General features: G+C 57.3%; 103 protein-coding genes, 1 tRNA gene, 1 other RNA gene, 1 pseudogene and 1 other annotated feature (2 of these 107 cut by a window edge). Of the genes and pseudogenes, 59 read left to right on the forward strand and 47 right to left on the reverse strand.

What is annotated here, in order from left to right:
• Window positions 1–385, forward strand: partial view of an HMP-PP phosphatase gene (gene cof, locus ACOTW6_RS03530; protein ID WP_213788940.1) — the end only. 434 nt of this gene lie to the left of the window's left edge; the window shows 385 of its 819 coding nt (coding positions 435–819); the start codon falls outside the window, past its left edge; its stop codon occupies window positions 383–385.
• 41 nt (window positions 386–426) lie between these two features.
• Here cof and ACOTW6_RS03535 read toward each other — a convergent pair whose 3' ends face one another.
• Window positions 427–1473: a PLP-dependent cysteine synthase family protein gene (locus tag ACOTW6_RS03535; protein ID WP_213788939.1), complete on the reverse strand. Its 1047-nt coding sequence runs from the start codon at window positions 1471–1473 to the stop codon at window positions 427–429.
• Window positions 1474–1588: 115 nt separating this feature from the next.
• On the opposite strand from ACOTW6_RS03535, the gene ACOTW6_RS03540 reads away from it, so the two are divergent.
• From ACOTW6_RS03540 to amtB, 5 genes are all read left to right on the forward strand, one after another.
• The gene (locus tag ACOTW6_RS03540) at window positions 1589–2047 is read left to right on the forward strand and encodes an Lrp/AsnC family transcriptional regulator (RefSeq protein ID WP_015571267.1); all 459 of its coding nucleotides are present in this window, start codon (window positions 1589–1591) and stop codon (window positions 2045–2047) included.
• Between the two features lie 30 nt (window positions 2048–2077).
• Window positions 2078–3832 carry a SmdA family multidrug ABC transporter permease/ATP-binding protein gene (locus ACOTW6_RS03545; protein WP_062932290.1) on the forward strand — a complete coding sequence of 585 codons (1755 nt, stop codon included), beginning with the start codon at window positions 2078–2080 and terminating at the stop codon, window positions 3830–3832.
• Window positions 3825–5606 carry a SmdB family multidrug efflux ABC transporter permease/ATP-binding protein gene (locus tag ACOTW6_RS03550; protein WP_062932289.1) on the forward strand — a complete coding sequence of 594 codons (1782 nt, stop codon included), beginning with the start codon at window positions 3825–3827 and terminating at the stop codon, window positions 5604–5606. Before ACOTW6_RS03545 ends, ACOTW6_RS03550 begins: the two co-directional genes overlap by 8 nt.
• Before the next feature lie 211 nt (window positions 5607–5817).
• A complete protein-coding gene (gene glnK / locus ACOTW6_RS03555) occupies window positions 5818–6156 on the forward strand; it encodes a P-II family nitrogen regulator (protein ID WP_006809867.1) in 339 nt (112 codons plus the stop codon).
• Window positions 6157–6191: 35 nt separating this feature from the next.
• Window positions 6192–7478, forward strand: coding sequence for an ammonium transporter AmtB (gene amtB / locus ACOTW6_RS03560; RefSeq protein WP_022650485.1), 1287 nt, complete (start codon window positions 6192–6194; stop codon window positions 7476–7478).
• Window positions 7479–7573: 95 nt separating this feature from the next.
• On the opposite strand, the gene tesB is transcribed toward amtB, so the two are convergent.
• Window positions 7574–8434, reverse strand: a complete 861-nt coding sequence (tesB, locus tag ACOTW6_RS03565; protein ID WP_062932288.1) for an acyl-CoA thioesterase II — start codon at window positions 8432–8434, stop codon at window positions 7574–7576.
• A 203-nt stretch (window positions 8435–8637) separates the two neighbouring features.
• On the opposite strand from tesB, the gene ACOTW6_RS03570 reads away from it, so the two are divergent.
• Complete coding sequence (locus tag ACOTW6_RS03570) at window positions 8638–9165, forward strand: YbaY family lipoprotein (protein WP_006809864.1); 528 nt, start codon at window positions 8638–8640, stop codon at window positions 9163–9165.
• 37 nt (window positions 9166–9202) lie between these two features.
• Here the strand turns inward: ACOTW6_RS03570 and ACOTW6_RS03575 are convergent, their stop codons facing one another.
• The gene (locus ACOTW6_RS03575) at window positions 9203–9514 is read right to left on the reverse strand and encodes an MGMT family protein (RefSeq protein ID WP_003859016.1); all 312 of its coding nucleotides are present in this window, start codon (window positions 9512–9514) and stop codon (window positions 9203–9205) included.
• 170 nt (window positions 9515–9684) lie between these two features.
• Here ACOTW6_RS03575 and ffs point away from each other — a divergent pair.
• The 3 genes from ffs (at window position 9685) to ACOTW6_RS03590 (ending at window position 10492) form a co-directional block, all read left to right on the forward strand.
• An RNA gene (ffs, locus tag ACOTW6_RS03580) (signal recognition particle sRNA small type) lies at window positions 9685–9781 on the forward strand.
• 247 nt (window positions 9782–10028) lie between these two features.
• On the forward strand, window positions 10029–10280 hold the full coding sequence (locus tag ACOTW6_RS03585; protein ID WP_006809862.1) for a hypothetical protein: 252 nt from the start codon (window positions 10029–10031) through the stop codon (window positions 10278–10280).
• Window positions 10277–10492, forward strand: coding sequence for a hypothetical protein (locus ACOTW6_RS03590; protein ID WP_015571263.1), 216 nt, complete (start codon window positions 10277–10279; stop codon window positions 10490–10492). Before ACOTW6_RS03585 ends, ACOTW6_RS03590 begins: the two co-directional genes overlap by 4 nt.
• 70 nt (window positions 10493–10562) lie before the next feature.
• On the opposite strand, the gene ACOTW6_RS03595 is transcribed toward ACOTW6_RS03590, so the two are convergent.
• Window positions 10563–11984 carry a PLP-dependent aminotransferase family protein gene (locus ACOTW6_RS03595; RefSeq protein WP_062932287.1) on the reverse strand — a complete coding sequence of 474 codons (1422 nt, stop codon included), beginning with the start codon at window positions 11982–11984 and terminating at the stop codon, window positions 10563–10565.
• A gap of 84 nt (window positions 11985–12068) precedes the next feature.
• Between ACOTW6_RS03595 and ACOTW6_RS03600 the strand changes: the two genes are divergently transcribed.
• The 3 genes from ACOTW6_RS03600 (at window position 12069) to ACOTW6_RS03610 (ending at window position 17021) form a co-directional block, all read left to right on the forward strand.
• Window positions 12069–12680, forward strand: coding sequence for a YczE/YyaS/YitT family protein (locus ACOTW6_RS03600; protein ID WP_062932286.1), 612 nt, complete (start codon window positions 12069–12071; stop codon window positions 12678–12680).
• Between the two features lie 77 nt (window positions 12681–12757).
• Window positions 12758–13828, forward strand: a complete 1071-nt coding sequence (locus ACOTW6_RS03605; RefSeq protein WP_062932285.1) for a LacI family DNA-binding transcriptional regulator — start codon at window positions 12758–12760, stop codon at window positions 13826–13828.
• A 103-nt stretch (window positions 13829–13931) separates the two neighbouring features.
• Complete coding sequence (locus ACOTW6_RS03610; RefSeq protein WP_048973760.1) at window positions 13932–17021, forward strand: beta-galactosidase; 3090 nt, start codon at window positions 13932–13934, stop codon at window positions 17019–17021.
• A 35-nt stretch (window positions 17022–17056) separates the two neighbouring features.
• On the opposite strand, the gene ACOTW6_RS03615 is transcribed toward ACOTW6_RS03610, so the two are convergent.
• Window positions 17057–17872 carry a nickel/cobalt efflux protein RcnA gene (locus ACOTW6_RS03615; RefSeq protein ID WP_062932284.1) on the reverse strand — a complete coding sequence of 272 codons (816 nt, stop codon included), beginning with the start codon at window positions 17870–17872 and terminating at the stop codon, window positions 17057–17059.
• A gap of 135 nt (window positions 17873–18007) precedes the next feature.
• Here ACOTW6_RS03615 and ACOTW6_RS03620 point away from each other — a divergent pair, with 135 nt between their 5' ends.
• Complete coding sequence (locus ACOTW6_RS03620) at window positions 18008–18280, forward strand: metal-sensing transcriptional repressor (RefSeq protein ID WP_015571258.1); 273 nt, start codon at window positions 18008–18010, stop codon at window positions 18278–18280.
• Here ACOTW6_RS03620 and ACOTW6_RS03625 read toward each other — a convergent pair.
• Window positions 18273–19841: an EAL domain-containing protein gene (locus ACOTW6_RS03625; RefSeq protein ID WP_213788938.1), complete on the reverse strand. Its 1569-nt coding sequence runs from the start codon at window positions 19839–19841 to the stop codon at window positions 18273–18275. The genes ACOTW6_RS03620 and ACOTW6_RS03625 overlap by 8 nt on opposite strands.
• 217 nt (window positions 19842–20058) lie before the next feature.
• Here ACOTW6_RS03625 and ACOTW6_RS03630 point away from each other — a divergent pair, with 217 nt between their 5' ends.
• Together ACOTW6_RS03630 and ykgO are read left to right on the forward strand one after the other, a co-directional pair.
• Complete coding sequence (locus ACOTW6_RS03630) at window positions 20059–20319, forward strand: type B 50S ribosomal protein L31 (RefSeq protein WP_015571255.1); 261 nt, start codon at window positions 20059–20061, stop codon at window positions 20317–20319.
• Window positions 20320–20321: 2 nt separating this feature from the next.
• A complete protein-coding gene (ykgO, locus tag ACOTW6_RS03635; protein ID WP_003859006.1) occupies window positions 20322–20462 on the forward strand; it encodes a type B 50S ribosomal protein L36 in 141 nt (46 codons plus the stop codon).
• Here ykgO and ACOTW6_RS03640 read toward each other — a convergent pair.
• A complete protein-coding gene (locus ACOTW6_RS03640) occupies window positions 20459–21169 on the reverse strand; it encodes a GNAT family N-acetyltransferase (protein ID WP_062932282.1) in 711 nt (236 codons plus the stop codon). The genes ykgO and ACOTW6_RS03640 overlap by 4 nt on opposite strands.
• Window positions 21170–21270: 101 nt before the next feature.
• Between ACOTW6_RS03640 and ACOTW6_RS03645 the strand changes: the two are divergent.
• Window positions 21271–22714: pseudogene (locus tag ACOTW6_RS03645) on the forward strand (PLP-dependent aminotransferase family protein).
• Here the strand turns inward: ACOTW6_RS03645 and ACOTW6_RS03650 are convergent.
• The 6 genes from ACOTW6_RS03650 to acrA form a co-directional block, all read right to left on the reverse strand.
• Window positions 22686–23153, reverse strand: a complete 468-nt coding sequence (locus ACOTW6_RS03650) for a YlaC family protein (protein ID WP_213788937.1) — start codon at window positions 23151–23153, stop codon at window positions 22686–22688. The pseudogene ACOTW6_RS03645 and the gene ACOTW6_RS03650 sit on opposite strands and share 29 nt — an antisense overlap.
• A 116-nt stretch (window positions 23154–23269) precedes the next feature.
• Window positions 23270–23821 (reverse strand): maltose O-acetyltransferase, encoded by a 552-nt coding sequence (gene maa, locus ACOTW6_RS03655; RefSeq protein WP_017694396.1) that lies wholly within the window; start codon window positions 23819–23821, stop codon window positions 23270–23272.
• 208 nt (window positions 23822–24029) lie between these two features.
• The gene (locus ACOTW6_RS03660) at window positions 24030–24248 is read right to left on the reverse strand and encodes an HHA domain-containing protein (protein ID WP_015571250.1); all 219 of its coding nucleotides are present in this window, start codon (window positions 24246–24248) and stop codon (window positions 24030–24032) included.
• Between the two features lie 27 nt (window positions 24249–24275).
• On the reverse strand, window positions 24276–24650 hold the full coding sequence (tomB, locus tag ACOTW6_RS03665; RefSeq protein WP_006809850.1) for an Hha toxicity modulator TomB: 375 nt from the start codon (window positions 24648–24650) through the stop codon (window positions 24276–24278).
• Window positions 24651–25158: 508 nt separating this feature from the next.
• Window positions 25159–28305, reverse strand: a complete 3147-nt coding sequence (acrB, locus tag ACOTW6_RS03670) for a multidrug efflux RND transporter permease subunit AcrB (RefSeq protein ID WP_023296042.1) — start codon at window positions 28303–28305, stop codon at window positions 25159–25161.
• A 22-nt stretch (window positions 28306–28327) separates the two neighbouring features.
• Complete coding sequence (acrA, locus tag ACOTW6_RS03675; protein ID WP_193136217.1) at window positions 28328–29521, reverse strand: multidrug efflux RND transporter periplasmic adaptor subunit AcrA; 1194 nt, start codon at window positions 29519–29521, stop codon at window positions 28328–28330.
• A 141-nt stretch (window positions 29522–29662) separates the two neighbouring features.
• Here acrA and acrR point away from each other — a divergent pair, with 141 nt between their 5' ends.
• Together acrR and mscK are read left to right on the forward strand one after the other, a co-directional pair.
• The gene (acrR, locus tag ACOTW6_RS03680; RefSeq protein WP_047051114.1) at window positions 29663–30316 is read left to right on the forward strand and encodes a multidrug efflux transporter transcriptional repressor AcrR; all 654 of its coding nucleotides are present in this window, start codon (window positions 29663–29665) and stop codon (window positions 30314–30316) included.
• 113 nt (window positions 30317–30429) lie between these two features.
• The gene (mscK, locus tag ACOTW6_RS03685) at window positions 30430–33777 is read left to right on the forward strand and encodes a mechanosensitive channel MscK (protein ID WP_213788936.1); all 3348 of its coding nucleotides are present in this window, start codon (window positions 30430–30432) and stop codon (window positions 33775–33777) included.
• Between the two features lies 1 nt (window position 33778).
• Here the strand turns inward: mscK and rsmS are convergent, their stop codons facing one another.
• Complete coding sequence (gene rsmS, locus ACOTW6_RS03690; protein ID WP_022650501.1) at window positions 33779–33955, reverse strand: pleiotropic regulatory protein RsmS; 177 nt, start codon at window positions 33953–33955, stop codon at window positions 33779–33781.
• Window positions 33956–33967: 12 nt separating this feature from the next.
• Complete coding sequence (priC, locus tag ACOTW6_RS03695; protein WP_421766231.1) at window positions 33968–34495, reverse strand: primosomal replication protein N''; 528 nt, start codon at window positions 34493–34495, stop codon at window positions 33968–33970.
• 50 nt (window positions 34496–34545) lie between these two features.
• Here priC and ACOTW6_RS03700 point away from each other — a divergent pair, with 50 nt between their 5' ends.
• From ACOTW6_RS03700 to ACOTW6_RS03740, 9 genes are all read left to right on the forward strand, one after another.
• Entirely contained in the window at window positions 34546–34923 is a 378-nt protein-coding gene (locus ACOTW6_RS03700) for a DUF454 family protein (RefSeq protein WP_015571246.1), read from the forward strand.
• A gap of 151 nt (window positions 34924–35074) precedes the next feature.
• Window positions 35075–35626, forward strand: coding sequence for an adenine phosphoribosyltransferase (gene apt, locus ACOTW6_RS03705; protein ID WP_000127359.1), 552 nt, complete (start codon window positions 35075–35077; stop codon window positions 35624–35626).
• Between the two features lie 88 nt (window positions 35627–35714).
• The gene (dnaX, locus tag ACOTW6_RS03710) at window positions 35715–37643 is read left to right on the forward strand and encodes a DNA polymerase III subunit gamma/tau (RefSeq protein ID WP_045615006.1); all 1929 of its coding nucleotides are present in this window, start codon (window positions 35715–35717) and stop codon (window positions 37641–37643) included.
• Window positions 36973–37037, forward strand: a sequence feature (DnaX frameshifting element). (Overlaps the previous gene by 65 nt.)
• A gap of 53 nt (window positions 37644–37696) precedes the next feature.
• Window positions 37697–38029 carry a YbaB/EbfC family nucleoid-associated protein gene (locus ACOTW6_RS03715; RefSeq protein ID WP_003858972.1) on the forward strand — a complete coding sequence of 111 codons (333 nt, stop codon included), beginning with the start codon at window positions 37697–37699 and terminating at the stop codon, window positions 38027–38029.
• Window positions 38029–38634 (forward strand): recombination mediator RecR, encoded by a 606-nt coding sequence (gene recR, locus ACOTW6_RS03720; RefSeq protein ID WP_045348601.1) that lies wholly within the window; start codon window positions 38029–38031, stop codon window positions 38632–38634. The genes ACOTW6_RS03715 and recR overlap by 1 nt, the downstream gene beginning before the upstream one ends.
• A 110-nt stretch (window positions 38635–38744) precedes the next feature.
• The gene (gene htpG / locus ACOTW6_RS03725; RefSeq protein ID WP_163324145.1) at window positions 38745–40619 is read left to right on the forward strand and encodes a molecular chaperone HtpG; all 1875 of its coding nucleotides are present in this window, start codon (window positions 38745–38747) and stop codon (window positions 40617–40619) included.
• Window positions 40620–40837: 218 nt separating this feature from the next.
• The gene (gene adk, locus ACOTW6_RS03730) at window positions 40838–41482 is read left to right on the forward strand and encodes an adenylate kinase (RefSeq protein WP_006809841.1); all 645 of its coding nucleotides are present in this window, start codon (window positions 40838–40840) and stop codon (window positions 41480–41482) included.
• Window positions 41483–41606: 124 nt separating this feature from the next.
• The gene (gene hemH / locus ACOTW6_RS03735; protein WP_017383216.1) at window positions 41607–42569 is read left to right on the forward strand and encodes a ferrochelatase; all 963 of its coding nucleotides are present in this window, start codon (window positions 41607–41609) and stop codon (window positions 42567–42569) included.
• A gap of 62 nt (window positions 42570–42631) precedes the next feature.
• Window positions 42632–43936: an inosine/guanosine kinase gene (locus ACOTW6_RS03740; protein WP_032104066.1), complete on the forward strand. Its 1305-nt coding sequence runs from the start codon at window positions 42632–42634 to the stop codon at window positions 43934–43936.
• Between the two features lie 105 nt (window positions 43937–44041).
• On the opposite strand, the gene ybaL is transcribed toward ACOTW6_RS03740, so the two are convergent.
• The gene (gene ybaL, locus ACOTW6_RS03745) at window positions 44042–45718 is read right to left on the reverse strand and encodes a YbaL family putative K(+) efflux transporter (RefSeq protein ID WP_017383218.1); all 1677 of its coding nucleotides are present in this window, start codon (window positions 45716–45718) and stop codon (window positions 44042–44044) included.
• Window positions 45719–45950: 232 nt separating this feature from the next.
• Entirely contained in the window at window positions 45951–47171 is a 1221-nt protein-coding gene (locus ACOTW6_RS03750; protein WP_121479238.1) for an MFS transporter, read from the reverse strand.
• Between the two features lie 164 nt (window positions 47172–47335).
• Between ACOTW6_RS03750 and ushA the strand changes: the two genes are divergently transcribed.
• Window positions 47336–48988: a bifunctional UDP-sugar hydrolase/5'-nucleotidase UshA gene (gene ushA, locus ACOTW6_RS03755; RefSeq protein ID WP_045327635.1), complete on the forward strand. Its 1653-nt coding sequence runs from the start codon at window positions 47336–47338 to the stop codon at window positions 48986–48988.
• A 95-nt stretch (window positions 48989–49083) separates the two neighbouring features.
• Here ushA and ybaK read toward each other — a convergent pair whose 3' ends face one another.
• The 3 genes from ybaK to copA all read right to left on the reverse strand — a co-directional run bounded on the left by ybaK (window position 49084) and on the right by copA (window position 53105).
• Window positions 49084–49563, reverse strand: coding sequence for a Cys-tRNA(Pro)/Cys-tRNA(Cys) deacylase YbaK (gene ybaK, locus ACOTW6_RS03760; protein WP_213788935.1), 480 nt, complete (start codon window positions 49561–49563; stop codon window positions 49084–49086).
• Between the two features lie 198 nt (window positions 49564–49761).
• Window positions 49762–50556, reverse strand: coding sequence for a TraB/GumN family protein (locus ACOTW6_RS03765; protein WP_017383220.1), 795 nt, complete (start codon window positions 50554–50556; stop codon window positions 49762–49764).
• A 50-nt stretch (window positions 50557–50606) separates the two neighbouring features.
• Window positions 50607–53105, reverse strand: a complete 2499-nt coding sequence (gene copA / locus ACOTW6_RS03770) for a copper-exporting P-type ATPase CopA (protein ID WP_017383221.1) — start codon at window positions 53103–53105, stop codon at window positions 50607–50609.
• A gap of 108 nt (window positions 53106–53213) precedes the next feature.
• Here copA and cueR point away from each other — a divergent pair, with 108 nt between their 5' ends.
• Entirely contained in the window at window positions 53214–53624 is a 411-nt protein-coding gene (gene cueR, locus ACOTW6_RS03775) for a Cu(I)-responsive transcriptional regulator (protein WP_017383222.1), read from the forward strand.
• On the opposite strand, the gene ACOTW6_RS03780 is transcribed toward cueR, so the two are convergent.
• The 3 genes from ACOTW6_RS03780 to ACOTW6_RS03790 form a co-directional block, all read right to left on the reverse strand.
• The gene (locus ACOTW6_RS03780; RefSeq protein ID WP_015571238.1) at window positions 53621–54073 is read right to left on the reverse strand and encodes an NfeD family protein; all 453 of its coding nucleotides are present in this window, start codon (window positions 54071–54073) and stop codon (window positions 53621–53623) included. The two genes, cueR and ACOTW6_RS03780, sit on opposite strands and share 4 nt — an antisense overlap.
• Window positions 54070–54984 carry an SPFH domain-containing protein gene (locus ACOTW6_RS03785; RefSeq protein WP_003858941.1) on the reverse strand — a complete coding sequence of 305 codons (915 nt, stop codon included), beginning with the start codon at window positions 54982–54984 and terminating at the stop codon, window positions 54070–54072. Before ACOTW6_RS03785 ends, ACOTW6_RS03780 begins: the two co-directional genes overlap by 4 nt.
• 154 nt (window positions 54985–55138) lie before the next feature.
• Complete coding sequence (locus tag ACOTW6_RS03790; protein WP_015571236.1) at window positions 55139–55993, reverse strand: hypothetical protein; 855 nt, start codon at window positions 55991–55993, stop codon at window positions 55139–55141.
• Between the two features lie 142 nt (window positions 55994–56135).
• On the opposite strand from ACOTW6_RS03790, the gene fetA reads away from it, so the two are divergent.
• Complete coding sequence (gene fetA / locus ACOTW6_RS03795; RefSeq protein WP_213788934.1) at window positions 56136–56807, forward strand: iron efflux ABC transporter ATP-binding subunit FetA; 672 nt, start codon at window positions 56136–56138, stop codon at window positions 56805–56807.
• Complete coding sequence (gene fetB / locus ACOTW6_RS03800; protein WP_213788933.1) at window positions 56800–57582, forward strand: iron efflux ABC transporter permease subunit FetB; 783 nt, start codon at window positions 56800–56802, stop codon at window positions 57580–57582. The genes fetA and fetB overlap by 8 nt, the downstream gene beginning before the upstream one ends.
• A gap of 51 nt (window positions 57583–57633) precedes the next feature.
• On the opposite strand, the gene ACOTW6_RS03805 is transcribed toward fetB, so the two are convergent.
• Genes ACOTW6_RS03805 through tesA form a run of 3 tightly spaced genes read right to left on the reverse strand, consistent with a single transcriptional unit; the run spans window position 57634 to window position 59969 of the window.
• Window positions 57634–58488, reverse strand: coding sequence for a co-chaperone YbbN (locus tag ACOTW6_RS03805; RefSeq protein WP_045327640.1), 855 nt, complete (start codon window positions 58486–58488; stop codon window positions 57634–57636).
• Window positions 58489–58546: 58 nt separating this feature from the next.
• Window positions 58547–59356 carry an SDR family oxidoreductase gene (locus ACOTW6_RS03810; RefSeq protein ID WP_116329812.1) on the reverse strand — a complete coding sequence of 270 codons (810 nt, stop codon included), beginning with the start codon at window positions 59354–59356 and terminating at the stop codon, window positions 58547–58549.
• Window positions 59337–59969, reverse strand: a complete 633-nt coding sequence (gene tesA / locus ACOTW6_RS03815) for a multifunctional acyl-CoA thioesterase I/protease I/lysophospholipase L1 (RefSeq protein ID WP_062932312.1) — start codon at window positions 59967–59969, stop codon at window positions 59337–59339. The genes ACOTW6_RS03810 and tesA overlap by 20 nt, the downstream gene beginning before the upstream one ends.
• On the opposite strand from tesA, the gene ybbA reads away from it, so the two are divergent.
• The 3 genes from ybbA to ACOTW6_RS03830 all read left to right on the forward strand — a co-directional run bounded on the left by ybbA (window position 59940) and on the right by ACOTW6_RS03830 (window position 64365).
• Complete coding sequence (gene ybbA, locus ACOTW6_RS03820) at window positions 59940–60626, forward strand: putative ABC transporter ATP-binding protein YbbA (RefSeq protein WP_062932272.1); 687 nt, start codon at window positions 59940–59942, stop codon at window positions 60624–60626. The two genes, tesA and ybbA, sit on opposite strands and share 30 nt — an antisense overlap.
• The gene (gene ybbP, locus ACOTW6_RS03825; protein ID WP_062932271.1) at window positions 60623–63037 is read left to right on the forward strand and encodes a putative ABC transporter permease subunit YbbP; all 2415 of its coding nucleotides are present in this window, start codon (window positions 60623–60625) and stop codon (window positions 63035–63037) included. The genes ybbA and ybbP overlap by 4 nt, the downstream gene beginning before the upstream one ends.
• A 182-nt stretch (window positions 63038–63219) precedes the next feature.
• Window positions 63220–64365: a porin gene (locus tag ACOTW6_RS03830; protein ID WP_017383228.1), complete on the forward strand. Its 1146-nt coding sequence runs from the start codon at window positions 63220–63222 to the stop codon at window positions 64363–64365.
• A 90-nt stretch (window positions 64366–64455) separates the two neighbouring features.
• Here ACOTW6_RS03830 and mnmH read toward each other — a convergent pair whose 3' ends face one another.
• The 5 genes from mnmH to ppiB all read right to left on the reverse strand — a co-directional run bounded on the left by mnmH (window position 64456) and on the right by ppiB (window position 68524).
• Window positions 64456–65526, reverse strand: a complete 1071-nt coding sequence (mnmH, locus tag ACOTW6_RS03835) for a tRNA 2-selenouridine(34) synthase MnmH (RefSeq protein ID WP_062932270.1) — start codon at window positions 65524–65526, stop codon at window positions 64456–64458.
• An 84-nt stretch (window positions 65527–65610) separates the two neighbouring features.
• Window positions 65611–66678 carry a 5-(carboxyamino)imidazole ribonucleotide synthase gene (gene purK, locus ACOTW6_RS03840; protein ID WP_062932269.1) on the reverse strand — a complete coding sequence of 356 codons (1068 nt, stop codon included), beginning with the start codon at window positions 66676–66678 and terminating at the stop codon, window positions 65611–65613.
• Window positions 66675–67184, reverse strand: a complete 510-nt coding sequence (gene purE / locus ACOTW6_RS03845) for a 5-(carboxyamino)imidazole ribonucleotide mutase (RefSeq protein WP_003858921.1) — start codon at window positions 67182–67184, stop codon at window positions 66675–66677. The genes purK and purE overlap by 4 nt, the downstream gene beginning before the upstream one ends.
• A gap of 119 nt (window positions 67185–67303) precedes the next feature.
• The gene (gene lpxH / locus ACOTW6_RS03850; protein WP_023303214.1) at window positions 67304–68026 is read right to left on the reverse strand and encodes a UDP-2,3-diacylglucosamine diphosphatase; all 723 of its coding nucleotides are present in this window, start codon (window positions 68024–68026) and stop codon (window positions 67304–67306) included.
• A gap of 3 nt (window positions 68027–68029) precedes the next feature.
• Entirely contained in the window at window positions 68030–68524 is a 495-nt protein-coding gene (gene ppiB / locus ACOTW6_RS03855) for a peptidylprolyl isomerase B (RefSeq protein WP_000256009.1), read from the reverse strand.
• Window positions 68525–68699: 175 nt separating this feature from the next.
• Here ppiB and cysS point away from each other — a divergent pair, with 175 nt between their 5' ends.
• Window positions 68700–70085 carry a cysteine--tRNA ligase gene (gene cysS, locus ACOTW6_RS03860; protein ID WP_022650518.1) on the forward strand — a complete coding sequence of 462 codons (1386 nt, stop codon included), beginning with the start codon at window positions 68700–68702 and terminating at the stop codon, window positions 70083–70085.
• 89 nt (window positions 70086–70174) lie between these two features.
• Here cysS and ACOTW6_RS03865 read toward each other — a convergent pair whose 3' ends face one another.
• The 5 genes from ACOTW6_RS03865 to folD form a co-directional block, all read right to left on the reverse strand.
• Window positions 70175–70702: a metal-dependent hydrolase gene (locus tag ACOTW6_RS03865; RefSeq protein ID WP_160177112.1), complete on the reverse strand. Its 528-nt coding sequence runs from the start codon at window positions 70700–70702 to the stop codon at window positions 70175–70177.
• Window positions 70703–70775: 73 nt separating this feature from the next.
• The gene (malI, locus tag ACOTW6_RS03870) at window positions 70776–71792 is read right to left on the reverse strand and encodes a Mal regulon transcriptional regulator MalI (RefSeq protein WP_023296051.1); all 1017 of its coding nucleotides are present in this window, start codon (window positions 71790–71792) and stop codon (window positions 70776–70778) included.
• A gap of 83 nt (window positions 71793–71875) precedes the next feature.
• A complete protein-coding gene (locus ACOTW6_RS03875) occupies window positions 71876–73375 on the reverse strand; it encodes a PTS transporter subunit EIIC (protein ID WP_421766232.1) in 1500 nt (499 codons plus the stop codon).
• A 282-nt stretch (window positions 73376–73657) separates the two neighbouring features.
• Window positions 73658–73870 (reverse strand): ribosome-associated protein YbcJ, encoded by a 213-nt coding sequence (gene ybcJ / locus ACOTW6_RS03880; protein WP_017694378.1) that lies wholly within the window; start codon window positions 73868–73870, stop codon window positions 73658–73660.
• A 2-nt stretch (window positions 73871–73872) separates the two neighbouring features.
• A complete protein-coding gene (folD, locus tag ACOTW6_RS03885; protein ID WP_006809817.1) occupies window positions 73873–74739 on the reverse strand; it encodes a bifunctional methylenetetrahydrofolate dehydrogenase/methenyltetrahydrofolate cyclohydrolase FolD in 867 nt (288 codons plus the stop codon).
• Between the two features lie 310 nt (window positions 74740–75049).
• Here folD and fimA point away from each other — a divergent pair, with 310 nt between their 5' ends.
• The 6 genes from fimA to sfmF all read left to right on the forward strand — a co-directional run bounded on the left by fimA (window position 75050) and on the right by sfmF (window position 81056).
• The gene (gene fimA / locus ACOTW6_RS03890; RefSeq protein WP_003858911.1) at window positions 75050–75613 is read left to right on the forward strand and encodes a type 1 fimbrial major subunit FimA; all 564 of its coding nucleotides are present in this window, start codon (window positions 75050–75052) and stop codon (window positions 75611–75613) included.
• Between the two features lie 69 nt (window positions 75614–75682).
• Entirely contained in the window at window positions 75683–76225 is a 543-nt protein-coding gene (fimI, locus tag ACOTW6_RS03895) for a type 1 fimbrial protein subunit FimI (protein WP_213788931.1), read from the forward strand.
• Window positions 76226–76259: 34 nt separating this feature from the next.
• Window positions 76260–76952: a type 1 fimbria chaperone FimC gene (gene fimC / locus ACOTW6_RS03900; RefSeq protein ID WP_015571222.1), complete on the forward strand. Its 693-nt coding sequence runs from the start codon at window positions 76260–76262 to the stop codon at window positions 76950–76952.
• Between the two features lie 14 nt (window positions 76953–76966).
• Window positions 76967–79525: a fimbrial biogenesis usher protein gene (locus tag ACOTW6_RS03905; RefSeq protein ID WP_213788930.1), complete on the forward strand. Its 2559-nt coding sequence runs from the start codon at window positions 76967–76969 to the stop codon at window positions 79523–79525.
• Window positions 79518–80525, forward strand: coding sequence for a type 1 fimbria D-mannose specific adhesin FimH (gene fimH, locus ACOTW6_RS03910; protein ID WP_017383238.1), 1008 nt, complete (start codon window positions 79518–79520; stop codon window positions 80523–80525). The genes ACOTW6_RS03905 and fimH overlap by 8 nt, the downstream gene beginning before the upstream one ends.
• Window positions 80526–80534: 9 nt before the next feature.
• A complete protein-coding gene (sfmF, locus tag ACOTW6_RS03915; RefSeq protein WP_023296055.1) occupies window positions 80535–81056 on the forward strand; it encodes a fimbria assembly protein in 522 nt (173 codons plus the stop codon).
• A 50-nt stretch (window positions 81057–81106) separates the two neighbouring features.
• Here the strand turns inward: sfmF and fimZ are convergent, their stop codons facing one another.
• The 3 genes from fimZ to ACOTW6_RS03930 all read right to left on the reverse strand — a co-directional run bounded on the left by fimZ (window position 81107) and on the right by ACOTW6_RS03930 (window position 83952).
• Window positions 81107–81739 (reverse strand): fimbria biosynthesis transcriptional regulator FimZ, encoded by a 633-nt coding sequence (gene fimZ / locus ACOTW6_RS03920; RefSeq protein ID WP_003858901.1) that lies wholly within the window; start codon window positions 81737–81739, stop codon window positions 81107–81109.
• A gap of 809 nt (window positions 81740–82548) precedes the next feature.
• On the reverse strand, window positions 82549–83265 hold the full coding sequence (locus ACOTW6_RS03925) for a helix-turn-helix transcriptional regulator (RefSeq protein ID WP_062932263.1): 717 nt from the start codon (window positions 83263–83265) through the stop codon (window positions 82549–82551).
• A gap of 24 nt (window positions 83266–83289) precedes the next feature.
• A complete protein-coding gene (locus ACOTW6_RS03930) occupies window positions 83290–83952 on the reverse strand; it encodes an EAL domain-containing protein (protein WP_213788929.1) in 663 nt (220 codons plus the stop codon).
• Window positions 83953–84255: 303 nt separating this feature from the next.
• On the opposite strand from ACOTW6_RS03930, the gene ACOTW6_RS03935 reads away from it, so the two are divergent.
• From ACOTW6_RS03935 to ACOTW6_RS03975, 9 genes are all read left to right on the forward strand, one after another.
• Window positions 84256–84332, forward strand: a tRNA-Arg gene (locus ACOTW6_RS03935).
• A 225-nt stretch (window positions 84333–84557) separates the two neighbouring features.
• Entirely contained in the window at window positions 84558–84833 is a 276-nt protein-coding gene (yahO, locus tag ACOTW6_RS03940) for a DUF1471 family periplasmic protein YahO (protein ID WP_015571217.1), read from the forward strand.
• A 201-nt stretch (window positions 84834–85034) separates the two neighbouring features.
• Entirely contained in the window at window positions 85035–87218 is a 2184-nt protein-coding gene (locus ACOTW6_RS03945; protein WP_090279560.1) for a TonB-dependent receptor, read from the forward strand.
• 127 nt (window positions 87219–87345) lie between these two features.
• Window positions 87346–89319 carry a PhoX family protein gene (locus ACOTW6_RS03950; RefSeq protein WP_213788928.1) on the forward strand — a complete coding sequence of 658 codons (1974 nt, stop codon included), beginning with the start codon at window positions 87346–87348 and terminating at the stop codon, window positions 89317–89319.
• Between the two features lie 102 nt (window positions 89320–89421).
• Window positions 89422–90807, forward strand: a complete 1386-nt coding sequence (gene pheP, locus ACOTW6_RS03955) for a phenylalanine transporter (protein WP_126490112.1) — start codon at window positions 89422–89424, stop codon at window positions 90805–90807.
• 331 nt (window positions 90808–91138) lie between these two features.
• Window positions 91139–92374, forward strand: a complete 1236-nt coding sequence (locus tag ACOTW6_RS03960) for an MFS transporter (RefSeq protein WP_213788927.1) — start codon at window positions 91139–91141, stop codon at window positions 92372–92374.
• 15 nt (window positions 92375–92389) lie between these two features.
• On the forward strand, window positions 92390–93415 hold the full coding sequence (locus ACOTW6_RS03965; protein WP_213788926.1) for a sugar phosphate isomerase/epimerase family protein: 1026 nt from the start codon (window positions 92390–92392) through the stop codon (window positions 93413–93415).
• Complete coding sequence (locus ACOTW6_RS03970; RefSeq protein WP_213788925.1) at window positions 93408–94550, forward strand: Gfo/Idh/MocA family protein; 1143 nt, start codon at window positions 93408–93410, stop codon at window positions 94548–94550. Before ACOTW6_RS03965 ends, ACOTW6_RS03970 begins: the two co-directional genes overlap by 8 nt.
• A 75-nt stretch (window positions 94551–94625) precedes the next feature.
• Window positions 94626–95597: a LacI family DNA-binding transcriptional regulator gene (locus tag ACOTW6_RS03975; protein ID WP_047052861.1), complete on the forward strand. Its 972-nt coding sequence runs from the start codon at window positions 94626–94628 to the stop codon at window positions 95595–95597.
• Here ACOTW6_RS03975 and ACOTW6_RS03980 read toward each other — a convergent pair whose 3' ends face one another.
• Window positions 95598–96842: a mechanosensitive ion channel family protein gene (locus ACOTW6_RS03980; protein ID WP_022650531.1), complete on the reverse strand. Its 1245-nt coding sequence runs from the start codon at window positions 96840–96842 to the stop codon at window positions 95598–95600.
• A gap of 67 nt (window positions 96843–96909) precedes the next feature.
• Window positions 96910–98346 (reverse strand): MFS transporter, encoded by a 1437-nt coding sequence (locus ACOTW6_RS03985; RefSeq protein ID WP_213788924.1) that lies wholly within the window; start codon window positions 98344–98346, stop codon window positions 96910–96912.
• A gap of 107 nt (window positions 98347–98453) precedes the next feature.
• On the opposite strand from ACOTW6_RS03985, the gene ACOTW6_RS03990 reads away from it, so the two are divergent.
• Both ACOTW6_RS03990 and ACOTW6_RS03995 read left to right on the forward strand, forming a co-directional pair.
• Window positions 98454–99323: a helix-turn-helix transcriptional regulator gene (locus ACOTW6_RS03990; protein WP_045334174.1), complete on the forward strand. Its 870-nt coding sequence runs from the start codon at window positions 98454–98456 to the stop codon at window positions 99321–99323.
• A gap of 153 nt (window positions 99324–99476) precedes the next feature.
• A complete protein-coding gene (locus ACOTW6_RS03995) occupies window positions 99477–100079 on the forward strand; it encodes a hypothetical protein (protein ID WP_063133759.1) in 603 nt (200 codons plus the stop codon).
• Window positions 100080–100106: 27 nt separating this feature from the next.
• Here ACOTW6_RS03995 and nfsB read toward each other — a convergent pair whose 3' ends face one another.
• From nfsB to ACOTW6_RS04010, 3 genes are all read right to left on the reverse strand, one after another.
• Window positions 100107–100760 carry an oxygen-insensitive NAD(P)H nitroreductase gene (gene nfsB / locus ACOTW6_RS04000; RefSeq protein ID WP_003858884.1) on the reverse strand — a complete coding sequence of 218 codons (654 nt, stop codon included), beginning with the start codon at window positions 100758–100760 and terminating at the stop codon, window positions 100107–100109.
• 120 nt (window positions 100761–100880) lie between these two features.
• Window positions 100881–101249 carry an MmcQ/YjbR family DNA-binding protein gene (locus ACOTW6_RS04005; RefSeq protein ID WP_003858883.1) on the reverse strand — a complete coding sequence of 123 codons (369 nt, stop codon included), beginning with the start codon at window positions 101247–101249 and terminating at the stop codon, window positions 100881–100883.
• Window positions 101239–101829 carry a TetR/AcrR family transcriptional regulator gene (locus tag ACOTW6_RS04010; protein WP_003858882.1) on the reverse strand — a complete coding sequence of 197 codons (591 nt, stop codon included), beginning with the start codon at window positions 101827–101829 and terminating at the stop codon, window positions 101239–101241. Before ACOTW6_RS04010 ends, ACOTW6_RS04005 begins: the two co-directional genes overlap by 11 nt.
• A 191-nt stretch (window positions 101830–102020) precedes the next feature.
• Between ACOTW6_RS04010 and ACOTW6_RS04015 the strand changes: the two genes are divergently transcribed.
• Complete coding sequence (locus ACOTW6_RS04015) at window positions 102021–103124, forward strand: RomA family MBL fold metallo-hydrolase (RefSeq protein ID WP_213788923.1); 1104 nt, start codon at window positions 102021–102023, stop codon at window positions 103122–103124.
• Between the two features lie 32 nt (window positions 103125–103156).
• On the forward strand, window positions 103157–103498 hold the full coding sequence (locus ACOTW6_RS04020) for a RamA family antibiotic efflux transcriptional regulator (RefSeq protein ID WP_003858880.1): 342 nt from the start codon (window positions 103157–103159) through the stop codon (window positions 103496–103498).
• A 98-nt stretch (window positions 103499–103596) separates the two neighbouring features.
• Here ACOTW6_RS04020 and ACOTW6_RS04025 read toward each other — a convergent pair whose 3' ends face one another.
• On the reverse strand, window positions 103597–105741 hold the full coding sequence (locus ACOTW6_RS04025) for a TonB-dependent siderophore receptor (RefSeq protein WP_219241060.1): 2145 nt from the start codon (window positions 105739–105741) through the stop codon (window positions 103597–103599).
• Between the two features lie 123 nt (window positions 105742–105864).
• On the opposite strand from ACOTW6_RS04025, the gene ACOTW6_RS04030 reads away from it, so the two are divergent.
• A complete protein-coding gene (locus tag ACOTW6_RS04030) occupies window positions 105865–107433 on the forward strand; it encodes an alpha/beta hydrolase-fold protein (RefSeq protein WP_047052872.1) in 1569 nt (522 codons plus the stop codon).
• On the opposite strand, the gene ACOTW6_RS04035 is transcribed toward ACOTW6_RS04030, so the two are convergent.
• Window positions 107419–107667, reverse strand: a complete 249-nt coding sequence (locus tag ACOTW6_RS04035) for a DUF1158 domain-containing protein (RefSeq protein ID WP_003858875.1) — start codon at window positions 107665–107667, stop codon at window positions 107419–107421. The genes ACOTW6_RS04030 and ACOTW6_RS04035 overlap by 15 nt on opposite strands.
• A gap of 488 nt (window positions 107668–108155) precedes the next feature.
• Here ACOTW6_RS04035 and ACOTW6_RS04040 point away from each other — a divergent pair, with 488 nt between their 5' ends.
• From ACOTW6_RS04040 to ACOTW6_RS04050, 3 genes are all read left to right on the forward strand, one after another.
• Entirely contained in the window at window positions 108156–110864 is a 2709-nt protein-coding gene (locus tag ACOTW6_RS04040) for a cation-transporting P-type ATPase (RefSeq protein ID WP_047052874.1), read from the forward strand.
• Window positions 110865–110969: 105 nt separating this feature from the next.
• Window positions 110970–112031 (forward strand): efflux RND transporter periplasmic adaptor subunit, encoded by a 1062-nt coding sequence (locus ACOTW6_RS04045; RefSeq protein WP_213788921.1) that lies wholly within the window; start codon window positions 110970–110972, stop codon window positions 112029–112031.
• Between the two features lie 9 nt (window positions 112032–112040).
• Window positions 112041–115196 (forward strand): efflux RND transporter permease subunit, encoded by a 3156-nt coding sequence (locus tag ACOTW6_RS04050; RefSeq protein WP_213788920.1) that lies wholly within the window; start codon window positions 112041–112043, stop codon window positions 115194–115196.
• Here the strand turns inward: ACOTW6_RS04050 and ACOTW6_RS04055 are convergent.
• Window positions 115126–115343 carry the 3' portion of a YbdK family carboxylate-amine ligase gene (locus tag ACOTW6_RS04055; RefSeq protein ID WP_063133767.1) on the reverse strand. The gene runs 904 nt beyond the window's last position, so 218 of the gene's 1122 nt are visible here — the last part of the coding sequence; the start codon falls outside the window, past its right edge; it ends in the stop codon at window positions 115126–115128. The genes ACOTW6_RS04050 and ACOTW6_RS04055 overlap by 71 nt on opposite strands.

Genomic DNA, 115343 nt, shown 5'->3' on the forward strand with positions numbered 1-115343 from the left:
GATCTGCTTCTGTGGCGATCACGACGATCTCTGCCGTCTGCGTATTCAGCTTAACGAGGCGCTGGGCGACCGGGCGCACCTGACTTTCTCGGCGGTGGACTGCCTGGAAGTGCTGCCGGTGGGCTGTAACAAAGGATCTGCGCTGGCGCTGCTAAGCGATCATCTGGGGCTGACGATGCAGGACTGTATGGCCTTTGGTGACGCCATGAACGACCACGAGATGCTGAGCAGCGTGGGCCGTGGGCTGATTATGGGGAACGCGATGCCGCAACTTATCGCCGCGCTCCCGCATTTACCGGTTATCGGACACTGTCGTAACGAAGCGGTGTCCCATTTTTTGACGCATTGGCTGGACAAAAATAACCTCCCATATTCCCCCGAATAGTGAGACCCTTCCAGCAAGCCAGGCTAAAGCCTGGCTTTTTTTTATTTCACCAGCTGCGAAATCTGCGCTTTCCACGGTTCTACATCGCCAATATTGGCCTGTACCCATTCTGCGTTGTAATAGGTGTCCAGGTAGCGCTCCCCGCTGTCGCACAGCAGCGTGACGACAGAGCCGGTACGGCCTTCTTCGCGCATCCTCGCGGCCAGCTGTAGCGCGCCCCACATATTGGTGCCGGTGGAAGCCCCGACTTTACGGCCAAGCTGTGTCTCCAGCCAGTGCGCCGTCGCGACGCTGGCGGCGTCCGGCACGCGGAGCATCTCATCCACAACGTCCGGAATGAACGAGGGTTCGACGCGCGGGCGACCAATCCCTTCGATCTTGCTCCCCACGGGGCTGCGCAGGCTGGCATCGCGGGATTGCCAGTAATCGAGGAACACCGAGTTTTGCGGGTCAACCACCATCAGCTGCGTATCATAACCCTGACAGCGGATATAACGTCCGATGGTGGCGGAGGTTCCGCCCGTGCCCGCGCTCATGACAATGTAAGTGGGGACAGGATGCGGCTCGTGGGTCATCTGGCGGAAAATGCTGTCCGCAATGTTATTGTTGCCGCGCCAGTCGGTGGCGCGCTCGGCGAAGGTAAACTGGTCCATATAGTGACCATTCAGTTCGCGGGCCAGCATTTCGGAGGCCGAATAGATCTCGCAGGCGCTTTCCACAAAGTGGCAGCGTCCGCCGTAAAATTCGATCTGTTCGACTTTACGTTTCGCCGTGCAGGAAGGCATTACGGCGATAAACGGCAGACCCAACAGGCGGGCAAAGTAGGCTTCGGAGACGGCAGTTGATCCGGACGACGATTCAATAATCGTGGTGCCTTCTTTAATCCAGCCGTTACATAAACCGTATAAAAAGAGTGAACGCGCCAGGCGATGCTTCAGGCTGCCGGTAGGATGGGTGCTTTCATCCTTCAGGTAAAGTTGAATGCCGGGAAATCCGGGCAGAGGCAGGCGGATCAAGTGGGTGTCTGCCGAGCGCTGATAGTCGGCATTTATTTCGCTGATGGCATGTTTAACCCAGGTGCTATTCATCGTAGTTATCCGTTTGTCATTTTGTGCCCAGCATAGCGAAAAGCACAGAAAAAATTGTTGCTATCTGACCTTTAAAATAGAATGTAAGGAGAATAATTTTCTCTTCGAGGTGGCTATGTTAGATAAAATTGACCGTAAGCTGCTTTCTTTGCTGCAAAGCGACTGCACCCTCTCTTTGCAGGCGCTGGCAGATGCCGTTAATCTGACCACCACACCGTGCTGGAAGCGCCTCAAGAAGCTGGAAGATGATGGCATTCTGCTGGGACGAGTGGCGTTGCTGGACCCCGAAAAACTGGGGCTTGGACTGACCGCCTTCGTCCTGATAAAAACGCAGCATCACAGTAGCGAATGGTACTGCCGCTTCGTCACCCAGGTTTCCGACATGCCCGAGGTGCTCGGCTTCTGGCGTATGGCGGGAGAATACGACTATCTGATGCGCGTTCAGGTGGCAGACATGAAGCGCTACGATGATTTCTACAAGCGGCTGGTCAATAGCGTACCGGGCTTGTCCGATGTCACCTCCAGTTTCGCCATGGAACAGATTAAATACACCACAGCGTTACCCATTGAATAACTTCTTAAAATACCTTCAGGAAAAGACCGCGTGCGATTATTTGCCCAATTAAGCTGGTACTTTCGTCGGGAGTGGCAACGCTACCTCGGCGCGGTGGCCCTGCTTATTATCATTGCCATTCTGCAACTGATCCCGCCCAAAGTGGTGGGCTACGTCGTGGATGGCGTTACGGAACAACATTACACCGCCGCACGGGTGATGATGTGGGTCGGTACGCTGGTGCTGACGGCCGTGGTGGTTTACCTGCTGCGTTATGTCTGGCGCGTGCTGCTGTTCGGCGCGTCTTATCAGCTTGCCGTTGAGTTGCGCGAGGACTTTTATCGCCAGCTGAGCCGCCAGCACCCTGAGTTTTATCTGCGTCACCGTACCGGGGATCTCATCGCCCGCGCCACTAACGATGTAGACCGCGTGGTGTTTGCCGCCGGTGAAGGGGTGTTAACGCTGGTGGATTCCCTGGTGATGGGCTGTGCGGTATTGATTGTCATGTCTACGCAAATTAGCTGGGAGCTCACGCTGCTGGCGCTGCTGCCGATGCCGCTGATGGCGCTGGCAATTAACCGCTACGGCGAGCAGCTCCATGAACGCTTCAAGCTGGCGCAGGCGGCGTTCTCGTCGCTGAACGATCGCACTCAGGAGAGCATGACCAGCATCCGCATGATCAAAGCGTTTGGTCTGGAAGACCGCCAGTCCGCGCTGTTTGCCGCCGACGCCGCCGATACCGGCGCGAAAAACATGCGCGTGGCGCGTATTGATGCCCGTTTCGATCCAACAATTTATGTTGCGATTGGCATGGCGAACCTGCTGGCGGTGGGCGGCGGCAGCTGGATGGTGGTGCGAGGCACGATGACTCTCGGGCAGTTAACCAGCTTTGCGATGTACCTTGGGCTGATGATCTGGCCGATGCTGGCGCTGGCCTGGATGTTTAATATCGTTGAACGCGGGAGCGCCGCTTACAGCCGTATCCGCGCCATGCTGGCGGAAGTGCCGGTCGTGAACGATGGCAGCGAGCCGGTACCGGAAGGTCCGGGTATTCTCAAGGCTGATATCCGCGCCTTTATTTACCCGCAAACGGAACATCCGGTGCTTGAGAACGTCAGTTTCACGCTGCGTCCTGGTCAGATGCTGGGCATCTGCGGCCCGACGGGCTCCGGTAAAAGCACCATTCTGTCACTGATTCAGCGCCATTTTGACGTGAGCGAAGGCGATATCCGTTTCCACGACATCCCGCTGCCACGTCTGCTGCTGGATGACTGGCGCAGCCGCCTGGCGGTTGTCAGCCAGACGCCGTTTTTGTTTTCAGACACCATTGCCAACAATATCGCGCTCGGGTGTCCGACGGCGACACAGGACCAGATCGAGCACGTGGCGCGTCTGGCCAGCGTCCACGAGGATATTCTGCGCCTGCCGCAGGGCTACGACACGGAAGTGGGTGAGCGGGGCGTTATGCTCTCCGGCGGACAAAAACAGCGTATCTCTATTGCCCGCGCGCTGCTGCTGGACGCTGAGATCCTGATACTGGATGATGCGCTGTCCGCGGTTGACGGGCGTACTGAACATCAAATTTTGCATAACCTTCGCCAGTGGGGGGAGGGGCGTACGGTCATCATCAGCGCGCACCGTCTGTCGGCCCTAACCGAAGCCAGTGAAATTCTGGTGCTTCAGCACGGGCATATTGCTCAGCGTGGTCAGCATGAGCAGCTTGCCGGGCAGACCGGGTGGTATCGGGATATGTACCGCTATCAACAGCTTGAAGCCGCGCTGGATGAGGAGGTCGCCGATGCGTAAGTTTGGACAGATGTGGCCGACGTTAAAACGGCTGCTGGCCTATGGCTCACCGTGGCGCAAACCGCTTTCCATCGCCGTGCTGTTGCTGTGGATCGCCGCGATAGCGGAGGTGACCGGTCCGCTGCTTATCAGCTATTTTATCGATAACATGGTGGCGAAAAGCTATCTGCCGCTGGGGCTGGTGGCTGGGCTGGGAGTGGCGTATGTCGGGCTACAGCTGACGGCGGCGGGGCTGCACTATGCGCAGTCGCTGCTGTTTAACCGGGCCGCCGTGGGCGTGGTCCAGCAGCTTCGCACGGATGTGATGGATGCCGCGCTGCGCCAGCCGCTGAGCGAGTTTGATACTCAGCCGGTCGGGCAGGTTATTTCGCGCGTTACCAATGACACCGAGGTGATCCGCGACCTCTATGTAACCGTTGTCGCAACGGTTCTGCGCAGTGCCGCGTTAATTGGCGCGATGCTGGTGGCGATGTTCAGCCTGGACTGGCGTATGGCGCTGGTGGCGATCGCTATTTTCCCGGCGGTGCTGATTGTGATGGTGATTTACCAGCGCTACAGCACGCCGATTGTTCGTCGCGTGCGCGCTTACCTCGCAGATATCAATGATGGCTTCAACGAAGTGATCAACGGCATGAGCGTTATCCAGCAGTTTCGCCAGCAGGCGCGTTTTGGCGAGCGAATGGGGGAAGCCAGCCGCTCACACTATATGGCGCGGATGCAGACGTTACGTCTGGATGGCTTCCTGTTACGCCCGCTGCTGAGCCTCTTCTCAGCGCTGGTACTGTGCGGGCTGTTGATGCTGTTTGGCCTGACGACGCGCGGAACCATCGAGGTGGGGGTGCTGTACGCATTTATCAGCTACCTTGGACGCCTTAACGAACCGCTGATTGAACTCACCACGCAGCAATCGATGCTGCAACAGGCAGTGGTCGCGGGCGAGCGTGTATTCGAGCTGATGGACAGGCCGCGTCAGACCTATGGCGATGACGAACGCCCGCTGGAAAGTGGATCTATCGCGTTTGATCATGTCTCGTTTGCCTACCGCGACGACCAGCTTGTCTTGCAGGATATCAACCTCGAGGTACCGTCGCGCGGTTTTGTCGCCCTGGTTGGGCATACCGGTAGCGGCAAAAGCACGCTCGCCAGTTTGCTGATGGGCTACTATCCGTTGACGCAGGGGGAGATCCGTCTGGACGGACGGCCCCTTTCCTCGCTTAGCCACAACGCGTTGCGTAAGGGCGTCGCGATGGTGCAGCAGGATCCGGTGGTACTGGCGGATACCTTTTATGCCAACGTGACGCTGGGACGACCTTTCACCCCTGAGCAGGTGTGGGAGGTGCTGGAAACGGTGCAGCTGGCGGATCTGGCGCGCGGGTTAAGCGAGGGGATCAATACCCGGCTGGGCGAGCAGGGCAATAACCTCTCCGTCGGGCAAAAGCAACTTCTGGCGCTGGCGCGCGTGCTGATTGAGACGCCGCAGGTGTTAATTCTGGATGAAGCGACAGCAAGCATTGACTCCGGTACCGAGCAGGCGATCCAGCAGGCGCTGGCTGCCGTGCGGGATCGCACTACGCTGGTGGTGATCGCCCACCGCCTGTCAACGATCGTCGATGCCGATACTATTCTGGTGCTGCACCGTGGTCAGGCCGTTGAACGGGGGACGCACAGAGCGCTGCTTGAGGCAAAAGGACGCTACTGGCAGATGTATCAGTTGCAGCTGGCAGGCGACGAGCTGGCCGCCAGCGTGCGTGAGGAAGAGTCACTCAGCGCCTGATGCACCATAACAAGGCAATGCGCTAACAGTCTTAACCGTTGGTGCAAAACTGAAACGCACCCTGCACTGCCATGGTGCGTTTTTTTTCACCTCTTCCCGGCGCATGCGCGCCGCGTTGCTTTCCTCCTCACCTTTCACTTCTGGCACACCCTTTGCAATATCCCTCTCGTGTTAGCTGCGGCCATTACCGAATTCTGACTGGAGGGGATATATGAAGCTGGTTACGGTGGTAATCAAACCATTCAAACTCGAAGACGTGCGTGAAGCGCTGTCTTCCATGGGTATTCAGGGACTGACTGTCACCGAAGTGAAAGGCTTTGGGCGTCAGAAAGGTCATGCCGAGCTTTATCGCGGGGCGGAATACAGCGTTAACTTCCTGCCAAAAGTGAAGATTGATGTGGCGATTGCCGACGATCAGCTTGATGAGGTGATTGATGTCGTCAGCAAAGCGGCCTACACCGGAAAAATTGGCGACGGCAAAATTTTCGTTGCCGAACTACAGCGCGTCATTCGCATCCGTACCGGCGAATCTGACGAAGCGGCGTTGTAAGTAACTCCTGGCACACAGTGATAGGGATCGAGAAAATGAAGAAAGCAACAATGAAAACAGGTCTGGGTTCGCTGGCACTGCTGCCGGGCCTGGCAATGGCTGCACCTGCTGTGGCAGACAAAGCCGATAACGCCTTTATGATGATTTGCACCGCGCTGGTGCTGTTCATGACGATTCCGGGGATCGCGCTGTTTTACGGCGGCCTGATCCGCGGCAAGAACGTACTCTCCATGCTGACGCAGGTTGCCGTCACGTTCGCGCTGGTGTGCGTGCTGTGGGTGGTTTACGGTTACTCGCTGGCCTTCGGGGAGGGCAACGCCTTCTTCGGCAACGTTAACTGGGCGATGCTGAAAAATATCGAACTGACCGCGGTGATGGGCAGCTTTTATCAGTATATTCATGTCGCGTTCCAGGGCTCATTCGCCTGCATCACCGTGGGGCTGATTGTGGGCGCACTGGCTGAGCGTATCCGCTTCTCTGCGGTACTGATTTTCGTGGTGGTCTGGCTGACGCTCTCCTATATCCCGATTGCGCATATGGTCTGGGGCGGTGGTCTGTTGGCTTCCCATGGCGCGCTGGACTTTGCGGGCGGTACCGTTGTGCACATCAACGCCGCGGTAGCAGGCCTGGTAGGCGCCTACCTGATTGGCAAGCGCGTGGGCTTCGGGAAGGAAGCATTCAAGCCGCACAACCTGCCGATGGTCTTTACCGGCACCGCCATCCTCTATTTTGGCTGGTTCGGCTTCAACGCAGGTTCAGCCAGCGCCGCTAACGAAATCGCCGCGCTGGCCTTCGTGAATACCGTTGTGGCAACCGCCGGCGCTATCCTCTCATGGGTATTTGGCGAGTGGGCCGTTCGCGGCAAGCCATCGCTGCTGGGTGCCTGTTCCGGGGCGATTGCCGGTCTGGTAGGTATTACGCCAGCGTGCGGTTACGTGGGCGTGGGCGGTGCGCTGCTGATCGGTATCGTCGCAGGTCTGGCGGGGCTGTGGGGCGTTACCGCACTGAAACGTGTTCTGCGCGTTGACGATCCGTGTGACGTATTCGGCGTACACGGTGTGTGCGGCATCGTTGGCTGTATCATGACCGGTATCTTTGCTGCCCAATCTCTGGGCGGTGTGGGTTACGCAGAAGGCGTGACCATGGGACATCAGGTGCTGGTGCAGCTGGAAAGTATCGCGATCACCGTTGTCTGGTCGGGCGTTGTGGCCTTTATCGGCTACAAGCTGGCCGATATGACCGTGGGGCTGCGCGTACCAGAAGAGCAGGAGCGCGAAGGTCTGGACGTCAACAGCCACGGCGAGAATGCCTATAACGCATAATTTGAGTGCTTTGCCGGGCGGCGGCTTCGCCTTACCCGGCCTGAAAAAGCATAATTCGCAGGCCCGGTAAGCGCAGCGCTACCGGGCTTTTTACATCACCCGCGATTGCGCATCACACCTTCCTGAACGGTAGAAGCCACCAGCACGCCATCCTGAGTGTAAAACTCCCCGCGTACAAAGCCGCGCGCGCTGGACGCAGAGGTACTTTCCACGCTGTAAAGCAGCCATTCATTCATATCGAACGGACGGTGGAACCACATGGAATGGTCAATCGTGGCGACCTGCATCCCTTTTTCGAGGAAGCCCACGCCGTGCGGCTGTAGCGCAACCGGCAGGAAGTTGAAATCTGACGCATACCCCAGCAGGTACTGATGCACGCGTAAATCTGCCGGTACGCTGCCGTTGGCGCGGATCCACACCTGGCGGGCGGGCTCAGCGGTATGCCCCTTCATTGGGTTATGAAATTCGACCGGGCGGATCTCCAGCGGTTTATCGCACAGAAACTTCTCTTTTACCTGCGGCGGCAGCAGATGCGCGAGTGCGCGGGCAATTTCGGTTTCTGATTTCAGATCGTCCGGAGACGGGGCAGGCGGCATCGTTTTTTGATGCTCATAGCCCGGCTCTGGCGCCTGGAACGAGGCGGTCATGTAGAAGATGGGTTTCCCATGCTGGATGGCCGCCACGCGACGGGCGCTGAAGCTTTGACCGTCACGCAGAACTTCCACGTCGTAAACAATCGGTTTAGCGCTGTCACCGGGGCGTAAAAAGTAGCTGTGAAACGAGTGCACCAGACGGTCTGCCGGGACGGTCTCCCTGGCGGCATACAGCGCTTGCCCCACGACCTGGCCGCCAAAAACCTGGCGTAAGCCTAAATCTTCGCTCTGTCCGCGAAATAGCCCTTCTTCTATTTTTTCCAGGTTCAGCAATGTCAGCAGATTGTTCAGTGCCTGACTCATAGTGGTCCTCAATAAACGCCGTGGCGAAAGATACGCTGAGTATAACCCAGAAATGAAAGTGGTCCGATGGGTAGAATAATCTTAATATCCGGACGAAATTAGGCATAAATCCGTGATTTGTGCCACACTTGTATTCGTTGTGTGAATAAAACGACATCAGATGGGATCGATCCCGCTGGTGCATTGATGATAAGGAGACTTCAATGAAACTCGTGCCTATGCTCAGTGGTGTAGCAATTGCGGTAGCGTTGTCCGCCTGTGCTGGTAAGAGTGCCGATGTACCGGTGCCAACAGCAAGCGCAAACGGGATTAACACCCTTTCACAGCAAGCTATTCAGCAGCCAAATGTTTCCGGTACGATCTGGATCAAACAGAAGGTTGCGCTGCCGCCGGATGCGGTTTTAACGGTCACGCTGTCTGATGCTTCCCTGGCGGATGCGCCGTCCAAAGTGCTTGCGCAGCGCGCGGTTCGTACAGAGGGTAAACAGGCGCCGTTCAGCTTTGTGCTGCCGTACAACCCGTCTGACGTGCAACCCAATGCGCGTATCCTCCTGAGCGCGGCGGTAACGATCAACGATAAACTGGTCTTTATCACCGATACCGTGCAGGAAGCGGTCAACAAAGGTGGCACCAAAATCGACCTGACCCTGGTACCGGTGCAGCAAACTGAAGTACCTGTTGCAACGCAGACCAATCAGCCGACTCTGCCTACACCGCCAACACAGATGTAATTTTCTCTCGCCCTCTCCATGTTGACGGGAGAGGGCGTCAGTACTCCCAGCGATACTTCTGCATATCAATCTGTCCTGCCCCGGACACCTGCACCCCTTCTGAGAGTAATGCCTGACGCTGGCGCTGCAAGTCCGGCCCGGTGAGGGAAATGGCGCCATGGCGATTGACGACCCGGTGCCACGGTAACGTGCTTCCTTCCGGTAGTCTCCTTAGGACGCCGCCTACCTGACGCGCCGCACGCGGAGAACCCGCCAGCCGGGCGACTTCCCCATAGGTCGTGACACAGCCTTCCGGAATCGAAGCCACGATTTGCCACACTCGCTGTGGGAAAGTGTCATGTTCGTCCATTGTTTCTCCTGCGGGAAATCAGCGAAGGGTAATGTTATACGAAGATAAAGAAGATTGTCGGGGCAGTTTGCGCAATAATCCAGCATCCGATTGCCAGCGGCTTGCAATTGAGGTGCTCCACAGGGATAATGCGCCAGCGCGTTGGTTATCAACGCTCTCAATGGGGGCTCTGTTGGTTCTCCCGCAACGCTACTCTGTTCACCAGGTCAGGTCCGGAAGGAAGCAGCCAGGGCAGACGACGTGGGTGCCGGGATGTAGCTGGCAGGGCCCCCACCCATTTGTGCTCCTCTCCAGTCGTTCCCCTGAATAAACCTTCTAAATTATGTGTCTATTGTATTTTCTGTAATACAGTCTTCATTTAACTGAAATAATAATGTCATAAACCTGTAATAATAGACTGTCATTTTATTTTCGGATGCCTTTATTCTGTCATAAGCTAAAAAATATATATCTGGATAACAAACTTATCTTCGTGTATTAAATTAAACACGTGTTCCGAAAGGATGTGACAATCATGGTTACTGCGGTTTTAAACGTTAAAATTGATGAAGCGCTAAAAGAAAGACTTCGCCACTATGCGGAAGACAATAATGAGAATTTAAGCGTGACCACAGAGAAACTGCTGCTGCTGGCATTTGAAGCAGTAGAAGAGGCGGGAGTATCGGAAGAGGATGTTGATAATCAGCATACGGAAGAAGAGAGCGTAACTCCATTTACTCCTAAAGAAATCAAAGCACTACGTAAACTTCTGAAGAAGAGAAAATGAAACAACAACTATCGACTGCCAGTGACTACAACGAGGCCTGCAATCTGTTACGTTCCGGCTACGTGAAACATGTTCGTCTTGGCTGGAATGTAGGAAGTGATGAGTTCTTTCGAATTGCGTCTGACTGGTGTGATACCGGTGCAAAAATAAAGAAAGAAGGGGATAATTTCATTATTTCGCTGAAAGGCTTCCCGATTCCTCCTCAACATTAAGCTGTTCTTCATGAAAACTGCTGACTGCATGCGTTACAGTCAGCAGTTTTTATTGTTTCTGGCAAATAATTTACACCAGGCTCCGTTTTACTGGCGCTACACTTTTATTTAATGCACGCCACAGCGGTTTGATCCGCAATAATGCCTCTTCAAGTTCTGGCGGACTGAGTGAGAAGGGCATTCGCAGGTAGCGGTCAAACGCGCCTGAAAGCCCAAAGCGCGTGCCGGTGCCCATAATGATGCCTGTCGTTTCGGCGCGTGCCGCCAGTTGCGTCGCCAGCATGCCGGGTAACTCAATCCAATATGAAAGCCCTCCCTCCGCTTCCTGAAACCGCCATTCGGGGAAATGTTCCCGCAGCATCTGGCCGCAGCGGTCGCGCCGTTCTGCCAGCATTTGCCGCCGGGCAGGCAGGAAGGTTTCACTGTTTTCGATAAGCCACAGCGTGGCCAGCTGTTCCAGCACCGGAGAGCCCAGATCCAGCGTGTCGCGCGTCTGCGCGAGGGTGGCGATAGTGCGTGACGAGGCGCGGATCCAGCCGAGACGCAGCCCACCCCAGAAGCTTTTGCCTGCGGAACCCAGCGTCATCACCGTGGCCTCCGGGTTAAAGGCGGCGAGCGGCGGCGGCGGGGGAGCATCGAACCAGAGATCGACCATGGTTTCATCCACCACCAGCGTGGTGCGGGTTTGCGCGGCGATGTCGGTTATGGTCTGGCGCGTCGCGGCATCCATGCAACGCCCGGTCGGATTATGAAAATCCGGCATCAGATAGGCCAGACGCGGGGCGGTCTGGGCAAGCGTTGCGGCAAAACCGTCGGTATCCCAGCCCGTTTCAGGCAGCGAGACGCCCACGGGCCGGCATAGTGCCCCCTGAATAGCGGCTATCGCCAGCGGGTAAGTGGGATGATCCACCACCACGCGATCCCCGGGGCCAGTCATCATTCTTAAGATCAGGGCAAAGCCGCTGACGGCGCCGTTCACTACCATCACTTCGTCTGCCCGGGTGGGGAGACCGCGTGCGGTGTAGCGGGCGGCGATAGCTTCACGTAGCGCCGGAAGCCCAAGCTGATCGTACCCGGTCAGCGCCAGATTCGGCGTGATGGCCGTTAGCGCGTGGGCGTAGGCCTGGTGGATCTCTGGCCCCGCGTTGAGCGCGGCGGTTGAGAGATCCAGCGCCGCGCTGGCAGTGGAAAGCGTGGGCACGGCGCGGCTGTCTGGCAGGATCGCCCGCGAACCGCTGCCGTGACGGCTCTCCAGATAACCCTCCTCCCGCAGATGCGCCAGCGCGCTGCTGATGGTGGTGCGGCTTACGCTCAGCGCGGCGGCCAGTTCCCGCTCTCCGGGCAGGCGTGTGTTTAGCGCCAGCCTGCCATCCAGAATTAACAGGCGTAACGCGTCAGCCAGCTGGCGCCACAGCGGGGTGCGGGAAGAGGCTTGCTGCCAGTGCCCTAACAGGCGTACCAGAGACTGGCTTCCAAAACGACGTGATGACATATGCAGTCCACTATTTGAAAACTGGACATTAATCATAGTGCCATTTTCAACGAAGATGGAACCTGGTTCTTCGGAGAAGAGAAAATGGTACGTCGTCTGGTACAACTTTATGTCGGTTTAGGCCTGTACGGGCTTTCAACCGCGATGTTTATTCGTTCGGATCTGGGTGTCGACCCGTGGGATGTCTTTCACCTTGGCGTCGCTATCCAGACCGGGATGAGCATTGGCACGGTGATTATTTTAACCGGGGCCGCGGTGCTGCTGCTGTGGATCCCGCTGCGTCAGCTGCCGGGGCTGGGCACTATCAGTAATGTGATTTGTATTGGTCTGGCGGCAGATGCGTCAATGACGCTGATCCCTGAGCTCACCTCGCTGCCCGTGCGCATCACCCTGCTGGTTTCCGGCATTGTGGTTAACGCCCTTGCCACCGGGATGTATATCGGCGCGGGTTTTGGCGCAGGCCCGCGCGACGGTCTGATGACCGGCATACATGCCCGGCTGGGCTGGTCGATCCGCAGCGTGCGTACCGCGATCGAGGTGACCGTGTTGATCGTCGGCTACCTCCTCGGGGGAGCGTTTGGCGTTGGAACCGTACTGTATGCATTAACCATCGGCCCGCTGATCCAGCTCTGTTTGCCGTGGTTTCGTCAGGGACCGCGCATTCAGAAAGCCGCGCGGCCGGAGCGGATTGTTTAATTTTGCGAAGCGCTCACAGGCTATGATGGCGTAACTGTGTCAGAATAGAGACTTCTCTTTTTACGACGCCAGAATGTATGAAAGCGATCACTCTTTATGACGTTGCCCGCATGGCGGGCGTTTCCTATCAGACCGTTTCCCGGGTGATTAACGACGCAGAACACGTTTCTGCCCGTACGCGGGAAAAGGTCCGGCAGGCCATGGCGGCGCTACACTATGTGCCTAACCGTGGCGCGCAGCAGCTGGCCGGGAAACGTACCCGCACGCTGGGGCTAATGACCAGCGATCTGGCGCTGCATGCGCCGTCGCAAATCGCCTCAGCTGTAAAATCCCGGGCAGTGGAGCAGGGGGCTAGCGTACTCATCTCCATGGTGGAGCAACCCGCGCAGTGTCAGGCTGCTTTGCAGGAATTACTGGCGCAGCGCGTGGAGGCGCTGCTGGTGAACGTTCCGCTGGAAGATGCACAGGCAGAAATGCTTCAGGAAATGGCCTCGCCGACCCCGGTTCTTTTTCTCGATGTTTCCCCCACAGCTCGGGTTAACAGCCTTGTTTTCAATGCCGAACAGGGCGCTGGCCTGGGGGCAGAGCATCTGCTTTCGCTGGGGCACCAGCGAATTGCGCTGCTCGCCGGGCCGGAAAGTTCTGTCTCTGCCCGGGCTCGTCTGGCGGGATGGAAAACCACGCTGGCCCGGGCCGGCGTGGAGGCGTTTGCGGTGGCGCAGGGCGACTGGAGCGCGGCCTCGGGCTATGAGAAAGGGCATCAGCTCCTGGCGGGCGCGCAGCTGCCGGAGGCGATCCTCGTCGCTAACGATCAGATGGCGCTTGGCGTTTTACGCGCCTGTGCGGAAAAAGGCGTTGCGGTACCGGGGCAGATCTCGGTTGTCGGGTTTGATGATACGGCTGACAGCGCGTGGTTTTCACCTCCGCTCACCACCGTTCGGCAGGCGTTCCGCGAGGCCGGTGAGCGCAGCGTGGAGTGGCTGATGGCACCTGACCATCACGACGAACGCTGGCAGGAACAACTTCCCGTTACGTTGGTCGTGCGTCATTCCACCGCGCCGCGCGCCGCACGGCAGGCCGATCGTGAAGATCTGGCACAACAGCTCAGAACGCTGGCGCTGCTGGCGGAGAAACTGGCGCGCAGCTAGCACTTTTGTGATCGTGCTCGCCTGGTGACGATCAAAGTCTTTACCGCCACCGTTTACCAGGGCATGTTGGCTGAAATTGTGAGCGCTTCGCAAAGAGGTTGATATGTCTTCTACATTGCCGCTGACCCTCAGCGCACTTCTGGCGCGTCGTGACTGGGAAAACCCGGGCGTGACGCAGTGGAATCGTCTGGCTACACACGCGCCTTTTCATAGCTGGCGCGATGAAACCTTCGCCCGCGAGGATAAACTTTCGCTAAGCAAGCGTCTGCTTAACGGCGTCTGGCGATTCAGCTTTTTCCCGGCGCCAGAGCAGGTTCCCGAGGCATGGATAACGGACGATCTGGCTGACGCCGTTGGGATGCCCGTGCCGTCGAACTGGCAGATGGAGGGATTTGACACTCCCATCTATACCAACGTCACCTATCCGATAAATGTGAACCCGCCGTATGTTCCGGCTGAAAACCCAACTGGTTGTTACTCGCTCACATTTGAGATGAATGACGCCTGGCTGTGCAGCGGGCAAACCCGCATTATTTTTGACGGGGTGAATTCAGCTTTTCATCTGTGGTGTAACGGCCAGTGGGTGGGCTATTCGCAGGACAGCCGTCTGCCTGCGGAGTTCGATCTCAGCGCGGTGCTGCGACCGGGGCAGAACCGTCTGGCGGTGATGGTGTTACGCTGGTGCGACGGAAGCTACTTGGAAGATCAGGACATGTGGCGGATGAGCGGCATTTTCCGTGACGTCTCGCTGCTGCACAAGCCGGAAACGCGAATTGCCGATTATCAGATCGTGACCGATCTGAATGCCGAATGCGATCGGGCGATACTCCAGGTTGACGTTGCGCTGGAAGGCTCACGCTACGCCGAATGCGAGGTGGCGTTTACCCTGTGGCGTAACGGCGAAGCCTGCGCGCAAACCACGCAGCAGCCCGGATCGGCCATCGTGGACGAACGCGGCAGTTGGGCAGAACGGCTCACGGTGGCGATCCGCGTGAACGCTCCCGTGCTGTGGAGCGCTGAAACACCGGAATGCTATCGGCTGACAATGTCGCTTCGGGATGCGCAGGGTAACGTGCTGGAGACTGAAGCCTGCGATGTCGGTTTCAGACGCGTCGAAATCAGCAACGGCCTGCTGAAGCTTAACGGCAAACCGCTGCTGATCCGCGGCGTGAACCGTCACGAACATCATCCTGAGAAGGGGCAGGTGATGGATGAGGCGACCATGCGCCGCGACATCGAATTGATGAAGCAGCATAACTTCAACGCCGTGCGCTGCTCACATTATCCGAACCATCCTCTGTGGTACACGCTTTGCGATCGCTACGGCCTGTACGTGGTCGATGAGGCGAATATTGAAACCCACGGCATGGTGCCGATGAGCCGCCTGGCGGACGATCCGCGCTGGTTGCCTGCCATGAGCGAACGCGTAACGCGTATGGTGCAGCGGGACCGGAATCATCCGTCCATCATCATCTGGTCCCTGGGGAATGAGTCCGGGCATGGGGCGAATCACGATGCGCTGTACCGCTGGCTGAAAACCGCCGATCCCACGCGGCCGGTGCAGTACGAAGGCGGTGGCGCCAGTACGGCCGCTACCGATATTGTCTGCCCGATGTATGCCCGCGTCGATCAGGATCAGCCGTTCCCGGCGGTGCCAAAGTGGTCGATTAAAAAGTGGATCGGCATGCCGGACGAAACCCGTCCGCTGATCCTGTGCGAGTATGCCCACGCGATGGGCAACAGCTTTGGCGGCTTTGCCAGCTACTGGCAGGCATTCCGCAGCCATCCCCGGTTGCAGGGCGGGTTTGTCTGGGACTGGGTCGATCAGGCGCTGACGAAAAAAGCGGAAGACGGCACGGCATACTGGGCCTACGGCGGCGATTTTGGCGATAAGCCCAACGACCGTCAGTTCTGCCTCAACGGGCTGGTGTTTCCCGATCGCACTCCGCACCCCGCCCTTTACGAGGCGCAGCGTGCCCAGCAGTTCTTTACCTTTACGCTGGTGAGCACCGTTCCGCTGGTCGTCGATATCCAGAGCGATTATCTGTTCCGTCATACTGACAACGAGCATCTGCGATGGTCAGTGGCGCGTGACGGTGCGGTATTGGCTTCCGGCGAAACACCCCTTTCTGTTGCGCCTCAGGAGACGCAGCGCGTTGAGATCCCGCTGCCTGAGCTTGACGCTGAGCCGGGCGAGGTCTGGCTCAACGTGGAGATCGTTCAGCCGCAGGCCACGCCGTGGTCGCCGCCCGGCCACCGTTGTGCCTGGGATCAGTGGCCGCTCCCGGCTCCGCTGTACCTTGCGCCACCGAAAGCAGGCGGAACCCCTCCGCAGCTAACGGTGCAGGACGAAGCGCTGGACATTACTCATCAGCAGCAGCGCTGGCAGTTTAGCCGTCTCACCGGAAACCTGACCCAGTGGTGGAACGAGGGCGCTGAAACGCTCCGTTCCCCGCTAACGGATAACTTCACCCGCGCGCCGCTGGACAATGACATTGGTGTCAGCGAGGCGACCCGCATCGATCCGAACGCGTGGGTGGAACGCTGGAAAGCGGCAGGGATGTATGGGATGTCCGCGCGCCTCCTCCAGTGTGAAGCGGAGCAGCATGCCCGTGAGGTGGTGGTGACCACGCAGCACGTCTGGGAGCATCAGGGTAAAGCGCTGTTTATCAGCTGCAAGCTCTGGCGGATTGATGACCACGGGGTGCTGCACGGTGATGTGCAGGTGACGGTGGCGTCTGACATTCCGGAGCCCGCTCGCGTGGGCCTGAGCGTTATGCTGGCGGATATCCCGGAAACGGTGCGCTGGCTGGGGCTAGGCCCGCTGGAGAACTATCCGGACAGAAAACTGGCGGCGCAGCAGGGGCGCTGGGCGTTACCGCTGGAAGAGATGCAGACGCCGTATATCTTCCCGACGGAGAACGGTTTGCGCTGCGACACCCGCGAGCTGACGTTTGGCTCCCATCAGTTGCAGGGACAGTTCCATTTCTCCCTGAGCCGTTATAGCCAGCGGCAGCTGCATGAGACAACGCATCAGCATTTGCTGCGGGAAGAGGCTGGCTGCTGGTTGAATCTTGATGCGTTTCACATGGGCGTAGGGGGGGACGACTCATGGAGCCCGAGCGTAGCCCCGGCCTTCATTCTGCAAAACCGCCGGCTGCGCTACACGTTTAGCTGGCAGCAGAACGGCTGAGCCGACACGTGCGGCCACTGCCGTGGCCGCAATGCTTATCTCAGGATCCCGCTTGCGCCGTGAATGCTCATATAAATCCCGACTACCGCGATCAGTGCCGCTGAGATCCACGGCGCCTTGCGCGAAAAGGCGCTAAAGCCGGGCCAGCGCTTCGCCGCATGTTTCAAGCTTAATGCGGCAATTGCGCCAGAGGCGACGAGAGTGAGCGCCAGTCCGATACTGAAACTGAACACCAGCGTGGCGCCGAGCGCGAAATGTTTCAGTTGCAGGCAGATCAGCAGCACCGTAATGGAGGCCGGACAGGGGATAAGCCCACCGGTCAGGCCGAATAGCGCGATTTGCCCGGTGGTGACCTCTTTACCGTTGAAGCGTCGGTTAATGTCCTGGGCGTGTGCGCGCTGGTGGGCATCCTGCCACTCCTCTTCAACCAGAGGAGACGTGTGGTCGTGATGATGCGCGTGGTCGTGATGATCATGATGGTGATGATGATCATCATGGTGGTAATGCGGTTGGCTCTCATGCCAGGTTCGCCACGCCATCCACAGGGCGATCAACACGATCAGAACCCCGGAAATCAACTGAAACCAGGGCTCAGACGTATCTGCATCCCATCCCCGACCAAACCATAATCCCGCCATCGCAATGATCCAGACGACCGCCGTATGAGACAGCGTTGCGGACAACCCAAGCAACACAGCCTGTTTGAGCGTACCGCGGATCGCCACGATGAAAGCCGCCATCATTGTTTTTGAATGGCCTGGCTCGAGGCCGTGGAGCGCGCCAAGCAGGATGGCGCTGGGAACAAACAGCCAGGCGTTGCCCTGCTGAAGAAGAGAAGAAAAATCGTTCATGGAACATTCCGGGGTGGAAAACATGTCGCGAATACTACCCCCCCCCCAGTAGTATAATACTACCCCCCAGTAGAAAAATACCCAGGGGGAGTAGAGCGTGATATGCTTTTTACGCCACCAAAGAGGAGCTAAGCGATGTCACACACGGTTCGTGATAAAAAGAAGTTATTGACCCGTTTGAAAAAAATTCAGGGGCAGAGCGCTGCGCTGGAAAAAATGCTCAACAGCGATCATGAATGCGCCGAGGTGTTACAGCAGCTGGCGGCGATCAGGGGCGCGGTAAACGGCATGATGATGCAAGTGATTGAGGGACATTTAACCGATCACGTGGTGAAAGAGCCAGAGGAAGCGCAGCGCGAAGCCGATCTCGGGGTCGTGATGCAGGTGATCAAATCGTACCTTAAGTAAGGTGCTTCTCCAGGTTGTGCCCGGCCCAGAGAATGAAATCCTCTTTAGGCAGCGCCTTGCTGAAATACCAGCCCTGGCCGTACTGCACGCCGTGGCGATGCAACCATTCGATCTGCCCTTCAGTTTCAATGCCTTCTGCGACCATCGCCAGTTTAAGCGATTTGGCCATTTCGATGATGTGGGGAGTCACGTTCTTGTACTCCAGCGCATCCACAAAGGATTTATCGATCTTCAGGGTATCGACATCCAGATCCTGCAAATAGCTCAGGCTGGAGTAACCCGTGCCAAAATCATCAATGTAGATAGCGTGTCCGGCGCGGCGAAACGCAGCGATGGCAGGCACGCTGAGGGCGGGATCGGCAAAGCCGCGCTCGGTCAATTCAAGGGCGATCTGGCGCGGGTGGACGCCCCATTTATTGAGCAACTGGCTCAACTGGCGAGGCAGCTCGGGGGACGTTAAATCCGATGGCGCAAGGTTGACAGAAATGTGCAGTTCCGGGTGATGGTGCAGCCAGGCGCCTAGATCCTCAAACACCTCATTCACCACCAGCTGCGTGAGCTTTGAAATAAGCCCCGTCTGCTCAGCCAGCGGAACAAAGAGATTAGGCGACAGGTTACTGCCATCCGGCTGCGGCCAGCGCATCAGCGCTTCAGCACCCACCAGTTTTCCACTACACAGCGCCACGATGGGCTGGTAGTGAACCTCGATCTCCCGGTTGTTGATCGCGTCGATCAGGCGGTGACGCGGGGACAGCAAACGGCGGAGGATGCGCAGGACAATAAGGGCAGCAACCAGGCTTAGCAAGATGCCAGCCGGTAGCCAGACGATCAGCTGCTGGTGCCAGGATTCCGCCAGCGGTTTTAACGACGCCCACGCGATCACCGTAAACCCCAGTTCGGGTACAGGCTTCAATACGTACATCGAGCCGTTGTATTGCACGCGCGTAACGTCCTGCTGCTCCTTAACGACAGAAAGAATATACGGGTCGACAATATTGCTTCTGGCAAATATCCGATGGGTTTCGCTGCCCACCAGGGCGGCATCCATCGAAATATCACCGAAAGGAACAACATCCACAAGCGAGGCCGGATCAACCATCACCAGATAATGTCCTTTCCCCAGAACGGCCATATAACGATCAATGCCAAGGTCGTTTTGCGAGGTGAGCCACGCGCTAAACCCGTCTGCGGTGATCCGCATCGGGGGCGGCAAGATCGCCGTATTACTGGATTGTTCCAGGGATGAGCAGAGCGGTTTCAGGCTATCGATATACATCACTTCCTGGATATAGCGCCATGAGAACGCGACCCGGCGCATTTCGCGTAAATGCGGGGGAGTGCAGGGCGGGGCGTGGAATGACTGTAGGTGCGTGAGCGCCTGTTTTGCCTGCGCAACGACTCTGTCGGTACGGATCAGGACGCGCGAGGCATAGCTGTCCAGCGCTTCCACAAATTTCTCCTCAGCCTGACGATGCGCCAGCCAGATACTGAGGCACACAGGGACCAGCACAGAGAAAATCAGTACGCCTGTCACCAGGCTGACCAGATGTCGGGTTCGCATGCTGCTTTATCCTTCCCATATGCCCGCCTCGGGCCTGGAGTTTGCGCGCCAGAGGAAAAAGTTTTTTATCGCTAAATGATATAGTTATAGCATGCAACAGTCTCAGGCAGGTACCTGAATAAACCTTTCAAAAACAGGCTGAGCGTCACAGGGGTTGTTTTTGCAGCAAAGCTCAGATAGTATTTTGTTATGTTATAACAATACATGAAGGCCAGAGATGAAACCGAATATCCATCCAACCTATCGCACCGTTGTGTTTCACGACACCACGGCGAATGAATACTTTAAAGTTGGCTCAACGATTAAGACAGACCGTGAAATTGAGCTTGAGGGAAAAACGTATCCCTACGTTACCCTTGATGTCTCCTCTAAATCACATCCGTTTTATACCGGGAAGCAGAAGACCTTCTCGACGGATGGCAGCGCGGCGCGCTTCCGCAAGCGTTTTGGCGGCTTTCTTGATGCGAAGCGAGGCTAATCATGCAGGTGCTGAACTCATTGCGCAGTGCAAAACAGCGTCACCCGGATTGCCAGATAGTCAAACGCAAGGGACGCTTATACGTGATTTGCAAATCTAACCCGCGCTTTAAGGCGGTGCAGGGGCGTAAAAAAAGACGCTAGACGCGCGTTTCTCGCCAGCTTTCCAGGGATCTTTTCTGTTTGCCATCGGCGGTAAAATTGTCGGTGGCAAGCCAGCTTTCAAACGCGCTCGCCAGCGCTGGCCACTCTTTGTCGAGAATTGAAAACCAGTCGGTGTCCCGGTTTCGGCCTTTTATGACCAGCGCCTGGCGAAAACGCCCTTCAAACTGAAAGCCCAGACGCAGGGCCGCTTTGCGGGAGGGTTCGTTCAGGCTGTTGCACTTCCACTCATAACGCCGGTAGCCCAGGGTATCGAACACGTACCGCATCAGCAGATACTGCGCTTCTGTCGACATGGGCGTGCGGCTTAACAGTGACGAGAAGTGAACATGTCCCACTTCCACAACGCCGTTTTTAGGATCGATCCGCATCAGGGACAGCGTCCCGACAGGAGACTGGGTCTGGTTATCGATAACGGTAAAGTGGATGGGATCGGCTAATTCGCTCACGCTCGCCACCCATTCGGCAAACTCCTCTGCGGTGGCATCGGGTTCACGCAGCAGCCACGTCCAGCTTCGGGTATCTCCGGCCAGGGAATACGCAGAGAACAACGCGTGGGCATGCTCCACGCGCAGCGGCTCAAGCCGACAATAGTGACCCTGAAGGACCACCCGGGACGGGTGCGGCCGAGGCTGCCAGTCGATAAGGCTTTCCCCTACAGGTTGTCCAAACTCATTGAATGTATTCATCTTTATTCCCATGACGTTAAGAAGATCTCCAGATTAATGAATTGCTGGTTCCTTAAAAAGAACCACCAGGCTATGTTTTTCTGGTACCACGAGGAGGAAAGATGAATATACCGGGTGATGAGCTATACACCTTGCTCCATGCTGCGCTGAAAAAACGTGGGGAAGAGACGCTCCAGCGTGCGCTCTATCTTGCTTTGCGGGAGGCTGCGGTCCGGCAGCCATTTGCCCGGCTCACGAACGCTGGCGCAGCAGATCTCTGTGTCCCGAAATACCGTCAACGCGGCGCTGGACCAGCTCACGCTCGAAGGTTATTTGCTGCGTAGCCGCCAGGGCACGCGGGTGGGGCAATTCGCTCCTCGGACGATTGCCCGGACATTACCGGACCCGGACGTCAGGCTGACAAAACGTGTCGCCCTGCTGCCCGCGCCTGTGCCGCGCGACACTCCGGTGATGGCGTTTACGCCGGGAACGCCTGCCATCAACTATTTCCCCTTGCCGCTGTGGCGGCGGTTGTACGATCGCGTCCTGCGCGAGGAGGGTAGCGCCCTGTTAGGATATGGCGACCCGGCCGGTGAGCCGACGCTGCGGGCCGCCATTGCCCGCCATCTTGCGCTCTCCCGCGGCATTGACTGTGACGCCAGCCAGATAGTGATAACCGAAGGGGCGCTGGAGGGCGTCAATCTGTGCACGATGCTGTTAAGCGAGCCGGGGGATGTCGCCTGGGTGGAAAATCCCGGCTATAGCGGCGCCAAAAGCGCTTTTGTCAAAACCGGCCTGGCGATGACCGGCATACCGGTGGATGACGAGGGGATGTGCTGGGAAGGGCTGTCTGCGCCTTCACCCACGCTGATTTTTACTTCGCCATCGCATCAGTTCCCTTACGGAAGCGTGCTCAGCGCGCGGCGGCGTCTGGCGCTGCTGGAACTGGCCCGGCAGCACAGCGCGTGGATCATTGAGGACGATTACGACAGCGAATTTCGTTATACCGGTGAGCCCGTCCCGGCGATGCTGGGCATGCTCAACAATGCGCCCGTTGTGTATCTGGGGACGTTCAGCAAAACGCTGTTTCCGTCGCTCCGGATGGGGTTCATGGTGTTACCGCCAGCGCTGGCGAAGGCGGCGCGTCCTGCCATCGGCTCGCTGCTGCGCGGCGGGCATCGCGCTGAACAGCGCACCCTGGCGCTGTTTATTGAGGAAGGCCACTATGCACGACATCTTGCCGCCATGCGCCGCCTTTACCGTAAGCGTTACCGCCAGCTGAGGGAGGTGCTGAGCGCAGAGCTTCATACGCCGTACCGTGTTCTTGCCGGGGAAGGGGGAATGCACCTGACGCTGGCGATTGACGGTATCGACGACCAGCGGCTGGTGGAGCAGGCAAGAGCGTTTCAGCTGGCACCCGCTGCGCTGAGCGGATATTACCTTGAGACGAAGCAGGGACAAACCGGTCTGGTTTTAGGTTACGGCAATACCTCTGCTTCGCAGTTTGCGCCGGGTATCCGACGTCTTCAGGCGCTCATTACGCAGCAGTGGAGCGGGAAAGGGTAAAGACATCATAAAAAGAGAGCTGGCCCTTGGTGGTGACCATTTTCTGCAACTTCTCTTTTTGCCCGGCTTCGACGGCCGGCGAGTGCAGGATGCTGTCGATCAGCTCTTTCGGCACGTAACGCGTGTTGTACCACTCCCCGTTGTAGCACACGCGGAAATCGAGTACGTCGATATCTTCATACCGGTAACGTGGATTGACGTCGAAAAAGTAAAACGCGTTAAACACCACGAACAGCACAACCAGCAGCCAGACGGAATCGACCAGCGTTTCAGACTTCAGCATGACGATAAGCGTTGCCAGCCAGGCGGCGTACATGGCGACGAACAACCCGGGGTGTTTGCGAATAAAGCTGATGCTAAAGCGCGGGCGATTGTCGCGCTTTTCGCGGGTATTGAGATCGTCGATGGTGGCGGTAAGCAGGCGCTGTATCTCTGTCATTTTTTGCCTTTATGATTGTTGAAAATACAGGTGATCTGCCTATTTTATGAGAGGGGTTTAGGCGATGAAAGTAACAGTTATGCCAGGAAAAAGCATAACAGTTACTCAGGATGCGCTTACAGCATTTTAATGATTTTCGCCGGATTGCCGCCCACGACAGCATTGGCCGGTACGTCTTTGGTCACTACCGCGCCGGAAGCGATAACCGCATTATCGCCAATGGTGACGCCCGGGTTAATGACTGCACGTCCGCCGATCCAGACATTATCACCAATGGTGACCGGTTTACCGTACTCCAGCCCGCTGTTACGTTCGGTCGCATCCAGAGGATGCGTGGCCGTATAAATGTGCACTCCAGGCGCAAGCATACAGTTATCGCCAATGCGGACAGGGCAGACGTCCAGCATGACGCAGTCAAAGTTGGCGTAAAAATTTTTACCCAGATAGATGTTATACCCGTAGTCGCAGCGGAAGCTCGGCTCTATATAGGCGCCTTCGCTTTGACCCAGCAGGTCAGCTAATAAGGCGCGACGTTCGGCCTTCTCATCGGGGGCGGTATGGTTATAGCGATGAACAAGATGACGCGCGCGTAAACGGTCAGCCCTCAGCGTGTCATCGCCAGGGCGGTAATATTCACCTGCAATCATCTTCTGTTTTTCTTCACTCATGGGAACCTCTCTGGAATCGTTTTACGTAGCGTAAAGAGGATTAACCAGAAAGGGAACGTTCCCTAAAAGTGGCTGTGACGGGAGTCACAACATTCTTGCGCATAAATACGTTTTATACGGGAACCTGGCGTTTGCACTTGAAGCGTAATTCGAAAGGTAAATTCAGCTTAACAACGGGCGTAGTGCCTTTACAGTCTCTCTTCAATGATTAACGAACAAATTTCCATACCGAAGAGGGGATCTTGTCATACAGTTTATTCATGGTCAGTTCAGCCAGACGATGGTCGGCAGCTGAATAAAATACCGCCAGTTCATTATCAGACAGCTCGTATTTATTTTTCTCAATAACACGTTCGAGGGTGTCAATTGACTGGCAGCGTCGCAGGCGCATCAAATAATCGACTTTTGTTAATGGTTTATCAGACATAAATTCACCTTAGTAATTGTAATAATTTTAACAGGAAAGACTAACCGGATTAGCTCTGCTGACATTAGTGAAGCAGCGAAATAGACGGTTTCCTGATTTACGCCATTTCTGCAAATCCTGTGCGTTAATGCCGTAGCTGCTGAACAACATAAAGGTGTCGTCCAGGTATTCATCAATTTGCTCTATCAACTTATTATCTTCATTGTACTTAATTTTATAATTAAGTGCGAAGGTGGCGATATGCTCGATCAGCTCGTTGAGCTGTAAATTGATAGCAGACGTTGGATCGTTCACCCAGCCATGGTTACTTTCTTCAAGATTGGCAAGGCAGTCATGGTACAAGGATTCGCAGAGAAATTTCAACTGCGCGATATCATGCCTTTTTGGCGAGTACTCGTCCATAGCGCATCCCCTTCTGAGTGATTTTTTACTCACCGAACATCATGTCGGGATGGATACAACTTGCTTAGCCACACGGGAGCTGTGTTCCTGATAACTTTAACTATAAGCCACTCTGATCAAGATTTCACCGCGCTATTACGAAAAATTACAATTAAATCGTTACTGTTCGAGCCTTTACGCAAATCTACCTTTTGCCGCGACCGCGTTAATCAATAAAAAAGACGATTTTTATCGGTTCCTTAGAATTCATTGAGTTAGCGCAAAGTTTCATGTGAAGTCCGAAACCAGATATCTTCAGATATTTTCCATTGCTTAGGAATAGTCCGAATAATTTACGTCACGAAATGATAATAAAAGAATGCTGAGTTCCTGGTGTAAGTTATCGGCCTATTATGCCAGGCGTGATTAAAAAGAAAAAATAAATAGAAAGGCAATAGGTCTATTTTATGATTTTTTCTGAAAATGAAAAAGGCCGCAAATGCGGCCTTTTTATCATGTGAAACCGGTATCAGTGATGTTCTACCGAATGATTGTGCTCAACATCTTCATTTTTGCGGCTGAAGCGGCGACGAACCACCACGAAGAACACCGGCACAAAGAAGATGGCGAGAACGGTCGCCGTGACCATACCACCCATTACACCCGTACCTACCGCGTTCTGTGCGCCGGAGCCTGCACCTGAACTGATCACCAGCGGCATAACGCCGAGGATAAACGCCAGGGACGTCATCAGGATTGGACGCAAACGCATACGAACCGCTTCCAGCGTTGCTTCAATCAGGCCTTTTCCTTCTTTCTCCATCAGATCTTTGGCGAATTCGACGATAAGTATCGCGTTCTTCGCCGACAAGCCAATGGTTGTCAGCAGGCCTACCTGGAAGTAAACGTCGTTGGTCAGCCCACGGAACGTTGCGGCAAGCAGCGCACCGATAACCCCCAGCGGAACCACCAGCATAACGGAGAACGGAATCGACCAGCTCTCATACAATGCCGCCAGACACAGGAACACCACAATCAGTGAAATAGCGTACAGGGCAGGGGCCTGGTTACCGGACAGACGTTCCTGATAGGACATGCCGGTCCAGTCGTAGCCGACACCCGCAGGCAGTTTGCTGGCCAGTTCTTCCATCAGGTTCATGGCTTCACCGGTGCTTCGGCCCGGCGCTGCCTGACCGAGGATTTCCATCGATGGCAAGCCGTTATAACGCTCCAGACGCGGCGAACCATATTCCCAGCGCGAGGTTGAGAAGGCGGAGAACGGCACCATCTGACCATTGCTGCCGCGAACGTACCAGTTGTTGATATCGTTCGGCAGCATGCGGTATTGCGCTTCGGACATCACGTACACTTTCTTCACGCGACCACGGTCGATGAAGTCGTTGACGTAGCTGCCACCCCAGGCTGCACCCAGCGTGGTATTAATGTCACTGATGGACACACCCAGCGCCTGCGCTTTTTCCTGGTCGATATCGATCTTGTACTGCGGCGTATCTTCCAGACCGTTAGGACGTACGCCCACCAGCAGGTCAGGGTGTTTTGCCACCTCGCCAAACAGCTGGTTACGCGCCTGAGTCAGTTTTTCGTGGCCCAGACCGCCCTGGTCAATCAGCTGGAAGTCGAAGCCGGTCGCCGTACCCAGTTCAACAATCGCTGGCAGGTTAAAGGCGAAGACCATCGCATCTTTAATCTGTGAGAAGGTGCCCATTGCGCGACCGGTAATGGCTTCTACCTTGTTCTCTGCGCCCGGACGTTCAGACCAGTCTTTCAGAGAAACGAAGGCGATACCGGTGTTCTGACCACGACCCGCGAAGCCAAAGCCGTTAACCGCAAACACGGATTCGACGTTGTCTTTCTCTTTGGTCAGGAAGTAGTCGGTCATCTCATCCAGCACTTTCTGCGTACGCTCTTGCGTCGCACCGGCCGGAAGCTGCGCCATACTCAGGAACACGCCCTGGTCTTCATCTGGCAGGAACGAGCTTGGCAGACGAACGAACAGGAAAGCCATCCCCACCACGATGATGATATAGAGCAGCAGGTAACGACCGGTGCTGCGCAGGATGTTACCCACGCTGTCGGTGTAGTGGTGCGTGCTCTTATCAAACATGCGGTTGAACCAGCCGAAGAAGCCTTTATGCTCGCCGTGACCGCCTTTCTGAATCGGCTTCAGCATCGTCGCGCACAGGGCTGGCGTCAGGATCAGTGCAACCAGTACCGACAGCGCCATCGCCGAAACAATGGTGATGGAGAACTGACGGTAAATCGCACCGGTAGAGCCGCCGAAGAAGGCCATCGGGATAAATACCGCAGACAGTACCATCGCGATACCGACCAGCGCGCCCTGGATCTGGCCCATAGATTTACGGGTTGCTTCCTTCGGCGGCAGGCCTTCTTCCGCCATGACACGCTCGACGTTTTCGACCACCACGATGGCGTCATCCACCAGCAGGCCGATGGCGAGCACCATCCCGAACATCGTCAGGGTGTTTATCGAGTAGCCAAATATTGCCAGCACCGCGAAGGTCCCGAGCAGTACAACCGGCACGGCGATGGTTGGGATCAGCGTTGCGCGGAAGTTTTGCAGGAACAGGTACATCACCAGGAAGACGAGAATGATCGCCTCAACCAGGGTTTTCACCACTTCGTGAATCGAAATTTTAACGAACGGCGTGGTGTCATACGGATAAACGATTTTCAGACCTGACGGGAAGAACGGTTCCATCTTCTTCAGTTCTGCACGGATAGCCGTCGCGGTGTCCAGGGCGTTCGCGCCCGTCGCCAGTTTGATACCCAGACCGGAGGCCGGTTTGCCGTTAAACTTCGCAATGATGTCGTAGTTCTCGCCGCCCAGCTCAACCTTCGCCACGTCACGCAGGCGAACCTGCGAACCGTCCTGATTCACCTTCAGCAGAATTTTGCTGAACTCATCGGCGGAGGTCAGACGCGTTTGCGCGATGATCGACGCGTTAAGCTGCTGGCCTTTCACCGGCGGTGTACCACCCAACTGACCGGCGGCAACCTGGGCGTTCTGCGCTTTAATTGCGCTGATCACGTCAACCGGCGTCAGCTGGAAGTTGTTCAGTTTATTCGGATCCATCCAGATACGCATGGCGTACTGGGAACCGAACAGCTGAACGTCACCCACACCAGACGTACGGCTGATGGCGTCCTTCATGTTGGCGCCCACGTAGTCGGAAATATCCTCCTGCGTCATGGTGCCGTTGGTGTTGATCACGCCGACAACCATCAGGAAGCTACTGGACGATTTCTCGACGCTCACGCCCTGCTGTTGTACTTCCTGCGGCAGCAGAGGCATCGCCAGCTGCAATTTGTTCTGCACCTGAACCTGTGCAATGTCCGCATCCGTACCGGATTCAAAGGTCAGGGTGATCTGAACCGTACCGGTTGAGTCACTGTTTGAGGACATGTACATCAGGTTATCGATACCGTTCATGTTCTGTTCGATAACCTGCGTAACGGTATCCTGCACCGTTTTGGCATCAGCGCCCGGGTAGGTTGCGGAAATCGTCACTGCCGGCGGCGCAATCGTTGGATATTGCGCGACAGGCAGCTTCAGGATCGCAAGTCCCCCGGCCAGCATGATGATTATGGCGATCACCCACGCAAATATGGGGCGATCGATAAAGAAATTAGGCATGTCTTAACGGCTCCTGTTTAAGTTAAGACTTGGTTTGTTCTGACTGGCCAGCGGCCGACGCTTGTTGTTTGTCGTCAGATTTCACTTCCTGAGCTTTGACCTGCGCGCCAGGACGAACTTTTTGCAAACCAGTAATAATCACGCGATCGCCATCTTTCAGACCTTCCGTCACCAGCCACTTGTCGCCAATCGCCTGCGTCGCAGTAATATTGCGAGTTTCGACTTTGTTATCGGCACCCACAACCAGCGCGCTCGCATCGCCGCGTGGCGTACGGGTCACACCTTGCTGCGGAACCAGAATGGCGCTTGGGTTAGTCCCTTCCTCAAGACGGGCGCGTACGAACATCCCCGGCAGCAGGGTTTTATCCGGATTCGGGAAAATGGCCCGGATGGTGATAGAGCCGGTGGTCTGATCGACGGTCACATCAGAAAATTCCAGTGTGCCGGTCTGTGAGAACTTGATACCGTCGTTGGTAACCAGTTCCACTTTGGCTTTACCGTTTTCCTGTTTCAGGGTGCCGTTAGCCAGCTCCTGTTTGAGACGCAGGAAATCGTTGCTGGACTGGGTGACGTCAACGTAGATCGGGTCAAGCTGCTGCACGGTGGCCAGCGCGGTGGTTTGACCGTTCTGCACCAGCGCACCTTCGGTGACGGAAGATTTACCAATGCGACCGCTGATAGGGGAGGTCACTTTGGTGTAGGCCAGGTTAATACGCGCGGTTTCTACCGCCGCTTTCGCCGCCACAACGGCTGCGTTAGCTTGCTGTGCATCGGCCAGGGCAGAATCGTAATCCTGTTGGCTGATGTACTGCGTGCCGAGCAGTTTCTTGTAACGATTCAACGTCAGCTGCGCGATTTTGGCTGCCGCTTCGGCTTTGGCCAGATCGCCCTTAGCGCTCTCATAAGACGCCTGATAGGTTGCTGGATCAATCTGATACAGAGACTCACCTGCTTTGACATCACCGCCTTCGGTGAAGTTACGTTTCAGGATGATACCGCTCACCTGCGGACGCACTTCCGCAATGCGGTAGGCGCTGGTGCGGCCCGGTAGTTCTGTTGTCATCTGGAGAGGTTCGGATTTGAGCGTCACGACGCCAACTTCTGGCACCTGCTGAGCTCCTTGTTGAGCCTGTTTGTCGTCACATCCTGTAAGCGCTAAGCTGCCTGAGAGCATCAGAACGACCGCCAGAGGCGTTAACCCTCTGTTTTTGTTCATATGTAAACCTCGAGTGTCCGATTTCAAATTGATCAAGGGTCCTGAGTCTAAAAACCCATTGCTGCGTTTATATTATCGTCATGCTATGGTACATACATTCATAAATGTATGTAAATCTGACTCCTGTAAATTCATCAACGTATGGCACGAAAAACCAAACAACAAGCGCTGGAAACCCGACAACACATTCTGGATGTGGCCATGCGTTTGTTCTCACAGCAGGGTGTTTCGGCAACCTCGCTGGCACAGATTGCTCAGGCCGCGGGCGTCACGCGGGGAGCGATTTACTGGCATTTCAAAGACAAGTCCGATCTGTTTGGTGAAATCTGGGAGCTTTCAGAGTCCAGCATTAGCGATCTTGAGAGTGAGTATCGGGCAAAATTCCCTCACGATCCACTCTCTGTGTTAAGAGAAATTCTAGTATATATCCTTGAAGCGACAGTTGTTGAAGAGCGTCGTCGTCTGATGATGGAAATCATCTTCCATAAATGTGAGTTCGTTGGCGAAATGGCGGTGGTTCAGCAGGCGCAGCGCGACCTGTGTCTGGAGAGCTACGATCGCATCGAACAGGTCCTCACGGAGTGCATGCAGGCTAAAATGCTTCCTGCCACCTTACTCACCCGCCGGGCGGCGATCCTGATGCGCAGCTATATTTCCGGCCTGATGGAAAACTGGCTTTTCGCCCCGGAGTCGTTCGATCTCAGATCAGAGGCGCGCAGCTACGTCGACATTTTTCTTGAGATGTGCCAGCTCTGTCCGACCCTTCAAAGTAAGCATAACCCGCGTTCTGCCTGATCGGGCACGGGAAAAATCGCAGACCCTTTCCGTCGTACTATTCTGCTTCAGCCGGGCGTGATATCCTTCATGCCCGACTATTCCCGGTCATTTCTCACATCACATTCACAACTATGCTGCACACCAATCGCTCGCAACATCCTGTTCTGGCCCTGTTTTTGATCCTGCTGTTTTACTTTGCAGCCGCGCCGCTTTCCTGGGCCCGTGCAGACAACGGCAGTGACATTCCCACGCGCGCTGATGTTCAGTCGCAACTCGACACCCTGAATAAGCAGAAAGATCTCTCCGCCCAGGAAAAACTCGTTCAGCAGGACCTGACGGAAACCCTGGAAACGTTGGACAAGATCGATCGCATTAAAGCCGAAACGGCCCAGCTGCGGCAGAAGGTCGCTCAGGCGCCGGAAAACATGCGTAAGGCTACGGAGGCGCTGAATGCGCTCAGCGACGTCGATAACGACGATGAAACCCGAAAAACGCTTGCCACGCTGTCGTTGCGCCAGCTTGAGTCGCGCGTGGCGCAGCTGCTGGACGATCTGCAAACGGCGCAGTCCGATCTCTCAACCTACAACAGCCAGCTGGTTTCGCTGCAAACCCAGCCTGAGCGCGTGCAGAACGCCATGTACTCGGCGTCGCAACAGCTACAGCAGATACGTAACCGTCTGAATGGCGTCACCGTGGGGGAAGGGGCGCTTCGCCCCACCCAGCAAACGCTGCTGAATATCCAGCAGACGCTGTTAAACGCGGAGATTGAACAGCAGCGTAAGAGTCTGGAAGGCAACACGGTGCTACAGGATGCGCTGCAAAAACAGCGTGACTACGTGACCGCGAATATCAACCGGCTTGAGCATCAGCTTCAGCTGTTGCAGGAAGCGGTAAACAGCAAGCGCCTGACCCTGACTGAAAAAACGGCGCAGGAAGCGGTCTCCCCAGACGAGACGGCGCGTATTCAGGCCAACCCGCTGGTGAAGCAGGAGCTGGAGATCAACCACCAGCTGAGCGAGCGTCTGATTCAGGCAACTGAAAACGGCAGCGCGCTGGTGCAGCAGAATATCAAGGTCAAAAACTGGCTGGATCGCGCGTTGCAGGCCGAGCGCAACGTCAAGGAGCAGATTGCCGTCCTGAAGGGCAGCCTGCTGCTGTCGCGCATTCTCTACCAGCAACAGCAGACGCTGCCGTCCGCCGACGAGCTGGAAGACATGACCAACCGCATTGCGGATTTGCGTCTTGAACAGTTTGACGTCAACCAGCAGCGCGATGCGCTATTCCAGAGCGATACCTTCGTTGCCAAAGTGGAAGAGGGCCATTCAGGTGAAGTGAACGCTGAAGTTCACGACGCGCTGTTGCAGGTGGTGGATATGCGCCGCGAACTGCTCGATCAGCTTAACAAGCAGCTGGGCAACCAGCTGATGATGGCGATTAACCTGCAAATCAACCAGCAGCAGCTGGTGAGCGTTTCTAAAAGCCTCCAGGAGATCCTGACCCAGCAGATTTTCTGGGTGAACAGCAATAAACCCATGGACTGGGACTGGTTTAAATCTTTCCCGGAAACGCTGAAATCCCAGATAAAAAGCATGAAAATTACCGTGAACTGGGAGAAAGCCTGGCCTGCGGTAATGATTGCCTTCCTGGCGGGTCTGCCTTTGCTGCTCATCGCTGGCGTAATTCGCTGGCGTTTGAAATGGCTGAAACAGTACCAGGCGAAGCTGGCCTCGGAAGTGGGGCAACTGCGTAACGACAGCCAGCTGCACACCCCGAAAGCGATCCTTATCGATCTGATCCGTGCTCTGCCGGTCTGCCTGCTGATACTCGCCGTGGGCCTGATCCTGCTGACCATGCAGCTGAATATCAGCGATCTGCTGTGGGCGTTCAGCAAGAAGCTGGCGCTGTTCTGGCTGGTGTTTGGCCTGTGCTGGAAAGTGCTGGAAAAAGATGGCGTCGCCGTCCGCCACTTCAACATGCCGGAAAAACTCACCAGCCACTGGCGTCGCCAGATCGTGCGCATCAGCCTCGCGCTGCTGCCGCTGCACTTCTGGTCCGTTGTGGCCGAGCTTTCGCCGCTGCATCTGATGGATGACGTACTGGGCCAGATCGTCATACTGCTGAACCTGCTGCTGATTGCCGTCCTGATGTGGCCGATGTGCCGCGACAGCTGGCGGGATAAAGAGTCCCACAATCTTCGTCTGGTTACCGTAACGGTGCTGGCGATCATTCCGCTGGCGCTGATGGTGCTGACGGCAACGGGTTACTTCTATACCACGCTTCGTCTGTCAGGCCGCTGGATCGAAACGGTTTATCTGGTGATTGTGTGGAACCTGCTGTTCCAGACCGTGCTGCGTGGTTTGAGCGTGGCGGCGCGCCGCATTGCGTATCGTCGTGCCGTTGCCCGTCGGCAGCATCAGGTGAAAGAGGGGGCTGAAGGGGCAGAGCCGCAGGAAGAGCCGACCATTGCCCTGGAGCAGGTTAACCAGCAAACGATGCGTATTACCATGCTGGTGATGATCGCCCTGTTTGCGGTGATGTTCTGGGCCATCTGGTCTGATTTAATTACCGTCTTCGCCTACCTCGACAGTATCACCCTCTGGCAATACAACGGTACCGAAGCGGGCGCTGCGGTAATGAAAAGCGTCACCATGGGCAGCCTGCTCTTTGCGCTGGTGTCGTCAGTGGTTGCCTGGGCGTTGATCCGCAACCTTCCGGGTCTGCTGGAAGTGCTGGTGCTCTCAAGGCTGAACCTGCGTCAGGGGGCGTCGTACGCCATTACCACCATCCTGAACTACGTCATTATTATTGTCGGGGCGATGACGGTATTCGGCTCGCTGGGCGTCTCGTGGGATAAACTCCAGTGGCTGGCGGCAGCGTTGTCGGTGGGTCTCGGCTTCGGCTTGCAGGAGATCTTCGGTAACTTTGTTTCTGGCCTGATTATCCTGTTCGAACGTCCGGTGCGTATCGGCGATACCGTCACCATCGGCACCTTCTCCGGGACCGTCAGCAAGATCCGTATTCGTGCGACCACCATTACCGACTTCGATCGTAAAGAGGTGATCATCCCGAACAAAGCCTTTGTGACCGAGCGCCTGATCAACTGGTCGCTCTCGGATACCACCACCCGCGTGGTGATCCGACTCGGGGTGGCCTACGGTTCAGATCTGGATAAAGTGAAAGAGGTCCTGCTGGAAGCCGCGAAATCACATCCTAAAGTGATGCACGATCCTGCGCCTGACGTGTTCTTCACCACCTTCGGGCCAAGCACGCTGGATCATGAGCTGCGCCTGTACGTACGCGAACTGCGCGATCGCAGCTACACCGTCGATGAGCTGAACCGCACCATTGACCGTCTGTGTCGTGAAAACAACATTAATATCGCCTTCAACCAGCTTGAAGTGCACCTGCGTAACGAGAAAGGTGACGAGCATACGGAAGTGAAGCGCGAGGTTAAGGGGGACGACCCTACTCCCGCTTAAACTATTTCCCTCTCCCCTCTGGGGAGAGGGCAGGGTGAGGGGGAAGTTTCCCCTCAAAATCCCGCCGCACAATCTCCAGCGCTTTCAGCACCGTCTCCGCCGGGATCGCATGATTCTCCAGCAGCATAATTAAATCGACGGCCAGTTTGACCTCGTCGGGGGCATTTTCCAGTGACATCAGTGGCTCCTGTTAACGGGTCAGGCGTTCAATAACGCGTTCAATCTCATCCAGCGCCTGACGGCAGCGGACGATGCGGCCTTCCAGCGCGCTGATTTCACGCATTAATAACTGCTGCTCTTCCAGCGTTTCGCTGGTGTTCAGGCGGGCTTCGCGCTCACGCTTCATCTCAAACAGACGGCGCTCAAACACCTGGTTCTCCAGCCGCTTGCGCTGCCATTTACCGAGTCCCGGCGAGGCGCTGTCCCACACTCGTAACGGCCAGGCGGCGATTTCCCGGTGCAGGGCGGTGATCTGCTCGGTAAGATGCTCCGCAAGCCACGCGACCTGTTCCCGCTGTTCACTCTCAACCGCGTGGCGAAGCTCGTCGAGGTTGGTCTGCGCTTCAGCCAGATAATCCTGAATGACGGTGCTGCGGGTGCGGAAGAGCTGCCGGTCAAAGCGTGGTTTCAGCGTGGCGTGACCCATCAGCGGCGTGGCCTGCGCCCGCAGCGCGATCAGCTGATTTTGCAGCCTCTCAAGAAGCAGTGCTGTTTTCAAGGCGCTCTCCAGTGGTAAAGTAGCCGTTCAGTTTGATAACGATTCGCATTATGCAGCGTACTATTTTAATCATCATTGGCTGGCTCGCGGTAGTGCTGGGCACACTGGGTGTGGTTTTACCCTTGCTGCCGACCACCCCGTTTATCCTGCTGGCCGCCTGGTGCTTCGCCCGCTCGTCGCCGCGTTTTCACCACTGGCTTCTGTACCGTTCGTGGTTTGGCGGCTACCTGCGGCACTGGCAAAAACACCGGGCCATGCCGCCCGGGGCCAAGCCGCGCGCCATCGCCTTCATCCTGATCACCTTCGCCGTCTCGTTATGGCTGGTGAAAATGATGTGGGTGCGCATTCTGCTGCTGGCGATCCTGGTCTGCCTGCTGATCTTTATGTGGCGGATCCCCGTGGTTGATGAAAAGCAACAAAAGCACTGAAGCCTCATCATGGCGGTTGCAATTATGGCGCACAGCCAGTAAATTCGACCGTTTTCGAGCACAGGTGCGCCTGGTCAAAGGTTAAACAAATGTTACTTTGACCGACTCGTCGCGCGCCGTGAGTAACACTGTTTCATTTAGGCACAAACCGATGACCGCAACTGCACAGCAGCTTGAATATCTGAAAAATAGCATCAAAAGTATCCAGGACTATCCAAAACCTGGCATTCTTTTCCGCGATGTCACCAGCTTGCTGGAAGACCCGAAAGCGTACGCCCTCAGCATTGAACTGCTGGTTGAGCGTTATAAAAACGCCGGGATCACCAAAGTAGTAGGTACAGAAGCCCGTGGCTTCCTGTTTGGCGCACCGGTTGCGCTGGCGATGGGCGTGGGTTTTGTGCCGGTGCGTAAGCCGCGCAAACTGCCGCGTGAAACCATTGCTGAGAGCTATGAGCTGGAATACGGCACCGATCAGCTGGAAATTCACGTTGATGCCATCAAGCCAGGCGACAAAGTGCTGGTGGTGGACGATCTGCTGGCAACCGGCGGCACCATCGAAGCGACCGTGAAGCTGATCCGTCGTCTGGGCGGGGAAGTGACCGACGCGGCATTCATCATCAACCTGTTCGATCTCGGCGGCGAGCAGCGCCTGGAAAAACAGGGTATTACCAGCTACAGCCTGGTGCCATTCCCGGGACATTAATCCCGTATCTCACAACCTCGCTCAATGGGTGAGGTTGTGATAGCATTCCCCTCCATTAATTCACCTTCCAGCGTTGCAGAGCCTGCCCATGAGTTATCAGGTGTTAGCCCGTAAATGGCGACCACAAACCTTTGCTGACGTTGTCGGTCAGGAACATGTGCTGACGGCCCTGGCGAACGGCTTGTCGCTAGGTCGCATCCATCACGCCTATCTTTTTTCCGGCACCCGCGGCGTCGGTAAAACCTCTATTGCCCGTCTGCTGGCAAAAGGTCTGAACTGCGAAACCGGGATCACCGCCACCCCGTGCGGCGTGTGCGACAACTGTCGTGAGATCGAGCAGGGGCGTTTTGTCGATCTGATTGAGATCGACGCCGCCTCGCGCACCAAAGTGGAAGACACCCGCGATCTGCTCGACAACGTGCAGTACGCCCCGGCGCGTGGCCGCTTCAAGGTCTATCTGATCGATGAAGTGCACATGCTGTCGCGCCACAGCTTCAACGCCCTGCTGAAAACGCTGGAAGAGCCGCCTGCGCATGTCAAATTCCTGCTGGCGACCACCGATCCGCAAAAGCTGCCGGTCACGATCCTCTCGCGCTGCCTGCAATTCCATCTGAAGGCGCTCGACGTTGAGCAGATCCGCGCTCAGCTTGAGCATATCCTCGATGAAGAGAACATTGTCCACGAGCCGCGTGCGCTGCAACTGCTGGCCCGTGCCGCGGACGGCAGCCTGCGCGATGCGCTGAGCCTGACCGACCAGGCAATTGCCAGCGGTGACGGTCAACTCTCCACCGACGCGGTCAGCACCATGCTCGGTACGCTGGATGACGATCAGGCGCTGTCGCTTATTGAAGCGATGATTGCCGCCAACGGTGAGCGGGTAATGACCCTCGTCAACGACGCCGCTGCCCGTGGCATTGAGTGGGAAGCGCTGCTGGTCGAGATGCTCAGCCTGCTGCACCGCGTGGCGATGCTGCAACTGTCTCCGTCGGCCATTGGCGCGGACATGGCGACCATTGAACAGCGGATGCGTGAACTTGCGCGCACCGTGCCGCCGGCTGACGTTCAGCTTTATTATCAGACGCTGCTGATTGGCCGCAAAGAGCTGCCGTTTGCACCGGATCGCCGGATGGGCGTTGAAATGACGCTGTTGCGCGCGCTGGCCTTCCATCCGCGCAAGCCACTGCCGGAGCCGGAAACGCCCCGGCAGTCCTTTGCGCCGGTTGCGCCGACCGCGGTAATGTCACCGCAGCAGGTGCCACCGCAACCGGCATCGCCGCCGCCGCAAAACGTGCCGCTGTCGGATGCCACCAGTTCGGTGCTTGCCGCACGAAGCCAGTTGCAACGTGCGCAGGGAGCAACCAAACCAAAAAAGAGTGAACCGGCAGCGCCTGCAAGAGCGCGGCCGGTGAACAACGCCGCGCTTGAACGACTGGCCTCGGTAACGGAGCGCGTGCAGTCGCGTCCGGCACCGTCCGCGCTCGAGCAAAAAGCCCCGGCGAAAGAAGAGGCATACCGCTGGAAGGCGACTACCGTTGTTGAAACGGTCAAGGAAGTAGTCGCCACGCCAAAAGCGCTGAAAAAGGCGCTGGAGCATGAAAAAACGCCGGAGCTGTCCGCGAAGCTCGCGGAAGAATCCATTGAGCGCGACGCCTGGGCCGCCGAGGTCAGCAAACTGCAACTGCCGAAGCTGGTGGAGCAGGTCGCACTGAACGCCTGGAAAGAGCAGGACGGTAATCAGGTGCGTCTGCACCTGCGCCCTGGCCAGCGGCACCTCAACTCCCCTGGCGCGCAAAAGGCGCTGGCCGAGGCGCTTACCGCATTACAGGGTGTACCGGTTGAATTGACTATCATTGAAGATGATAATCCGGCGGTGAAAACGCCGCTCGAGTGGCGTCAGGCCATTTATGAAGAGAAGCTCGCGCAGGCGCGCGAGGCGATAATTGCGGATAACAACATCCAGACCCTGCGTCGGTTCTTCGACGCCGATCTGGATGAAGAGAGTATTCGCCCCATTTGATCGTGAGTCTGACTTACGGTTGTAATCCTTAACGTGAAAGAAGAGAGAAGCCTATGTTTGGTGGAAAAGGCGGTCTGGGTGGTCTGATGAAGCAGGCTCAGCAGATGCAGGAAAAAATGCAGAAGATGCAGGAAGAGATCGCTCAGCTGGAAGTCACGGGTGAATCCGGTGCCGGTCTGGTCAAGGTGACCATCAACGGTGCGCATAACTGCCGTCGCGTTGAAATCGACCCGAGCCTGCTCGAAGACGACAAAGAGATGCTGGAAGATCTGGTTGCAGCCGCGTTTAACGATGCCGCTCGCCGTATCGACGAAACCCAGAAAGAGAAAATGGCCTCTGTTTCCAGCGGTATGCAACTGCCGCCGGGCTTTAAGATGCCATTCTGATGCAAACCAGTCCGCTGCTCACGCAGTTAATGGAAGCACTGCGCTGCCTGCCGGGCGTTGGCCCGAAGTCGGCGCAGCGTATGGCGTTTACGCTATTGCAGCGCGACCGCAGCGGCGGGATGCGCCTGGCGCAGGCTCTGACCCGCGCCATGTCAGAAATTGGCCACTGTGCGGATTGCCGGACCTTTACCGAGCAGGACGTATGTAACATCTGCACGAACCCGCGTCGTCAGGAAAACGGTCAGATTTGCGTGGTGGAGAGTCCGGCGGACATCTACGCCATCGAACAAACCGGGCAGTTTTCCGGCCGCTATTTCGTGCTGATGGGGCATCTCTCCCCGCTGGATGGCATCGGCCCGGACGATATCGGTCTCGATCGCCTGGAGCAGCGCCTGGAGTCGGAAACCATCAAAGAGGTGATCCTCGCCACCAACCCGACGGTGGAAGGGGAGGCAACCGCCAACTACATCGCCGAGCTGTGCGCGCAGTACGGCGTTGACGCCAGCCGCATCGCCCACGGCGTGCCGGTCGGCGGTGAGCTGGAGATGGTCGACGGCACCACGCTGTCACACTCGCTGGCCGGACGTCACAAGATTGTTTTCTGACCAAACGGAGGCTGCGCGCGCGGCCTCCGCTTGAAAATTCCTCCCCTTATCCCCATCTCTCACTCAACGTTTTACAACCCCATTAAATGGCATTGTTGAGGTCGACTTAGATGAAAGGACAAGAAACCCGTGGTTTCCAGTCAGAAGTAAAACAGCTTCTGCACCTGATGATCCATTCCCTGTATTCCAACAAAGAAATCTTCCTGCGTGAGCTGATTTCCAACGCCTCGGATGCGGCGGACAAGCTGCGCTTCCGCGCGCTGTCTAACCCGGATCTGTATGAAGGCGACGGCGAGCTGCGCGTGCGCGTCTCGTTTAATAAAGAGAACCGCACCCTGACCATCGCCGATAACGGCATCGGGATGAACCGCGACGAGGTGATTGACCACCTCGGAACCATCGCCAAATCCGGCACCAAAGCGTTCCTTGAGTCCATGGGCTCTGACCAGGCGAAAGACAGCCAGCTGATCGGTCAGTTCGGCGTAGGCTTCTACTCGGCGTTCATCGTGGCGGACAAAGTCACCGTGCGCACCCGCGCCGCGGGCGACAGCGCCGAGAACGGCGTGCTGTGGGAGTCTAAAGGTGAAGGCGAGTACACCGTTGATGACATCACCAAAGCGGATCGCGGCACCGAAATCACCCTGCACCTGCGTGAAGGCGAAGACGATTTCCTGAACGACTGGCGCGTACGCTCCATCATCAGCAAATATTCCGACCACATCGCGCTGCCGGTTGAGATTGAAAAACAGGAAGAGAAAGACGGCGAAACCGTGGTTTCCTGGGAAAAAATCAACAAGGCGCAGGCGCTGTGGACGCGTAATAAAGCTGAAATTAAAGACGACGAGTACAACGAGTTTTACAAGCACATCGCCCACGACTTCACCGATCCGCTGACCTGGAGCCACAACCGTGTGGAAGGGAAACAGGAGTACACCAGCCTGCTGTACATTCCGGCGCAGGCGCCATGGGACATGTGGAACCGCGATCACAAGCACGGCCTGAAGCTGTACGTGCAGCGCGTCTTCATCATGGACGACGCCGAGCAGTTCATGCCGAACTACCTGCGCTTTGTGCGTGGCCTGATAGACTCCAACGATCTGCCGCTGAACGTCTCCCGTGAAATTCTTCAGGACAGCACCGTCACCCGTAACCTGCGCAACGCCCTGACCAAACGTGCGTTGCAGATGCTGGAAAAACTGGCGAAGGACGATGCGGAAAAATACCAGACCTTCTGGAAACAGTTTGGCCTGGTGCTGAAAGAAGGTCCGGCGGAAGACAACGCGAACGTGGAAGCTATCGCTAAACTGCTGCGCTTCGCCTCTACGCACAACGACTCCTCCGCCCAGACCGTGTCGCTCGAAGAGTACATCTCCCGCATGAAAGAAGGGCAGGAGAAGATCTACTACATCACCGCCGACAGCTATGCGGCAGCGAAGAGCAGCCCGCATCTGGAACTGCTGCGTAAGAAAGGCATCGAAGTGCTGCTGCTGTCTGACCGCATCGACGAGTGGATGATGAACTACCTGACCGAGTTCGACGGTAAAACCTTCCAGTCCGTTGCCAAAGCCGACGAGTCTATCGATAAGCTGGCGGATGAAGTGGACGACAGCGCGAAAGAAGCCGAGAAGGCGCTGGAGCCGTTCGTTGAGCGTGTTAAAACGCTGCTGGGCGACCGCGTGAAAGAGGTGCGCTTCACGCACCGTCTGACCGATACGCCAGCCATTGTCACCACCGATGCGGACGAAATGAGCACCCAGATGGCGAAACTGTTCGCTGCGGCGGGCCAGGCCGTGCCGGATGTGAAATATATCTTTGAGCTTAATCCGGATCACCCGCTGGTGAAACGCGCGGCGGATACCCAGGACGACGCCCGCTTTGCGGAGTGGGTTGAACTGCTGCTGGATCAGTCCCTGCTGGCCGAGCGCGGTACGCTGGAAGATCCTAACCTGTTCATTAAACGTGTGAATGCGCTGCTGCTGGCGTAATCTTCCCTCACCCCGGCCCTCTCCCGCAGGGAGAGGGTGAAAGAGTTCCCTCTCCCTGTGGGAGAGGGTTAGGGTGAGGGCACCAGACCGCACGAAGCCAAATTATCTCCCCCCGTTAACCGTTTCAGCCCTCCCGCCTTCCTTGAGCCATACCCGTTCTGGTGGTATTGTTTAGCGCTTTTTGAAAAATTGAATCGACTTTTGAGGGGATTTTCGCAATGCGTATTATTCTGCTTGGCGCTCCGGGCGCGGGTAAAGGAACTCAGGCTCAGTTCATCATGGAGAAATACGGTATTCCGCAAATCTCCACCGGTGACATGCTGCGCGCCGCTGTTAAATCTGGCTCCGAGCTGGGTAAACAAGCGAAAGACATCATGGACGCAGGCAAACTGGTGACCGACGAACTGGTTATCGCGCTGGTTAAAGAGCGCATTGCTCAGGAAGACTGCCGTAACGGTTTCCTGCTGGACGGCTTCCCGCGCACCATTCCTCAGGCTGACGCCATGAAAGAAGCGGGCATCAACGTGGATTACGTGCTGGAGTTCGACGTACCGGACGAGCTGATCGTTGACCGTATCGTTGGTCGTCGCGTGCACGCTGCCTCTGGCCGCGTTTACCACATCAAATTCAATCCACCTAAGGTTGAAGGCAAAGACGACGTGACCGGCGAAGAGCTGACCACCCGTAAAGACGATCAGGAAGAAACCGTGCGTAAACGCCTGGTGGAATACCATCAGATGACCGCACCGCTGATCGGCTACTACACCAAAGAAGCGCAGGCGGGTAACACCAAATACGCGAAAGTGGACGGCACAAAAGCCGTGGCTGACGTACGTGCAGAGCTGGAAAAAATCCTCGGCTAAGCGCACCTCTCTCACCCGGAGTCCCGGGTGAGAAAAATTCTCATCTTACCTATTACAGCAATGGGTTTCGTTTAAACGCATTTCCGCTACAATTGACAGCCTATCAAATGGTTAAGAGGCGTGAATGAGTCAGGCGAAAACCGGCATCCTGCTTGCCAATCTGGGCACCCCAGAAGCACCTACTCCAGCGGCGGTCAAACGCTACCTGCGACAATTTTTAAGCGACACGCGCGTCGTGGATACCCCAAGACTGCTGTGGTGGCCACTGCTGCGTGGCGTCATTCTGCCGATTCGTTCCCCGCGTGTGGCAAAGCTCTATCAGTCCGTGTGGATGGAAGAGGGCTCGCCGCTGATGGTCTACAGCCGTCGTCAGGAGAAGGCGCTGGCCGCCCGTCTGCCGGACATGCCCGTTGCGCTCGGCATGAGCTACGGTAAGCCGTCCCTGGAAAGCGCCGTCGACTCTCTGCTGGCGCAGGGCGTTGAACACATTGTGGTGCTGGCCCTTTATCCGCAGTATTCGTGCTCCACGGTAGCCGCCGTCTGGGACGAACTGGCGCGCATTCTGGCGACCCGCCGCCGTATACCGGGCATCACCTTTATCCGCGACTACGCCGATAACGAGCTGTACATTCAGGCGCTTGCCAGCAGCGCGCGCGCGTCGTTTGAAAAACACGGCGAGCCGGATCTGCTGCTGCTCTCCTATCACGGTATTCCGCAGCGTTTCGCCAACGAAGGGGATGATTACCCCCAGCGTTGCCGCGATACCACCCGCGAGCTGGTCTCCGCCCTCGGCCTGCCGCCTGAGAAGGTGATGATGACCTTCCAGTCGCGCTTCGGCCGTGAACCGTGGCTCACCCCGTATACTGATGAAACGCTTAAAATGCTGGGCGAGAAGGGCGTGAAGCACATTCAGGTGATGTCGCCGGGCTTCTCGGCGGACTGTCTGGAAACGCTGGAAGAGATTGCTGTCCAGAACAAAGAGTTCTTTATGGAGGCGGGCGGAACGAAATACGAATACATTCCTGCGCTTAACGACTCCCCTGAACACATCGACATGATGGTCTCACTGGTCACCACCCGCCGCTGATCGCGTTACGGGCCGGGTTTGTGCTACCATTCCCGGCCCGTATTCTTTGCACAGTTCAGACCATGAAATTTCCCGGTAAACGTAAGTCCAAACACTATTTCCCCGTCGATGCCCGCGATCCGCTGTTACAGCAAATTCAGCAGGAAAGCGAAACCAGCGCTGCCTGGGTGGTCGGTATCGATCAGACGCTGGTGGACATTGAAGCCAAAGTGGATGATGCGTTTGTCGCACGTTACGGTCTGAGCGCCGGGCACTCGCTGGTGATTGAGGATGACGTTGCTGAAGCGCTGTATCAGGAGCTGGTGCGCGAAAATCTTATCACCCACCAGTTTGCCGGCGGCACCATCGGCAACACCATGCACAACTACTCCGTCCTGGCAGACGACCGCTCGGTGCTGCTTGGCGTGATGTGCAGCAATATCGAAATCGGAGGCTACGCCTACCGCTACCTGTGCAATACCTCCAGCCGCACCGATCTGAATTATTTGCAGGGCGTTGACGGGCCGATTGGCCGCTGCTTTACCCTGATAAGCGATTCCGGCGAGCGTACCTTTGCCATCAGCCCCGGCCATATGAACAAGCTGCGCGCTGAAAGTATCCCGGAAGAGGTGATCGCGGGCGCGTCTGCGCTGGTACTGACCTCCTATCTGGTGCGCTGCAAGCCGGGCGAACCAATGCCGGACGCAACCATGAAGGCAATTGAGTACGCGAAGAAATACAACGTGCCGGTGGTCCTGACGCTGGGCACCAAATTCGTCATTGCCGACAACCCGGAGTGGTGGCAGGCCTTCCTGAAAGAACACGTCTCGATTCTGGCGATGAATGAAGAAGAAGCCGAAGCGCTGACCGGCGAAAGCGATCCGCTGCTGGCGTCTGATAAGGCGCTGGACTGGGTGGATCTGGTGCTCTGCACCGCCGGGCCGGTCGGGCTGTACATGGCGGGCTTCACGGAAGAAGAGAGCAAGCGCAAAACCCAGCACCCGCTGCTGCCGGGCGCAATTGCCGAATTTAACCAGTACGAGTTCAGCCGCGCCATGCGTCATAAAGACTGCATCAACCCGCTGCGTATCTTCTCTCACATCGCACCGTATATGGGGGGACCCGAGAAGATCATGAACACCAACGGCGCGGGCGACGGCGCGCTGGCCGCGCTGCTGCACGACATCACTGCCAACGCCTACCACAAAACCAATGTGCCGAATTCCAGCAAGCACACCTTCAACTGGCTGACCTACTCCTCGCTGGCGCAGGTGTGCAAGTACGCGAACCGCGTGAGTTATCAGGTGCTGAACCAGCATTCACCGCGCTTAACGCGGGGGCTGCCGGAACGGGAAGACAGCCTCGAAGAGGCGTATTGGGATAGGTAAAAGAAACCCCTCACCCTAACCCTCTCCCCATAGGGGAGAGGGAACTTGAACACCCTCTCCCCTATGGGGAGAGGGCTGGGGTGAGGGGACCAGACCGCACAAAACTTACCCCGTCACCGCCTCTTCAACCGGCGGTTTCGTCAGCATTGTCAGCATCGTATTCGCAATCTCACGCTCACCCATCACCACCTGATTCGCGCCGCGCTCGGTGATGTACTCCACTTCGTCATCATAATGGGCTCGGGCAATGATTTCGATATGTGGGCATTTTTCACGGGCTGTGGCGACAATCTCGCCAGCCTCGTAACCGTTCGGGATAGTGAGCAGCAGCCAGCGAGCGCAGTCCAGATGCGCCAGATTCATAATCTCTTCGTTAGCCGCGTTGCCCAGCACCGCGCGGATGCCGCGCTCGCGAAGCTCGTCGACGCGAGTGCGGGAGGTTTCAATCACTACCAGGGGGATCCCCTGGGCCATCAGCTTCTCACCGAGCAGGCTGCCGACGCGGCCAAAACCGACCAGCAGCGCGTGGTTGCAGATATCTACGGGGATCTGTTTCTCCTCCTCAATCGCTTCTTCCAGGGTTTGCTCTTCGAGGGTTTCGGTCTTCTCGAGATATTTCTCCAGCAGGGCAAACAATACCGGGTTTAGCATGATGGAGAGGATCGCCCCCGCCAGCACCAGATTTTGCCCCGCCTGTGGCAGCAGGTTCAGGGCCATCCCCAGACCAGCAAGAATAAAGGCGAACTCGCCAATCTGCGCCAGGCTGGCGGCGATGGTCAGCGCCGTGCGCGGCGAGTGACCGAACATCCGTACCAGGAAGAAGGCGGCAACGGACTTACCAAAGATGATGATTGCCAGCGTACCCAGCACGGCCAGCGGCTGCTGAATGAGGATCAGCGGGTCGAACAGCATCCCGACGGAGACAAAGAACAGCACCGCGAATGCATCACGTAGCGGCAGGGTATCGTGCGCGGCACGGTGGCTCAGCTCGGACTCGTTCAGCACCATCCCGGCGAAGAACGCGCCCAGCGCAAAGGAGACGTCAAACAGCTCGACGGCGCCAAAGGCAATGCCCAGCGCCAGCGCAAGGACCGAAAGCGTGAACAGTTCACGCGAGCCCGTGGCGGCGCTGCGGGACATGATCCACGGCACCAGACGGCGGCCCACCAGCATCATGATGGCGATAAACGCCACGACTTTACCGATGGTAATACTCATATCCAGCGCCAGCGAGGCGAAGCCGATATTCTCTTTTTCCATCATCCCGGCAACGGCAGGCAGCAGAACCAGCGTCAACACCATTACCAGATCTTCAACAATCAGCCAGCCTATCGCGATTTGTCCGCGCTGGCTGTCTATCAGCTGTCTCTCTTCAAGCGCGCGCAGCAGCACCACGGTACTGGCGGTTGAAAGACACAGCCCAAATACGATACCGGTCATGATTGACCAGCCCAGCACCGCCGAAAGCGCCATGCCCAGCAGCGTCGCCACCCCTATCTGGGCGATCGCTCCCGGTATGGCGATCGACTTTACCGCCATCAGATCCTTCAGGGAAAAATGCAGCCCGACGCCAAACATCAGCAGGATCACGCCCAATTCCGCCAGCTCAGGCGCCAGTTTGGTATCAGCGACAAAACCCGGCGTAAAGGGCCCTGCCAGCACGCCCGCCAGCAAATAGCCTACAAGGGGCGAAATACGCAGTTTATTGGCAATCATGCCGAGAATAAAAGCGAGCACAAGTCCACCAACAATGGTGGTGATAAGCGGTGTGGCGTGGTGCATTCCGTCTCCTTTCGCGATGGGTGATCCATTTTTGGTGCAAATACCAAAAAGCCGATTAATAGTTTATGACAATTTTTACGCTTATGTTTATGAATAATTGTTGAAATCACAATAAAAAGGCAATAAGCATGAAAAAAGGCAGATTTTGATAAATTTGCTGAGGGGAGGGAGAGGAAAGCCTTATGGCATCAGGTTATCCGGCTGCCAAAGTTTAACTTTGGCAGCCGTGAAGTCACGCTTTATGACGATTGTCAGGCAGGAATATGGTCAACATCCCCAGAAGTGGCAGGAAAGCGCAGATTTTATAGACCAGGAAGATGCTGGTGTGGTCTGCAACCATCCCCAACACGGCTGCGCCAAGGCCGCCCATGCCAAAGGCAAAACCGAAAAAGAGGCCGGAAACCATACCGATACGTCCCGGCAGCAGCTCCTGCGCGTAGACCAGGATGGCTGAAAATGCCGATGCGAGAATAAAACCAATAATCACCGTCAATATTCCGGTCCATTCCAGCGTTGCGTACGGTAAAACAAGCGTAAACGGCGCGACGCCGAGGATAGAGCCCCAAATGACATATTTACGTCCAATTTTATCCCCCACAGGGCCGCCTATCACCGTGCCTGCCGCCACCGCAAACAGGAAGGCAAAGAGGTGGAACTGGGCGTTTTGTACTGATAATCCGAATTTTTGCATCAGATAGAAGGTGTAATAGCTGCTGATGCTCGCCATATAGAAATATTTCGAGAAAATCAGCACCAGCAGCACGCTGACGGCAAGGATCACCTTATTGCGCGGAAGGGGATTGCTTATCTTCGCGGCAGGTTTTCCCTTATTTACGCGATGCTGCGCGGCATACCAGCGGCTGATTTGCGCCAGGACGACAATCGCCAGCAGCGCGGCCAGCACAAACCACGCCACGTTGCCCTTACCGTAGGGCGCGATAATCACCGCCGCCAGCAGAGGACCGAGGGAGCTACCAAAGTTCCCCCCCACCTGGAACAAAGACTGCGCCAGCCCGTGGCGTCCGCCGGAGGCCATACGCGCCACGCGGGACGATTCCGGATGGAACACCGATGAACCGGTTCCCACCAGCGCCGCGGCAACCAGTACCGCCTCAAAGCTGCCCGCCATGGCCAGCAGCACCAGCCCGCTCAGGGTGAAGCACATCCCAATGGGCAGCGACCATGGCATCGGGTATTTGTCCGTCCAGTAGCCCACCACCGGCTGTAGCAGCGAAGAGGCCAGCTGGAAGGTCAGGGTGATCATCCCGATCTGCACGAAGGTTAATGAGAACTCAGACTGCAACAGCGGGTAGATCGCCAGAATCAGCGACTGGATCATGTCGTTGAGCAGATGAGAGAGACTGATTGCGCCTAATACTTTAAAGGAAGTGCGCGATTTCGGCGGCGACGCCGGAGCGCCCTGGACGGGCTGGGTTGATTCACTGATTGCCATAAATACCACGTCGATTTGTTATTAGAGATGCAGGGAGTAATTATTATCCGACTAACATACCCGTCCGTGACATTTGAAGAAAGTCGCAATTCTGAAAACTTATTTGTCTATTCTTGTGAGTCACTGTAATTTTTGCGTTTGTCTATGGGTCAGGGAGAGAGAAGATGAAGTTAATGAAGCGTGGCGTCGCGCTGGCGCTCATCGCCGCATGGGGGCTGACAAGCCTGCCCGCGCAGGCGTATGAAAAAGATAAAACCTATAAAATTACCATTCTGCATACTAACGATCATCACGGCCATTTCTGGCGCAGCGAATACGGTGAATATGGCCTGGCGGCGCAAAAAACGCTGGTGGATGGCATTCGTAAAGAGGTCGCGGCCCAGGGCGGTAGCGTGCTGTTGCTGTCGGGCGGGGATATTAATACCGGGGTACCGGAATCTGATTTGCAGGATGCCGAGCCTGATTTCCGCGGCATGAATTTAATCGGTTACGACGCGATGGCGGTCGGAAACCACGAGTTTGATAATCCGCTGAGCGTGTTGCGCCAGCAGGAGAAGTGGTCCAAATTCCCGTTCCTTTCCGCCAATATTTATCAGAAAAGCACCGGCGAGCGCCTGTTTAAACCGTGGGCGCTGTTTAAGCGTCAGGATCTGAAGATCGCGGTCATCGGCTTAACCACCGACGATACGGCCAAAATTGGCAACCCTGAATTTTTCACCGACATTGAATTCCGTAAACCGGCGGACGAAGCGAAGCTGGTGATCCAGGAGTTGCAGCAGAATGAAAAACCGGATGTGATTATCGCGACCACCCACATGGGGCATTACGATAACGGTCAGCACGGCTCTAACGCCCCGGGCGACGTGGAGATGGCGCGCAGCCTTCCAGCGGGCTCGCTGGCGATGATTGTGGGCGGTCATTCGCAGGATCCGGTCTGCATGGCCTCTGAGAATAAAAAGCAGGCAGATTATGTGCCCGGCACGCCGTGCGCGCCGGATCGTCAGAACGGGATCTGGATTGTACAGGCTCACGAGTGGGGTAAATACGTTGGCCGCGCGGATTTCGAATTCCGTAACGGCGAGATGAAGCTGGTGCACTATCAGCTCATCCCGGTCAACCTGAAGAAGAAAGTGACCTACCCGGACGGCAAAAGCGAGCGGGTACTCTACACGCCAGAGATCGCTGAAAACCAGCAGATGCTCTCTCTGCTGACGCCGTTCCAGAGCAAAGGGAAAGCGCAGCTGGACGTGAAGATTGGCACGCTTAACGGACGACTGGAAGGGGACCGCAGCAAAGTCCGCTTCGTACAGACCAACATGGGGCGTCTGGTGCTGGCCGCGCAGATGGCGCGCACGAATGCGGATTTCGGCGTGATGAGCGGCGGCGGTATTCGTGATTCCATTGAAGGCGGAGACATCACCTATAAAGACGTGCTCAAAGTGCAGCCGTTTGGCAACGTGGTGGTCTATGCGGACATGAGCGGGAAGGAGGTGATTGACTACCTGACCGCCGTGGCGCAGATGAAGCCGGATTCCGGGGCGTATCCGCAGTTTGCTAACGTCAGCTTCGTCGCGAAGGACGGCAAGCTCAACGATCTCAAAATCAAAGGCGAACCGGTTGATCCGGCGAAAACCTACCGCCTGGCAACGTTAAGCTTTAACGCCACCGGCGGCGACGGCTATCCGCATATCGATACCAAACCGGGCTATGTAAATACCGGGTTTATTGATGCGGAAGTGTTGAAGCAGTTTATCCAGCAAAATTCACCGATTGACGTGAACGCGTATGAGCCGAAGGGCGAGGTGAGCTGGCAGTAGTGCGGGGTTTGGTTGCCCGGTGGCGCTGCGCTTACCGGGCCTACGGGAGCAACATGTAGGCCGGGTAAGGCGTAGCCGCCACCCGGCTTTTTCGTCTACTCCCGGCGCGCAATATCCGCAAATTTCGCGTCCAGCATTTTCGCCAGATCGCCTGCGGCCAGTTCGATATCCAGCCCGCGTTTGCCGCCAGAAATAAAGATCGTCTCAAATTCCTGCGAAGGCGCATCGATCAGCGTTGGCAGACGCTTTTTCTGGCCGAGCGGGCTGATCCCGCCGACCAGATAACCCGTCGTGCGTTGCGCAACCATCGGGTCTGCCATATCGACCTTTTTCGCTCCCAGCGCTTTGGCCACTTTCTTCAGATCAAGCTGTCCGGCGACGGGCGTCACTGCCACGGCGAGGTGCTTCATATCGCCGTTCACCGCGACCAGCAGCGTTTTGTAGACCTGGTCCGCGTTCAGCCCCAGCTTGCGCACCACTTCATCACCAAAGTTGGTTTCGTTCGGATCGTGAGCGTAGGTGTGGATCCGGAAAGAAATGTTGTTTTTTTCGAGTAATTTAACGGCGGGAGTCATGGCTATCCTTCTTACGACAGACGATTCATACCAGCAGCATACGCCTGACGTTTGTCTAAAAAATAGCACCATCTTGCGCAATAGTATTGGCAGTGATGGTCACTTTGAGCGACAATCGGCGTAGCCGAAGGTCACTTCGGTATAATAAAAACGATGAAATTCCTCTTTGACGGGCCAATAGAGATATTGGCCATTTTTTTATTTCAGCAGCGACGGCAAATTCCCTTCTCCGTACAAATGCAACGCGCCAACCGCGACAACATAACGACCGGCAGGCAGGGCATATAGCGTCTCCCGCCACGCCTGGTTGCGCGCGTTCATCAGCACATCATACAACGATTCACTGAACGTCGACGGTAACGCCAGCTTACCGTCTGCGGGCGGCGCATCCAGCCACCAGCCAATCATCGTTTGCAGCAGACGCGCGTTGGTGTGCCAGTGGGTCAGGGTATCATCCAGCAGCATCAGGCCGTCATCGGGAAGCTGGCGAAGAAGCGCAATCTGGCTGTCCGTGCCTTCCAGTTCAATGACGGACAGGTTGCGCGCCCTTGCCGCATTCAGCAGTTGATAATCGATACCGTAATCGCCGCGCAGCCCCAGGCGCTGCGCCTGGGTGGCCTGTAGCACCATGGCAATTTGCCACAGGGGCAGAGTGTCGAGCATTGAGAGCGAGACGCCGGTCTCATCCGCAAGACGGGTAAGCTCAGCCAGTTGCGTCCCGTTAAGACGTTCCGCCAGGGGGCGATCGCTTTCCAGCCCGGCAAACGGCGATTCATGGCCGGAGATGTCGGCTTCGACGATCAGCGCGTCGGCGCGCTTCAGCAGTTTAATCAGGCCGGAGGGCAGGGGGGACATATCCTGCGTGCCCATATGAATGCTTCCCACCAGGTGCAGATGCTGCCCGCCCGGAAGCGAAATATCCATACCGGGCCAGGCATAACGGCGGGGAAAAAGGGCGCGAAACGATGTTTTTAGACGATTAAACAGACCCATACGCGCTCCATGATCGCAAAGGTTCATGCTAGCGCGTACGGGTACAAGGTTCAATCCTTCGGTTTAAACCGCAGCAGACGGTTAGCGTTGCTCACTACGGTAATTGACGAGAGCGCCATCGCCGCACCCGCAACAACCGGGTTCAGCAGGGTGCCGGTCAGCGGCCACAAAATCCCGGCGGCAATCGGAATGCCGAGCGAGTTATAGACGAAGGCCCCCAGCAGGTTCTGCTTCATGTTGCGCAACGTGGCTTTCGAAATCGCCAGCGCATCCGCCACCCCCATCAGGCTGTGGCGCATCAGAGTGATCGCCGCGGTTTCAATGGCGACATCGCTCCCGCCGCCCATCGCAATGCCTACGTCAGCCTGCGCCAGCGCCGGGGCGTCGTTGATGCCATCGCCCACCATCGCCACCTGGCGACCCTGACTTTGCAGGTTCTTGATGGCGTCCGCTTTGCCGTCCGGCAGCACGCCCGCGATCACCTCATCAATCCCGGCTTCTTTCGCAATGGCGTTGGCGGTGGTCGGGTTGTCCCCGGTCAGCATCACCAGACGATAGCCCGCGCGGTGCAGGCGCTGTAAGGCATCTACGCTGTCCTGGCGTAACGGATCGCGCACGGCCAGCAGCGCCGCCACCTGACCATCCCTCGCCAGCAGAACCGGCGTCGCGCCCTGAGAGGCCTGCGCGTTTAGCTCTGCGTCCAGCGCGGACGTATCAACGCCGTGTTCAGTCAGCAGTGCCTGGTTGCCCAGCAGCAGCGTATGGCCTTCGGCTTCACCGCTGACCCCTAAACCGCGCAGGGTGCGGAAGTTGCTGACCTGCGGCAGACGGCCATCACCGGCTTTCTCCAGGATGGCGCGCGCCAGCGGGTGGCTGGAACCTTGTTCCAGCGCGGCGGCCAGGCGCAGGGCATCCGTCTCCGTACAGCCAACGGTACTGACGGCCACCACCTGCGGTTTGCCCTCGGTGAGCGTGCCGGTTTTATCAAAGACAAGGGTGTCCAGCGTGCTTGCCCGTTGCAGGGCGTCAGCATCACGGACCAGTACGCCAAATTCGGCGGCGCGTCCGACCCCAGAGATAATCGACATCGGCGTGGCCAGGCCAAGGGCACAAGGGCAGGCGATGATCAGCACCGTGGTGGCGATCACCAGGGTGTAGACAATCTGCGGCGCCGGGCCGAAGAAATACCAGATCGCCGCGCTCAGCAGGGCAATACCGACGACCACCGGCACAAAAATGGCGGAGATTTTATCGGCAAGCTGACCAATCTCCGGCTTACTGCTCTGCGCCTGGCGGACCATGCGAATGATGCGTGACAGCGTGGTATGGCTCCCGACCGCGCTGGCGCGGAACAGTACGCTGCCGTCCTGTACCACCGTACCCGCATGCACCGCATCGCCCTGAGATTTCTGCTGGGATATCGGCTCGCCGGTCAGCATCGCTTCATCCAGCCAGGCATCGCCCTGGGTTATTTCACCGTCGACGGGCACGCGGTCGCCGGTGGTCAGGCGCAGCGTCATTCCCGGCTGTACCTCTGAGAGCGGAACGCTTTTTTCCCCGTCGTCCGTGACCACGCGGGCCGTCGGCGGGGTTAAATCGAGTAATCTTTCCAGCGCTTTCGACGAGCGCTGACGCGCGCGGGCTTCGAGCATATGGCCTAAGTTAATCAGACCGATAATCATCGCACTCGCTTCATAATAGAGATGGCGCGCCTCCATCGGGAACCACTGCGGCCAGACGTTCACGCTCATCGAATACAGCCACGCCGCGCCGGTACCGAGCGCGACCAGCGTGTCCATCGTCGCGGTGCGGTTTTTCAGGCTCTTCCAGGCGCTGGTATAGAAATGTCCGCCAGCAAACACCATCACCGCAAGGGTAATCAGACCAATCACCAGCCACAGGGTGCGGTTGTCAGCGGTGACCATCATGTTGTCACCCATCATGCCCCACACCATCACCGGAATACCGACCAGCAGGGCGACAATCGCCTGCCAGCGGAAACGCTTCATAGTGGCGACAGCCGTTTCCTGCTGGCGCTCGCGGCGCTCGGCATCATCTTCGATGGCCTCCGCCCCGTAGCCCGCTTTCTCCACGGCCTGCACTAACTCTGCGGCGGAGGCGCTGCCCATCACCAGCGCAGTACGCTCCGCCAGGTTTACCCGTGCCTGTGCGACGCCCGGTACCGCCTGTAAGGCGTTTTGTACCCGGGAGACGCAGCTGGCGCAGCTCATGCCGTTGATCAGCAGCTGTTGGCTGTCATCAATATCATCAGCTACCGGAAGCTCAGGAGTGGCCGCTGTCAGTGCTTCCGACGGGGATGATGACTCTGCCAGCGGTTTAGCCTTTGGGTGGCTTAACTCCGCCCCGTAACCGGCCTGTTTAATGGTATCAATCAGCGCGTCGGCGCTGGCGCTGCCGGTCACGGCGGCATGATCGATACTCACCTCAGCGCTTTCCACGTCAGGACGCTGCTCCAGGCTTTCTTTAACGCGTTTGACACAGTGGCCGCAGGAGAGGCCGTCCAGTGTCAGGTCAATAGTGTGAGACATAACAAAACTCCCGTATAATGTTCTGGTCAATTGTTGACCTTCACTCTGCTTTTCGCTAACTGTTATGAAGGTTAAACCTTCCATCAAGGGGAAGGTCAAGGGGGAAATGTGAATATCAGCGATGTTGCGAAAAAAACCGGCTTAACCAGCAAAGCGATTCGCTTTTATGAGGAAAAAGGGCTGGTGACGCCACCGTTGCGCAGTGAGAACGGCTACCGCAGCTATACGCAGCTGCATCTTGATGAACTGACGTTACTGCGCCAGGCAAGACAGGTAGGATTTAACCTTGAAGAGTGCGGCGAGCTGGTTAACCTGTTTAACGATCCGAAACGCCACAGTGCCGACGTGAAAAAACGTACGCTGGAAAAAGTGGCGGAGATCGAACGCCATATCATCGAATTACAGGCGATGCGTGAGCAACTGTTACAGCTGGCAGAATCCTGCCCGGGAGATGACAGCGCCGAGTGCCCGATTATCGACAATCTTTCCGGCTGCTGCCACCGTAAAACCCACGCCTAACAGGCTTTAACCCGCAGGGTAATGCCTTCCACCGCAATGACCTCAACCCGCGTGCCGGCGCTGAGGTCATCGTCGGCCACCACCGGCCACGAACTGTCCCCCACGCGCATATGACCGCGTCCGTTGATCAGCGCGTTATCAAGCGTAAAGCGTCTACCCACGATCTGCTGCCCACGCTGGTTGAGGTGCGCGTCGACCGGCTTCTGCGCCTTCACCCGTTTGTTCAGCCAGCGCCACCACAGCCAGGCGGCCAGCAGCGTCAGCACGGCAAACAGCGCGCCCTGCCACTCCCAGCCGACAGGCAGCAGCCAGACGACCAGCCCGGTAATCACCGCGGCAACCCCGCTCCACAGCAGATAACCGTTGCCGCCAAGCATCTCGGCGGCCAGCAGTAAGCCGCCAAGGCTTAGCCAGAACGCATGAGGATGTGCAACGATGAGCTCTATCATTTTTTACGCTCGTTTCCGCCGTCTTTGATCAACTCGGCAATTCCGGCGATAGATCCCATCAGACTGCTGGCATCCAGCGGCATCATTACCACCTTGCTGTTGTTCGCGGAGCCGATCTCCTTCAGCGCATCGGTATATTTTTGCGCGACGAAGTAGTTCACGGCCTGGATATCCCCGGCGGCAATCGCCTCGGAGACCATTTGCGTCGCACGGGCTTCTGCTTCTGCCGAACGTTCACGCGCTTCCGCCTGGAGGAAGGCAGACTGACGGTCGCCCTCGGCTTTCAGGATCTGCGACTGTTTTTCCCCTTCCGCTTTCAGGATTTCAGCCTGACGCACCCCTTCGGCTTCAAGAATATAGGCACGCTTGGTACGCTCGGCCTTCATCTGCGCGTTCATGGAAGCAATCAGCTCTGCCGGTGGGCGCACGTCGCGGATCTCAATGCGTGTCACTTTGATCCCCCACGGATTGGTGGCTTCATCCACAATGTGCAGCAGGCGGGTATTAATGCTGTCGCGCTGGGAGAGCATTTCGTCCAGCTCCATTGAGCCCAGCACGGTACGGATGTTGGTCATGGTCAGGTTAACGATCGCCAGCTCCAGGTTGCTCACCTCATAGGCCGCTTTCGGCGCATCAATCACCTGAATAAAGCACACCGCATCGATGGTGACGTTGGCGTTATCCTTGGAGATGACTTCCTGGGAAGGGATATCCAGCACCTGCTCCATCATATTGATCTTACGCCCAATCCTGTCCATGAACGGGACGATCAGGCTTAAACCCGGCTGAAGGGTATTGGTGTAGCGACCGAAGCGTTCGACGGTCCACTGGTAACCCTGCGGGACAATTTTGACGCCTGCGCCCACGATAACCAGCGCAACGAAAATAAGGACAGGAACAACGATGAGCATAAAAACCTCCTGTTTTGCATGCCGTAACGAGAAAAACTGCGTATTTGTTGAACGTAAGTATATCGGCTAACGAAGAGGATTTCGCCCCTGTAAAGAGGTGGGAACCGGACTGGCAGAAATAAAACGCCCCGTTCGGAATGCGGGGCGCAAAACGTTACTTTTCAGACCAGGTATAGCTGAAGTCGGTGATAAACCCATCCCCGGCGTCAGCGATGGCTTTTGATAAGCCCTGATAGTATTTTTCCAGGCCGATGGCCTCTATCTGCTGGATCTGCTCGCGAACGGGAGCGCAGAACAATACCGCATTGCCCGCCCCGACACGTTTGTTGTTCGGCGGCAGATCGCCGGTAATCGCCTTAAACCAGGTTCTGATCCCTTGCTTTAAGCTGTGCGGCGCTTTTGTAAGATCCTCCTGGCCGGTCAGCACCTGTAGGGTAGGGAATTCATTAGCATTGACGGCGGTTTTCATACGCGCAAAGAACGCGGTAAAAAGCTCAAAAGAGCCGAGATCCGTGACGCGAGGCTTGGTGGTTTTTCCGTTTTTATTGCCCATTTTTCCGGCAGGGGCTGTAGGCGCCGGAACCACATTGACCTTATGCAGATCCAGACCAAACAGCAGATTGCAGTGCGCCCGGCGCTCTTTAAGCGGATAGGACATCAGCACGTCAATAAACGCCGTCGCCTTCACATCGGCCAGATCATGGTTAATCAGCCATTGCGAGCGGGCAAATTCCGCAGGGGAAACGAACCAGTCCGGCACCTCAGTAAAGCGTCTGGATTTACCCTTGCCGTCAAACTCGAGAAAGTAAGCTCCATCATCGAAAGCAAAATAGCAGTTTTTAAAGCTACCGATTGTGGTGTTAACGATGAGCGCCTTCTTAACAAAATCGACCACCTCTGCACCCATGACAAAACGCGTGAGTTCAGAAGAATTGATGACTTCCATTAATGTTTCCACATCAGGAACACCAGGCTTCAGGGAGGAGAACTCATAAAAGATATGTGTCATGTTGCTGACTTCCTGTAGTGATAGAGGTGACAATAACCAGGCAAAAAGTTTAACACTTGCTATAGGTTAAGGCTATTCGCGCTGCGTAGCGGAAAGGATTATGCTAAAGGCTGTTCTTATCACAGCGGTTAACGGAATCGGAATGAATAATAAAAAAAATCTTCTGGATATCAGGGATGTTGGCTTTCGTGTGGGTGATAACACCATCCTTCAGCACGTCGATTTTTGTCTCGCTCCGGGCGAATTTAAACTGATAACCGGCCCCTCCGGCTGCGGCAAAAGCACCCTCCTCAAAATCGTGGCTTCGCTACTGAGCCCAACGGAGGGAACCATCCTGTTTGCAGGAAAAGATATCGCCACGCTTTCACCGGAAAGCTACCGCCAGCAGGTGTCATACTGCGTGCAAACGCCGTCCCTGTTTGGCGACACGGTGTACGACAATCTGGTTTTCCCCTGGCACATCCGCAACCAAACGCCTGATCCGAAAAAGTTTACCGACGATCTGACCCGGTTCGGGCTTTCGCCGGAGACGCTGACCAAATCGATCGCCGAACTGTCAGGCGGGGAAAAGCAGCGCGTCTCGCTGATCCGTAACCTGCAATTCCTGCCGAAGGCGCTGTTGCTGGACGAGATCACCAGCGCGCTGGATGACGCTAACAAGCGCAACGTCAATGACATTATCCATCGCTACGCCCGGGAGCAGAATATTGCCGTGCTGTGGGTGACGCACGATTCAAACGAAATTACCCATGCGGATGATGTCATCACGCTCAGGCCGCAGGGCGGGAAAATGCAGGAGGCTCACCGTGGGTGAACATAACATAACCAACGAATCGCTGGCGCTGTCGATGGTCCTGGTGCTGGTGGCGATTGTGGTCAGCTACCGGGAAAAGCTGGGGCTGGAAAAAGATATTCTGTGGAGTATCTCTCGCGCGGTCATTCAGCTCATCATCGTCGGCTATGTGCTGAAATACATCTTCAACGTCAATCATGCCGTGCTGACCCTGTTGATGGTGCTGTTTATCTGCTTTAACGCGGCATGGAACGCGAAGAAACGCAGTAAATATATCGATAAAGCGTTCATCTCGTCGTTTATCGCCATCACTACCGGGACCGCATTAACGCTGGCGGTGCTGGTGCTTTCCGGCTCGATAGAATTTACGCCGATGCAGGTGATCCCTATTTCCGGGATGATTGCGGGCAATGCGATGGTGGCGGTCGGGTTGTGCTACAACAATCTGGGGCAACGGTTCAGCAGTGAACAGCAGCAGCTTCAGGAGAAGCTAAGCCTGGGCGCGACGCCGAAGGTGGCCTCGGCGCGGTTGATCCGCGACAGCATTCGCTCTTCGCTGATCCCAACGGTGGATTCCGCTAAAACGGTGGGTCTGGTGAGCCTGCCGGGCATGATGTCGGGGCTGATTTTTGCCGGTATCGATCCGGTAAAAGCGATTAAGTACCAGATTATGGTGACGTTTATGCTGCTCTCAACGGCGAGCCTGTCCACCATCATTGCCTGCTACCTGACCTATCGGAAGTTTTACAACGCGCGCCACCAGCTGGTGGTGACGCCGTTGAAAAAGACGGGGTAATACCGGCTTTTGTAGGCCCGGTCAGCGTTAGCGCCACCGGGCATTTTTTTGCTAGTAGAGCAACGCGTACAGCTGACGACGATACTTAGACGCCAGCGCGTCACCGGTACCCAGCGCGGCCAGGATCTCCTGGAACATCTTCCGCGCCTGTCCGTCTGCGGCGCCCAGGTCCTTCTGAAGATGGCTAAACAGCAGCTCCAGCGCCTCTTCGTTACGCCCCACCTGGTGAAGCTGAAGCGCCAGCTGGCTTGCCAGCGCGGCATCTTCCGGGTTGTCTGCAACCTGCTGCTGAAGCTGCTGAATTTCAGGGGTATCGGCCGCCTGTTTCAGCAGGTCAATCTGCGCCACCAGACCCTGATAACGGGTATCCTGATCCTGCATCGGCACCGTTTTCAGCACGGCTTCCGCGTCTTCAGGGCGGTGCAGCGCAATCTGGGTCTCTGCCAGCAGCAGACCAATCTGGCTGTTCTGGTTCGACAGCTGCCACGCGTCTTTTAACAGCGGCAGCGCCTCGTCGTACTTGCCTTCCTGCATCAGCGCCATGGCTTCCTGCGCTTTCAGCTCTTCTTCGCGCGGCAGGACTTTATCCAGCAGGGCGCGGATCGCCTCTTCTGGCTGCGGCCCCTGGAAGCCATCCACCGGCTGACCGTTCTGGAACAGGTAGACGGTGGGGATCGCGCGCAGGCCAAACTGGGAAGCCACCATTGGTTCGGCGTCACAATCCAGCTTCGCCAGAATGAACTGACCGTTGTACTGCGCGGCAAGGCTTTCCAGGACCGGCGTCAGTTGCAGGCAGTGTTGGCTGCGTTCAGACCAGAAGTAGAACAGCACCGGTTTAGTCATTGACTGTTCGAGCGTCTGTTGCAGGTTAGCTTCAGTTATGTTGACGATATTCTGTACGGACATGCGGCATTCTCTTTTATCGGTTTACTCTTTACATGGGGGTAAGCGTGGTCGCTTCAACTCAACCCTGCAAAATTTTGTCCATCATCCGCCCCGGCAGCAGGCGTTTCAACCAGCCGACGGCATGGGTCACCAGCGTGACCGGATAGCGCATTTTAGGGGTATCGCTCTCAAACGCGTGGCGCACTTTGGCAACGACGGCTTCTGGCCCAAGCGTAAAACGCGCCGCGATACCGGGATTTTCGACCGGTTTGTCCGCCTGCGTCTGGTTAACGTTTTCCGTAAAGCGGGTGCGGATCGGGCCCGGTTCAATCAGGCTGACCTTAATACCGCTGTGGCGCAGCTCCATGCGCAACGCATCGGACCAGGCTTCAAGCGCATATTTACTGGCGGCGTAAGCCCCGCGGCCCGGCGTGGAGATCAGGCCCATAACTGAGGAGGTCATCACGATGCGCCCTTCGCCGTGCGGCAGCATGGCCGGGAGAAGGCGCATGGTAAGCTGATGCGCCCCGAAAAAGTTTGCGGAGAACTGCTGCTCCAGCTGTTCCCGTGAGAGAGTCTGTAGCGGGCCGTACACGCCATAGCCCGCATTGTTGAACAGACCGTAAAGACGGTTGTTGGTCAGGGCGATAACCTCATCGGCGGCCTGCTCCACGCTCTCTGGCGAATCGAGATCCAGCAGAATGCCGGTAAATCCCAGCCCTCGCATGCGTTCGACATCCTCGGATTTGCGGCAGGCTGCCAGCACCCAAAACCCCTGACGTTTCAGTTCAAGGGCGCTTTCAAGGCCAATTCCGCTGGAACATCCTGTTATTAAGACCGATTTTTGCATAACTTTACCTGTCAGGTTCTCAGCTGTTTGACGAGTCATGTTTTACTAAAGGAGCCAGCCGGGTTGCCATCCAGTCGGCAATGAACGGCTGGGCATCGCGATTGGGGTGAATGCCATCATCCTGCATCCACTGGGGTTTCAGATAGACCTCTTCCATGAAAAATGGCAGCAGCGGAATATCAAACTCTTTGGCAAGCTTAGGATAGATCGCGCTAAACGCCTCATTATACCGACGGCCGTAGTTAGCGGGCAGGCGAATTTGCATCAGCAGCGGCTGGGCATTGGCGGCCTTAATGGTCTGCAAAATGGTCCGCAGCGTTTGCTCCGTTTGCTGAGGCTGGAAGCCGCGCAAACCATCATTACCGCCCAGTTCGACAAGCACCCAACGCGGTTGATGCTGCTTAAGCAGGGCAGGCAGGCGCGATAAGCCTTGCTGCGACGTATCGCCGCTGATGCTGCCGTTCACGACAGACGCCCGGGACTGCCATTTATCATTGAGCAGGGCGGGCCAGGCCGCACTGGCGGCCATACGATAGCCCGCGCTCAGGCTGTCGCCCAGAATCAATAACGTGTCCGCAGCCGCCGCGCGGAAGGTCATCAGTATCAAAAACAGGAAGGGCAAATGCCAGCGGAAAACATTGTTGAAGTTCATCGTCTTAAGAAGTCCGTCGGTCAGGGAGAACACGAGCTTTCCATCCTCACCGGAGTTGAACTCGTTGTCAAACGTGCCGAAACCATCGCCCTGATTGGTGAATCCGGTTCCGGTAAGTCCACGCTGCTGGCCATTCTCGCTGGTCTGGACGATGGCAGCAGTGGGGAAGTGAACCTGGTCGGCCAGCCCCTCCACGCGCTTGATGAAGAGGCCCGCGCCGCGCTGCGTGCCCGGCATATCGGGTTTGTCTTTCAGTCATTCATGCTGATCCCGACGCTGAACGCGCTGGAAAACGTTGAGCTGCCCGGCCTGCTGCGCGGTGAAAATACCCGTGAAAGCCGCGATCACGCGAAGGCGTTGCTGGAACAGCTGGGGCTGGGCAAACGTCTCGACCATCTTCCGACACAGCTTTCCGGCGGTGAGCAGCAGCGCGTGGCGCTGGCCCGGGCGTTTAACGGGCGCCCGGAAGTGCTGTTTGCCGATGAGCCAACGGGCAATCTCGACCGTAAAACCGGGGACAAAATTGCCGATCTGCTGTTTTCCCTCAACCGCGAGCACGGCACCACGCTGATTCTGGTTACCCACGACCCGCAGCTGGCCGCCCGCTGCGACCGCCGCCTGCGGCTGGTGAACGGTATTCTTCAGGAGGAAGCATGATTGCCCGCTGGTTCTGGCGCGAGTGGCGCTCGCCCTCGCTGCTGATTGTCTGGCTGGCGTTGAGCCTGGCGGTGGCCTGCGTGCTGGCGCTCGGCAGCGTCAGCGATCGTATGGAGAAAGGGCTTAGCCAGCAGAGTCGGGAATTTATGGCCGGGGACCGGGCTCTGCAAAGTTCTCGCCCCGTGCCGCCGGGCTGGATTGAGGAAGCGCGCAAAGAGGGGCTGAAGGTAGGGGAGCAGATCACCTTTCAGACCATGACCTTTGCGGGCGACACGCCGCAGCTTGCCAGCGTAAAAGCCGTGGATGACATCTACCCCATGTACGGTGACTTACAAACCAGCCCGCCGGGGCTAAAACCGGTGGCCGGTACGGTCCTGCTGGCATCGCGACTGATGGCGCTTCTTAACCTGAAACCCGGCGACAGTATCGACGTCGGCGACGCGACACTCAAAATTGCCGGGGAAGTGGTGCAGGAGCCCGACTCCGGATTTAATCCGTTCCAGCTTGCGCCGCGCCTGCTGATGAACACCGCGGATGTGGCGAAAACCCACGCCGTCCAGCCGGGAAGCCGTGTCACCTGGCGGTATAAGTTTGGCGGGACGCCTGCGCAGCTGGAGGCGTACGAAAAATGGCTCCTGCCGCAGCTCAAGCCGGAACACCGCTGGTACGGGCTGGAGCAGGATGACGGGGCGCTCGGCAAATCCCTCGAACGTTCCCAGCAGTTCCTGCTGCTGTCGGCGCTGTTAACCCTGCTGCTTGCCATTGCGGCGGTTGCCGTGGCGATGGGGCACTACTGCCGCAGCCGTTACGATCTGGTGGCGATCCTCAAAACCCTCGGCGCGGGCCGCGCGCAGCTGCGCAAGCTGATTGTCGGCCAGTGGCTGATGGTGGTGGCGCTGTCGGCTCTGACCGGCGGGGCGATAGGGTTGCTGTTTGAAAAGCTGCTGATGGTGCTGCTCAAACCGGTACTGCCCGCGGCATTACCGCCTGCCAGCTTCTGGCCGTGGCTGTGGGCAATCGGCGCGATGACGACGATCTCCCTGCTGGTGGGGCTACGCCCGTACCGGCTGCTGCTCGCCACCCAGCCGCTGCGCGTGCTGCGCCGCGATGTGGTGGCCAGCGTCTGGCCGCTGAAGTTCTACCTGCCGGTGATTATTGCGGTGGCGGTCGGGCTGTTGGCCTGGCTGATGGGCGGCAGCACGCTGCTGTGGGCGGTGCTGGCGGGCGCGGTGGTGCTGGCGCTGCTGTGCGGCGTAGTGGGCTGGATATTGCTTAATGTCCTGAGAAAGCTGACAGTTAAATCACTCCCCATACGGTTAGCGGTTAACCGCCTGCTGCACCAGCCGTGGTCTACCCTCAGCCAGCTCTCGGCATTTTCGCTGTCGTTTATGCTGCTGGCGCTTCTGCTGGTGCTGCGCGGGGATCTGCTGGATCGCTGGCAGCAGCAGCTTCCGCCGGAAAGCCCGAACTATTTCCTGATCAACATTGCTCCCGAACAGGTGACGCCGCTGAAGGGTTTCCTGTCTGAGCATCACATTATTCCGGAATCGTTCTATCCGATCGTGCGCGCCCGCCTGACGCAGATCAACGGCCAGTCGACGGAGGGAAATAAGGATGAATCGCTCAATCGCGAACTCAACCTGACCTGGCAGGCGAAACGTCCGGACCATAACCCGATCGTTGCCGGCACCTGGCCGCCGAAAGCGGGGGAAGTGTCGATGGAGGAGGGGCTGGCGACACGCCTGAACGTGAAGCTCGGCGACAGCGTGACCTTCACCGGTGATACCCAGGACTTCACCGCCAAAGTCACCAGCCTGCGTAAAGTGGACTGGGAAAGCCTGCGGCCAAACTTCTTCTTCATCTTCCCGCCGGGTGCGCTGGACGGACAGCCGCAGAGCTGGCTCACCAGCTTCCGCTGGGAAAACGGCAACGGCATGCTGACGCAGCTTAACCGGGAATTTCCGACCGTGAGCCTGCTGGATATCGGCGCGATCCTCAAACAGGTCGGGCAGGTGCTGGAGCAGGTGAGCCGCGCGCTGGAGGTGATGGTAGTGCTGGTGACCGTCTGCGGCGTGCTGTTGCTGCTGGCGCAGGTGCAGGTGGGCATGCGTCAGCGTCATCAGGAGCTGGTGGTCTACCGCACGCTGGGAGCCAGTAAACGGCTGCTGCGCGCCACGCTGTGGAGCGAATTTGCCCTGCTCGGTCTGGTGGCGGGACTGGTGGCGGCCATCGGGGCGGAAACCGCGCTGGCGGTACTCCAGAGCAAGGTCTTCGACTTCCCGTGGGAGCCCGACTGGCGGCTGTGGCTCACGCTGCCCGTCTGCGGCGCCGTGCTGCTGTCCCTGTGCGGCGGCTGGCTCGGAACCCGGCTGTTGAAAGGTAAAGCGCTATTCCGCCAGTTTGTCAGCTAGTTTACTGATGTGATGATGACGCACCGGCATTTCTGCTGATGCGTCATCGCTTAACGGCACAAATCGTTAATGACCATGCATTTAGTAGCACAAAACATTAAAAACCCGCCCACACAGCCCGAATTTTTCCGGTTAATATTCACCAGCTAAATATTTAGCAGCGTGTCTATCAAGGAAAAAGAATGACTATAAGAAAAACAGCGCTGGCGACAACGATCGGCGCAGCAGTGGCATTGGCTTCATTCGCATCTCAGGCGGAAATCACCCTTCTGAAACAGGATCCGCAGGCGGGTAACCCGCTGAGCCGCCTGAACTTCACCGTTGGCGGCAGTATTCGTCCTCAGTTCCAGAATATGACCGGTGATGACGGCAAAAACAGCTACAAGCGCAACGGCTTTGACGGCGGCACCCGCTTCCGTTTCGCGGCAGACTACTACCTGTTCGATGACATCAGCTGGATCAGCTACTACGAGCTGGGTGTGAACATTCCGGCGCAGTTCAACTGGGATCATCACTATGCCGACGGCGCGCACGACACCTCTCGTCGTATGCTCTACACCGGTCTGAAGAGCGACACCTGGGGTACGCTGACCTTCGGCCAGCAGAACAGCGTGTACTATGACGTGGTGGGCGCAAAAACCGACATCTGGGACTACGACATGATTGGTCAGGCGCCAGGTAACGGGATCAACGGCGACTATGACGGCTCTTACCGTTCACGCCAGATGCTGAAGTACAAGAAAACCGTGGGCGATGCTGACATCTACGCCTCTTACCTGTTTGAAGACAGCGAATACCTGCCGGGCAACGGCCTGCGCTACAAGCGTAAAGGCGGCGGTTCACTGGGTATCGATTATCACCTGACTACCGATCTGACCTGGGGCGCAGCGTGGAACTACACCCGCGCGGACATGCGTAACCCGGACAACGGCGACAGCAAATCCTACGACCAGAACATCCTTGGTACCGCCCTGAGCTGGACGCCGGATAACTGGACCTTCTCCGCAGGCGGCGGCTGGTATCAGAACTTCCTGACCACCAAAAAAGTGTCCGTTAACGACTACTTCGCCGGTGATGCATGGGGTATTGAATACTTTGCGGGTTACAAGTTCCCGGTTGGTCAGTATGCGGTGAAATCCATCCAGCCGTACTTCATGGGCGACCGTATCGAGTACGTGAATGGCCGTAACTACCAGCGCATCGACAACGGCGTGGGTATCAGCTTCCAGCTGGATTACGGTTTCCGCGTGGATTACGAACACGTGTTCACCTCCAGCACCGACAACCTGGGCGACATGAACCTGGTGCGTCTGCGTTACGACTTCTAAGTGGTTTGTTCCCCGGTGGCGCTGCGCTTACCGGGGCTACAAAAGCACGCGTAGGCCGGGTAAGGCGTAGCCGCCACCCGGCTTTATTTTTCAGCGATCAAGCCACTCGGCAATTTCTTCGTACGTCCCGCGATACACAATCTTCTCCGCCTTTTTCTCCAGCTGATAGCCGTACATCGGGTCGTAATAGTCCTTCAGCAGCGGCACAAGCCAGCTGAAGTGCGCGTCAGTGCTTCCAGAGCGTTGTTGTTCCAGCAGCGCGGAATCTAACAGCGCGGTAAATTCCGCAAAACGCTGTAGCCCCAGACGGCGACGAATGGCGTACAGGCCGTGATGCAGATATTCGCTGTACGCTTTCCAGCCCGCCTCTTCACCGCAGGCGGCAGAAAAGTCGGCCCACATGTGGTCGAAATACTCTTCGCGCAGGCGTTCAAGACGGATCTCAAACGGATCTTCGACCACCACGACAGGCGCTTCAGCCATGCGGTCGCGCAGACACTCCGGCAGGTGGTTGGAGCCAATCATCCGGCCCTCGTCTTCAAGCACCCAGCGCGCGGCGTCTTTTTTCAATAGCTCAGCCGCAAGGTGATTCTCGAAGCTCGCCTGAGAAAGCTGCGGGGTGAGCGTGCGGCCAAACGACGAGCCGCGATGGTGCGCCAGCCCTTCCAGATCGATGCCCTGCGCATGCTGCTTCACCAGCAGCGTTTTACCGTTACCGGTACAGCCGCCGATAAGCACCATCGGCTTTTGTGACTGCTCAATGGTCACCTGAATCGCCGTCTGACGCAGGGCCTTATAGCCGCCGCGGATCAGCGGGTAGTCGATGCCCGCCTCTTTCAGCCAGGCCTGGGAGATGTGTGAGCGCTGGCCACCGCGCGCGCAGCAAAGGTAGCCCTCAGGATGGGCCAGGCAGGCTTCCCGCCAGGCGTTGATGCGCGCCTCTCGCGTTTCGCCGTTGACCAGGCTATGACCGAGCGCCAGCGCGGCGTCCGGACCCTGGCGTTTATAGCAGGTGCCGACGGCGGCACGCTCGTCGTCATTCATTAAGGGCAGGTTGAGTGCGGCGGGCATCGCACCCTGGGCAAATTCGATCGGCGCGCGAACGTCGATTAAAGGGGTATCGGACGCGAGGATCGCGCGATAGTCCGTTCCATCGTTCATGGTGATTCCAGAAGAAAACTGAGCAGCAATGGGCGGGGATTGTACGCCGGGGAAGGGGAAGGTCAACTCCCCGGCGGGGGATACTTACTTCAGTTTTGACTGCGCCCAGACAATACCGCTCGCATATTCTGGCGGCAGCAGGGGAACAATCGCTTCCAGCGTGGCGCTCAGGCGGTCCGTGTCGGTATCGTTCAGGTTCAGGTGGCCGACCTTACGCCCCGGACGCACCTCTTTGTCGTACCAGTGCAGGTGCACCAGCGGCAGCTTCAGCCAGTTGTAGTTCAGATCGGTGCCGATCAGGTTGATCATCACCGACGGGCTGGTCACCACCGGCTGCGGCAGCGGCAGATCGGTGATGGCGCGCAGGTGCAGCTCGAACTGGCTGATGGAGGCGCCGTTTTGCGTCCAGTGGCCGCTGTTGTGCACGCGCGGCGCAAGTTCGTTGATCAGCAGACCCGACGGCGTGACGAAACACTCCATCGCCATCACGCCCACATAGCCCAGCTCATGCATAATGGCAGACAGCATCTCTTCCGCCTGCGTCTGCTGGTCAGCATTGGCGTGCGGGAAGGCGACGCTGGTGCGCAGAATGCCGTCCTGATGCAGGTTATGCGTTAGCGGGTAAAAAACGGTGTGCCCGTCATGCCCGCGCGCGCCAACCAGCGACACTTCACCGCTGAAGTTAATGCCCTGCTCAACGATGCACTCGCCGTAGCAGTCATCCGGCAGCTCGGCGGTGTCGTTCGCGCGCAGGCGCCACTGCCCGCGGCCGTCGTAGCCGCCGACGCGACGCTTCACAATCGCCAGGTCTCCCAGCATCGCAAACACGTCATCCCACTCGTGCTTATCGGAAAGCAGCTGCCACGGCGCGGTCGCGAGGCCGAGCTTGTCGAAAAGCTGTTTTTGCGTGAGACGGTCGGCAATGATCGGGAAGACGTCGCGGTTTACAAAGGCGTTATGGCGCGCCAGCTCGCGGGTCAGGGCGGTTTCCGGCCAGCGTTCAATTTCGGCGGTGATCACGCTCTGATGGAACGGCACGGCTTCCGGCTCGGCATCCAGCCCGACGGGCCAGACGGCAATACCCAGCGGCTCACCGGCCTGACGCAGCATCCGGCCAAGCTGACCATTACCAAGAACGCAAACCTGCTTCATGCTGCACCCCGCGGATCCGGGTTATCCAGCACCTCGTCGGTCTGGGCTTTACGCCACTCCGCCAGACGCTGATGTAACTCTTTATCATGAGTCGCCAGGATCTGTGCGGCCAGCAGGGCGGCATTTGCCGCACCCGCTTTACCAATCGCCAGCGTACCGACAGGAATACCGCGCGGCATCTGGACAATAGAGTAAAGGCTATCCACCCCGCTTAACGCGGCGCTTTGCACGGGAACACCCAATACCGGCACCAGCGTTTTGGCGGCAATCATGCCCGGCAGATGTGCTGCGCCGCCCGCACCGGCAATGATCACCTCGTAACCGTTCTCTTCGGCGCTTTCGGCGAAGCTGAACAGTTTATCCGGCGTACGGTGCGCGGAAACCACTTCGACGTGGTGCGGAACATTCAGGATTTCAAAGATTTCGGCGGCGAACTGCATGGTAGCCCAGTCGCTTTTGGACCCCATCACGATGGCGACACGCGCCGGATTATTGCGGGAAGACATGCGTCTTAAAACTCCTGTGGTGCGGAACACACTGCTTTCGAGGGCACAGAGAATAGCATGTAATACCGGCAAGGAAAACGGTTGCGTGGTCGGGAAATGAGCGAAAAGACGGGGGGGCGTTAAAACGGGAAGGCGATCAGTTCCACACCTTCCGGCGTGACTTTGACCATCGATCCTTCGCTGTGCCAGGCGCCTAAAACCACGCGATGGGCGGGCTCGCCGTTGGCGATAAGGGAATGCACATCGGGACGATGGGTATGGCCGTGGATCAGCCACTGAACGCGATGCTTCTCCATCACCTTCACCACCGCCTGCGGGTTGACGTCCATGATGGTCATCGATTTGCTGCTGTTGGCGGCCTTGCTGCCCGCGCGCATTCTGGCGGCGATGCGGTTGCGGATAAACAGCGGCAGGGCGAGGAACACTTTCTGGATCCACGGGGTGTGAACTTTGGCGCGAAACGCCAGGTAGCCGGTATCGTCAGTGCAGAGCGTGTCGCCGTGCATGATCAGAATATTGCGGCCATAGAGGTTTAGCACCTGCTCTTCCGGCAGCAGCGTCATACCGCTCTCGCGGGCGTAGCGCTGGCCGATCAGGAAATCACGGTTGCCGTGAATGAAATAGCAGGGGACGCCGGAATCCACCAGTGCTTTAATGGCCGCAGCCATCTCACGGTGCAGCGGGTTCGGATCGTCGTCGCCAATCCAGGCCTCAAACAGGTCGCCCAGAATGTACAGCGCGTCGGCGCTTTTCGCTTCACCGCGTAAAAAACGCAGAAAACCGGCGGTTATCGCCGGTTCTTCTGTTTGCAGATGCAGATCCGCAATAAAGAGTGTCGCCACGAATTACTCGCTGACGGTCACGCTTGTGATCACAACGTCTTCTTTAGGAACGTCCTGGTGCATACCGCTGCGGCCAGTAGAAACGGCTTTGATCTTGTCGACCACGTCCATCCCTTCAACCACTTCTGCGAATACGCAGTAGCCCCAGCCTTGCAGACTTTCGCCAGAGAAGTTCAGGAAGTCGTTGTCCGCTACGTTGATGAAGAACTGTGCGGTCGCAGAGTGTGGCGCCTGAGTACGGGCCATTGCCAGCGTACCACGGGTGTTTTTCAGGCCGTTGTTCGCTTCGTTTTTGATCGCTTCTTTCGTTTCTTTCTGGCGCATGCCAGGCTCGAAACCGCCGCCCTGGATCATAAAGCCGTTGATCACACGGTGGAAAATAGTGTTGTTGTAGAAACCTTCGCGGCAGTAGTCCAGGAAGTTTTTAACTGTTTCAGGCGCTTTGTCATCAAAGGTTTTGATTACGATATCGCCATGATTAGTGTGGAAAGTAACCATTTTTGCATCCTGTTCCGTTATTGTGGTGCGTCGACCCGTGCTCGGGTCACATATAGGGGCTTGTTATAGCATAACCACAGGACACGATCACCTTGCATTGTGTGCTGACCGTACTCCGAATTATAGGTATTATAAGGAACAAACAATCCACACACGTGTTTACATGGAATCTTCGATGTTAAAAATCTTTAATACAATGACGCGCCAAAAAGAGGAATTTAAACCTATCCATGCCGGGGAAGTCGGCATGTACGTGTGTGGTATTACGGTTTACGATCTCTGTCATATCGGCCATGGCCGTACCTTTGTCGCGTTTGACGTGGTGTCTCGCTACCTGCGCTTCCTGGGCTATAACCTGAAGTACGTGCGCAACATCACCGACATCGACGACAAAATCATTAAACGTGCTAATGAAAATGGCGAAAGCTTTGTCGCGCTGGTGGATCGCATGATCGCCGAAATGCACAAGGATTTTGATGCCTTAAATATTCTGCGCCCGGACAGCGAGCCGCGTGCGACCCACCATATCCATGAAATCATTGATATCACTCAAAAGCTGATCGAGCGCGGTCATGCCTATGTGGCGGACAACGGCGACGTGATGTTCTCGGTGCCGACGGACCCAACCTACGGTGCGCTTTCCCGCCAGGATCTGGACCAGCTCCAGGCCGGTGCGCGCGTGGACGTGGTTGACGTGAAGCGTAATCCGATGGACTTCGTGCTGTGGAAAATGTCCAAAGCGGGCGAACCGAGCTGGCCATCCCCGTGGGGCGAAGGGCGTCCGGGCTGGCACATTGAATGTTCCGCGATGAACTGCAAACAGCTGGGCAACCATTTCGACATCCACGGCGGCGGTTCGGATCTGATGTTCCCGCACCACGAAAACGAAATCGCGCAGTCCACCTGTGCACACGGCGGCGAGTACGTGAACTACTGGATGCACTCCGGGATGGTGATGGTTGACCGCGAGAAGATGTCGAAATCGCTGGGTAACTTCTTCACCGTTCGCGACGTGCTGAAGTATTACGACGCGGAAACCGTGCGCTACTTCCTGATGTCTGGTCACTATCGCAGCCAGCTGAACTACAGCGAAGAGAACCTGAAGCAGGCGCGCGCTGCGCTGGAGCGTCTGTATACCGCACTGCGCGGCACCGACAAGTCTGTTCCGGCCGCAGGCGGCGAGGCGTTCGAAGCCCGCTTTGTTGAGGTCATGAACGACGACTTCAACACCCCGGAAGCCTACTCCGTGCTGTTCGACATGGCGCGTGAGGTGAACCGCCTGAAGTCAGAAGATATGGCGGCGGCCAATGCGCTAGCGTCTCATCTGCGTAAGCTCTCTTCCGTGCTCGGCCTGCTGGAGCAGGAGCCGGACGTGTTCCTGCAAAGCGGCGCGCAGGCGGACGACGGCGAAGTAGCGGAAATTGAAGCACTGATTAAAGCGCGTCTGGAAGCGCGTCAGGCGAAAGACTGGGCGGCGGCGGATGCAGCGCGTAACCGTCTGACCGAGATGGGCATTATTCTGGAAGATGGCCCGCAGGGAACCACCTGGCGTCGTAAGTAATTTTCCCCTCACCCTAACCCTCTCCCGCAGGGAGAGGGAATTGTTAGGTTTTCTCCCTCTCCCCGTGGGAGAGGGCCGGGGTGAGGGCATCAGCGCGCACGTTTTCGCCACCACAGCAACCCCATCAGCACCATCCCCGGCAGCCACACCCACAGCAGTTCTGAAATGATTACCTGATGCCCGTACGGCGTGGTATAGCGCGACAGCGCAAACGGCGCGACCTTGATCACCTGCCACGGCGCAAAGAAGCGCTCATCTGACCACGGCCACAGCCAGCCGACGCCTTTCCCGCCGGTGGTGATCGAATCCAGCAGGCTGTGCGACAGCAGCGACACGGTTAAAAACAGCCAGCAGCGCGTCAGGCTGGCCCTGAACCATCGTCGACCTGCCAGCACGCAGAGTATCGGCACCACCAGGGCAAACAGTAGCGAATGAGTGAAACCGCGGTGGCCGAAAATATTCCCGTAGGCAACACCGAATTTAAACGCCAGTACGTCGGCATCGGGCAGCATGGCGAGGACGATCCCGGCAAACAGCAGGCGGGGTGGGATGACTTTAGTTCCGAGTCCTAAGCCCAGACACAGAGGTACGGCAGCGTGGGTGATAACGGTAGGCATTGCATTTATCCATGGCAAATCATGGGAATATAGCAGCAGATCCGCCGCAGCAAACCTGTGCTAAATTCTGATTTTACGCCGATTCCCGCGCGATAAGCTGCCCGGAGAGGGTAATGCGCTGCGTTTGCAGATCCGGCTCTTTCAGCCTGCGGATCATCAGCCCTGCCGCCTGGCGGCCGGTCTCTTCGCTGGCAGACGAAACGTAAGTCAGTGACGGCGACGTGAGATTAACGTGGAGCATATCTTCAAAACCAATCAGTGCCACCTGCTGGGTTAAAAACACGTCTTTACCCACCGTGCGCCCCACCTGGTGAATACCAGAGATTGAACCGATCATCGCGTCCGGTGAATGGCAGAGCAGGGCGGTAATCGTGTTGTTCTTCTCCAGCAGCTGACGAGTCGCCATGGCCGCCGCCTGCGTGTCATCGGTGCAGGCGGGAGAATATTCCTCACGCCAGACCAGGCCGTTCTGCGTCATCGCGCTGCGAAAACCAAGCAGGCGCTGCTCGCGGATACGGCACCCGTCGCGCCCGCCAATGTAGGCGATGTTGCGGTGCCCGCGCTCGATAAGATAACGCGCGGCCAGGTTCGCCGCCTGGCGGTTATCGCGCATCACCAGGTTGCATTTCTCTTCCAGCAATGACTGCGAAACCGCCACAAGCGGCAGTGGGCAGTGGCGAATGTGTTCCGGGAGAGAGGCGGCGCGGGTGTCCGACGCCAGGTAGATGACGCCCGCCACGCCCTGCTGCTTAAATGAGAGCAGGGTACGCTCAAGATGTTCGCCGTCGTTCAGCGGCTGACCGAGAAAAACCATATAACCCTGCTTCTCCAGCTCCTGAACGATGCTCGCCATCACCTTGATGGAAAAGCTGTCGCTGAAGTCGCGCAGGATCAGGCCGATTAAGTTGGAGGTGTTGGCGCGAAGGTTGGCAGCGGCGACGTTATGAACATAGCCCAGCGTTGTGATGGCGGCATTGACCTTCCCGATCGTCGCCTCTGAGATTTTCCCTTTCTGGCGCAGCACCAGCGAAACGGTAGAAACCGACACGCCCGCATGCTTTGCGACATCAATAATGCTGACTTTCTTCAAAACCGCTCCCTGAAATTTCCCGATTATCAGCCAGATAAGAGGCGTTCCCCAGCGTACAGGAGACGCCTCCTTCAGGCATCTTATTATTTGCCAATCATGGTGGACATGGTCTGGGCGATAAACTGTGCTCTGGCCCCGAAAATCACCTGTATTCCGTTATCACCCACGAACACCACGCCGCGCGCGCCAAGCCCGTTCAGCCCGTCCCGGTCCACCGCTTCGCTCCTCGCCACTTCCAGACGCAGACGCGTGATGCAGGAGCCGACGGAATCAATGTTCTGCGCACCGCCCAGCAGGCCGATGATTTCGGTGGCAAGTTCGGAATCGGACTTGTCATTCGCGCTGGCGGTCACTTCGGTGCGGCCCGGCGTTTTCACGTCGAAACGGCGGATCACGAAGCGGAAGGTGAAGTAGTAGATCAACGCCATCGGAATGCCGATGATAACGGCGCTCAGGAAGTTGGTCTGATAGCCGTTAAACGACGGCAGGATCCCGAACGACAGGTAGTCGATAAAGCCCGCCGAGAACGATTTGGCGATATGCGCATGCAGCAGGTACATGGTCATGTACGCCAGCCCCGCCATGATGGCGTTGAAAACGTAGAGAATAGGAGCCACGAAGATAAAGGTGAACTCCACCGGCTCGGTGATGCCCGTCAGGAAGCAGGTGAGCGCCGCAGAGAACAGAATACCGGCCGCGATTTTCTTATTCTTCGTGTGCGCTTCGTGGTACATCGCCAGACACGCCGCGGGCAGTGCGAACAGCATCAGCGGGAACTCGCCCTGCATGAATTTCCCGGCGTTCTGGTAGGTGTCGCTGCTGAAGGATTTCACTCCTTCTTCCAGCATCTTGAACCAGATGGTCTGGTCGCCGTGGATCACCTGGCCCGCCTGGGTGGTGTAATCCCCGAACGAATACCAGAAGGAGGGATACCAGATATGGTGCAGGCCGAGCGGGATCAACGCGCGCTCCACCAGCCCGAAGATAAAGGTCGAGGCCGCCTGGTTATCGCCATTCACCACCACGGACAGGGCGTCGATGCCGGACTGAATATGCTGCCAGACGTACGGCAGCAGCAGGCCGAGCAGGAACGACAGAAACGCCGTCGCAATCGCTACAAAGCGCTTGCCGGAGAAGAAGCCGAGGAATTCCGGCAGCTGCATGGTGTGGAAGCGGTTGTAGCACCAGGCCGCAAGAATACCGCAGATCAGGCCGCCAAAGACGCCCATCTGCAACGTCGGAATGCCGACGACCATGGCGTATTTCCCGCCCTGAGAGGCCATTTCCGGCGTAATGCTCAGCACGGTGCTGATGGTGATGTTAGTGACAAACACGGAGACCGCCGCAGAGAGTGCGGCAATGCCGGATTCCGAAGCCAGACCGACGGCAGAGCCGATGGCGAACAGCATCGGCAGGTTATCAAAGATAACCCCGCCTGCGTTCATCATCAGCGGCAGGTGGAACTTATCGCCGAAAGCCAGCAGCAGGCCCGCAGCGGGAAGCAGTGAAATTGGCAGCATTAAGGCGCGACCAATCATCGATAACTTAGACAGCGATTTAACAAACCCTGATTTCAGGCTCATGCTGATTTCCCCCGAGTAGCGCTTTTTTCGCGCTGTTATTGTAAGTAGAACGTTTTAGTAGAACGTTCTACTTATCGTGGGGAAAGTCTGAAAATCGCGCAACTTAATTTTCACATTTCGCCAGAGGGAATAGTGATTATTTGAAGTTGATCGATAATTAACCGTGATGGGTGTGAGGGGATTGTGAGAGAAATTGCCGGGTGGCGGCTTCGCCTTACCCGGCCTACAAACGGAGACCGTACGTAGGCCCGGTAAGCGCAGCGCCACCGGGCATCAGACAGCTTACGCCGTCACGGTCACGCTCTGTCCTGCAAAGCTCACGGTCTGACCCGCGACAATTTTGCAGCGCTTGCGGGTTTCCACCGCGCCGTCTACTTTTACCTGCCCGTCGGCGATGACGATCTTCGCCTGCGCACCGCTTTCGCTCCAGCCTTCCAGCTTCAGCAGATCGCACAGCTCAACGTGCGGATGTTTACCTAAAGAAAAAGTTGCCATGATTACGCGTCCTCTACGTCGTGATACTCCTCGCACGCCTGCAAGGTATTCTGAATCAGTGTTGCGACCGTCATCGGGCCTACGCCGCCCGGAACCGGAGTGATATAGGATGCGCGCGCTGCGGCATCTTCATACACCACGTCGCCGACCACTTTGCCGTTTTCCAGGCGGTTAATACCGACGTCCACGACGATTGCGCCCTCTTTGATCCACTCGCCCGGAATAAAGCCCGGCTTGCCGACCGCAACGATCAGCAGATCGGCGTTTTCGACGTGGTGACGCAGGTTTTTGGTGAAGCGGTGGGTAACGGTGGTGGTGCAGCCCGCCAGCAGCAGCTCCATGCTCATCGGACGGCCCACGATGTTGGAGGCGCCAATTACCACGGCGTTGAGGCCGTAGGTATCGATGTTATAACGCTCCAGCAGCGTCACGATACCGCGCGGGGTACACGGACGCAGGCGCGGCGCGCGCTGGCACAGGCGGCCCACGTTATACGGATGGAAACCGTCAACGTCTTTGTCCGGCGCGATGCGCTCCAGCACCTTCACGTTGTCGATGCCCGCAGGCAGCGGCAGCTGAACCAGGATGCCGTCGATCTCTTTATCGGCATTCAGGGTGTCGATCAGTTCCAGCAGTTCCGCTTCGCTGGTGGTTTCCGGCAGATCGTAAGAGCGGGAGACGAACCCCACCTCTTCACACGCTTTGCGTTTGCTGCCGACATAAATTTGCGAAGCCGGGTTGCTGCCAACCAGCACAACGGCCAGCCCGGGGGCGCGAAATCCGGCGGCTTTACGCGCCTTCACTTTTTCCGCAACCTCAGAGCGCACCTGCTGCGCAATCGTTTTACCGTCAATAATCTTTGCTGCCATCAGAGAGAAGATTCCGTCTGTAACGTTAGAAAGGGGGGATTGCCTGTATTTTGTCAGAAGCGAGCGCCGCTGTCAGTCACCCTTTACGAGATTTCATCGATGGCCTGCAAAACCCCTTCTCAGGGCATGGTCAATTTCTTAGAGGCGATTAGGATGTGACCTGGCAAAATGGCAGCGTTTTGACATATTACGAAATAGATTCCTGAGCTACTTTGTCCTCTCCGAAATAAGCCTTCAATTTTTTAATTGAACGTATTTCTTATTCCCGAATATGCGCGGGAAGGGTTATTTACATTTTAAAGGAATAGACATGAAACTCAGCAACATTGCTTCTACTGTTATTGCAACTCTGGCACTGGTCGCGGGTGCCGCTCACGCAGAAGATCCGGTAGCGCCTGTATCTGTAAACGGTGGTACGGTGCATTTTAAAGGTGAATTAGTGAATGCCGCGTGTTCAGTGAATACTGACTCTTCAGAGCAGACGGTTAATCTTGGCCAGTACCGTACCGCGAAATTCACTAAAGTGGGTGACACCACCTCCAATATTCCGTTCACGATCGAACTGAACGACTGCGATCCTGCGGTAGCGAAAACCGCTGCTGTCGCGTTTACCGGCCAGATCGACGCCACCGACAAAACGCTGCTGGCGGTAAGCTCCGGTAACAACGACAACTCCGCGAAGGGCGTAGGTATTGAGATCCTCGACAGCAAATCCTCCACGCTGACCCCGGATGGCGCCACCTTCTCTGCGGCGCAGAACCTGATTGAAGGGACTAACACCCTGAACTTCACCGCGCGCTATAAAGCCACGGCGGCGACCACCGAGCCGGGCCAGGCAAACGCGGACGCAACATTCGTAATGAAATACGAGTAATGCCTGAGTACAGGGATGTGGCTGGCCTCAGGGAAGAGGTCTTTTGATCGCCTATACCGGGAGCGAAGGATGACAAGGACTGGGATACTGCTGTGCGCCCTTGCGATTGCCCCAGCGGTAAACGCACATACCGTGGTCATTGACGGCGGCAAAGTACACCTCAAGGGAGAGCTGGTTAACGGCGGCTGCGCCGTGGCTCCGGACAGCCAGAATATGCGCGTGGATATGGGGCAATACCGCACAAACGCCTTTTCCGGCGTCGGCAGCTTTTCCACGGTTAATGTGCCTTTCACCGTGCGTCTGCTGGATTGCAGCGTGGACGTCTCCCGCACCGTAGGGATCCAGTTCCAGGGAGTGACACCGGCAGAAGACCCGCAGGTTTTCCTGGCGACATCGCGGCCGGGGGAAAATGCGGTAAGCAGTGGTGTCGGGCTGGCGCTTTTTGACGAACAGCAACGTCAGATTATCCCGAACGCGACGGCGGTGAGCTGGTTACCCATTAACACCCGAGAGCTGGTATTTCATTTCAGCGCCCGCTACCGGGCAATTTCCGAACACCTTGTACCAGGCACTATTCAGTCGAATGTCTGGTTTACGTTGATTTATCCCTGACGCCTGCGAACTAATTATTAAAGGTACGGTTGTGATGAACACCCTGATTAAACCTGGACTGTTTTTAGCTTTTATTTTGATGATGGTTTCTGCCAGCGCGAATGCGTCCGGCGGAATTGCGCTGGGCGCGACGCGCGTTATTTATCCGGCCGATGCCAAACAAACGTCGCTGGCGATCACCAACAGCAATAAACAAGAGCGCTATTTAATTAACGCGTGGATAGAAAATGCCAACGGGCAAAAGGAAAAAACCTTTGCCGTCACGCCGCCGCTGTTTGTCAGCGAGCCGGCCAGCGAAAACACCCTGCGCATTATCTACGCAGGCCCGGCGCTGCCTGCCGATCGCGAATCACTCTTTTACATGAACGTCAAAGCGATTCCCTCCGTCAGCAAAAAACATCAGGACGGCAACAACGTCCTGCAACTGGCTATTCTGTCACGTATCAAGCTGTTTGTTCGCCCGGCTAACCTGGCGATGCCGCCGGAAGAGGCGCTCTCACAGCTGCGTTTTGAGCGCGTCGGCAACCATCTTAAGGTGAGCAATGCCTCGCCGTATTACGTCACGCTGGTCAATCTGAAGCTCGGCGGTCAGACGCTGGATAACCTGATGGTTGCTCCTAAAAGCTCGGCGCAGCAGGTGCTGCCTGCCGCCGCGAGCGGCACGCTCTCCTGGCAGAGTGTGAATGACTATGGCGCCATTACGCCGGCGCGTAGCGTCAGCCTGTGAGCAGAGACAGGGCGATGAACACTCAATGGCGTTACTGCCCGGTTGCGCTGGCACTGATGGCAACGCTCTGGCCACTCGCTGGCTGGGGCGAAAGCTACTTTAACCCGGCGTTTCTCTCCGATGACACGGCGAACGTGGCGGATTTGTCGCGTTTTGAAAAAGGCCACCAGCAGGCACCGGGCGTCTATCGCGTCGATATCTGGCGTAACGATGAGTTTATCGGCACGCAGGACGTGCGGTTTGAGCAAGCCGACAACACGCCGCCGGTCGCGGGCGGTTTGTCGCCGTGTATAACGCGCGCGATGCTCGATCGCTTTGGCGTCAATATCGCCGCCTTCCCGGAACTGAGCAACGTGCAGGGTGATACCTGCGTTCCGCTCACCACGGCGATTCCGGGTAGCGAAACGGCGTTCAACTTCGCCTCGTTGCGCCTGAACGTCAGCCTGCCTCAGGTGGCGATGCAAAACAGCGCCCGCGGGTATATTCCGCCTGAACAGTGGGATGAAGGCATCCCCGCCGCGCTGCTGAACTACAGCTTTACCGGCAACCGGGGCAGCGACGACGACAGCTACTATCTGAACCTGCAAAGCGGATTGAACTATGGCGCCTGGCGATTACGCAATAACGGCGCGTGGCGGTATACCGAAAGCAACGGCCAGCGGCACAGCAGCTGGCAAAATATTGGTACCTGGGCACAGCGTACGATCATCCCGCTGAAAAGCGAGCTGGTGCTGGGTGACAGCAACACCGGTAACGATGTCTTCGACAGCGTCGGCTTTCGCGGTGGTCGCCTCTATTCGTCCGACAGTATGTACCCGGACAGCCTGCAAGGCTACGCGCCTACCGTGCGCGGAATCGCCCGCACCCCCGCCAAAGTGGTGATCCGCCAGAACGGATACGTAATTTACCAGAGCTACGTGCAGCCGGGGGCTTTTGCGATAACTGATCTTAACCCGACCTCCTCAAGCGGTGACCTGGAGGTGACGGTGGAAGAGAAGGACGGCAGCCAGCAGCGCTACACCGTCCCGTATTCCACCGTTCCGCTGCTCCAGCGTGAAGGGCGCTGGAAATACGATCTGGTGGCAGGGGACTATCGCAGCGGCAACAGCGAGCAGGACACGCCGTTCTTTACTCAGGGTACGATGATTGCGGGCCTTGCCGACGGCTACACGCTGTACGGCGGAACGCAGCTGGCCTCGCGCTATACCGCCATCGCCATTGGCGCGGGTAAAAACCTCGGTGACTGGGGGGCGGTTTCACTTGACCTCACCCATGCCCGCAGCCAGCTTGCCGATGACAGCCGCCATGAAGGGCAGTCCCTGCGGTTCCTGTACGCAAAATCCCTTAACGGATTCGGCACCAACTTCCAGCTGCTGGGCTATCGCTACTCGACCAAAGGCTTCTACACCCTCGACGATGTGGCCTGGCGCACAATGGAAGGCTACCAGTATGGCGACGATCAGGACGATGACGGCGTGCCGGACGTGCAGAGCTATCACAACCTGACGCTGAATAAAAAAGGGCGTTTCCAGCTCAATATCTCCCAGTCTCTCGGCGATTACGGCTCGGTGTACGTGTCGGGCAGCCAGCAAAGTTACTGGGGCACCAGCGAATCCAACGTCTGGTATCAGCTCGGCTACGCGGGCGGGGTGAAAGGGGTCAGCTACGCCTTATCCTGGTCGTGGAACAAGGCCGTCGGCATTGATGGAACCGACCGGATCGCCTCGTTCAACGTCTCCGTCCCGTTCAGCCTGTTTACCCGTCACGGCTACCGTCGCGATAACGCCATCGACCGGGCCTATGCCACGGCTTCAGCCAGCCGTAACAGCGACGGTGATACCAGCTGGCAGACCGGGATCAGCGGAACGCTGCTCCAGGATCGTAACCTGAACTACAGCGTCACGCAGGGTCACACCAGCAATAACGGTGCCAGCGGCAGCGCCAGCGCCAACTGGCAGGCGAAGTACGGCACGCTGGGCGTGGGCTACAACTACGCCCGGGATCAGCACGACCTCAACTGGCAGCTCTCCGGCGGCGTGGTAGGGCATTCAGACGGCATCACATTCAGCCAGCCGCTGGGCGATACCAACGTCTTGATCAAAGCGCCGGGCGCGTCAGGCGTGAGCGTCGAAAACCAGACCGGCGTCAAAACAGACTGGCGTGGCTATGCGGTGATGCCGTACGCCACGGTGTACCGTTACAACCGCGTGGCGCTCGACACCAACACCATGAGCAACAACACCGACATTGAAAATAACGTTTCCAGCGTCGTACCGACGAACGGTGCGCTGGTGCGCGCCAGTTTTGACACCCGCATCGGCGTGCGTGCGCTGCTCACCGTGAAGCGTGATAACCAGCCTGTACCGTTTGGGGCGGTGGTGCGTGAGACGCAGAGCGGCGTAACCAGCATGGTGGGAGATGACGGTCAGATTTACCTGAGCGGGCTGCCGCTGAGCGGGGAACTGCTGATTCAGTGGGGAGACGGGAAGCAGTCCCAGTGTCGTGCGCCCTACAGCCTGCCAGAACAGAGCCTGCAACAGGCGATCACACTTAAGGGGATCCGCTGTGAATAAAATCCATTATCTGGGGCTATCCCTGCTGGCGTTTTTGCCGCTATCTGAGGCGTTCGCCACGGTCTGCGTCAATGAAAATGGCGTGCCGACGGAGGTGTATTACGACCTGACGGATAAATTCAACAGTTCCAATAACCAGGTGGGGCAGATAGTCACGCTCAGCGAGAAGTCCCAGTGGGTGGGCGTCAACGCCGTCTGCCCTAAGGGAACGTCCGGGAACACCACCAAGCGCAGCTATGTTACCGATTTCCCTGTTACGGGCACCAGCGATGGCTACCAGTATCTGAAGCTAAACGACTATCTGGACGGGGCGATGAAAATCACCGACAGCTACGCTGGCACGTTTTATCCGCCCAAAAGCTACATTCAGATGGGGAGCCACCCGAATGTGTCTAAAAACAAACCGTTTGGCGTACAGGATTCCAGCCTCGTCTTCCGGCTTAAAGTGACCCGACGCTTTATCAATATGGTGGTGATCCCCCGGGCGACCATGTTCCGGGTTTACGTCACCACGACCTCCTCGGATCCGCTCACCACGCCGGTTTATACCATCAGCTACAGCGGGACCATACAGGTGCCTCAGAGCTGCGAAATTAATGCCGGGAATGTGGTGGAGTTCGATTTCGGGGACATTGGCGCCTCCCTGTTCAGTAAAGCGGGCATCGGGAATAAGCCGGAGGGGATCTCAGCGCAAAGCAAAACCATCGGCATCAAATGCACCAACGTCGAGGCGAACGCCATGCTCACGATGCGTGTTGAAGCGGAGAAGGTTTCAGGCAGTACGCTGGTTTCCGATAACGCGGATGTGGGTTTTGTGATTGCCAACAGTAATGGCGTGCCGCTGACGCCCAACAACCTGACCAGCAAAATCCCGTTCCGTCTGGACGACAGCGCTCAGGCGCAGGTGGGGATCCGCGCGTGGCCCGTCAGCGTAACCGGTAAAAAACCTGCCGAGGGGCGTTTTACCTCTCGCGGCTATTTACGCGTCGACTACGACTAAGGAGCAGGTATGCGAAACGGAATGCGGTATTTAGCCGTCGCGCTCTTTGCGCTTTGCTCCCCTGCACACGCAGAGACGGCGCTTGGGGAAATTAACATTCAGCTTTACGGCAATATCGTGGATTTTACCTGCGTGGCGGAGGGGGACGACAGCAATAAAACCGTCACGCTCGGCACCTGGCCCACGAAACAGCTTCGCACAACGGGGAGCCGGACGCAGCCTGTACCGTTCACCCTGAAGCTGACCGGATGCCCGCCGGGGGCGGCTTCGGTCACATTTACGGGGAAGATGGACGGGCATGATAACAGCCTGCTGGCGCTGAATGACGCCAGCGCGGCCAGCAACGTGGCCGTGGAGATCCTCGACCGGGATAAAACGCGCCTCGCGTTGCAGCAGGCCAGCCAGACGGTGGCGGTGGATGCGCAGGGAAATGCCGAACTGTCGTTTTATGCCAATTATATCGCCACGGCGGATAACCCGCAGCCGGGCCGGGCTGACGCCGATGCAACGTTCATGATTAATTATAATTAATCGTATCCACTCTCCCTGTAACGGTTATATGTTGCAGGGAGAGGGAGGGATTACAGTAATTCGTGCGCTTTCGCGTAATCAATTAATTCAACGATACTTTGCACACCCAGCTTGGAAAAGATATTAGACTTATGGGCGCTAATTGTTTTGTTGCTAAGTAATAATTGATCCGCAATCTCCTTATTAGATAATCCGTTCGCCAGATATCGCAGAACCGTCACTTCACGATTCGATAATGGCATATCCACAGCGGCGCCCGTCCGCGAGCCCAGATGGTTTATAAAACTCAATGTTTCTGAGGGGAAGAAAGAATAGCCCGTCAGGATCATTTCCACCGCGTTATAAATTTCCCCCAGATCTTTTCGCTTACTGACAAAACCATTTGCCCCGGCGCGGATGGCGCGTCCTGCGTAGAAGGCTTCAGATTTCGAAGAGAGGAAAAGAACCTTAATGTCTTTATTTAAGTTCCTGATTCTTTTCAGCAATACAAACCCATCCGTGCCCGTCATTTCAATATCGAGAATGACCAGATCAATGGGGTGGTTGCGTATACAGTCAAGCACTTCGTGGCTGTCGCCTGACTTCAGTTTGACCTGGATGTTTTTATTTTTCTGTAGCAGGACTTCTATCGACATTCTGACGATAGGGTGTTCGTCCATAATGATAACGGATGCCGGTTTCATTTTTTATGCCTCAGATTGTTAAAAGCGTTATGCTGAGTTTTGTTAAAACTCTCGAAAAGCCGGAAGGATAATTGCGCAGATCCTTGTACGGTAAATGTCCCTGGGAAGAGCGAAAGCATCCTTGTTTACGTAGTGGTGATATCAATGCCTCAGCGCAGTTATCTCATAAGGCTGGTTATGGCAAAATGATTTTTCTTATTAGTGTGTCAAACACGTCTTATTATACCGTTTAAGTATTGTCCGAAAAGCCTGTAAATTAATATCCATATATTGCTGATTATTATGTTCTGGATCTGAATCACTAACTTTTTAAAATTAGCAAAAATGTCCTGATATTGCATTTACCACACACTTTCATCTTTATGTAATAACAAAAAATAAACGATCTTACTGTATGTTGATCAAATGTTAACAATACACAGACTATGACAGCCTGCATTCCGCCTGTTCGCCCTCCCTGAAATCCGCCATTTCGTGCGTTATCTCCCCGTTTCAAACGTCTCATGGCAAATTGCCGATCCCAACAACAGAACAGCACTATCTGCTGTTTTCTTCACCTCTCATCGCATTCTTTTACAGGTGAATCGCTTGTTTTTACACCATTATCATCCTGTTAACGGAAGCGCCAGAACCTTAACGCATGGATAAAATCACTCTCGTTGAGCGTACCGGCAGCATTTCGCATGGTTTAAGGTCAGGAATTAGGAATAGTTATAAAATCGAAAGTTTTGTTAAAAAACACAAAAATTTAACATATATCCTAAGTAATTTCCTAAAGGTCTTTAGGAATTAAGTAGTTACTGAATACGTTAATACGTGAAATCTGAGAGGTTGTTGAGAAGATGTAGCAACTCATGACGATGGTTCAGCCCAAGTTTCGCCAGGATGCAGCTGAGACGGTAAATAATGCGGCTGTAGGGGCGGTTCTGTAACTGCGCGATCTGACGCAGGGAGCGACCCTGGGACAGCGCCTGTAAGATCGGCCATTCATCCCGTGAAAACCACTCTTTGCGGTTGCCGACGGGGGCCGGTGCTGCCAGCAAGGTTTGTTGCATAGCCAGCGCCGTTAGCTGGCGTTCAAGAACATGAAAAGGGCCAGCCGCTTTACAAAACAGGCGTGCATCATAATCATCGGCGCGGACGAGCAGGTAGGGTGTCAGGTAGGGGGCGAACAGGCTGTGGCGGCGTAATCGGTCCAGCAGGTCAATGAGCGGCGAGGCGCGGCTCTCAATGTCGACGACCAGACGCGATGAAGGCCAGTGATTTAAATCACTGAGGGCGGCATCCAGCGTGGAATAGTCGCAGCAATTGCTCAGGGGCGACTGCCCGCTCAGAAAACCGGAACGGAAATAATTATCCTGTGTGACCAGAATGATAAAGGGAGCATCGGTTTTGCGGGTCTGGTTGATTGACTGGCTCAAATATTCGAGACGATCAAAAAATGGGAGAGCAAAAGGCGAGTGCGTAGAACCCAGTGAATCACTTCCTGTCCGACGACGCCGGTAACGGCGTACTGTCATTCGCATAGCTTCCCTCTTGGCGATGACCGTTCAGTCCTCCTGCCATCTCCAGGATGGCCAATAATATCCCTGACCGAAGCGCGCGCCAGCATGAAGCGCGCATATACGGTCCCTTTCTGTTTCAATGCCTTCAATAAGCACATTCGCAGCAATTTTTGAACAAAGGGTGACCAGCTGTGTCAGCGCCGGTGTTGCACGTAAACGCCAGAAAGCGATCTTATCGATTTTTATTCCGCTTAACGGCAGGCGGCAGGATAAAAATGCGTGCCCTGACGCTTCATCAATATCATCCAGCCAGATCCGGTGTCCCCGCGCGGTCAACTGCTGAAGCGCACAACTCACCCTCAGACGCGCCGGGTCTGAGAGTGTAAAGAACGAGTCAGGCTCCACGAGTTCAATGTTCAGCGGTGGGCTGTTAAGTTGCAGTAAACGCTGGAACATTTCCGGTATGGTCAGAACGGTTATCGGCAAATTTATGAAAAGGTTGTCACAGGGGAAGGGGTTTTTTAACGCGGCGATCTGTGCTTCCAGCAGCATAAGCGCCCGGGCGGCTGACCAGCCCTGGAAAAAGCTTTCGCTTTGCTGATGCGGCGACAGCACGCTGAGCACTTCGGCCCCCACCGTTCGTGAAGAGGAGAGGGCGACAATGGGTTCAAGCTTAATGCCTGTAATGTCGTGTGAGATGTGCTGCACGCACGAGGGGAAACCTGTCTGCTCTGACGCTGTCACTCCGTCGTCCTGTTCACTTCCAGCCTCCAGGTGGCCGGGATACCGCAGGACAGTGTGAAGGTGAAGTGAACAGGAAAACAGCAGGCGTTACTTAAAAGCGGCTAAGCCTTTTCGCAGCCCGTAAAAGAGGGATAAATGTTGAAAAAACAGCCGTATTTACAATCATCTAGTCATTATCGCCAGAGAAGGCGGAAAAGGCATTGACTCACTACGCATTGACCGTATAATTCCAGGCGTTTCACCACCGCGAAGTACACTCTTCTCCGTGCGCCCTTAGCTCAGTTGGATAGAGCAACGGCCTTCTAAGCCGTAGGTCGTAGGTTCGAATCCTACAGGGCGTGCCATTAATTTTCACAGATTGCCGCCCGCGCGACGCCCTGCTGATTTTCTCCATGAAACACCCCTCGCGAAAGTAGCGTTAACGCACATTTTTCACAGCACAATTGACTGTTATAACAGTATTTTTCTTACGCTGTGGCAATTTTGTTATTCCTCTACCATGCTCATATCACCTCACTCTCACTCGTGGGGCTTTTTGTAGTTGCTGATTAATCTCAAGGAAAAAGGTTATGAAAAAAACGACTGCTATTTTGATGGGCGCTGCATTTCTGTTTACCACCAATACCTTTGCGGCTGAACTGCTGACGAAGAACGAGTTTGAGAAAGTTGAATCACAGTATGAAAAAATCGGTACGGTTAGCACTTCCAATGAAGTCTCGGTAGACGACGCGAAAAAAGAGCTGATCGAGAAAGCCGATAAAGAAGGTGCTGATGTGCTGGTGCTGACTTCCGGCAACACCAACAACAAAATTCACGGTACCGCCGATATTTTCAAGAAAAAATAATGCCTTAGCAACCACCCCTGTTTCGGGGTGGTTGCGCGCCGTATCTCCCCCTCAACATTGTTTCTTGCCGCTTCTCACTCAGAGAGGCCCGTTGACACTTGATTACGTATACATAATGCGTATAGTTCTCATTTGCATTTCTTTTAATAACATTTAAGGCCCGACAACGGGTCATTTTTGCGCGCACGTTAAGAGCTCATTATGAACAACACCACAATGCACAAAACGCTGCTGGCGATTGCCATCGGCGCGGTAACCCACTCCGCTTTTGCGGCGGATGAGAAAAAAGAGGACACCATCGTCGTCCAGTCCACCGCGGGGAGTGATTTCAAACCCGGCGGCGACCAGCTGGTGCCCGCCTTCCTTGACGGGCAGGTGGCGAACGGCGGACGAATGGGGATGCTCGGTCAGCAGAACGCCATGGACGTGCCGTTCAACATCATCAGCTACACCTCGAAGCTGGTGGAAGATCAGCAGGCAAAAACCATTGCTGACGTGGTTGCCAACGACGCGGGCGTACAATTTGTTCAGGGTTACGGCAACAGCGCGGAAACCTTCCGCATTCGCGGCCTGAAGTTTGACGGCGACGATATGACCTTTGGCGGATTGTCCGGCGTGCTGCCGCGTCAGGTGGTGGATGCCCAGATGGTTGACCGCATTGAGATCTTCAAAGGGGCCAACTCGCTGATGAACGGCGCCGCAAGCTCCGGCGTGGGCGGGATGATCAACCTTGAGCCTAAACACGCGGGCGACACCCCGCAGGCGAAAGTGGGCGTCGACTACACCTCGGATTCCCAGATTGGCACCACGCTGGATGCGGGTCGTCGCTTTGGTGATAACGACCAGTTTGGCGCGCGCGTGAACCTCGTGCATCGCGAAGGCGAAACCGGCGTGCCGAACGACCGCCGCCGCACCACGCTGCTCTCCACCGGCCTGGATTACAAAGGCGACCGCTTCCGCACCTCGCTGGACCTGGGCTACCAGAAAAAAACCTTCCACGGCAGCCCGACCAGCGTCAACATCTCGGCGGTGGACTTTGTGCCTGAACCGCCGAAGAACGATCGCAACTTCTCGCAGAAGTGGGCCTACAGCGATATCGAAAACGAGTTCGGGATGTGGCGCAGCGAGTACGACATCACCGATAGCTGGACGGCGTATACCGGTCTCGGCGCGCAGCACGCGCACGAAGAAGGGATCTACAGCGCGCCGAAGCTCCTCGATAAGAGCGGTAATGCGACGGTCAGCCGCCTTGATACCAACCGCATCAGCGATTCCGTCAGCGGCATGGCGGGCATTCGCGGTAACTTCACTACCGGCTTCGTCTCGCATAAGGTGAACGTCGGGTATTCGGCGATGACCAAAAACGAAAAAATCGCGTGGAAGATGTCGGCTGCGGCGGATAACCCAACCACCAATATCTACCACAACACCGGCGTGGCTATGCCGGACAGCAGCAACTTCAGCGGCTCAGGCGGCAAATACAGCGATCCGCTGACCAGCGGGCGCACCCGCACGCAGGGCTGGCTGCTGAGTGATACCCTGGGCGTGCTGGATGACAGGCTGCTGTTCACCGCAGGCGCACGTCATCAGAAAGTTGTCATCCGTGGGTACAACAAAATCACCGGCGCGGAAAACGACGCGGACGGTTTCGACGGCAGCCGCTGGATGCCAACCTACGGCGTAGTCTATAAACCGTGGGAGGAAATTTCCCTCTACGCCAACCACACCGAGGCGTTACAGCCCGGTGAAACTGCGCCGAACACTGCTACTAACTACGGCCAGAGCACCGGTATCGTGCACTCTAAGCAGAACGAAGTGGGCGTAAAGGCGGACTTTGGCCGCGTGGGCGGCTCCCTGGCGCTGTTTGAGATCAAAATGCCGTCGGCGATCCTTGACGACAGCGGTCACTACGGCCTGGATGCAGAACAGCGTAACCGCGGCGTGGAGCTGAACGTCTTCGGCGAGCCCATGCTCGGGATGCGCCTGAATGCCAGCGCCACCTGGTTGCAGGCTGAGCTGACCAAAACCAAAAACGGCGTCAATCAGGGCAACGATGCGATCGGTATTCCGAGCTTCTACGCCGTGCTGGGCGCAGAGTACGACATCAAGCCGATTGAAGGTCTGACGGCGACCGCGCGCGTTAACCACTCCGGCACGCAGTATGCCGATCTTGCGAACACCAAAAAGCTGGACAGCTACACCACGCTGGATCTGGGCATGCGCTATCGCTTCGCGGTGAACCACAATGAAAACCAGATGACCGTGCGGGCTGGCATCGACAACGTGACCAACGAGAACTACTGGTCAAGCGTGGACGATTCCGGTACTTACATCACTCAGGGCGAGCCGCGTACCTTTAAGGTCTCGGTTGGCTACGAGTTCTAAGCGTTCCACCTCGTTATCCGGGGCAGGGACGCCCCAATCCCTTCGTTGTCGTGTTATAAAATTGTAATAAAAGCTTCTTACACTGGTCGCCACATCCTTACCTCTTGGCCAATGACAGGAAGCCGCTATGGGCAGACCCCTCAAATCCGTATTTAAAAAAGAACATCGCGACGATATCAGCAACCGCAGCGCTAACCCGGTATTCTCCGAGGTGGCAGAGGTGTTCCTCTCCCGCCGCCGTTTTCTCCAGATGGGGGCCGTAGCGGGGGCCGCCGTATCATTCCCGTATCTGATCACACCCGAAAATGCCATTGCCGCGGTATCGAAGCCTTCCGCGCTGGCAAAAGCGGTTTCCCTGGGCTTTACCAGCATCGACGTCTCTACGGAAGACACGGTCAGGGTGCCGGAAGGCTATATTGCCCGCCCGTTCTATCGCTGGGGTGATCCGACGGGGATTAAAGACAACATGCCGGCCTTTAAGCCGGACGCCAGCAATACCACAGACGAACAGGCTGTGCAGGCGGGTATGCACCACGACGGCATGGCGTGGTTTAGCCTGCCGCAGGGGGCGCAAAACCCGGAGCATGGCCTGCTGGCGCTGAACCATGAATACATCGATAACGGGATGCTGTTTACCGACGGTACGGCGAACTGGAGCCTCGACAAAGCCCGCAAGGGGCAGAACGCGATGGGCGTGTCGGTGGTGGAAGTGAAAAAAACGGGCAGCGGCTGGGAGGTGGTGCGTCCGTCTTCCTTCGCCCGGCGTATTACCGTCAATACGCCGATGCAGCTTACCGGCCCGGCGCGGCATCAGGACTTAATGAAAACCGCCGCCGACCCGCAGGGGGAACGCGTGCTGGGCACCATGCAGAACTGCGCCAACGGTCACACGCCGTGGGGCACCTATCTCACCTGCGAGGAGAACTGGTCGGACATTTTTGTGAAAAAAGCCGATCTCAATCCGCTGGAAAAACGCTACGGCATCAGCGACAGCGATGAGTCCTACCGCTGGAACGAGGTGGATGAGCGGTTCAGCGTCGATAAAACCCCTAACGAACCCAACCGTTTCGGCTGGGTGGTGGAGATCGATCCCTACAACCCGACCTCCACGCCGCGCAAGCACACCGCGCTGGGCCGCTTCAAGCATGAGGGGGCCGCCGTCACGCTCGCCGCCGATAATCGCGTGGTGGTCTACATGGGCGACGACCAGAAGTTTGAGTACATCTATAAGTTTGTCTCCGACAAAAAATACGATCCCGCGAACCGGGAAGCCAATATGCAGCTGCTGACGTCCGGCACGCTGTACGTCGCCAGGTTCAACCAGGACGGGAGCGGCGACTGGCTGCCGCTGATCTTTGGGCAAAATGGCCTGGATAAAAGCAACGGGTTTGAAAGCCAGGGCGATCTGCTGATCAAAACCCGCCTGGCGGCCGACGCGGTGGGGGCGACGAAAATGGATCGTCCGGAGTGGATTGCCGTCGATCCGCACGCCAGCGGCAGCGTCTACTGTACGCTCACCAACAACAGCGATCGCGGGAAGGAGGGCAAGGCGCCGGTCGATGCCGCTAACCCGCGCGCCAACAACGTGTTTGGGCACATCATGCACTGGCACGAAGAGGGCGCCGATCCTGCCGCCGCACGCTTTAAGTGGGATATTCTGGTTATGGCCGGGCGTACCGACGGCGACGATCCGAAGGCCAAAGGCTCCATGCAGGGCGCGGCATTCGGTAGCCCGGATGGGTTGTCGTTCGATCACCAGGGCGTCCTGTGGATCCAGACCGACGTCTCCTCCAGCACCATCAATAAGAAAGCGTACGAGGGGATGGGCAATAACCAGATGGTCGCCACCATTCCGGGCACCAACGAGTATCGCCGTTTTCTGACCGGGCCGCGCGGATGTGAAATCACCGGCATTGCGTTTACGCCGGACAACCGGACGCTGTTTATCAACATTCAGCATCCGGGGGAGGGCGGGGATGATATTACCGACCCGGCCAATCCGCGCGCTGTTTCCAACTGGCCAGATGCCAGCCCGAACGGGCGTCCGCGATCGTCAACGGTGGTGATTACCAAAGCGGACGGCGGGCTCATCGGGTCGTGACGTTTATCCGCCGGGCGCATGCGCTGGCCCGGCGTTAAGCTTGCTACCACCAGCATGAAGTGTTAAAACGTGCCCCTTCTAAAAAAGAGACAGGGGTAGGGCGTGAAAGACGCGTCATCCGCTTCAGGCCATGGTAGCGCTGAAGCTTCGTCGGATCAGAGTCCGACGCTGCAACGTGGTTTGCAAAATCGACATATTCAGTTAATTGCCCTTGGCGGCGCGATCGGTACCGGGCTGTTTCTCGGCATCGGCCCCGCCATCCAAATGGCTGGCCCGGCGGTTCTGCTGGGTTACGCTCTCGCCGGGATTATCGCCTTCCTGATCATGCGCCAGCTCGGCGAGATGGTCGTTGAAGAGCCGGTGTCTGGCTCCTTCGCACATTTTGCCTATAAATACTGGGGGCCGTTCGCAGGTTTCCTCTCCGGCTGGAACTACTGGGTGATGTTCGTGCTGGTGGGCATGGCAGAGCTGACCGCCGCTGGCATCTATATGCAGTACTGGCTTCCGGACGTGCCGACGTGGATTTGGGCCGCGGCCTTCTTCATCATCATTAACGCCGTTAACCTTGTGAACGTGCGCCTGTATGGCGAGACCGAGTTCTGGTTTGCGCTGATCAAGGTGCTGGCGATTATTGGCATGATCGGCTTTGGCCTGTGGCTGCTGTTCTCCGGTCACGGCGGCGAGCGCGCAAGCATCGACAACCTGTGGCAGCACGGCGGCTTTCTGGCGACCGGCTGGAAAGGGCTGATCCTGTCCCTGGCGGTGATCATGTTCTCCTTCGGCGGGCTGGAGCTGATTGGCATCACCGCGGCTGAAGCACGCGATCCGCACAAAAGCATTCCGAAAGCGGTCAACCAGGTGGTGTACCGTATCCTGCTGTTCTATATCGGCTCGCTGGTGGTGCTGCTGGCGCTCTATCCGTGGGTAGAAGTGAAATCTGACAGCAGCCCGTTCGTGATGATTTTCCACGATTTGAACAGTAACGTGGTGGCTTCGGCGCTCAACTTCGTCATTCTCGTGGCGTCATTATCGGTTTACAACAGCGGGGTTTACTCCAACAGCCGCATGCTGTTTGGCCTCTCCGTACAGGGCAACGCGCCGAAGTTCCTCACCCGCGTCAGCCGTCGCGGCGTGCCGATCAATTCGTTGTTCCTTTCTGGCGCTATCACCTCGCTGGTGGTGCTGATTAACTATCTGCTGCCGAAAGAGGCGTTTGGCCTGCTGATGGCGCTGGTTGTCGCCACGCTGCTGCTGAACTGGATCATGATCTGCCTGGCGCACCTGCGCTTCCGCGCGGCAATGCGCCGCAAAGGGCGCGAGACCCAGTTTAAAGCGCTGCTCTATCCGGCGGGGAACTACCTCTGTATCGCCTTCCTCGGCCTGATTCTGGTGCTGATGTGCACCATGGATGAGATGCGCCTGTCAGCGATGCTGCTGCCGGTGTGGGTGGTGTTCCTGTTTGTCGCGTTTAAGCTTTCACGAAGGTAAAAGCAAAACGGCAACCTGGTTGCCGTTTTTAGTGTTTGCACCCTCTCCCTGTGGGAGAGGGCCGGGGTGAGGGCACCAGACCGCACCAAACCAGACCGCACCACACTGCCCGCCTTCACGCCCGGTGGCGCTGCGCTTACCGGGCCTACATGTTCGGGGACGTTATTTAGTAGGCCGGGTAAGGCGCAGCCGTCACCCGGCACCTCCCCTTCACCTTTATCGTGACTCCCCTCCCAATTCTGTTCCGATCCACAGGATCTTTATTTTGTAATCGATTACTTTTCATTTGAACGAATTTGTAATCGATTACTTTTTCCGGGTGAGGCTTATCATGGTGTCAACTGAGAGTAGTGAAAAGGCGATAACGCAGCACCGGCTGCTGGTGCCGCGTCTGTCGCTGATGATGTTTCTGCAATTTTTTATCTGGGGTAGCTGGTCTGTCACGCTTGGCCTGGTGATGACCCGGCACAACATGTCTTTGCTGATTGGCGACGCGTTCTCTGCCGGGCCTATCGCTTCCATTCTTTCGCCGTTCGTGCTCGGGATGCTGGTGGACCGCTTCTTCGCCTCGCAGAAGGTGATGGCGGTGATGCACCTCGCAGGCGCGGCGATCCTCTGGTTCGTGCCGGGGGCGCTGATTGCCGAGAACGGCGCGCTGCTGATTGGCCTGCTGTTTGGCTACACGCTCTGCTATATGCCGACGCTGGCGCTGACCAACAACATCGCGTTTCACAGCCTGGCGAACGTGGATAAAACCTTCCCGGTAGTGCGCGTGTTCGGCACCATCGGCTGGATCGCGGCGGGTATTTTCATCGGCGTCACCGGCGTGGCGTCCAGCGTCACCATCTTCCAGGTGGCGGCGATAAGCTCCGTGCTGCTGGCGGTCTACAGCCTGACGCTGCCACACACGCCCGCCCCGGCAAAAGGCCTGCCGGTAAAGGTGCGGGATCTCTTCTGCGCGGACGCCTTCGCGCTGCTTAAAACCCGCCACTTCTTCGTCTTCTCCGTCTGCGCGATGCTGATCTCCGTCCCGCTCGGCACCTACTACGCCTACACCGCCTCGTATCTGGCGGATGCCGGGATTGCCGACGTCAGCACCGCCATGTCCTTCGGGCAGATGTCTGAGATCGTCTTCATGCTGATTATCCCTCTGCTGTTCCGCCGCCTGGGCGTGAAATATATGCTGCTGATCGGCATGCTGGCGTGGTTTGTACGTTATGCCATGTTCGCGCTGGGCGTCAGCGAGGAGGGGCGCATTCTGCTGTATCTCGGCATTCTGCTCCACGGCGTCTGCTACGATTTCTTCTTTGTCGTCGGCTTTATCTATACCGACCGCGTGGCGGGCGAAAAGGTCAAAGGTCAGGCCCAGAGCATGATCGTGATGTTCACCTACGGCATCGGCATGCTGCTCGGCTCGCAGATTTCCGGCGCGCTCTACAACCGTCTGGTGGCAGGGCAGACCGTGCCGCAGGCGTGGGTCACATTCTGGTGGATCCCGGCGGTGGCTGCCGCGGCGATCGCGCTGATTTTCCTTATCACGTTTAAGTATGACGATGACAAGGCGTAACGTTCTGGAGGTGGTATGAGGACAATGAAAGGACCGGGCATTTTTCTGTCGCAGTTTATTGGCGGGGAAGCGCCCTTCAACACGCTCGACCGGCTGGCAGGATGGGCGGCGGGGAAGGGTTACAAAGCGGTGCAGATCCCCTGCAACCATCCGCATATCTTTAATGTGGAGAAAGCCGCAGAGAGTCAGGCCTACTGCGATGAAATCGCGGGCAAGCTGGCCGCGCATGGGCTGGTCATCAGCGAGCTGTCGACCCATCTGGAAGGGCAGCTGGTGGCGGTAAACCCGGTTTACAGCGAGGCGTTTGACCACTTCGCCCCTGCTTCCGTGCGCGGTAACGAGGCGGCGCGTCAGGCGTGGGCGACGGAAAAGCTGAAGCAGGCGGCGGTCGCCTCGGCCCGATTAGGCCTGAAAGCGCACGCTACCTTCTCCGGATCGCTGGCCTGGCCGTTTTTCTATCCGTGGCCGCCGCACAACGAGCAGCGCTTTCAGGAGGCGTTCCAGGCGCTGGCGACCCGCTGGCGTCCGATTCTGGATACCTTCGACGAGCAGGGCGTGGACGTCTGCTTTGAGCTGCATCCGGGGGAAGATCTGCACGACGGCGTCTCCTTCGAGCGTTTTCTGGCGCTGGTGGACAACCATCCGCGCTGCAACATTCTCTACGATCCAAGCCATATGTTGCTCCAGCAGATGGACTATCTGGCCTTTATCGACATCTTCCACGCGCGCATTAAAGCGTTCCACGTCAAGGACGCCGAGTTCCGCCCCAGCGGGCGCAGCGGCGTCTACGGCGGCTATCAGCCGTGGATCAACCGCGCCGGACGCTTCCGCTCGCCCGGCGACGGACAGATCGACTTTAAGGGCATTTTCAGCAAGCTGACCCAGTACGACTACGACGGCTGGGCGGTGCTGGAGTGGGAGTGCTGCCTGAAGGATGGCGATACCGGCGCGAGTGAGGGCAGCGAATTTATCCGCCGTAATATCATCCCGGTTTCCGGACGGGCGTTTGATGATTTCGCCGCAGGGGGCAGCCATGATTAACGTCGGGATTATCGGCAGCGGGTTTATTGGCCCGGCGCATATCGAGGCGCTCAGGCGTCTCGGGTTTGTGCGGGTGGTCGCGCTCTGCGACGGCTCGCTCGTTAAGGCGCAGGAAAAGGCGCACCAGCTCAATGTACCGCACGCCTGTGCCAGCGTGGAGGAACTGCTCGCGCTCCCTAATCTGCACGCGGTGCACAACTGCACGCCGAACCACCTGCACGCGGAGATTAACCGTCAGATCCTGCGTGCGGGCAAGCACGTGTTTTCCGAAAAGCCGCTGTGCATGACGCCGGACGAGGCGCGCGAACTGGAGGCGCTGGCGGAGCAGGCAGGCGTGGTGCATGGCGTGAGTTTTGTCTATCGCCAGTTTGCGATGGTGCGCCAGGCGGCGAGCATGATGCGCGCGGGCAGCCTCGGGCGGCTGTTTGCCTCGCACGGCAGCTATTTACAGGACTGGATGCTGCTGGAAACCGACTACAACTGGCGGGTGGATGCCGCGCTCGGTGGCGCGTCGCGGGCGGTGGCGGATATCGGCTCCCACTGGTGCGATACGGTACAGTATGTGACCGGCAGGCGCATTACCGAGGTGATGGCTGATTTATCCACCGTCTGGCCGACGCGCAAGGCCAGCGCGGGCGGTCATCAGACCTTCTCCCATGACGAGCAGGCGGAGTATGAAGACAAACCGGTCACCACCGAAGACTTTGGCTCGGTGCTGTTCCGCTTTGACGACGGCAGCAAGGGCAGCTTTAGCGTCTCGCAGGTGAGCGCGGGGCGAAAAAATCGCCTGACCTTTGAAATTAACGGCAGCGAGCAGTCGGTGGCGTGGGATCAGGAAATCCCGCAGCAGCTGTGGATCGGCCATCGCGCCAGTGCAAATCAGATACTCAGCGACGATCCGGGCCTGATGAACCGTGACGTGGCCGACAGCGCCCACTTCCCCGGCGGGCACATTGAAGGCTGGCCGGATGCCTTTAAAAATATGATGGCGCAGTTTTACCGTGCCGTGCAGGCGGGCGCGATGCCGGATAATCCGCAGTTTGCCACCTTCCACGATGGCGCCAGTGTGATGTATATCATTGATGCAATTATGAAAAGTCATCATCAGCAGCGCTGGGTGCGCGTGGAATACTGACGCATTGCCCGGTTCGCCGGGCAATCAATTTATGGTAGCCTGCACAAAACGCTAACCGCAGGATGTATCGTCGCTATGTCAATTCAGAAAATCGCTCAACTGGCCGGGGTATCCGTGGCAACGGTCTCCCGCGTACTGAATAACAGCGATACCGTGAAGGCGAAAAACCGCGAGCGTGTTTTGCAGGCGATCCAGGAGAGTAACTATCAGCCCAATCTGCTGGCGCGTCAGCTGCGCACTGCCCGCAGCTATATGATCCTGGTGATGGTCTCGAACATCGCCAACCCGTTCTGCGCCGAAGTGGTGAAGGGCATTGAAGCCGAGGCAGAAAAGAACGGCTATCGCATTCTGCTTTGCAACTCCGGCTCGGATATTGAGCGCTCCCGCTCGGGCTTAAGCCTGCTCTCCGGCAAAATCGTCGACGGCATTATCACCATGGATGCATTCTCGAAACTGCCGGAGCTGGCCGCGCTGATTGGCAACGCGCCGTGGGTGCAGTGCGCTGAATACGCCGATGCGGGCGCGGTCTCCTGCGTGGGGATTAATGATGTTGATGCCTCCCAGCACGTTGTCAGCCAGCTTGCCGACGGGGGGCGCAAACGCATTGCGCTGATCAACCATGACCTCAGCTACAAATATGCCCGTCTTCGCGAGCGCGGCTATAAGAGCGTCATACACCTGCGGGATCTGGACTATCAGGCGGTGGAGTACGCCAGTGAGCTCAGCTCTGGTGCGGGAATGGCGGCGATGCAAAACCTGTTAAAAGCAAACCCGCCGGATGCGGTGTTTGCCGTTTCCGATACGCTGGCGGCGGGGGCGCTGCGCGCCATTCAGCAGGCAGGGCTGCGGGTGCCAGAAGATATCGCGGTGGTCGGCTTTGACGGCACCGAGCTGGCGGAGATGATTTCACTCACCACCATTGAACAGCCGTCGCGGGATATCGGGCGCAAGGCGGTCAATCTGCTGTTAAATAAGATCGACAACCCGGATGCGCCCACGGAGAGGGTCATGATGGACTGGCGCTTTATTTCCCGCGCCAGCACCTGATTATCTGGCGATAACGCCAGCCAGCGAGCGAATATCGTTTCCGGTTGGCGACTGGTGAATACGCAGGCCAAATTCATCCACCACCGCGAAAATATGATCGAAGATGTCGGCCTGAATATCTTCGTATTCCGCCCAGATCACCGTGTTGGTAAAGGCATATATTTCAATCGGCAGCCCGTTGGCATCCGGCGCGAGCTGGCGCACCATCAGCGTCATATCTTTACGAATACGCGGGTGGTTACGCAGATATTCATTCAGGTAGGCGCGGAAGGTGCCGATATTAGTCATCTTGCGCAGGTTTAATACCGATTCCCCTTCGCCGTTCTGCTGATTCCACAGGTTAATTTCCTCATGACGCGCGGCCAGATACGGCTTCAGCAGTTTCGCCTGAATCAGCTTCTGCTGCTCCTGCTCATCGAGGAAATGAATGCTGGTGGTATCGATATTCAGGCTGCGCTTGATGCGGCGGCCACCGGAGGCGGACATGCCGCTCCAGTTGATGAACGCATCGGACACCAGCGCCCACGTCGGAATGGTGGTGATGGTGTTATCGAAATTGCGCACTTTCACGGTGGTCAGGCCGATGTCGGTCACCGTGCCGTTGGCGCCGTATTTCGGCATCTCCAGCCAGTCGCCGAGCTTGAGCATGTCGTTGGCGGAGAGCTGAATGCCCGCCACTAAGCCCAGTATCGGGTCTTTAAAGACCAGCATCAGAACGGCAGCCATCGCACCCAGGCCGCTTATCAGAATGGCGGGTGACTGACCGATCAGCAGGGAGATAATCAGTATCCCCACCAGAATGGCGCTCACCAGCTTGATGCCCTGGAATATCCCCTTCAGCGGCAGCTGCGAGGCGGTAGCCATTTTCTGCGACAGATTGAAAATCACGTCCAGCAACGAGAAGAAGGAGAGCAGGGCATAAACCATCACCCACAATTTTGCGCAGGTGGTGAGTAATTCCGCCGCTTCGCTGCCTTTTTGCAGCCACAGAACCGCCTGAACGTTGACGATTATTCCCTGGAGGGTAAACGCCAGACGGTGAAATAACTTGTTCTGCGTAATGATCTGCAACCATAAATGGCTGCTGGCCTGGGCGCGTTTCTCGAATGCGCGCAGCACCACTTTGTGCAGAATAAAATGAACGATAATGGCTGTAAGAAAAATAATACCAAAGATAATCACTAAAGAGGTGGTGTGATTAATTTCAATCCCTAACTCTTCAACCTGAGCAATTAATTCCTGCATAACGTCTCCTGTATTGATGCAGCCCCATAATGGCGGCTGCGGATCTATTATGCAAATTCAGACAGTTTTATTTTGACGCCGGACAGGCCTTGACGACCGGTAAACACAGACGATGGCGCATACGCAGCGTGGCCAGCGCCAGCACCACCATCATGGCCGTTTCCACCATCAGGAAGACGTTTACCGCCTGGGTGTAATCTCCGTGATGATTTTGCAGCCCGTGCAGCAAAATCGCGCCGAAAATGGCCGGGCCAAGCCCCAGCGCAGCCTGTTGCAGCGTGCTTAAAATCGCGCTCGCGGCCCCCGCGTCGTCAGGCTGAATATCGCGCATCCCGATGCGGTAGAAGCTGTTTACAATCAGCGCCTGCCCGTAACCCACCAGCCCGGTGGCCGGGGCCAGCGTCAGCGCGGTATTCTGCATTCCCCAGTGACGGAACGTGGCGATCAACGCCACCAGACCGACAAGCTGAATCGCAAGCCCGGTCAGCAGGATGGCGCTGGTGCTGTAGCGGGCAATCAGGCGTGGGGCGAACCAGGCAGAAATAAAATAGGTGACGCCAAGCGCGATAAAGCTGTTCCCTGACTGCCACGGCGCCATCCCCAGACCGCTTTGCATGGTCAGCGCCATACAGAACATGAACCCGGACCAGACGCTGAAAAAGAGTATCCCGATCAGCACGCCAAAGCGGATGCTGCGCAGCTGCAACAGGCGCGGGGCGATGAGCGGATGGGCATTCTCACGCTCTTTTTTGCGCGCGTTCAGCACCATCAAACAGGCCAGCGGCACAATCGCCAGCAGTGCGGTCTTCAGCGGCCACGACCAGTGCCACTGCGGGCCGAGCGCCATCGGGAACAGCAGGCAGCACAGTATCGCCGTCAGCAGGACAGTCCCGGTCCAGTCAATGCGCGACGGCGTGTCGCGGCGGGTTTCCGGCACGTAGCGACGGCTCAGCGCCAGCACCACCAGACAAATCGGCACGTTGATAAAGAAGGCGTTGCGCCAGCCCAGCCCGGCGATGTCCGCCGACACCAGCCAGCCGCCACCCATCTGGCCGACGATAAACGCAATTCCGCCGATACCCCCGAACAGACTGATCGCTCTGGCGTGTGCCGTTCCTTTTAACGTCACATGCAACGTCGCGAGAATTTGCGGCATGATCAGCGCGGCGCCCGCACCCTGCATAATGCGCGCGCCAAGCAACTGTTCGATATTGCCCGCCATGCCGCACAGCAGGGAGGCCAGGCCAAAACACGCCACGCCCCACATAAACAGGCGACGGCGGCCAAGGTTATCGCCCAGCTTGCTGCCGGGGGCCAGGCAGACGGCAAAGGCCACGCCGTAGAGGGCGACGATCAGCTCCAGTTCGGTGGCGGTGGCGTGTAATGAATGGGTGATGGAATCCAGCGCCACGTTGGTGATTGAGGTATCAATCAGCGGCAGCATCTGGCCGGTTAACAGCAATATCAGGCCCGCACGACCCGGTGAAACAACTGACGTATTCATGGTGACTCCATTGCGTCAAACAGCGTAGAGTCGTAGCATCAACCATCTGATAAACGGGTACCAGTTCTTGCTTATACTGGTACTGGCACTACCATGCAGGAGATGTTATGGCGCTGATGTCTGAACCTGTCACCTCTCTCCAGGATGACACCCGCAAGCAGCTGGGCGCGTTTTTGCGTGCCCGGCGCGAAAGCCTTGATCCGCAGCGGCTCGGCTTACCGCGCAGCGGCCGCCGCCGCACGCCGGGCCTGCGGCGGGAGGAGGTGGCGATGCTCGCGGATGTCGGCGTGACCTGGTACACCTGGCTGGAGCAGGGCCGGGACGTCAATCCGTCCAGCGCGGTGATGGCCGCCATCGCAAAAGCGCTGCAATGCACCCCGACCGAAGCCCGGCATCTGTTTGTGCTCGCCGGTTTGCCGCCGGGCGAAGCCCCGCAGGCGGTGTGCTGCGAGGGGATCAGCGAAGGCACGCGTCGCCTGCTGGATACCCTGATGCCGAAACCTGCCAGTATTCAGAAACCGAATTTCGATATCGTGGCGTGGAACGACAGCTTCGGCCACCTGATGGGCGTCGATTTCAACGCCATCCCGCCGGAAGATCGCAACTGTATTTACCTTTTCCTCACCCATCCGGCGTGGCGCGCGCGGCTCGGCAAACGTGACGACGTGCTGCCGATTTTCGTCTCCTACTTCCGCGCGGCCATGGCTGAGCACCGTGGCGACCCGCTCTGGGAAGCGAAGCTGGCGCGTTTTTTTGCGGTGTCCGAAGAGTTTAAAACCCTGTGGCACCAGCGTAACGACGTGCGCGGCGTGGAGAACCAGCTCAAGCTGTTCACCCATCCCGAGCTGGGGGATTTTCATCTCCAGCAGATGTACTGGTACTCCGCCCCGCGAAACGGATCGCGGCTGCTGGTCTATTTACCCGTGGATGAGGCAGGGGAGAAGGCGATGGCGTGGCTGGCGGAGCAGGGGAAGTAAGTTTTTTGCGAGGGGCTTTCAGGGAATCAGAGCTGGCTCTGCTAAGCGGATGAGACAGGTATAAGGTGGCGTTTAACTTAAACCAACCGACTGAATCGACATCATTTCGATGAGGGATTAAGTCGACTATACTCACGCCATGAGAAACCACTAATGTCGCCACTGATGATTGATTCCGCAGATTTCAGCCAAAAACTCGGCCTTATCTCCCGAAACGTCGAACACACCGAAGCGTTCCTGGCACGAGGTACGGCGGATTTTCATCTGCCGGGGTTTCTGCTGCCTGTCGGATACCGGCTTCTGAAATCGCGTTATGGTGATGAATATCGTCTCGTGACCACCGATGACGGCAAACCTTATACGGCGTATGCCGTAAAGCTTAAATTTCATAAAGAAATTACCTTTCCCCACGGTGCCGCCACGCAGGTGATGGTGTGGCGTACTCCGCGTGCCGTTCATCAACGCGTGATAAGCGGGTTGCCACAACTCTTTTTTCAGTGGGTGCTAAGCGAATACGACATCGTTGTCTCTGACAGCGAACAAACGGGCGACGGGCAACGGTTCTGGCTGCGCATGATCGACTGGGCGTTTACCATGAACTATCGCATTAGCGTGGCGGACGGTACGGTGGGAGAAGAGTGGACGTTAACGCCCGTAAATTCCTACGCTGAGCTGGAAGAGCGCTGGATTGCTTTTGCCTGGGGAAACGATCGTGAGGTTCATCCGCATCGCAGGCTTGTCATCAGTAAAACGTAACGGGCCGCATGCAGCGGCCCATTTTCATTAGCACTCAGTCACAATCGTGCTCAGCGGCAGGCGAGATTTCGGCAGCGTGGCGTTGAAATCTTCCACGCTGTGATGCCCGACCGGGACCACCACCAGGCTGGTGAAGCCTTTCTCTTTCAGGCCAAACTCTTCATCGAGGATCGCGGCGTCAAACCCTTCGATGGGTACCGCATCCAGGCCCATCGCGGCCACGCCCAGCAGGAAGTTGCCGACGTTCAGGTAAACCTGCTTCGCCATCCACTGGTCGTCATCTTTCAGATCCACGCGGTGCATGTCGGCAAAATAGCAGCGGCCTTTGTGATTCGCGGCTTTAGCTTCTGGCGTGGCGAAACGGCCGTCAGCCTCTTCCTGATCGACAACGCGCTCAAGCCAGGCATCGTCCATCGCGGTTTTCGCGCAGAACACCACCACGTGAGAGGCATCCAGCATTTTGCGTTCGTTAAACACATAGGTGCCCGCCGCGGATTTTGCCACGCGCGCTTTACCCTCTTCAGTGCTGGCAACAATAAAGTGCCACGGCTGGGAGTTGGTGCTGGACGGGCTGTATTGCAGCAGCGTTTTGATTTTTTCCGCTTCTTCTGCGGTCAGTTTTTTGGCTGGGTCGAACGCCTTGGTAGAGTGGCGTTTCAGGGCGACAGAAATAATATCCATAACAACTCCTGGTGATGAAATTCGCCCGCGGGCGGGCGTGAAAGGAAAGCAGATTACCGCGCGAAGCGGGAAAAGATAAGTGCGATTCGAGCGCTTATTCTGTTCGTCTGAGACGAACAATCAGGCTGGCCGAATCCACTTCTGATCTTTTTTCGGCAGTTTATCAACGACCAGATTCCACGAATCCGTAATCAGGTCGGTGACCAGTTCAGGCGTGATGTCGTCCGTGCCATAAAGGGAGATCCAGTGTTTTTTATTCAGATGGTAACCGGGCTCCACGCCACGGTAGATCTGCTGATTGAGCAGCGATTTTTCCGGATCGGATTTCAGGCTGACGTGGGCCCGACCGTGAGCCGTCGCCATCAGCATAAAAATTTTCCCGCCCACCTTAAACACGTCATACTCCGGGCCAAACGGCCAGCAATGTTCGGTAAAAGGCATCTCCAGCGCGACGCGTCTGGCATGTTCCTGCAAGGATTTACTGTCCATGGTTATCTTCCTCAGCAAGCCCGCGCCACATGGCTTCAAAGCCCAGCGCTTTAAAATCGACGGCACGGGACGGATCGCGCGCGGCAAACTCCATGGTGGTTTCAGCCAGCGATAAGAACATTGCATCACCGAAGGTCTTAAACTCGTCAGACATAAACACCGGGCGGATCGAACGACGACACAGTTCATGCAGTTCCGGGAACATGTCTTTCACCGCCTGCTCGGTTTCTGCGTTCAGCTTTTCACTGACGCCAATCTGGCGGATAGCCGCATGCGCCAGGGGGTTACGAATGCCCCAGTCTACATAGCTGTTCCAGATATTGCGGGTATGCTCTTTTGGCTCGGTGATGGTCCGATCGAGATTCGCCAGCATGGTCTGGCAGAGATCCTGCTTCAGATGCAGGTAGAGGGCATTCAGCAGATCGTCTTTGGTAGCAAAGTAGCGAAACAGTGTCCCTTCAGCGACGCCCGCATTACGGGCAATTAACGCCGTTGAGGCGGCAATACCTGACTGCGCAAACGCAGCCGTTGCTGCTTCCAGTAAGGCCTGTTTTTTATCTTCACTCTTCGGACGTGCCACTAAATTTTTCCTCCCGTCAATTGTAAAAGCCCTGATTGAAACACGAGCCTTGATACGCTGCAACGCGGAATGTCAAAGATCGAAAACCTTCTTGACGGCGTAATCATCCTATCTATAATGAGTGCTTACTCACTCATAATCAAGTATCACCCGCGCAATCCATCGGATGGGGCGCGTAGGCGGGTCAGGAAATGAAAAAGCCTCTATTCATCTGCGTGGTGTTAGTCATGATTATTGCTTCAGCTGCCAGTTTACCGTTTGTACTGAATGCCGGATTTGGCCAGCCACCGCAGGGTGCGCAGCTCTCTGAAGTGGAAGCCTCTCCGCACTATCGCGACGGGCAATTCCATAACACGCTCCCTACGCCGGGCTTTACCGGGCAACAAAATATGCTGGTGGCGTGGTGGCAGTTCCTTACCCGTAAAACCGAAAACGCCCGTCCTGCGCAGCCGCTGCCGCTGGTGAAAACCGATCTGGCGAGCCTGTCGCCTGAACAGGACACACTGGTGTGGCTCGGCCACTCCTCCTGGTATATGCAGCTGGCGGGGAAACGCATCCTGATCGATCCGGTTCTGAGTAGCTACGCCGCACCGTTCTCGTTCCTCAATAAAGCATTTGCGGGGGAGTACCCGTGGCGTGCGGAGAGCATGCCGGAGATCGACCTGCTGATTATCTCCCACGATCACTATGACCATCTGGATTACGCCACCATCAAGGCGCTGCTGCCGAAGGTTAAGCGCGTGGTCACCCCGCTGGGCGTGGGGTCGCATCTGCGCTACTGGGGGATGAACCCGGAGATTATCGACGAGCGGGACTGGAACCAGTCGGTGCATATCAGCGATGCGCTGACGGTGCACGTTCTGCCGGCGCGCCATTTTTCCGGGCGCGGCATTAAGCGTAACCAGACCCTGTGGGGCAGCTTTATGTTTGTCACCCCAGAGCAAAAGGTCTACTACAGCGGAGACTCCGGTTACGGCCCCCACTTCAAAGCGATTGGCGAGCAGTTTGGCGGAGTGGACTTAGCCATCATGGAAAACGGCCAGTACGACCAGGACTGGAAGTACATCCATATGCACCCGGCGGAAACGGCGCAGGCCTCGGCAGATCTCAATGCCAAAGCGGTCGTACCGGGACATAACGGGCGTTTTGTGCTGGCGAAGCATACCTGGAACGATCCACTGATCCAGCTGGCGAAAGCCAGTAAGGATAAAAACTACCGGCTGCTGACGCCGGAGCTGGGCGAGCCCGTGCGGGTGAGTGATACCACGCAACAATTTCGCGAGTGGTGGGAATAATGTTTAAGCGAGAAGCAGAGGGGGAGAGCAGTATGACGATTTCCGCTCAGGTCATTGATACGATTGTCGAATGGATCGATGACAACCTACACCAGCCGTTACGCATCGAAGAGATTGCCCGCCATGCGGGTTACTCAAAATGGCATTTACAGCGGCTGTTTATGCAGTACAAAGGCGAAAGTCTGGGGCGCTACATCCGCGAACGCAAGCTGCTGATGGCGGCGCGCGATCTGCGTGAGTCAGACGAGCGGGTGTACGACATCTGCCTGCGCTACGGGTTTGACTCGCAGCAGACGTTTACCCGCATCTTTACCCGCACCTTCAACCAGCCGCCCGGTGCGTACCGCAAAGAAAACCACGGTCGGGCGCACTGAAAAACATCCCCTCACCCTAACCCTCTCCCCAAAGGGACGATTACACCCTCGCCCCTTTGGGGAGAGGGCCGGGATGAGGGGATCAGACCGCACCATGCTTACCAGCTGTAATTCACCGTCGCCGTCACCGTCCGGCCAATCCCGTAGAAGCACGCCGTATCGCTTGCGCACGACGCCACATACTTCGTGTCTGCCACGTTATTGACGTTGAACTGCACGCTTGCCCCTTTCAGGCTGCGGTTCATCTCGCCCAGGTCGTAGCGCAGCATCGCGTCATACAGATCCACCGATGGCACCTTGAAGGTGTTCTTCGCATCGCCGTAGCTGGTGCCGATGTAGCGCATCCCCACGCCAGCGGTCAGGCTCTTCAGCGCCCCGCCCGGAACGGCATAACTGGCGAACGCCGATGCCATATGCGCCGGAATGCGCGCAGGCGTTTTGCCTTCAGTTCCCGCCACCGTGGTGCTTTCGGTTTTTGCATCGGTGTAAGTGTAGGAGCCAATCAGGTTGATGTTATCCATCAGCGTGGCGTGGATTTCCGCTTCAGCGCCTTTCGAACGCACCTTGCCCGCATTTTCGAACCAGCCTTCAGCGCTGTTATAGGTCGCGACGTTGTCCTGAGTTAAATCGTACAGCGCCAGGGTCATCAGCGTGGTGTCGACCGGCTGATATTTCACGCCAATCTCGGTCTGCTCCCCGGTAGTAGGCTTAAATGGCGTAACGCCCGGCGCACGGTTGGTTTGCAGGTTCGGTTCAAACGAGGTGCTGTAGCTGATGTACGGCGACAGGCCAGAATCAAACGCGTACAGCAGGCCGGTGCGCCAGGTAAATTTGCTGTCGTTCTGCTGGGTAACGCTGCTGTCGGTGAAGTCGTTGGTACGCACTTCGCTCCAGTCGTAGCGCCCGGAAACCAGCCACTCCCAGTTGTTCCAGCTCATCTGATCCTGAAGATACAGGCCCATCTGGTCGAGATTTTGCTGCTCGTCGGACGCTGTTTTGAAGGTGCTTTCATTCACGTTCACGCCGTAAACCGGGTTTGTCCAGTCGAGGTCATACTGTGAGCCGCTCCCGCGCGCCAGCAGCTGTTTATCCTTGCTGGTCTTGTAATCAAACCCGCCGAGCAGGGTGTGGTTGACGCTTCCGGTCTCCAGCAGATATTCCAGCTGGTTATCAAGGCCAAATTCGTTGGTCGTGCGCTCTTCACGCTGGGCGCGACGGGTCAACACCGTGCTGTTGGCCGTGCTGTTGGCGTAAACCAGATAACGATATTTCTGCTTGATGGTGGCGTAACGGGCGTTCTGGCGGAAGGTGAGGTTGTCGGCGAACTGGTGTTCCAGCTCGTAGCCAATCATCGTCTGCTCGCGCCAGGACTGATTGTAATTCGGATCGCTGACGTTAAAGTCGCGCGGGATGTATTTCCCGTCGACGCTTTTCACCGTACCGTAGGCGGGCAGGAAATTGCGGTATCCGGCATCCGGATCTTTCTGGTAGCTGGTCAGCAGCGTAAAGCGGGTCTGATCGTTCGGGTACCAGGTGATCGCCGGGGCGATCGCCATCCGCGTCTCTTTATAATCGTCCACCTGATTATGCTGCGTACGGGCGATACCGTTCACGCGATACAGCACGCGGCCGTCGTCGCTCAGCCGGCCGCCGAAATCAAACGCACCTTCGGCGAGATCGTGATTGCCGGTGCGGAACTGCACGTTGTGAATGGCCTCCGCCGTCGGGCGCTTGCTGGTCATGCTGATTAACCCGCCAGGATTCACCTGGCCAAACAGCACCGACGCCGGGCCGCGCACCAGCTCCACGCGCTCCAGCAGCCACGGGTCAACTGTGCCCGTCTGTGAGGAAGCCGTTGCGCCAAAGCTTAAGCCATCGAGGAATTTCGGCACATAGCTAAAGCCGCGCACAAACACCTCGTCGTTACGGTTAGACGAGCCCCGGTACTCGGTAAACACGCCCGCCGAGTAGCGCAGCGCCTGCGAAACGGAGGTGACGTCCTGCATGTTCATCTGATCGCGGGTGATCACCGATACCGACTGCGGCGTCTTCACGATCTCCGCGCTGGTCTTGGTGGCGGAGAGCGTTTTCGTCGCCACAATGCCTTTTACGGGCGCAGTGGGCTCTTCACTCACGCCCTGCGTTACCGTAATCGTTTCTTCTTTCGTTTCTGCCTGAGCCGCGACGCTGGTCGTCGCCAGACTCAGCAGCCAGAGCTGCATTATCTTATTATTTTTAAACATTTTTATTGAACGTCCTTGGTTGCTATCGCCATAAAAACACCGGTAAATCGTCGTTGATGATATTGCAAATTATTACCATTTGCATTAGCGTTGTTAACAAATTTCGTTGGGGAACAAGCGGTAATGAAGAGGGTATGGAGTGGGTTGCTGTTGGGGATCGGCGCGCTGCCCGCCGTGGCGGCAACGTGCGAGCAATCGTCCCGGCAGGGCGATATTCAGGGAAAGTTTGATGCCAGCGGCGAAGTCTGCTTCTCCCTGCCTGAATTGGGTGAAAATTACGTTTCCGCCACGCTGCATGGCGTGACGGATGCGCGCCTGCTGGACGGACAAAACCGCCGCATTCGCACGCTGGTCGAAAACGGTCCTGCCGACGGGGAACACACGCTGCTGTTTGCTCTGCCGGTGAAACAGAACACCTCGCTGGTGCTACACGGCGAAGCCGGCAAGCCGTGGCGTTTTCAGTGGCGAATGAAAGAGACCTCTCCGTTACCACGCGTGCAGATGCTGGTGCCAGAAAGCCCGACGCTGAAGGCGCTGGCAAACGACATTTCTGCCGGTGGAAGTACCGAGGCGTTCTGGCAGGCGCAGCGTCGACAGGGAACGCCGATGGTTGAGCCGGTAGATGCGAGCCATAAGCGCGTGACCTTTCTGTGGCGCGGCGCGCGGGATAACGTCTTCATTCTCGGCTCTCCGGCGGGGGATCACGATCCGCTGTTCCGCCTGGGCAACAGCGACGTCTGGTTCCGCAGCTACGTGGTCCCCGCTGATACGGTGATGCAGTACAAGCTCGCCCCCGATGTGCCGATCGTTGAAGGCTCTGCCCGCGATCAACGCCGCGCCATCCTGGTGAGCGCGCAGGCCGATCCGCTTAACCCGAATACCTTCGGGGAGCAGAAGACCGATCGCTGGAATCGCTATTCTCTGCTCGATCTCAGCCCGGCGCGCTACTGCTCCGTTCGGGCTACGGCACAGCCGCTGGTACACGGGACGTTGAGCCGCCAGAGGCTGAGCAGCAACATCCTCGGCAATGCCCGCGACGTGATGATCTACCAACCGCGCGGCGCACAGCCTGCACGCTGGACGCTCATCCTCTTCGACGGACAGGTTTATCAGGACGAATACCATTTTGCCAACGTGCTGGACGGTCTGATTGCCCGGCATCACCTGCCACCGATTAACGTGGTGTTTATCGACAGCCTCGATCACGCCCGTCGCGGCAACGAGCTGCCGCCGAACCCGGATTTTGCTGACTTTATGGCGCACGAACTGCTGCCGTGGCTGCGGGGGAAGGGCATTGGCATGCAGCGGCAGAAAACCGTACTGGCAGGATCAAGCTATGGGGGAATTGCCTCTTCATGGGTAGCGCTGCGCTATCCGCGCCTGTTTGGCAACGTGCTGAGCCTTTCCGGTTCTTACTGGTGGGCGCCAGAAGGTGACGCCCCCGGCTGGCTGACGCGTCAGTACCAACAGTCTCCACCGTATCCGGTGCGTTTCTGGTTACAGGCCGGGAAGTTTGAAACCACGGGGCCGGGCGGCGGTATCTATCGCACCACGCAGGATTTTGAACAGGTGCTGAGGAATAAAGGCTACCGCGTCAGCTTCCACCCCTCATCCAGCGGCCACGACTACGCGGCCTGGTGTGAAGCGCTAATCCACGGGATGCGCGATCTCACTGGCTTACGACGCCAGTGAAAACCAGCGGCGCCAGATGAAACGCAGGATAAAGAATTCGATGGCGCCGAGCACCAAAAACCACAGACAGAACAGAATGGTGTACAGCTGATTCAGATCGACCATATGAAAGGTCTGAACCAGCTTCTGCGCCAGCACCAGACCCAGCGACGGCGCAGGTAATAGCAGGCAGGAGAGCAGGGCCATCAGCAAAATGCCCCCTGCGGTGAGCAGCGATTCTAACGGGTGTTTCATCGTAATGTTAATCGTCAGTTAAAAATGTCATTGTCCGGCATCCTGAAACGTAAAGCAATATCATGCCCACTGGCAAAATTGGGTGAAAGGCCACCGTTATTCTGAGAATTAATAACAGAAAATAGATAATATTTCCGCGGCGATTAAATTAATATCGCGTTATGTAAATAAACGTCTTTCTCACGAAAATAATTTTACAAAGCTATAGGTGCTATATCCAATTAACGTCGCAATAACAATGGCTGCGACAATGTATAACGCCAGGCGCCGTCCGCGATAAATACCAAACATGCTTCCTCCTCGTTTAGTGTTGGTTTAGAAATATTTTGTAAAAATCAACGCGTCGAAATAATTTTAATCAGTTTTGAATAACCGGGTAGTCAATATATTGCGGTAGATCAATTTAACCCGCAAGATTTAAAAATGAATTATTTAAAGCCAGAAAGGAATTCCGGCTTCCGTCCACCGGATATTGAAGGAAAAATACCATGACCAAAAAAAATTTCTCGCAGAATATGCCACCCGCAGGCGGGCAGGCGTACCAGCAGACCGTAGAGCAGGTGCTTGCTCAGGCGCAGAGCCAGGCTAATGGCCTGGACCGCGCCGAGGCGCAGGCACGTTTGCAGAAACATGGCCCGAACGCGCTGCCGGAGAAAAAAGGCAAGCCGGGCTGGCTGCGTTTTCTCGCGCATTTTAACGATGTCCTGATTTACGTCCTGCTGGCGGCCGCCGTATTAACGGCAGTCATGGGACACTGGGTTGATACGCTGGTTATTCTGGGCGTGGCGGTAATCAATGCCTTAATTGGCCACATTCAGGAAAGTAACGCGGAAAAATCCCTGAAGAGTATTCGCAATATGCTCTCCAGCGAGGCGCGCGTTATTCGTAACGGCAACCATGAAACTATCCCGACGACGGAAATCGTCCCGGGCGATATTATTGTGTTGCGCGCAGGTGATCGTATTCCGGCGGATATGCGTTTAATCGAAGCGCATAATTTACGTGTGGAAGAGGCAATTCTGACCGGTGAATCCACCGTGGTGGATAAACACACGAACCCGCTGAACGGCGAATTACCGCTGGGCGACCGCACGAACCTGGTCTTTTCCGGTACGACGGTCAGCGCGGGCGGCGGCGTGGGCGTGGTCATTGCCACGGGCCAGGAGACCGAACTCGGCCACATCAACCAGATGATGGCGGGCATTGAAAAACACCGCACCCCGCTGCTGGTGCAGATGGACAAGCTGGGTAAAGCGATCTTCGCCATCATTCTGGCGATGATGGCCGCGCTGTTTGTCTTCAGCCTGGTGTTCCGCGAGATCCCGATGGGCGAGCTGCTGCTCTCCCTGATTAGCCTGGCGGTAGCCTCCGTGCCGGAAGGACTGCCGGCGATTATCTCCATTATCCTCTCCCTGGGCGTGCAGGCGATGGCGCGCAAGCGGGCGATTATCCGCAAGCTGCCGACGGTTGAAACCCTGGGCGCGATGACCGTGGTCTGCTCGGATAAAACCGGCACCCTGACCATGAACGAGATGACGGTGAAAGCCATCATCACCGCCGATACGTGCTATCGCGTGGACGGCAACAGCTACGAGCCGGTGGGCAACATCTACCTCGAAGGCAGCGACGAGCCGGTGCAGATCCAGCCGGGCACCGTGCTGGAGCAGTACCTGCGCACCATCGACCTGTGTAACGACAGCCAGCTGATTCAGGACGAGCGCGGGCTGTGGGGCATCACCGGCGGCCCGACCGAGGGCGCGCTGAAGGTGCTGGCGGCGAAAGCGCACCTCGCGCCGGTCGAGACCACGCTGGTTAACAAGATCCCGTTCGACTCGCAGTACAAGTACATGAGCACCCACTACCAGATTGGCGGTGAGGAGCAGATTTTGATCACCGGCGCGCCGGACGTGATTTTCGCCCTGTGTGAGCAGCAGCAGACCCGCAACGGTGCGCAAGCCTTTGACCGCGCGTACTGGGAAACGGAGATGGAGCGCTATGCGCGTCAGGGGCTGCGCATGGTCGCCGCGGCGTTCAAGCCAGCGAACGGCGAGCAGGCATTAACTCACGACGACCTGAGCCACGGTCTGATCTTCCTCGGCATTGCCGGGATGATGGATCCGCCGCGTCCGGAAGCGATTGAGGCGATTAACGCCTGCCAGCAGGCGGGGATCCGCGTGAAGATGATCACCGGGGATCACCCGCAGACGGCGATGAGCATCGGCCAGATGCTGGGGATCACCAACAGCGAGCAGGCGGTCACCGGCTACCAGCTGGAGAAGATGGACGACGCCGAGCTGGCGGAAGCGGCGGTGAAGTATGACATCTTCGCCCGTACCAGCCCGGAGCATAAGCTGCGCCTGGTGAAAGCGTTGCAGGACAAAGGCGAAATCGTCGGCATGACCGGCGACGGCGTGAACGATGCCCCGGCGCTGCGCCAGGCGGACGTGGGTATCGCGATGGGCATCAAAGGCACGGAAGTGACCAAAGAGGCGGCGGACATGGTCCTGACGGACGATAACTTCGCCACCATCGCCAGCGCAGTGAAAGAGGGGCGTCGCGTTTACGACAACCTGAAGAAGACCATCCTGTTCATCATGCCGACCAACCTGGCGCAGGGGCTATTGATTGTGATTGCGCTGCTGGCGGGGAACATCATTCCGCTGACGCCGGTGCTGATCCTGTGGATGAACATGGCGACCTCCGCCACGCTCTCCTTCGGTCTGGCCTTCGAGGCCGCCGAGCGCAACATTATGCGCCGCCCGCCGCGTCAGACCGGGCAGCACGTGATGGACGCCTACGCCGTCTGGCGCGTAGCCTTCGTCGGCACCATGATTGCCATCGCCGCCTTTGCGCTGGAAGCCTGGCTGGCCCCGCGCGGCCACAGCGCGGAGTTCATCCGCACCGTGCTGTTGCAGATGCTGGTCTGTGCCCAGTGGGTATACATGATTAACTGCCGCAACACCGACGGGTTCTCTCTGAACCGCGGCCTGCTGGCGAACAAAGGGATCTGGCTGGTGACGGGCGTGCTGTTCCTGCTCCAGGCGGCGATTATCTACCTGCCATTTATGCAGATGCTGTTCGGCACCGAAGCGCTGCCGCTGCGCTACTGGTTCGTGACGCTGGCGGTGGCGGGGGTGATGTTCTTCGTCGTCGAAATCGAGAAGCGACTGACCCGCAGGTTCCGTAAGGCTGCATAACCTTTTGCCCTCACCCTAACCCTCTCCCACAGGGAGAGGGAACTCTGACCTCCCTCTCCCTGTGGGAGAGGGCCGGGGTGAGGGCAACAACGCCGAGGTACTCCCATGAAATTCCCACTCCTGTTCGCACTCCTCGTCTGCACCCTGCCACCCGCATTCGCCGCCATTCCCGTGCGTGTCGCCACCGTGGAGCAGACCGCCCACGCCGCCGAGCGTCAGATCCCGGGCCGCATTGAAGCCATTCACACCGTTGAGCTGCGCGCCCGCACGGAAGGCGTGATAACGAAAATCCACTTCCGCGACGGCCAGTACGTGAAAAAAGGCGACGTGTTGTTCGAACTGGACGACGCCGAGCCGCGCGCCGCCCTGCGTCTGGCGCAGGCCGAAGTGAGAAGCGCCGAAGCCACGCTGCGTCAGGCGCAGCAGCAGCTGTCCCGCTTCGAAAGCCTGGGCAGCAGCAACGCCATCAGCCGCCACGACGTGGACAACGCCCGCATGCAGCGCGACGTAGCGAGCGCCGCGCTGGAGCAGGCGAAAGCCCGGCTCGACACCCGCAGCGTCACCCTCAACTACACGCGCATTACCTCACCGATTGACGGACGCGTGGGGCACAGCAACTTTCACGTCGGCAGCCTAATCAACCCGGCCAGCGGTGTGCTGGTGGAGGTGGTGCAGCTTGATCCGATCCGCATTGCCTTTGCGCTGGAAGAGGGCGCGTTTGCCACCAAAGCCGGACAGCATGCGGATATCAGCGCCATGAAGCAGGCCTGGCAGGCGCTGATTGACAGCAACGGCCAGCGCATCAGCGGGGAACTGACCTCCGTGGACAACCGCATCGACCCGCGCACCGCCAGCGTGATGCTGCGCGCCGAGTTCGCCAACCCGCGCCATCAGCTGCTGCCCGGCGGCAACGTGAACGTCTACCTGCGTCCGGTAAGCGAGCAACCGGTGCTGACTCTGCCCGCCGCTGCCGTACAGCAGAATGGCGACGGGTTCTTCGCATGGGTGGTTAACGCCGATGGCAAAGCCGAAATGCGTCCGCTGAAGGTCGCCGGGCAGATCGGCCAGCAGTTCCGGATTGCCTCCGGCGTGAAGCCCGGTGAGCGAGCGATTACTGACGGTGCGCAGCGCGTGCAGCCAGGCGCAGCCGTCCAGATACTGAATTAAGGAGCCATCATGCTGACGTTTTTCATCAAACGCCCGCGCTTTGCGATGGTGATTGCGCTGGTTATCACCCTGCTGGGGGCCATCGCGCTGAAGATTATTCCGGTGGAGCAGTACCCGCAGATCACCCCGCCGGTCGTGAATGTGTCAGCGTCTTGGCCGGGCGCCAGCTCGGCTGACGTGGCGGAGGCCATCGCCACGCCGCTGGAAACGCAGCTGAACGGGGTGGATCATATGCTCTATATGGAGTCCACCAGTTCGGACGAAGGCACGTACAGCCTGAACATCACCTTTGCGGCAGGCACCGACCCGGATCTCGCCGCCATCGACGTGCAGAACCGCGTGGCGCAGGCCGTGGCGCAGCTGCCGACCGAGGCACAGCAAAACGGCGTGCAGGTGCGCAAGCGCGCCACCAACCTGATGATGGGGGTAAGCCTTTACTCACCGAACAACACCCACACGCCGCTGTTCGTCAGCAACTACGCCAGCACCCAGGTGCGCGAGGCGCTGTCGCGTCTGCCGGGCGTCGGGCAGGTACAGATGTTTGGCGCACGGGACTACAGCATGCGCATCTGGCTGCGTCCGGACCGCATGAACGCCCTGAACGTGACCAGCGATGACGTGGCGCAGGCGCTGCGCGAGCAGAACGTGCAGGGGGCGGCAGGCCAGGTCGGCACGCCGCCGGTATTCAACGGCCAGCAGCAGACGCTGACCATTAACGGGCTGGGGCGCTTAAACCAGGCCGAAGACTTTGCCAGCATCATTATCCGCGCCGGAGAGATGGGGCAACTGGTGCGCCTGAAGGACGTCGCCACCATCGAGCTTGGCTCGCGCAGCTACAGCTCTGGCGCACAGCTGAACGGGCATGACTCCGCCTATCTCGGTATCTACCCAACGCCGTCCGCCAACGCCCTGCGCGTGGCCGACGCGGTGCGCGCGGAGCTGGAACGGTTATCCACGCGCTTCCCGGACGATCTGGTCTATGAAGTCAAATTCGACACCACCTCGTTTGTGGCCGCCACCATCAAAGAGATTGGCGTCTCGCTGGCGCTGACGATGCTGGCGGTGGTGGTCGTGGTGTCCCTGTTCCTGCAAAGCTGGCGCGCGACGCTGATTGTTGCCCTTGCCATTCCGGTGTCGCTGGTGGGCACCTTTGCGGTGCTCTACACGCTCGGCTACTCCGCCAATACGCTGAGCCTGTTCGCCATCATTCTGGCGCTGACGATGGTGGTGGATGACGCCATCGTGGTGGTGGAGAGCGTCGAAACGCTGATGGCGGAAGGGCAGAGCCGTACGGCGGCGACCGCGCTGGCGCTGCGCCAGATTGCCGGGCCGGTGATTGCCACCACGCTGGTGCTGCTGGCGGTGTTTGTGCCGGTGGCGCTCCTGCCGGGGATCGTGGGCGAGCTGTACCGCCAGTTCGCGGTGACGCTCTCGACTGCCGTCACGCTCTCAAGCCTGGTGGCGCTGACCCTGACACCCGCGCTCTGCGCGCTGCTGCTGCGCCCGCGCCCGGCGCAGCCCGCCGCGATTTTCCGTGGCTTCAACCGCGGGCTGGACGCCACGCGCACGCTTTACACCCGGATCGTGAGCGTGTTCAACCTCCGTCCGTGGCTGGCGATGCTGGCCACCGCAGGCGCGGCGGCGGTGGTGGTATTCAGCTTCATGTCGATGCCAAAGGGCTTCCTGCCCCAGGAGGATCAGGGCTACTTCTTCGCCAGTGTCCAGCTGCCGGAGGCAGCCTCGCTGGAGCGCACCGAAGCGGTGATGACCACCGCGCGCGAGCTGATCGCTAAAAACCCGGCGGTAGAAGACGTGATTCAGGTCTCCGGGTTTAACATCCTCAACGGCACCAGCGCATCGAACGGCGGGTTTATCTCCATCATGCTCAAAGACTGGAGCGAGCGTCCGCCGCTGGATGAGGTGATGGGCACCCTTCAGCGCCAGCTGCTGGCCCTGCCGGAAGCGACCATCATGACCTTTGCGCCGCCGACGCTGCCGGGGCTGGGCAACGCCTCCGGCTTCGACCTGCGCATTCAGGCGCAGGCGGGGCAAAGCCCGGCGGAGCTGGAGCGCGTGACGCGTGAGGTGCTGGCGAAAGCCAACCAGCACCCGCAGCTAAGCCGCGTGTTCACCACCTGGAGCAGCAACGTGCCGCAGATGACGCTTACCGTTGACCGCGAGCGCGCGGCCCGCCTCGACGTGCCGGTGTCGCGCATCTTCAGCAGCCTGCAAACCGCCTTTGGCGGCACGCGCGCTGGGGATTTCAGCGTCAACAACCGCGTCTACCACGTAGTGATGCAGAACGAAATGCAGTGGCGCGAGCGCGCGGAGCAAATCAGCGACCTGTTCGTGCGCAGCAACAGCGGCGAGCGGGTGCGTCTGAGCAACCTCGTCACCATCACGCCGACCGTCGGCGCACCATTCATTCAGCAGTACAACCAGTTCCCGTCGGTATCGGTGAGCGGCTCGGCAGCGGAAGGGGTGAGCAGTAGCACCGCAATGGCGGCGATGGGCGAGATTCTGGCGGAAAACCTGCCAGCCGGGTACGACTACGCCTGGAGCGGCATGTCGTATCAGGAGCAGCAGACCGGCAATCAGGCGATATGGATTGTGCTGGCGGCGGTGGTGATGGCGTGGCTGTTCCTCGTCGCCCAGTATGAGAGCTGGACGCTGCCGGCGAGCGTGATGCTCTCGGTGCTGTTCGCCATCGGCGGGGCGCTGGTCTGGCTGTGGCTGGCGGGCTACGCCAACGATGTGTATGTGCAGATTGGTCTGGTGCTACTGATAGCCCTCGCCGCCAAGAACGCAATTCTTATCGTGGAGTTTGCCCGCGCCCGGCGCATGGACGGAATGGCGATTGTCGATGCCGCACGGGAGGGGGCATCGCGCCGCTTCCGCGCGGTAATGATGACCGCCGTGTCGTTCATTATCGGCGTTCTGCCGATGATGCTGGCGACCGGGGCGGGTGCCCAGAGCCGCCGCATCATCGGCACTACGGTGTTCAGCGGCATGCTGGTGGCGACGGTAGTGGGGATTCTGTTCATCCCCGCGCTGTTCGTGCTGTTCCAGCGCCTGCGCGAGTGGGGCCACGGCCTTACGGACTCGTCGCCCACAGCTCACAGTGCTTCTGCACCAGAGAAATCAGCGAGCCGCCATCGGCAATAAAGTCCCGCATGCGCTGCGCCTCGCTCTTGCCCTGCTTTAACAGCAGGGCAATCTCATTGATTGCGCTTGTCGCGCCGAGCTTCTCGGCCGACGGCGCAACCTGCTCCAGCAGCCAGGCGATATCTTCCGCCACGGTTTTGTGCTCGC

The organism is Enterobacter cloacae complex sp. IR5403 (genome assembly GCF_049238705.1).
Lineage (GTDB): Bacteria > Pseudomonadota > Gammaproteobacteria > Enterobacterales > Enterobacteriaceae > Enterobacter > Enterobacter hormaechei_C.

Coding starts and splice junctions, on each gene's coding strand:
- ACOTW6_RS03535 (WP_213788939.1), bottom strand. CDS start 1,473: ATGAATAGCACCTGGGTTAAACATGCCATCAGCGAAATAAATGCCGAC.
- ACOTW6_RS03540 (WP_015571267.1), top strand. CDS start 1,589: ATGTTAGATAAAATTGACCGTAAGCTGCTTTCTTTGCTGCAAAGCGAC.
- ACOTW6_RS03550 (WP_062932289.1), top strand. CDS start 3,825: ATGCGTAAGTTTGGACAGATGTGGCCGACGTTAAAACGGCTGCTGGCC.
- glnK (WP_006809867.1), top strand. CDS start 5,818: ATGAAGCTGGTTACGGTGGTAATCAAACCATTCAAACTCGAAGACGTG.
- amtB (WP_022650485.1), top strand. CDS start 6,192: ATGAAGAAAGCAACAATGAAAACAGGTCTGGGTTCGCTGGCACTGCTG.
- tesB (WP_062932288.1), bottom strand. CDS start 8,434: ATGAGTCAGGCACTGAACAATCTGCTGACATTGCTGAACCTGGAAAAA.
- ACOTW6_RS03570 (WP_006809864.1), top strand. CDS start 8,638: ATGAAACTCGTGCCTATGCTCAGTGGTGTAGCAATTGCGGTAGCGTTG.
- ACOTW6_RS03575 (WP_003859016.1), bottom strand. CDS start 9,514: ATGGACGAACATGACACTTTCCCACAGCGAGTGTGGCAAATCGTGGCT.
- ACOTW6_RS03585 (WP_006809862.1), top strand. CDS start 10,029: ATGGTTACTGCGGTTTTAAACGTTAAAATTGATGAAGCGCTAAAAGAA.
- ACOTW6_RS03590 (WP_015571263.1), top strand. CDS start 10,277: ATGAAACAACAACTATCGACTGCCAGTGACTACAACGAGGCCTGCAAT.
- ACOTW6_RS03595 (WP_062932287.1), bottom strand. CDS start 11,984: ATGTCATCACGTCGTTTTGGAAGCCAGTCTCTGGTACGCCTGTTAGGG.
- ACOTW6_RS03600 (WP_062932286.1), top strand. CDS start 12,069: ATGGTACGTCGTCTGGTACAACTTTATGTCGGTTTAGGCCTGTACGGG.
- ACOTW6_RS03605 (WP_062932285.1), top strand. CDS start 12,758: ATGAAAGCGATCACTCTTTATGACGTTGCCCGCATGGCGGGCGTTTCC.
- ACOTW6_RS03610 (WP_048973760.1), top strand. CDS start 13,932: ATGTCTTCTACATTGCCGCTGACCCTCAGCGCACTTCTGGCGCGTCGT.
- ACOTW6_RS03615 (WP_062932284.1), bottom strand. CDS start 17,872: ATGAACGATTTTTCTTCTCTTCTTCAGCAGGGCAACGCCTGGCTGTTT.
- ACOTW6_RS03620 (WP_015571258.1), top strand. CDS start 18,008: ATGTCACACACGGTTCGTGATAAAAAGAAGTTATTGACCCGTTTGAAA.
- ACOTW6_RS03625 (WP_213788938.1), bottom strand. CDS start 19,841: ATGCGAACCCGACATCTGGTCAGCCTGGTGACAGGCGTACTGATTTTC.
- ACOTW6_RS03630 (WP_015571255.1), top strand. CDS start 20,059: ATGAAACCGAATATCCATCCAACCTATCGCACCGTTGTGTTTCACGAC.
- ykgO (WP_003859006.1), top strand. CDS start 20,322: ATGCAGGTGCTGAACTCATTGCGCAGTGCAAAACAGCGTCACCCGGAT.
- ACOTW6_RS03640 (WP_062932282.1), bottom strand. CDS start 21,169: ATGAATACATTCAATGAGTTTGGACAACCTGTAGGGGAAAGCCTTATC.
- ACOTW6_RS03650 (WP_213788937.1), bottom strand. CDS start 23,153: ATGACAGAGATACAGCGCCTGCTTACCGCCACCATCGACGATCTCAAT.
- maa (WP_017694396.1), bottom strand. CDS start 23,821: ATGAGTGAAGAAAAACAGAAGATGATTGCAGGTGAATATTACCGCCCT.
- ACOTW6_RS03660 (WP_015571250.1), bottom strand. CDS start 24,248: ATGTCTGATAAACCATTAACAAAAGTCGATTATTTGATGCGCCTGCGA.
- tomB (WP_006809850.1), bottom strand. CDS start 24,650: ATGGACGAGTACTCGCCAAAAAGGCATGATATCGCGCAGTTGAAATTT.
- acrB (WP_023296042.1), bottom strand. CDS start 28,305: ATGCCTAATTTCTTTATCGATCGCCCCATATTTGCGTGGGTGATCGCC.
- acrA (WP_193136217.1), bottom strand. CDS start 29,521: ATGAACAAAAACAGAGGGTTAACGCCTCTGGCGGTCGTTCTGATGCTC.
- acrR (WP_047051114.1), top strand. CDS start 29,663: ATGGCACGAAAAACCAAACAACAAGCGCTGGAAACCCGACAACACATT.
- mscK (WP_213788936.1), top strand. CDS start 30,430: ATGCTGCACACCAATCGCTCGCAACATCCTGTTCTGGCCCTGTTTTTG.
- rsmS (WP_022650501.1), bottom strand. CDS start 33,955: ATGTCACTGGAAAATGCCCCCGACGAGGTCAAACTGGCCGTCGATTTA.
- ACOTW6_RS03700 (WP_015571246.1), top strand. CDS start 34,546: ATGCAGCGTACTATTTTAATCATCATTGGCTGGCTCGCGGTAGTGCTG.
- apt (WP_000127359.1), top strand. CDS start 35,075: ATGACCGCAACTGCACAGCAGCTTGAATATCTGAAAAATAGCATCAAA.
- dnaX (WP_045615006.1), top strand. CDS start 35,715: ATGAGTTATCAGGTGTTAGCCCGTAAATGGCGACCACAAACCTTTGCT.
- ACOTW6_RS03715 (WP_003858972.1), top strand. CDS start 37,697: ATGTTTGGTGGAAAAGGCGGTCTGGGTGGTCTGATGAAGCAGGCTCAG.
- recR (WP_045348601.1), top strand. CDS start 38,029: ATGCAAACCAGTCCGCTGCTCACGCAGTTAATGGAAGCACTGCGCTGC.
- htpG (WP_163324145.1), top strand. CDS start 38,745: ATGAAAGGACAAGAAACCCGTGGTTTCCAGTCAGAAGTAAAACAGCTT.
- adk (WP_006809841.1), top strand. CDS start 40,838: ATGCGTATTATTCTGCTTGGCGCTCCGGGCGCGGGTAAAGGAACTCAG.
- hemH (WP_017383216.1), top strand. CDS start 41,607: ATGAGTCAGGCGAAAACCGGCATCCTGCTTGCCAATCTGGGCACCCCA.
- ACOTW6_RS03740 (WP_032104066.1), top strand. CDS start 42,632: ATGAAATTTCCCGGTAAACGTAAGTCCAAACACTATTTCCCCGTCGAT.
- ybaL (WP_017383218.1), bottom strand. CDS start 45,718: ATGCACCACGCCACACCGCTTATCACCACCATTGTTGGTGGACTTGTG.
- ACOTW6_RS03750 (WP_121479238.1), bottom strand. CDS start 47,171: ATGGCAATCAGTGAATCAACCCAGCCCGTCCAGGGCGCTCCGGCGTCG.
- ushA (WP_045327635.1), top strand. CDS start 47,336: ATGAAGTTAATGAAGCGTGGCGTCGCGCTGGCGCTCATCGCCGCATGG.
- ybaK (WP_213788935.1), bottom strand. CDS start 49,563: ATGACTCCCGCCGTTAAATTACTCGAAAAAAACAACATTTCTTTCCGG.
- ACOTW6_RS03765 (WP_017383220.1), bottom strand. CDS start 50,556: ATGGGTCTGTTTAATCGTCTAAAAACATCGTTTCGCGCCCTTTTTCCC.
- copA (WP_017383221.1), bottom strand. CDS start 53,105: ATGTCTCACACTATTGACCTGACACTGGACGGCCTCTCCTGCGGCCAC.
- ACOTW6_RS03780 (WP_015571238.1), bottom strand. CDS start 54,073: ATGATAGAGCTCATCGTTGCACATCCTCATGCGTTCTGGCTAAGCCTT.
- ACOTW6_RS03785 (WP_003858941.1), bottom strand. CDS start 54,984: ATGCTCATCGTTGTTCCTGTCCTTATTTTCGTTGCGCTGGTTATCGTG.
- ACOTW6_RS03790 (WP_015571236.1), bottom strand. CDS start 55,993: ATGACACATATCTTTTATGAGTTCTCCTCCCTGAAGCCTGGTGTTCCT.
- fetA (WP_213788934.1), top strand. CDS start 56,136: ATGAATAATAAAAAAAATCTTCTGGATATCAGGGATGTTGGCTTTCGT.
- ACOTW6_RS03805 (WP_045327640.1), bottom strand. CDS start 58,488: ATGTCCGTACAGAATATCGTCAACATAACTGAAGCTAACCTGCAACAG.
- ACOTW6_RS03810 (WP_116329812.1), bottom strand. CDS start 59,356: ATGACTCGTCAAACAGCTGAGAACCTGACAGGTAAAGTTATGCAAAAA.
- ybbA (WP_062932272.1), top strand. CDS start 59,940: ATGCCAGCGGAAAACATTGTTGAAGTTCATCGTCTTAAGAAGTCCGTC.
- tesA (WP_062932312.1), bottom strand. CDS start 59,969: ATGAACTTCAACAATGTTTTCCGCTGGCATTTGCCCTTCCTGTTTTTG.
- ybbP (WP_062932271.1), top strand. CDS start 60,623: ATGATTGCCCGCTGGTTCTGGCGCGAGTGGCGCTCGCCCTCGCTGCTG.
- ACOTW6_RS03830 (WP_017383228.1), top strand. CDS start 63,220: ATGACTATAAGAAAAACAGCGCTGGCGACAACGATCGGCGCAGCAGTG.
- mnmH (WP_062932270.1), bottom strand. CDS start 65,526: ATGAACGATGGAACGGACTATCGCGCGATCCTCGCGTCCGATACCCCT.
- purK (WP_062932269.1), bottom strand. CDS start 66,678: ATGAAGCAGGTTTGCGTTCTTGGTAATGGTCAGCTTGGCCGGATGCTG.
- purE (WP_003858921.1), bottom strand. CDS start 67,184: ATGTCTTCCCGCAATAATCCGGCGCGTGTCGCCATCGTGATGGGGTCC.
- ppiB (WP_000256009.1), bottom strand. CDS start 68,524: ATGGTTACTTTCCACACTAATCATGGCGATATCGTAATCAAAACCTTT.
- cysS (WP_022650518.1), top strand. CDS start 68,700: ATGTTAAAAATCTTTAATACAATGACGCGCCAAAAAGAGGAATTTAAA.
- ACOTW6_RS03865 (WP_160177112.1), bottom strand. CDS start 70,702: ATGCCTACCGTTATCACCCACGCTGCCGTACCTCTGTGTCTGGGCTTA.
- ACOTW6_RS03875 (WP_421766232.1), bottom strand. CDS start 73,375: ATGAGCCTGAAATCAGGGTTTGTTAAATCGCTGTCTAAGTTATCGATG.
- ybcJ (WP_017694378.1), bottom strand. CDS start 73,870: ATGGCAACTTTTTCTTTAGGTAAACATCCGCACGTTGAGCTGTGCGAT.
- folD (WP_006809817.1), bottom strand. CDS start 74,739: ATGGCAGCAAAGATTATTGACGGTAAAACGATTGCGCAGCAGGTGCGC.
- fimA (WP_003858911.1), top strand. CDS start 75,050: ATGAAACTCAGCAACATTGCTTCTACTGTTATTGCAACTCTGGCACTG.
- fimI (WP_213788931.1), top strand. CDS start 75,683: ATGACAAGGACTGGGATACTGCTGTGCGCCCTTGCGATTGCCCCAGCG.
- fimC (WP_015571222.1), top strand. CDS start 76,260: ATGAACACCCTGATTAAACCTGGACTGTTTTTAGCTTTTATTTTGATG.
- ACOTW6_RS03905 (WP_213788930.1), top strand. CDS start 76,967: ATGAACACTCAATGGCGTTACTGCCCGGTTGCGCTGGCACTGATGGCA.
- sfmF (WP_023296055.1), top strand. CDS start 80,535: ATGCGAAACGGAATGCGGTATTTAGCCGTCGCGCTCTTTGCGCTTTGC.
- fimZ (WP_003858901.1), bottom strand. CDS start 81,739: ATGAAACCGGCATCCGTTATCATTATGGACGAACACCCTATCGTCAGA.
- ACOTW6_RS03925 (WP_062932263.1), bottom strand. CDS start 83,265: ATGCGAATGACAGTACGCCGTTACCGGCGTCGTCGGACAGGAAGTGAT.
- yahO (WP_015571217.1), top strand. CDS start 84,558: ATGAAAAAAACGACTGCTATTTTGATGGGCGCTGCATTTCTGTTTACC.
- ACOTW6_RS03945 (WP_090279560.1), top strand. CDS start 85,035: ATGAACAACACCACAATGCACAAAACGCTGCTGGCGATTGCCATCGGC.
- ACOTW6_RS03950 (WP_213788928.1), top strand. CDS start 87,346: ATGGGCAGACCCCTCAAATCCGTATTTAAAAAAGAACATCGCGACGAT.
- ACOTW6_RS03960 (WP_213788927.1), top strand. CDS start 91,139: ATGGTGTCAACTGAGAGTAGTGAAAAGGCGATAACGCAGCACCGGCTG.
- ACOTW6_RS03965 (WP_213788926.1), top strand. CDS start 92,390: ATGAGGACAATGAAAGGACCGGGCATTTTTCTGTCGCAGTTTATTGGC.
- ACOTW6_RS03970 (WP_213788925.1), top strand. CDS start 93,408: ATGATTAACGTCGGGATTATCGGCAGCGGGTTTATTGGCCCGGCGCAT.
- ACOTW6_RS03975 (WP_047052861.1), top strand. CDS start 94,626: ATGTCAATTCAGAAAATCGCTCAACTGGCCGGGGTATCCGTGGCAACG.
- ACOTW6_RS03980 (WP_022650531.1), bottom strand. CDS start 96,842: ATGCAGGAATTAATTGCTCAGGTTGAAGAGTTAGGGATTGAAATTAAT.
- ACOTW6_RS03985 (WP_213788924.1), bottom strand. CDS start 98,346: ATGAATACGTCAGTTGTTTCACCGGGTCGTGCGGGCCTGATATTGCTG.
- ACOTW6_RS03990 (WP_045334174.1), top strand. CDS start 98,454: ATGGCGCTGATGTCTGAACCTGTCACCTCTCTCCAGGATGACACCCGC.
- ACOTW6_RS03995 (WP_063133759.1), top strand. CDS start 99,477: ATGTCGCCACTGATGATTGATTCCGCAGATTTCAGCCAAAAACTCGGC.
- nfsB (WP_003858884.1), bottom strand. CDS start 100,760: ATGGATATTATTTCTGTCGCCCTGAAACGCCACTCTACCAAGGCGTTC.
- ACOTW6_RS04005 (WP_003858883.1), bottom strand. CDS start 101,249: ATGGACAGTAAATCCTTGCAGGAACATGCCAGACGCGTCGCGCTGGAG.
- ACOTW6_RS04015 (WP_213788923.1), top strand. CDS start 102,021: ATGAAAAAGCCTCTATTCATCTGCGTGGTGTTAGTCATGATTATTGCT.
- ACOTW6_RS04020 (WP_003858880.1), top strand. CDS start 103,157: ATGACGATTTCCGCTCAGGTCATTGATACGATTGTCGAATGGATCGAT.
- ACOTW6_RS04025 (WP_219241060.1), bottom strand. CDS start 105,741: ATGTTTAAAAATAATAAGATAATGCAGCTCTGGCTGCTGAGTCTGGCG.
- ACOTW6_RS04030 (WP_047052872.1), top strand. CDS start 105,865: ATGAAGAGGGTATGGAGTGGGTTGCTGTTGGGGATCGGCGCGCTGCCC.
- ACOTW6_RS04035 (WP_003858875.1), bottom strand. CDS start 107,667: ATGAAACACCCGTTAGAATCGCTGCTCACCGCAGGGGGCATTTTGCTG.
- ACOTW6_RS04040 (WP_047052874.1), top strand. CDS start 108,156: ATGACCAAAAAAAATTTCTCGCAGAATATGCCACCCGCAGGCGGGCAG.
- ACOTW6_RS04045 (WP_213788921.1), top strand. CDS start 110,970: ATGAAATTCCCACTCCTGTTCGCACTCCTCGTCTGCACCCTGCCACCC.
- ACOTW6_RS04050 (WP_213788920.1), top strand. CDS start 112,041: ATGCTGACGTTTTTCATCAAACGCCCGCGCTTTGCGATGGTGATTGCG.